At 51.1% G+C, this 115,343-nt stretch carries 97 protein-coding genes, 1 pseudogene, 1 riboswitch and 2 other annotated features (1 of these 101 running past the window's edge); of the genes and pseudogenes, 10 read left to right on the plus strand and 88 right to left on the minus strand.

What is annotated here, in order from left to right:
- From GPK90_RS08955 to GPK90_RS08975, 5 genes and pseudogenes are all read right to left on the minus strand, one after another.
- Positions 1-275, minus strand: a pseudogene (locus GPK90_RS08955) (RNA-guided endonuclease TnpB family protein); the annotation flags it as partial.
- Positions 276-474: 199 nt separating this feature from the next.
- Entirely contained in the window at positions 475-1,473 is a 999-nt protein-coding gene (locus GPK90_RS08960) for a hypothetical protein (RefSeq protein ID WP_215702792.1), read from the minus strand.
- A gap of 152 nt (positions 1,474-1,625) precedes the next feature.
- A complete protein-coding gene (locus tag GPK90_RS08965) occupies positions 1,626-3,665 on the minus strand; it encodes a YhgE/Pip domain-containing protein (protein WP_215702793.1) in 2,040 nt (679 codons plus the stop codon).
- Positions 3,649-5,967 carry an efflux RND transporter permease subunit gene (locus tag GPK90_RS08970; protein ID WP_215702794.1) on the minus strand — a complete coding sequence of 773 codons (2,319 nt, stop codon included), beginning with the start codon at positions 5,965-5,967 and terminating at the stop codon, positions 3,649-3,651. Before GPK90_RS08970 ends, GPK90_RS08965 begins: the two co-directional genes overlap by 17 nt.
- 81 nt (positions 5,968-6,048) lie before the next feature.
- The gene (locus GPK90_RS08975) at positions 6,049-6,801 is read right to left on the minus strand and encodes a hypothetical protein (protein ID WP_215702795.1); all 753 of its coding nucleotides are present in this window, start codon (positions 6,799-6,801) and stop codon (positions 6,049-6,051) included.
- Positions 6,802-7,010: 209 nt separating this feature from the next.
- Here GPK90_RS08975 and GPK90_RS08980 point away from each other — a divergent pair, with 209 nt between their 5' ends.
- Positions 7,011-7,610, plus strand: coding sequence for a TetR/AcrR family transcriptional regulator (locus tag GPK90_RS08980; protein WP_182426803.1), 600 nt, complete (start codon positions 7,011-7,013; stop codon positions 7,608-7,610).
- A gap of 67 nt (positions 7,611-7,677) precedes the next feature.
- Here GPK90_RS08980 and GPK90_RS08985 read toward each other — a convergent pair whose 3' ends face one another.
- The 14 genes from GPK90_RS08985 to GPK90_RS09050 form a co-directional block, all read right to left on the minus strand.
- A complete protein-coding gene (locus GPK90_RS08985; protein ID WP_118531638.1) occupies positions 7,678-9,219 on the minus strand; it encodes an alanine/glycine:cation symporter family protein in 1,542 nt (513 codons plus the stop codon).
- Positions 9,220-9,456: 237 nt separating this feature from the next.
- Positions 9,457-11,166: a S8 family peptidase gene (locus tag GPK90_RS08990; RefSeq protein ID WP_215702796.1), complete on the minus strand. Its 1,710-nt coding sequence runs from the start codon at positions 11,164-11,166 to the stop codon at positions 9,457-9,459.
- Positions 11,167-11,321: 155 nt separating this feature from the next.
- On the minus strand, positions 11,322-12,275 hold the full coding sequence (locus GPK90_RS08995; RefSeq protein ID WP_215702797.1) for an AEC family transporter: 954 nt from the start codon (positions 12,273-12,275) through the stop codon (positions 11,322-11,324).
- 92 nt (positions 12,276-12,367) lie between these two features.
- The gene (locus tag GPK90_RS09000; protein WP_118531647.1) at positions 12,368-13,174 is read right to left on the minus strand and encodes a hypothetical protein; all 807 of its coding nucleotides are present in this window, start codon (positions 13,172-13,174) and stop codon (positions 12,368-12,370) included.
- A 244-nt stretch (positions 13,175-13,418) separates the two neighbouring features.
- The gene (locus tag GPK90_RS09005; RefSeq protein ID WP_215702798.1) at positions 13,419-14,699 is read right to left on the minus strand and encodes an adenylosuccinate synthase; all 1,281 of its coding nucleotides are present in this window, start codon (positions 14,697-14,699) and stop codon (positions 13,419-13,421) included.
- 186 nt (positions 14,700-14,885) lie between these two features.
- On the minus strand, positions 14,886-15,791 hold the full coding sequence (locus GPK90_RS09010) for a LysR family transcriptional regulator (RefSeq protein WP_215702799.1): 906 nt from the start codon (positions 15,789-15,791) through the stop codon (positions 14,886-14,888).
- A complete protein-coding gene (gene purB / locus GPK90_RS09015) occupies positions 15,791-17,221 on the minus strand; it encodes an adenylosuccinate lyase (RefSeq protein WP_118296731.1) in 1,431 nt (476 codons plus the stop codon). Before purB ends, GPK90_RS09010 begins: the two co-directional genes overlap by 1 nt.
- A gap of 101 nt (positions 17,222-17,322) precedes the next feature.
- On the minus strand, positions 17,323-18,762 hold the full coding sequence (purF, locus tag GPK90_RS09020; RefSeq protein WP_215702800.1) for an amidophosphoribosyltransferase: 1,440 nt from the start codon (positions 18,760-18,762) through the stop codon (positions 17,323-17,325).
- 98 nt (positions 18,763-18,860) lie between these two features.
- Positions 18,861-19,019, minus strand: a complete 159-nt coding sequence (locus GPK90_RS09025; RefSeq protein ID WP_215702801.1) for a hypothetical protein — start codon at positions 19,017-19,019, stop codon at positions 18,861-18,863.
- Between the two features lie 450 nt (positions 19,020-19,469).
- The gene (locus GPK90_RS09030; RefSeq protein WP_118320958.1) at positions 19,470-19,805 is read right to left on the minus strand and encodes a hypothetical protein; all 336 of its coding nucleotides are present in this window, start codon (positions 19,803-19,805) and stop codon (positions 19,470-19,472) included.
- A 70-nt stretch (positions 19,806-19,875) separates the two neighbouring features.
- The gene (gene dapB, locus GPK90_RS09035; RefSeq protein WP_118296741.1) at positions 19,876-20,628 is read right to left on the minus strand and encodes a 4-hydroxy-tetrahydrodipicolinate reductase; all 753 of its coding nucleotides are present in this window, start codon (positions 20,626-20,628) and stop codon (positions 19,876-19,878) included.
- Between the two features lie 78 nt (positions 20,629-20,706).
- Entirely contained in the window at positions 20,707-21,591 is an 885-nt protein-coding gene (gene dapA / locus GPK90_RS09040) for a 4-hydroxy-tetrahydrodipicolinate synthase (protein WP_215702802.1), read from the minus strand.
- Between the two features lie 86 nt (positions 21,592-21,677).
- A riboswitch (Lysine riboswitch) is annotated at positions 21,678-21,859 on the minus strand.
- 11 nt (positions 21,860-21,870) lie between these two features.
- Positions 21,871-22,410: a cob(I)yrinic acid a,c-diamide adenosyltransferase gene (locus tag GPK90_RS09045; RefSeq protein ID WP_215702803.1), complete on the minus strand. Its 540-nt coding sequence runs from the start codon at positions 22,408-22,410 to the stop codon at positions 21,871-21,873.
- A 176-nt stretch (positions 22,411-22,586) separates the two neighbouring features.
- Positions 22,587-23,225, minus strand: coding sequence for a single-stranded DNA-binding protein (locus GPK90_RS09050; RefSeq protein WP_118296745.1), 639 nt, complete (start codon positions 23,223-23,225; stop codon positions 22,587-22,589).
- 482 nt (positions 23,226-23,707) lie between these two features.
- On the opposite strand from GPK90_RS09050, the gene GPK90_RS09055 reads away from it, so the two are divergent.
- Positions 23,708-24,577 carry a YihY/virulence factor BrkB family protein gene (locus GPK90_RS09055; protein ID WP_118531657.1) on the plus strand — a complete coding sequence of 290 codons (870 nt, stop codon included), beginning with the start codon at positions 23,708-23,710 and terminating at the stop codon, positions 24,575-24,577.
- A 31-nt stretch (positions 24,578-24,608) separates the two neighbouring features.
- On the opposite strand, the gene GPK90_RS09060 is transcribed toward GPK90_RS09055, so the two are convergent.
- From GPK90_RS09060 to ruvA, 9 genes are all read right to left on the minus strand, one after another.
- On the minus strand, positions 24,609-25,415 hold the full coding sequence (locus tag GPK90_RS09060; protein WP_118531659.1) for an amidohydrolase family protein: 807 nt from the start codon (positions 25,413-25,415) through the stop codon (positions 24,609-24,611).
- A 165-nt stretch (positions 25,416-25,580) separates the two neighbouring features.
- A complete protein-coding gene (locus GPK90_RS09065; protein WP_118296753.1) occupies positions 25,581-26,033 on the minus strand; it encodes an NUDIX hydrolase in 453 nt (150 codons plus the stop codon).
- Between the two features lie 344 nt (positions 26,034-26,377).
- Positions 26,378-27,394, minus strand: a complete 1,017-nt coding sequence (galE, locus tag GPK90_RS09070) for a UDP-glucose 4-epimerase GalE (protein ID WP_118296755.1) — start codon at positions 27,392-27,394, stop codon at positions 26,378-26,380.
- A gap of 275 nt (positions 27,395-27,669) precedes the next feature.
- On the minus strand, positions 27,670-29,100 hold the full coding sequence (locus GPK90_RS09075) for a penicillin-binding transpeptidase domain-containing protein (protein ID WP_346011231.1): 1,431 nt from the start codon (positions 29,098-29,100) through the stop codon (positions 27,670-27,672).
- Positions 29,087-30,421, minus strand: a complete 1,335-nt coding sequence (locus GPK90_RS09080; protein WP_215702804.1) for an FtsW/RodA/SpoVE family cell cycle protein — start codon at positions 30,419-30,421, stop codon at positions 29,087-29,089. Before GPK90_RS09080 ends, GPK90_RS09075 begins: the two co-directional genes overlap by 14 nt.
- Before the next feature lie 10 nt (positions 30,422-30,431).
- Positions 30,432-32,651 carry a U32 family peptidase gene (locus tag GPK90_RS09085; protein ID WP_118296759.1) on the minus strand — a complete coding sequence of 740 codons (2,220 nt, stop codon included), beginning with the start codon at positions 32,649-32,651 and terminating at the stop codon, positions 30,432-30,434.
- Positions 32,652-32,757: 106 nt separating this feature from the next.
- A complete protein-coding gene (locus GPK90_RS09090; RefSeq protein ID WP_118296761.1) occupies positions 32,758-33,087 on the minus strand; it encodes a cell division protein ZapA in 330 nt (109 codons plus the stop codon).
- A gap of 112 nt (positions 33,088-33,199) precedes the next feature.
- Positions 33,200-34,201: a Holliday junction branch migration DNA helicase RuvB gene (ruvB, locus tag GPK90_RS09095; protein WP_118531667.1), complete on the minus strand. Its 1,002-nt coding sequence runs from the start codon at positions 34,199-34,201 to the stop codon at positions 33,200-33,202.
- A 64-nt stretch (positions 34,202-34,265) separates the two neighbouring features.
- Entirely contained in the window at positions 34,266-34,883 is a 618-nt protein-coding gene (gene ruvA / locus GPK90_RS09100; protein WP_118531669.1) for a Holliday junction branch migration protein RuvA, read from the minus strand.
- A gap of 190 nt (positions 34,884-35,073) precedes the next feature.
- Between ruvA and GPK90_RS09105 the strand changes: the two genes are divergently transcribed.
- Positions 35,074-36,153, plus strand: a complete 1,080-nt coding sequence (locus tag GPK90_RS09105; RefSeq protein WP_118531671.1) for a ribonuclease H-like domain-containing protein — start codon at positions 35,074-35,076, stop codon at positions 36,151-36,153.
- Between the two features lie 129 nt (positions 36,154-36,282).
- Here GPK90_RS09105 and GPK90_RS09110 read toward each other — a convergent pair whose 3' ends face one another.
- From GPK90_RS09110 to pheS, 17 genes are all read right to left on the minus strand, one after another.
- Positions 36,283-36,864 (minus strand): DUF5662 family protein, encoded by a 582-nt coding sequence (locus GPK90_RS09110; RefSeq protein WP_215702805.1) that lies wholly within the window; start codon positions 36,862-36,864, stop codon positions 36,283-36,285.
- Positions 36,865-36,962: 98 nt separating this feature from the next.
- The gene (gene hslO, locus GPK90_RS09115; RefSeq protein ID WP_215702806.1) at positions 36,963-37,847 is read right to left on the minus strand and encodes an Hsp33 family molecular chaperone HslO; all 885 of its coding nucleotides are present in this window, start codon (positions 37,845-37,847) and stop codon (positions 36,963-36,965) included.
- Positions 37,848-37,850: 3 nt separating this feature from the next.
- Positions 37,851-38,612 (minus strand): class I SAM-dependent DNA methyltransferase, encoded by a 762-nt coding sequence (locus GPK90_RS09120; RefSeq protein ID WP_215702807.1) that lies wholly within the window; start codon positions 38,610-38,612, stop codon positions 37,851-37,853.
- A 127-nt stretch (positions 38,613-38,739) separates the two neighbouring features.
- Complete coding sequence (locus GPK90_RS09125; RefSeq protein WP_021904246.1) at positions 38,740-39,255, minus strand: SEC-C metal-binding domain-containing protein; 516 nt, start codon at positions 39,253-39,255, stop codon at positions 38,740-38,742.
- Between the two features lie 140 nt (positions 39,256-39,395).
- Complete coding sequence (locus GPK90_RS09130; RefSeq protein ID WP_215702808.1) at positions 39,396-40,562, minus strand: amidohydrolase; 1,167 nt, start codon at positions 40,560-40,562, stop codon at positions 39,396-39,398.
- Positions 40,559-41,752, minus strand: a complete 1,194-nt coding sequence (locus tag GPK90_RS09135) for a M20 metallopeptidase family protein (RefSeq protein ID WP_021904244.1) — start codon at positions 41,750-41,752, stop codon at positions 40,559-40,561. Before GPK90_RS09135 ends, GPK90_RS09130 begins: the two co-directional genes overlap by 4 nt.
- Before the next feature lie 112 nt (positions 41,753-41,864).
- On the minus strand, positions 41,865-43,415 hold the full coding sequence (locus GPK90_RS09140; protein WP_118531680.1) for an AbgT family transporter: 1,551 nt from the start codon (positions 43,413-43,415) through the stop codon (positions 41,865-41,867).
- A 390-nt stretch (positions 43,416-43,805) separates the two neighbouring features.
- Positions 43,806-45,101 (minus strand): CapA family protein, encoded by a 1,296-nt coding sequence (locus GPK90_RS09145; protein WP_118531682.1) that lies wholly within the window; start codon positions 45,099-45,101, stop codon positions 43,806-43,808.
- Positions 45,102-45,370: 269 nt separating this feature from the next.
- Entirely contained in the window at positions 45,371-47,023 is a 1,653-nt protein-coding gene (locus GPK90_RS09150; RefSeq protein WP_021904241.1) for an ABC transporter ATP-binding protein, read from the minus strand.
- 1 nt (position 47,024) lies between these two features.
- Complete coding sequence (locus tag GPK90_RS09155) at positions 47,025-48,821, minus strand: ABC transporter permease (RefSeq protein ID WP_243021210.1); 1,797 nt, start codon at positions 48,819-48,821, stop codon at positions 47,025-47,027.
- 112 nt (positions 48,822-48,933) lie between these two features.
- Positions 48,934-50,358: a hypothetical protein gene (locus tag GPK90_RS09160; RefSeq protein WP_215702809.1), complete on the minus strand. Its 1,425-nt coding sequence runs from the start codon at positions 50,356-50,358 to the stop codon at positions 48,934-48,936.
- Positions 50,359-50,876: 518 nt separating this feature from the next.
- Positions 50,877-51,014 (minus strand): 4Fe-4S binding protein, encoded by a 138-nt coding sequence (locus GPK90_RS19770; RefSeq protein WP_118531686.1) that lies wholly within the window; start codon positions 51,012-51,014, stop codon positions 50,877-50,879.
- 162 nt (positions 51,015-51,176) lie between these two features.
- The gene (gene smpB, locus GPK90_RS09170; RefSeq protein ID WP_118297114.1) at positions 51,177-51,647 is read right to left on the minus strand and encodes an SsrA-binding protein SmpB; all 471 of its coding nucleotides are present in this window, start codon (positions 51,645-51,647) and stop codon (positions 51,177-51,179) included.
- 91 nt (positions 51,648-51,738) lie between these two features.
- Positions 51,739-53,973, minus strand: a complete 2,235-nt coding sequence (gene rnr, locus GPK90_RS09175) for a ribonuclease R (protein WP_346011233.1) — start codon at positions 53,971-53,973, stop codon at positions 51,739-51,741.
- Positions 53,974-54,159: 186 nt separating this feature from the next.
- A complete protein-coding gene (secG, locus tag GPK90_RS09180) occupies positions 54,160-54,393 on the minus strand; it encodes a preprotein translocase subunit SecG (RefSeq protein WP_118296789.1) in 234 nt (77 codons plus the stop codon).
- A 245-nt stretch (positions 54,394-54,638) separates the two neighbouring features.
- The gene (gene pheT / locus GPK90_RS09185; protein WP_215702810.1) at positions 54,639-57,053 is read right to left on the minus strand and encodes a phenylalanine--tRNA ligase subunit beta; all 2,415 of its coding nucleotides are present in this window, start codon (positions 57,051-57,053) and stop codon (positions 54,639-54,641) included.
- Between the two features lie 18 nt (positions 57,054-57,071).
- Positions 57,072-58,094: a phenylalanine--tRNA ligase subunit alpha gene (gene pheS / locus GPK90_RS09190; protein ID WP_215702811.1), complete on the minus strand. Its 1,023-nt coding sequence runs from the start codon at positions 58,092-58,094 to the stop codon at positions 57,072-57,074.
- Between the two features lie 68 nt (positions 58,095-58,162).
- Positions 58,163-58,389: a binding site (T-box leader), on the minus strand.
- Between the two features lie 301 nt (positions 58,390-58,690).
- Here pheS and GPK90_RS09195 point away from each other — a divergent pair.
- Positions 58,691-59,155 (plus strand): methylglyoxal synthase, encoded by a 465-nt coding sequence (locus GPK90_RS09195; protein WP_118531692.1) that lies wholly within the window; start codon positions 58,691-58,693, stop codon positions 59,153-59,155.
- Between the two features lie 484 nt (positions 59,156-59,639).
- Here the strand turns inward: GPK90_RS09195 and GPK90_RS09200 are convergent, their stop codons facing one another.
- The 4 genes from GPK90_RS09200 to GPK90_RS09215 all read right to left on the minus strand — a co-directional run bounded on the left by GPK90_RS09200 (position 59,640) and on the right by GPK90_RS09215 (position 63,423).
- Positions 59,640-60,116, minus strand: coding sequence for a 2-thiouracil desulfurase family protein (locus tag GPK90_RS09200; RefSeq protein ID WP_215702812.1), 477 nt, complete (start codon positions 60,114-60,116; stop codon positions 59,640-59,642).
- 220 nt (positions 60,117-60,336) lie between these two features.
- A complete protein-coding gene (typA, locus tag GPK90_RS09205) occupies positions 60,337-62,178 on the minus strand; it encodes a translational GTPase TypA (protein ID WP_118531696.1) in 1,842 nt (613 codons plus the stop codon).
- 430 nt (positions 62,179-62,608) lie between these two features.
- Positions 62,609-63,262, minus strand: coding sequence for a YigZ family protein (locus GPK90_RS09210; RefSeq protein WP_118296801.1), 654 nt, complete (start codon positions 63,260-63,262; stop codon positions 62,609-62,611).
- The gene (locus GPK90_RS09215) at positions 63,244-63,423 is read right to left on the minus strand and encodes a hypothetical protein (RefSeq protein WP_215702813.1); all 180 of its coding nucleotides are present in this window, start codon (positions 63,421-63,423) and stop codon (positions 63,244-63,246) included. Before GPK90_RS09215 ends, GPK90_RS09210 begins: the two co-directional genes overlap by 19 nt.
- Before the next feature lie 197 nt (positions 63,424-63,620).
- On the opposite strand from GPK90_RS09215, the gene GPK90_RS09220 reads away from it, so the two are divergent.
- On the plus strand, positions 63,621-66,314 hold the full coding sequence (locus tag GPK90_RS09220) for a transglycosylase domain-containing protein (RefSeq protein WP_215702814.1): 2,694 nt from the start codon (positions 63,621-63,623) through the stop codon (positions 66,312-66,314).
- Between the two features lie 235 nt (positions 66,315-66,549).
- Here the strand turns inward: GPK90_RS09220 and GPK90_RS09225 are convergent, their stop codons facing one another.
- From GPK90_RS09225 to GPK90_RS09355, 28 genes are all read right to left on the minus strand, one after another.
- Positions 66,550-67,518: an electron transfer flavoprotein subunit alpha/FixB family protein gene (locus tag GPK90_RS09225; RefSeq protein WP_215702815.1), complete on the minus strand. Its 969-nt coding sequence runs from the start codon at positions 67,516-67,518 to the stop codon at positions 66,550-66,552.
- 86 nt (positions 67,519-67,604) lie between these two features.
- Positions 67,605-68,381 (minus strand): electron transfer flavoprotein subunit beta/FixA family protein, encoded by a 777-nt coding sequence (locus GPK90_RS09230; protein ID WP_118531704.1) that lies wholly within the window; start codon positions 68,379-68,381, stop codon positions 67,605-67,607.
- Positions 68,382-68,483: 102 nt separating this feature from the next.
- Positions 68,484-69,620 carry an acyl-CoA dehydrogenase family protein gene (locus tag GPK90_RS09235; protein WP_118296809.1) on the minus strand — a complete coding sequence of 379 codons (1,137 nt, stop codon included), beginning with the start codon at positions 69,618-69,620 and terminating at the stop codon, positions 68,484-68,486.
- A gap of 141 nt (positions 69,621-69,761) precedes the next feature.
- The gene (locus GPK90_RS09240) at positions 69,762-71,201 is read right to left on the minus strand and encodes an FAD-binding oxidoreductase (protein WP_118531706.1); all 1,440 of its coding nucleotides are present in this window, start codon (positions 71,199-71,201) and stop codon (positions 69,762-69,764) included.
- Positions 71,202-71,258: 57 nt separating this feature from the next.
- Entirely contained in the window at positions 71,259-72,551 is a 1,293-nt protein-coding gene (larA, locus tag GPK90_RS09245; RefSeq protein WP_118531912.1) for a nickel-dependent lactate racemase, read from the minus strand.
- A 427-nt stretch (positions 72,552-72,978) separates the two neighbouring features.
- Positions 72,979-73,647, minus strand: coding sequence for a FadR/GntR family transcriptional regulator (locus tag GPK90_RS09250; RefSeq protein ID WP_118531914.1), 669 nt, complete (start codon positions 73,645-73,647; stop codon positions 72,979-72,981).
- A 255-nt stretch (positions 73,648-73,902) separates the two neighbouring features.
- A complete protein-coding gene (thrH, locus tag GPK90_RS09255) occupies positions 73,903-74,508 on the minus strand; it encodes a bifunctional phosphoserine phosphatase/homoserine phosphotransferase ThrH (RefSeq protein WP_118513444.1) in 606 nt (201 codons plus the stop codon).
- 178 nt (positions 74,509-74,686) lie between these two features.
- Positions 74,687-75,916 carry a hydantoinase/carbamoylase family amidase gene (locus GPK90_RS09260; protein ID WP_215702816.1) on the minus strand — a complete coding sequence of 410 codons (1,230 nt, stop codon included), beginning with the start codon at positions 75,914-75,916 and terminating at the stop codon, positions 74,687-74,689.
- Positions 75,917-76,180: 264 nt separating this feature from the next.
- Positions 76,181-77,359 (minus strand): PucR family transcriptional regulator ligand-binding domain-containing protein, encoded by a 1,179-nt coding sequence (locus GPK90_RS09265; protein WP_215702817.1) that lies wholly within the window; start codon positions 77,357-77,359, stop codon positions 76,181-76,183.
- A 407-nt stretch (positions 77,360-77,766) separates the two neighbouring features.
- Positions 77,767-78,123 carry a SpoVA/SpoVAEb family sporulation membrane protein gene (locus GPK90_RS09270; protein WP_118320933.1) on the minus strand — a complete coding sequence of 119 codons (357 nt, stop codon included), beginning with the start codon at positions 78,121-78,123 and terminating at the stop codon, positions 77,767-77,769.
- Between the two features lie 120 nt (positions 78,124-78,243).
- The gene (locus GPK90_RS09275; protein ID WP_118531712.1) at positions 78,244-79,293 is read right to left on the minus strand and encodes a stage V sporulation protein AD; all 1,050 of its coding nucleotides are present in this window, start codon (positions 79,291-79,293) and stop codon (positions 78,244-78,246) included.
- A gap of 1 nt (position 79,294) precedes the next feature.
- Entirely contained in the window at positions 79,295-79,426 is a 132-nt protein-coding gene (locus GPK90_RS19400) for a hypothetical protein (RefSeq protein WP_275950579.1), read from the minus strand.
- Positions 79,427-79,585: 159 nt separating this feature from the next.
- A complete protein-coding gene (locus GPK90_RS09280) occupies positions 79,586-80,584 on the minus strand; it encodes a DUF362 domain-containing protein (protein WP_243022297.1) in 999 nt (332 codons plus the stop codon).
- 181 nt (positions 80,585-80,765) lie between these two features.
- Positions 80,766-81,206, minus strand: a complete 441-nt coding sequence (spoVAC, locus tag GPK90_RS09285) for a stage V sporulation protein AC (RefSeq protein ID WP_118531716.1) — start codon at positions 81,204-81,206, stop codon at positions 80,766-80,768.
- Positions 81,207-81,340: 134 nt separating this feature from the next.
- The gene (locus tag GPK90_RS09290) at positions 81,341-81,763 is read right to left on the minus strand and encodes a stage V sporulation protein AB (RefSeq protein ID WP_118296825.1); all 423 of its coding nucleotides are present in this window, start codon (positions 81,761-81,763) and stop codon (positions 81,341-81,343) included.
- Positions 81,753-82,385 (minus strand): stage V sporulation protein AA, encoded by a 633-nt coding sequence (locus GPK90_RS09295; RefSeq protein WP_118296827.1) that lies wholly within the window; start codon positions 82,383-82,385, stop codon positions 81,753-81,755. The genes GPK90_RS09290 and GPK90_RS09295 overlap by 11 nt, the downstream gene beginning before the upstream one ends.
- Positions 82,382-82,606, minus strand: a complete 225-nt coding sequence (locus GPK90_RS09300) for a hypothetical protein (RefSeq protein WP_118531721.1) — start codon at positions 82,604-82,606, stop codon at positions 82,382-82,384. Before GPK90_RS09300 ends, GPK90_RS09295 begins: the two co-directional genes overlap by 4 nt.
- A gap of 217 nt (positions 82,607-82,823) precedes the next feature.
- Positions 82,824-83,546 (minus strand): SigB/SigF/SigG family RNA polymerase sigma factor, encoded by a 723-nt coding sequence (locus tag GPK90_RS09305; RefSeq protein WP_215702818.1) that lies wholly within the window; start codon positions 83,544-83,546, stop codon positions 82,824-82,826.
- 4 nt (positions 83,547-83,550) lie between these two features.
- Positions 83,551-83,964: an anti-sigma F factor gene (spoIIAB, locus tag GPK90_RS09310; RefSeq protein WP_118297118.1), complete on the minus strand. Its 414-nt coding sequence runs from the start codon at positions 83,962-83,964 to the stop codon at positions 83,551-83,553.
- Positions 83,965-84,029: 65 nt separating this feature from the next.
- On the minus strand, positions 84,030-84,371 hold the full coding sequence (locus GPK90_RS09315; RefSeq protein WP_015554814.1) for an anti-sigma factor antagonist: 342 nt from the start codon (positions 84,369-84,371) through the stop codon (positions 84,030-84,032).
- Positions 84,372-84,475: 104 nt separating this feature from the next.
- Entirely contained in the window at positions 84,476-85,780 is a 1,305-nt protein-coding gene (locus GPK90_RS09320; RefSeq protein ID WP_215702819.1) for a tetratricopeptide repeat protein, read from the minus strand.
- Between the two features lie 3 nt (positions 85,781-85,783).
- Entirely contained in the window at positions 85,784-85,927 is a 144-nt protein-coding gene (locus tag GPK90_RS09325; protein ID WP_015554816.1) for a hypothetical protein, read from the minus strand.
- Between the two features lie 97 nt (positions 85,928-86,024).
- Positions 86,025-87,386 (minus strand): bifunctional folylpolyglutamate synthase/dihydrofolate synthase, encoded by a 1,362-nt coding sequence (locus tag GPK90_RS09330; protein ID WP_215702820.1) that lies wholly within the window; start codon positions 87,384-87,386, stop codon positions 86,025-86,027.
- A gap of 313 nt (positions 87,387-87,699) precedes the next feature.
- Positions 87,700-90,351, minus strand: a complete 2,652-nt coding sequence (locus tag GPK90_RS09335; RefSeq protein WP_215702821.1) for a valine--tRNA ligase — start codon at positions 90,349-90,351, stop codon at positions 87,700-87,702.
- A gap of 20 nt (positions 90,352-90,371) precedes the next feature.
- Entirely contained in the window at positions 90,372-90,581 is a 210-nt protein-coding gene (locus tag GPK90_RS09340; RefSeq protein WP_021906052.1) for a DUF6472 family protein, read from the minus strand.
- Between the two features lie 91 nt (positions 90,582-90,672).
- Positions 90,673-90,908 (minus strand) — a binding site (T-box leader).
- Positions 90,909-91,094: 186 nt separating this feature from the next.
- Complete coding sequence (locus tag GPK90_RS09345) at positions 91,095-91,904, minus strand: hypothetical protein (RefSeq protein ID WP_118320898.1); 810 nt, start codon at positions 91,902-91,904, stop codon at positions 91,095-91,097.
- Complete coding sequence (locus GPK90_RS09350) at positions 91,901-93,127, minus strand: DUF5716 family protein (protein ID WP_118296843.1); 1,227 nt, start codon at positions 93,125-93,127, stop codon at positions 91,901-91,903. Before GPK90_RS09350 ends, GPK90_RS09345 begins: the two co-directional genes overlap by 4 nt.
- 13 nt (positions 93,128-93,140) lie before the next feature.
- Positions 93,141-96,713 (minus strand): DUF5717 family protein, encoded by a 3,573-nt coding sequence (locus GPK90_RS09355; protein WP_215702822.1) that lies wholly within the window; start codon positions 96,711-96,713, stop codon positions 93,141-93,143.
- Between the two features lie 236 nt (positions 96,714-96,949).
- Here GPK90_RS09355 and GPK90_RS09360 point away from each other — a divergent pair, with 236 nt between their 5' ends.
- Positions 96,950-97,471, plus strand: coding sequence for a DUF4364 family protein (locus GPK90_RS09360; RefSeq protein WP_118296847.1), 522 nt, complete (start codon positions 96,950-96,952; stop codon positions 97,469-97,471).
- Between the two features lie 65 nt (positions 97,472-97,536).
- Here the strand turns inward: GPK90_RS09360 and yihA are convergent, their stop codons facing one another.
- The 7 genes from yihA to GPK90_RS09395 all read right to left on the minus strand — a co-directional run bounded on the left by yihA (position 97,537) and on the right by GPK90_RS09395 (position 106,975).
- On the minus strand, positions 97,537-98,229 hold the full coding sequence (yihA, locus tag GPK90_RS09365) for a ribosome biogenesis GTP-binding protein YihA/YsxC (RefSeq protein ID WP_118296849.1): 693 nt from the start codon (positions 98,227-98,229) through the stop codon (positions 97,537-97,539).
- A gap of 40 nt (positions 98,230-98,269) precedes the next feature.
- Positions 98,270-100,582, minus strand: a complete 2,313-nt coding sequence (lon, locus tag GPK90_RS09370) for an endopeptidase La (protein WP_215702823.1) — start codon at positions 100,580-100,582, stop codon at positions 98,270-98,272.
- A 261-nt stretch (positions 100,583-100,843) separates the two neighbouring features.
- Positions 100,844-102,145 carry an ATP-dependent Clp protease ATP-binding subunit ClpX gene (clpX, locus tag GPK90_RS09375; protein ID WP_118296853.1) on the minus strand — a complete coding sequence of 434 codons (1,302 nt, stop codon included), beginning with the start codon at positions 102,143-102,145 and terminating at the stop codon, positions 100,844-100,846.
- Between the two features lie 33 nt (positions 102,146-102,178).
- A complete protein-coding gene (clpP, locus tag GPK90_RS09380; protein WP_118296855.1) occupies positions 102,179-102,760 on the minus strand; it encodes an ATP-dependent Clp endopeptidase proteolytic subunit ClpP in 582 nt (193 codons plus the stop codon).
- Between the two features lie 241 nt (positions 102,761-103,001).
- The gene (tig, locus tag GPK90_RS09385; RefSeq protein WP_118531752.1) at positions 103,002-104,291 is read right to left on the minus strand and encodes a trigger factor; all 1,290 of its coding nucleotides are present in this window, start codon (positions 104,289-104,291) and stop codon (positions 103,002-103,004) included.
- Between the two features lie 562 nt (positions 104,292-104,853).
- Positions 104,854-105,402 (minus strand): DJ-1 family glyoxalase III, encoded by a 549-nt coding sequence (locus GPK90_RS09390; protein WP_215702824.1) that lies wholly within the window; start codon positions 105,400-105,402, stop codon positions 104,854-104,856.
- Between the two features lie 232 nt (positions 105,403-105,634).
- The gene (locus tag GPK90_RS09395; RefSeq protein ID WP_118531754.1) at positions 105,635-106,975 is read right to left on the minus strand and encodes a DUF975 family protein; all 1,341 of its coding nucleotides are present in this window, start codon (positions 106,973-106,975) and stop codon (positions 105,635-105,637) included.
- Between the two features lie 265 nt (positions 106,976-107,240).
- Between GPK90_RS09395 and GPK90_RS09400 the strand changes: the two genes are divergently transcribed.
- Complete coding sequence (locus GPK90_RS09400; protein ID WP_118531756.1) at positions 107,241-107,693, plus strand: CYTH domain-containing protein; 453 nt, start codon at positions 107,241-107,243, stop codon at positions 107,691-107,693.
- Between the two features lie 84 nt (positions 107,694-107,777).
- Here GPK90_RS09400 and groL read toward each other — a convergent pair whose 3' ends face one another.
- Both groL and GPK90_RS09410 read right to left on the minus strand, forming a co-directional pair.
- On the minus strand, positions 107,778-109,403 hold the full coding sequence (groL, locus tag GPK90_RS09405) for a chaperonin GroEL (RefSeq protein WP_118296864.1): 1,626 nt from the start codon (positions 109,401-109,403) through the stop codon (positions 107,778-107,780).
- Positions 109,404-109,433: 30 nt separating this feature from the next.
- Entirely contained in the window at positions 109,434-109,718 is a 285-nt protein-coding gene (locus GPK90_RS09410) for a co-chaperone GroES (RefSeq protein WP_015554836.1), read from the minus strand.
- Between the two features lie 478 nt (positions 109,719-110,196).
- Between GPK90_RS09410 and GPK90_RS09415 the strand changes: the two genes are divergently transcribed.
- Positions 110,197-110,604 carry a hypothetical protein gene (locus GPK90_RS09415; RefSeq protein ID WP_215702825.1) on the plus strand — a complete coding sequence of 136 codons (408 nt, stop codon included), beginning with the start codon at positions 110,197-110,199 and terminating at the stop codon, positions 110,602-110,604.
- A complete protein-coding gene (locus GPK90_RS09420) occupies positions 110,601-111,368 on the plus strand; it encodes an IclR family transcriptional regulator (protein ID WP_118531760.1) in 768 nt (255 codons plus the stop codon). Before GPK90_RS09415 ends, GPK90_RS09420 begins: the two co-directional genes overlap by 4 nt.
- 72 nt (positions 111,369-111,440) lie before the next feature.
- On the opposite strand, the gene pdxR is transcribed toward GPK90_RS09420, so the two are convergent.
- Both pdxR and GPK90_RS09430 read right to left on the minus strand, forming a co-directional pair.
- A complete protein-coding gene (gene pdxR / locus GPK90_RS09425) occupies positions 111,441-112,883 on the minus strand; it encodes a MocR-like pyridoxine biosynthesis transcription factor PdxR (RefSeq protein ID WP_215702826.1) in 1,443 nt (480 codons plus the stop codon).
- A gap of 6 nt (positions 112,884-112,889) precedes the next feature.
- Positions 112,890-114,578, minus strand: a complete 1,689-nt coding sequence (locus GPK90_RS09430) for a glutamine--tRNA ligase/YqeY domain fusion protein (RefSeq protein ID WP_118320882.1) — start codon at positions 114,576-114,578, stop codon at positions 112,890-112,892.
- Between the two features lie 360 nt (positions 114,579-114,938).
- Here GPK90_RS09430 and GPK90_RS09435 point away from each other — a divergent pair, with 360 nt between their 5' ends.
- A protein-coding gene (locus GPK90_RS09435) for a sugar kinase (protein WP_215702827.1) crosses the window boundary here: on the plus strand, positions 114,939-115,343 show its 5' end (the start). 618 nt of this gene lie beyond the right edge of the window; 405 of the gene's 1,023 nt are visible here — the first part of the coding sequence; it begins with the start codon at positions 114,939-114,941; its stop codon lies beyond the right edge, outside the window.

The following is a 115,343-nucleotide window of genomic DNA, read 5'->3' on the forward strand; positions in this document are numbered from 1 at the left end:
AGTTTCAACAGACCGAAGAAAGACTTAAAAGATCCATCCACTTCCTTAAGGATCTGCTGGGCCATGTTGGAATTCAGCAGCCGATAGTTTTCGGAAGTCTTTAAGATGGCGTAGTTTTTCTCATATGGAAGATACCGGCTATGTTCAAAGTAATGCTGCCGTACCTGGTAGATGGCCTGGTTGGTCAGGTTTTTGGCTGTGCGGCATAATTCCCGTAGAATGAGGAATTCATCTTTGGACAGATGCTTTAGCTGCTGGCATACGGTCAAATACAAAACGGTTCCTCCTTTCCTAATTGGTGCAGAACATATGTTCTGCACCAATTATAGCACATGGTTCCACAAAAGGGAAGAGAAAGAATTGTAATTGCTTACCGTTTTACATCTGTCTGTGTATCGTTATAGTGGCATTCATCCCGCCACCTACGAGGAATGGGGGTATTCTGCCGATTTTATGATAAAAAACTGTTTCACATTACATTCCCGGCACATACACGCCGCTTTCATTCACGTAAAGCCCGTCTGGCGTCCTTTCGCTCCTGTACATCGCTCCGCTTGACGGATCCAGATAATAGGACTTATTATACAGGGTGATCCAGCCGGTCGCCATATATCCGTCCTCCTGGAAATAATACCACTTTCCGTTGATATACAGCCACTTCGCCGCCGGCCACGTCCCGTCACCGTAGTCCCACCACCATCTTCCGTCCGCACTCTGCTTCCAGGAACCGGAGGCATACGATCCGATCTCCCCGGAACGCACCCAGGCACTCTTCGTATTGTTCGAAGCCTTCACCGCACGGACCTCAAAACTGTAGGAGCCCGTCGTTCCCATCAGTCTCGAAAAATCATAAGCCGTCCCATAGATCGTAAACTCATCCCCTGTGAGACTTCCATCCTTCAAAAGCCGGAGCTGGTAATACTTCGCCCCGCTGACCGCCTGCCATGTTCCCGTCCCGTACGCATTCGGGGACCAGGCAGCACCTGCCGGTGACTTGATGGTGCTCGTCGTTGAAGAGGTCGTCTTCTTATCGAGCGTCAGACGAAATGTCAGCTCCAGCGTGCTCCTGTCATCCCTCTTCACCGCCTTCACATACTCCGCCTTCCCATAACCCGATTTCGCAGAATCCGAAAGCGTGAGCCGGAAATCCTTCGACGCCGTCCCGGAAAAATAACAAGAATCCTCATCCGCGACCGATAACGTCACCGTGACCTTCGGAGGATTGGACTCCGTATAGCCGTTTCCGTCGTTGTTTTCGATATAGATGGAATCCACATAGTAACGGTCCGTATTATCGCCGTACGGCGTCACTGTGACGTCCTCAGAGTCATCCTTTAAGCCCACCGTACCGTCGATCGTCAGATAGATCTTCCCAACCGCCGTCTTATCCGCAGCAAAAGCCGGAACTACTGCCGCAGCAGCAAAGACCGCCGCAAGAAAAAAAACGATGGCTTTCTTTCCGAATCTCTTCATATCCTTTTTCTTCTCCTTCCCGGAAATTTTTCTCCCATATGTCAATATGTGCAGAAAAACGGTTCCGGAGTACGGGGTCTCCCCTGCTCCGGCACAGGGCAAAATAAATTTGCCGCACGTCCTCCTGCACAGATCTGTCACATATCCTTTATTTACCTGTTCTTAAAAATCTCAACGATCGCCTTCCACATCTGGACAAGCATGTTCCACATTCTCTGAAGCGGATTGACTGCTGCCTTCTCTGTCTCTGCATCGAGAAGCTCTGCATCATCATCCACGCTGATCTCCTCCGTGCGCATGATGATCTGCAGGGTATTCGGCTCCGCATTCTCATCGGAAGTAAAGGAAACCTTCTCCGCACTCGGATCCATATTTAAGAAGTTGGTGTCATCCTCAAGATCACTCCACTCATTGTCCATCGTATCCTTCATGGTGCGTCCGGCTTTTCTCATGGAGCTGGTGCTGTCGAGAACATTCAGGCTCTTGTTCAGGACATTCAGACTTCCCTTGATGGAATCCTTCGCCGCCGCATCAAGGCTGTCAGAGCTCGCACGGACCGTATTCTGTACAAGTGTCAGAGAGTTCGTGCTGTTATTCAGCGCATCCGTTGTACGGTTCACAAGCTCTTTGGAATCATCCAGCGCAGACTGAAGATCCGGATAATAGACGTCCAGGGAATCCTTCAGAGCCTTCGTATCCTCGATCAGATAATCCATCTGATCCGTCGTCTGCGCAAGATATCTCGCGACATTCGACACATCATCCAGCATATTCGATGTGTCGGAAACCAGCGCATTGCTGGAGGAAGCAACCTGGCGGAGCGCTTTCTCCTTCTGTTTTAAGATCCCGATCAGCTCCTGGGCATTCAGCAGACCGGCGTGACCGGCGGAAGTATCTGCTCCCGCAGCCGCCTCGGCAAGTGCCTGTTCATCCGCATCCCCTGCCTCAACATCGTAGTAATCCGCAATCGCATCCTCCATGGATGCCTGGGATGATGCAAGATTTTTGATAAAGTCCACGATACTCTTCTGGAGCTGTGTGTCCAGCTTTTTGATCTGCTGGACTGCTGATACCACGTCATCAACGCTCACAGACGCACTTCCGGAGCTGCTCTTTAAACCGCGAAGACTTGTATCAAGCTTCCGGAGCGGTTCCTGCATATTTCCGAGCGTATTGACAACATCCGTCAGACTGCTGTGGGCAACCTCGGAGGCATCCTTCGCCGTCTGGATATACGGGATGATCGTTCCGAGCTGCTCGGAAAGGGCATTTAAGGATGCAAGTGCCTGGTCATTGCTGTCCAGGATCTCATCTTTGGAACCGCTGATGATGCCTCTCGCATTCTCCGCCTCGTTTAATCCCTGTTTCAGCTCGTTGACGCCGCTTCTCATGCTCTCCAAAGAAGCTGCCAGCTGGTCCATGCTGTCATACAACTGGTCTCCGGCACCTTTCCAGGTGTCCTTCGCATCCTTTAAGTCCACGATATGCTCAAGGTCTTTCACGGTTCCCGGGACCATCGCCATGATGACGCCGGATGTCTCGAATTTCTCAGAGCCGATCCGGATTGTATAGTCGCCGTCCTCGCCCGGAAGCGCCGTATACATGATCGCGGTCTGGGAACCGAGACTCTGCGTCTGCGCGCCTTCCGCCTCGACACTGTAGCATTTGCTCATATCGACGAGCATCGCGACAACGAGCAGCATATTGTTCTTATCATAATCTCTCGCCACATCGTTCGGTTTCGCGGTCACATGGACCTCCACGAGTCCGGAAGCTCCGGCGAGCTTCTCTGCATCCGTCGGGACTCCGTTTAATTTGTAGGAGACATCCATCGTCCACGGAAGTGTCACCGTGTCCTTGTCGATCGCTCCTTTATAGTAAAAATATCCCTTTGTGTCGGCCGGGAGATTCCAGGTAACTTTTCCGTCTCCGATCTCCGGGGCCGTATTGTTGGTCATATTTGTGACATCGAGATAATTTCCATAGTCCGTGAAGCTCGTGAGTCCGTTTAAGCTCACTCCTTTCACAACATTCACCTTATCTACAGAACCATAGTAATCCAGGTTCACGTACATCGATTCATCGACGCTCACAGACGCCTCCGCCGCATAGACCGGCGTGGAAACAAGGCTGGTGCAGAGCGTGACAGCTGCCATTCCCGCTGCCATGATCTTTCTATTTTTCTGTCTCATCACCGTTCTCCTCCATTCCTTCTCTATCTGTCATCTCCGGCTCCCTGCCTGCCGCCGCTTCGTTTTCATCGTCCTCGTAGGGATCCGCGCCTTCCTCTGTATCTTCTTCCATCTCACCTTTTTTCGCGTTCCGTTTTTCTCTCCGGTTCTTCACCCGGCGGTGAAGACGTTTCGCAAGCGCCGCTGCCGGCTTCTCCCCGACGATAAAGTTGTCAAACAAGGTCAGGAGCAGCGGAAGCACTGTCAGTACCAATACAAGGCTGAACAGTCCGCCTCGTCCGATCAGGTGGCCAAGGTCGGCGATCGCCGTTGTGGACGAGATCATGTATACAATATATCCGGCCAGCGTGATGATGGAACCGGATGTAAAGATCGAGGAACAGGACGCCGCGATCGCTTCCACGCAGGCTTTTTTCTTCGAGAGCGTCTTTCTCTTCGCCAGATAGTTGTTTGCTAAGAGGATCGAGTAATCGACCGTCGCACCCAGCTGGATACTGCTGACGATGATGTAGCCCATGTACACCATCTCAACGCCCTGGAAATACGGCATCGCCATGTTGATGAAGATCGCCACCTCGATCGGGATGATGACGAGGATCGGCATGACTGCCGACTTGAAGCTCATCATAACGACGAGGAATACGCCCGCAAGGGACAGCACATTTACATTCTCATAGTCCTTGACGATGAAGGACTTGATATCCTGGGTCGACGGCGTCTCACCGACGAGATAGCTGCCATCCGGATAATATTTCTTTACGATCTCCTGGATCGCATCGGAATCCTTGAACGCCTCCGTACTCTCCGTCTTTGTTCTTGTGTAGATCAGCATCCGGCAGTAGCCGCCTTTATGTAAGAGTTCCACCGTGGACTTCGGAAGGAACTCTTCCGGAATCCCCTCCGGCAGCGTGTCTGCCAGGGCCGTCACGCTCTTTACATAGGAGAGATCCTTGATCTCCTTCGCCATCGCCCGCTCATTGACCTCCGAAGTGTTCGGATACAGGGCGAGCAGCATGTTGCTTCGTCCGAAGATCTTCGTGATCTCCTGGTCATCCTCATAGACCTGGGTTCCTTCCGATGCACCCATGGAATCATTTCCGTAGAGGAAGTCGTTTAATCCCTGCGCTGTGTAGGCAAGCGGCGTCACAAGGACGATCACCGCGAACACGATCGGGCGGATCCGGTAGATCACCTTTCCGAGGCCGTGGAAATCCGGCATGAAGGAACGGTGTTTCGTCTTCTCATTGAGCTTCGCAAACTTCAGGATCATTGCAGGCATGAAGAATACGACGGTCAGAAGGCTGAACACGATACCTTTCGCAAGGACGAGACCTAAGTCAAAGCCGATCGAGAACTTCATCGTTACAAGGGCGAGGAAGCCGACGACTGTCGTCAGGCTGCTGGCGAAGATCGAGTTGATCGCCTCCTGAACGGCGTTGATGATCGCGTCCTCCTCATTCATTCCCTGTTTGCGGTAATTCATGAACGCATCGAGCAGGAAGATCGAGTAGTCCATGGACGTCGCCAGCTGCAATATGATCGAGACGTTTTCCGTCAGGAACGAGACCGTTCCGATAAAAATGTTCGTTCCTTTGTTTAAGAGGACCGCAACACCCATAACCAACAGGAATAATATCGGTTCCGTCCATGCCGTCGTCGTCACGGAAAGCACTGCAAAGATCATGACAACGGCCACCACGAGGATCTTGCTCATCTCGCTCTCCATGGACTCAGTCATGGATTTGTTCTGGACCGCCATTCCGACATAACAGCCTTTATCGCCGAGAAGATTTTTCATCTCATTGATCGCGTTGGAAGTCCGGCTGGAATCGCTCTCCTCGACAAACGTGATATCGAAGACTGCGTTTCTGTCCTTATAGTAATCCTTGATGTCGCTCTCATTGATGAAATCTTCCCCGGCGTAGATGTTGACGGAACTGTCGCACCACAGCACCTGGTCCACGCCATCGATCTCTGCGATCTCATCTTTATATTGCTTCGCCTCATATAGCGAGACATCCTTCACCATGACCCGCGCAGTTCCCGGATAACCGAACTTGTCACGCATGACGTCAAGTCCGATCGCCGATTCCGCTGTGTCCGGAAGGTATTTTGTCAGATCGTAGTTTACATTGACGAAATTCATCGTCAAAAGTGATAAGAGACAGCCGATCACAAAGACTGTCTCGATCCACGCGCGTTTATGGATGATGAACGACGCAAGCATATAGGAAAAGCCGCCGCTCTGGCTCTTTTTCTTCTCCTTATGCCCGCGGAGCGCATTCTTTAACTTCTCTCCCATGTCCTCTCTCCTTCAATTCTGAAATGCAGCCGGTCCTGCACCGCGGATCTGGCGCGGGACCGCCCGGTCATTTCTTTTTTCTTACCGCTCCAGAACTACCATATAGTAGTCTTTTCTATCTCTGTTTTCATGGGCGATTCCCATTCTGCGGTAGTATTCCAGAGAATATTTTTTATCGTTCTTCCGGTCCGCCTTTTCCTGCATCCGGATCATGACAGAATCATACGGATCGTACGTCTCCTCCGGTCCCCAGAGGTACATCTCAAAAAATGTCGCACTCTTTCTCTCCGGAAGTACGTTCTTTATGTAATCGCTCACCGTTCCCTCGCCCGGGATCATATTTCTGCTCTTCGAATATCCCTTCTCCATTGCGAGCGAGAGCCGTTTCTCTGCGATTTCATTTAACGTCTGGTCCAGGACAAAGCTCGCCTGCCCATCGTAAAACTCTACATCCCCGTTGTCATAGTCGTCCTCGGCATCCGGATAAGCATCAAAAAACAGGTCGCTCTTCTCATCATTCATCTCATCAAAGAGTTCCTGTTCCTTCTGATCCAGCATATCAACAGGGTACGCTCCGCCCCGCGTGTTCGGATTTTTCCTCGCATAGGAGAAGATCCCGTCCTTTGTGAACGTGTAGCATGTATTTTCATCCTCGATAAAATCTGTGCTCCAGGCACCGTTTCCCATAAGGTAGTACCAATTTCCGGAAATCTGATTCCAACCCGGCTTCGCTCCGAGCGTCTCCGGAACTGCCGCATAGGCAGGGATCCCGGACATTCCGGTCATCACGCAGAGGATTGCTGCCATTCTTCGTACATCTTTCTTTCTGATCATCCGATCGCCTCCGCTTTTCCTCTCCTGCTCCGGCTGCCTTTCTTTCTCGCACACCCTGCAGCAGGATCTTTTTTTTTCATTCCTTTTACTTGCAATATTATCTATGTTTATGTTAAAATACTCAAGAACCAGTTTTCAAAAATTGTGCCAAATGAGACAATTTGAGTGTTTTTGTCCAATTTGGAATGGATAAAGGAGTTTTGTTCTTTATGTTAAAGCTGCCTATACAGGAAGAGCATGTCTCTGTCCGCAGAACCTACCTGCTTTTGATGAAAGCGCTTCTGGATCTGCTGGCGGAAATGCCGTTTGAAAAGATTTCCCTGACGGATATCTGCCGGGTATCCATGGTCTCCCGCTCTACCTTCTACCGGTATTTTGAGGATAAGTACGATCTGCTCCACTACTGCATCAAAATGTATATTGAAGGACTTCGTCCGGTGGAGGACCTTTTATATTTCAGGAACATGAACTCCCTGCGGATTTTTTTGACGTTCCTGCTCTCACAGGCGCAGGAAAACCTTGCCCAGTACCAGAAGATCTACCAGGTAAATAAAAACGGGTCCCTGATGTTCCTGATCCAGCATGATCTCGCTGAAATCCTGGCTGAGAGCGGATGGCACGGGGAAAGCAAAGGGTACCGCCTGAAGATCGCGATGCCGCTCTATGTTTCGTTTATGTCAAGTTTTTACCTTACAACGCTAAAATCCTACCTGGAGCTGGCCGATGACTACACGATCGCTGATTATGTGGAAAATGTGTGCCGGTTTGTCCAGAGGGATTTCTGGGAGGCAAAGGAAGACGAGACATGACAAAATGCCGCCTGTCACCGTTTTTTACCGGGTGAACAGACGGCATTCTTTCTATATTTTATATATTCTATTTTCTCTTCTCTGCGTGTTCATCCCACACTGGAACATCGATCCCCGCAACTTTCGAGGTAAACGCGGTTCCGTCATTCTTTTCAAAGTGTTCCCACGCCCGAAGCACATATTTGAATCCGATATACTGTAACGGAAGGTTGCAGTAAACCATGAGGATATTCGCAAAATCACTGAGATCCCAGAGGGCACTCAGATCCATGCCGGCAATATTTGTGATGACGCCGAAGGAAATGACAACAAGGCAGAGCACACGGATCGTATTGATAAATGCAGGCCGTGTCGAGATCCGGTTCGCGCACATCTCCGTGAAGGACATAAAGCCTACCAAGCAGGTGAACGCAAACAATCCGAAGCAGACGCTGACGAGCATCGTCACAAGATGGTAGATGGTTCCGGTTCCGGTGAGTGCGCCGCATGATGTCAGGAAACGGTCAAGTTTCCCGAGCTCAAACCATGCCGCACTGTCCTCCGTGAGCCACATTCTTCCCATGACAACGACAAAACCTGTCAGGGTGCAGATCACGATCGTGTCGAGGAATACGCCGAGTGCCTGGACACAGCCCTGATCACACGGATGGTTCGCATCTGCTGCCGCTGCCGGCATCGTGATGGTTCCCTGTCCTGCCTCATTTGACATCAAGCCGCGCTTGATGCCCTGGCTTAATGCGATGCCGAACGCTCCGCCGAAGACTGCTTCCGGACGGAATGCCTCGGAGAAGACTGCTCCGAAGAACCACGGGATCCTCGGGATGTTAAAGACGATGAGGAGGACAACCGTCAGGATATAGATTACTGCCATGACCGGAACTAACAAGTCTGTGACCTTTGTGACTTTTTTGATCCCGCCAAAGCTGATGATCGCCGTCGCAACAATGAGAACTGCGAAGGAGATCCAGTAAAGGGACGAATTCGTCTCAATCACGGTCCCGGTAAACACGCCCGCGATCGCGCCGACCGCAGAGATCGTGTTGAAGCCCTGTGCCGGGAAGCAGAGGAACGCGTAGATAATATAGAGGACACTGAGCGCCGCTCCTGCCCACGCTGCATTCTTCAAAAGTCTTCTTCCGTAGAATGGCAGGCCGCCCACATACTCATCATCTTTTCGCTCTTTAAAGATCTGGGAGAGCGTCGCCTCCACGAAAGCCGTCGACATTCCGAAGAACGCAGAGATCCACATCCAGAACAGAGCGCCCGGACCGCCCGTGGAGATCGCGCCGGTGACACCCAGGATGTTTCCGGGACCGACACGCATCGCCGTCGACAAGAGGAATGATGCGAGGGATGAGATTCCCGTTCCGCTGCTCTTCTGCCTCATCAGGACATGGAGTCCGTAGCGGAATTTCCGCACCTGGATAAAATGCAGACGGAATGTAAAATAAATTCCTGTTCCGACTAAAAGAATGATCGCCAGACTGAAATTCCCGAGGATCGGGATCTTCGCATACCAGTCAAAGTTTGTCGGAAAATCCCAGAACAGGTTTGAGACGATCTGGATCTTCCCGCATATGGCATTTACGGCCTGAAACAATGCTTCCATAGCTTTTTCCTCCTCATGATCTCTTATTTGTGTGAATGACCGGATCGAACGCCCCGGCATTTTCACACGCCGCAGTCGAATTCAGATTATCGTTCCACGCTGCGAAATTTGCGCATTGATTTTCAATATTCCGGACTCGTTTTTGTATATGTTTCTATAATATCTCTGATATTTGGTATTTTCAAGAAAAATTTGTCATATTTCAGAAATTTGCAAAGTTCATGTTCCTTCCACATTTCATTCCGGTATACTTTCAGAAACACACAGCGCCCCATACCCCAATCTCGGATTCGGATACTCCAGCTCGGACGGCAGCCGTTTCGCCCCTTTCCTCAGGTACGCTTTCACTTTCTCCCCATAAAGGTACGGGTCATTCCCTCTCACGATCCCCCACTCCATGAGAAGCGCCGCGGCTCCGGCGACGAGGGGCGCCGCAAAGGACGTTCCTGTGACCGCCTCATATCCGCCTCCGCTCTTCGGAGCCATGATCCCGACGCCCGGCGCTGCGAGATCCGGCTTCTGGGCATGGTAGATTCTGGTGTCCCCGCGGCCGGAAAACGGGGCATAGATCCTGGTCCGGCTGTCGTAGGCGCCGACAGTGAGCGGACGGAACGCCGTGGACGGGATCGTGAGCGTCGTCTCCGGCGACGGTTCGAGAAAAGCCGTATTCTGCCCGAGTGCGGCGGATGACGGAAGCCAGAGATCCACATATGTATCTTCCCGCCCCTTTCCGAGAAACCGGAAAATCCAGATTCCGCTCTCCACATACGCCTGCTCCGGAACGAACTCGATGTAGATCTCCTGGGCGGCATTAAACGGGGACGGCTCCCCGTAATAGATCAGAAGCTCCGTCTCCCCGATCCGGATCCGGTCCGTCCCACGTATCGGAAGCAGTTCGAACTCCGCGTCACCGGACGGATCTCTCAGAAAGATCCGCATCCCGTCCTCATAATTTTTCCAGATCTGTACTCCGAATCCCGTTTCATAATTGCCCACCGAAAGGCGGACTTCCGCGATCCTTCCGGGCACGATCACCGGTCTTGCGTGTCCTCCTGAATCCCCCTCGTTCCCCGCTCCGGTCACAAATACGAAGCGTCCCATCTGCGCTAGGGAATCGAGATACCTCTCCAGAAGTCCGCCGCCGTCATGCGACCCGTATGTATTTCCGAAGCTTAAGTTCACCGCCATCGGTCTCCCCAGCTCCAATGCCTTTCGCACAGCAAGATCCATCCCGCTCATCAGCTCTGCCGTCCTCGGAAATCCTGCCGGATCCGGGATCCCAAGACGGACAACGATCAGCTCGCTCTCATATGCGGCCCCGCGGTACAGCCCGCCGCTTGCTCTCCCGTTTCCGGCCGCGATCCCCGCCACCGCTGTCCCGTGACCACTCGTGTCAAACGATGGACTTCCGAAATTTCCTGGTGTTTTCTCCCCGCGGAGCAGCTCATCGATTTCCGCCTTTTCATATGTCTTCCCGGTGACCTGATCGTCCAGATACAAAATTCTCGTAGTTCCATCTTCATTCCGGAAATCCTCGTGAAACAGATCGATCCCGGAGTCGATCACCGCCACCAGAACGCCTCTTCCTGTGAGTCCCTCATTTCCGCTCTGTGACGGAAGAAAGCAGGAGGCCGCTCTCGCCCGGTTCAGGGCAAAGAACAGCCTCTTTGGTTTCTCCGCATATTCAATTTCCCGAAGTGCAATCACTCCCGGGACATCCCGCTCCGGGATCCGGAGGATCGCAAAATCATTTAAAAGATATGTCCCCGAAACAGTTGGGAATTTTTCTCTCAGCACAGACGCAAGATCCCCGTGGTATTTCACGATGATCTCCCAGGTCCGGTCCGCCCTGTCATATCCAATATTCAGCTCCTTTGTCCGCTCTCTCGTCTCCTCCGGAACGGAAAGTGCCAGATTTAAGAGATTTTCAGCCTTCTGATCTTCCATATCCGCCGTGCCGCATCTCCTCTGTCCCCTGCCTGTCTCACGCCGGCGAAACTTACACGCCGGATCCCACATCATCACGATCTGACGCAGATTCCAACGCAGACAGATTCATTCCGGATATTTTATGCAGTGACTGCGGATCCTGTTCCGAACCTCTATCCGAAGATTACAAACGTCTGCATCAGGTACATGAACACCGGGATCGTCACCATGCTGATCACGGTTGTCACAGTGATGACGGTACAGGCAAACTCATAGTCCCTGTCATACTCCCGCGCCATGATCCCCATCTGTGCCATCGCCGGCATCACGGTCAGCATGAAGAATACCTCTCTCATCTCCTGTGTCACCGGCAGGAGTCTGAGGAACACAACGGCGGTCGCCGGCACCATGATAAACCGCATAAGGACCGCCACAACGATATCTTTTCCGATCCTGATCGATGATGTTTCCATGTTCCGGATCACGCTTCCGATAAACACAAGTGCCAACGGGGATGTGACCCCGCTGATCATGGACAGCGGTTTCAGGATAAAATCAGGGACTTCGATCCTGAAAAAGACTGCTGCCATTCCAAGAAACATTCCTACGACCGTCGGGCAAAACAGATTTTTGATATTCTGCGCCCATCTCGCACTCTTGCCGTTTTTTTCTCCCCGCTGCAGCAGACTGATCCCCAGCGTCCAGAAGAGGACTGTGCTCGCGATATAATAGATCGCGCCGACGGAAGTGATCCCCTCTCCCCAGAGCGCCTGGATCACAGGAAATCCGATAAAAACGACATTCGGGAAACCCGCTGCCACGATAAAAGTATCCCGCCTGTCCTCCCTGATGCGGCACACCTTTGCCGTCACTGCCGCTAAACAGACGCACATTAAGATCAGCGCAAACACATACGGCACCTTTGTGATCAGGAACAGAAGGCGTTCCCGGCTTTCCAGGTCTCGATAGATATTATAAAACATATAGAACGGGAGCGTCGCCTCCACCGTAAATTTAGAAAGAAAATCCATTCCGTTTTTTCCGAACCATTTCTTTCCGGCGAAATAGAAGCCCATTCCGATCAATATCAACAGTGCAAAAATACTTTTTATCGATTGTAAGACCATTCCCATCCCCCTGAATCCATAAAAGAGTCTATAAAAAGACCCCCGGAGCCATCAGACCCGGGGGCATCGTGCAAATGACACGTTTGATCCTGTTACTGTGCAGTTGTAATATTCATGACAATGCTGTCAAGAGCACTTGCATTTTTGATCCTTCCGTTGGTATAGATCACAACCATATATCCATCCTGTTTCCGGCAGTAGTAAGTGTTTGTTGTCTTCTTTCCGGTTACTGACGCTTTGTAATACTGCTGATTTGCGATCGTCACAGCAGCAGCCTGCGTTGCCTGGCCTTTCTGTGCTTTCTCAATACCGACAAGTGTATTTACAAATGTCTGTGCATCCATATCCGGTTTATTCTTCATATCGAGATAATAGATCTCAACATCACCGTTATCTGTGCTCATGCAGAGATCCTGTGTGCGGTACGGGTTTCCGATCGCATTATATTCGCTGCCGATATAGTCGTCACCGACATCTTCTTTTGTCTCCGTTGTTCCGATGATCTGCGGGATGCAGAGGTTCGACCAGGTATTGTAATATCTTCCTCCTGTGATATGTCCCTTCGGAGCAGTTGTTCTCGGCGCTACCCAGCTTCCATCGTCACCAAATGTATAATCAACGCCGTCAATGTTTCTTGTGGTGTTGGAGACCATAATGTGGGTTGCCGGATCGATATAGTACCATACTTCATTTCCGCGTCCGTCTCCCTCTTCGGATTTGATCCATCCGCTTGCGAGGTTTCCGTCCTTGTCATAATAACGCCAGTTGTTTTTTGCGTCACTCTCCCAGCCGTACTTTGTTTCTCCGGAAGCAGTCTCATCTGCAAATGCAGTCACCATATTTACACTGCCGATCGCTGCAGCGAGCGCTGCCATAAGCATAACTTTCTTTAATTTCATTTTCAATCCACTCCTTCATGGGTTTTTATCAACTAATGCCATTATACAGGTATTTTTTTGAGAACGCAAGCGCTAAGAACTGGAGGATGGCAGGATTTATGAAAAATTAAGAAAAAAGCGGCAAATTTTGTCATTTCTGACATAGATTTGCCGCTTTTTCCACTTGTTTGTATCTCTGATCCCTGCATCCGATATCCGTTCCCGGCAGCGATGTTCCGCTGCAGTTTCCGGTCATCGATCAGGATTACTTTCTCATGATGATCTCGTCTCTTCCCGGTCCGTTGGAAACCATGGTGATCGGCACTCCGATCTCTTCCTCGATCGTCTCGATATACTTCTTGCAGTTCTCCGGAAGATCCTCGTAGTTCTTGATTCCGCGGATCTCGCACTTCCAGCCCGGAAGAGTCTTGTATACCGGTTTTGCCTTCTCAAGCTCCGGAGTTGTCGGGAAGTCTTTTGTTACCTTTCCGTCGATCTCGTAGCCTACACAGATGTGAAGCTCGTCAAGATATCCTAAAACGTCAAGAACCGTGAGGGCAACCTCTGTGGAACCCTGGATCTGAACGCCGTATCTTGTAGCAACAGCATCGAACCATCCCATTCTTCTCGGACGTCCTGTTGTCGCACCGAACTCACCGCCGTCACCGCCGCGGCGTCTTAACTCGTCTGCCTCTTCACCGAAGATCTCGCTGACAAACGCACCTGCGCCTACTGCGCTGGAGTAAGCCTTAACGACTGTTGTGATGTTCTTGATCTCGTACGGCGGGATGCCTGCGCCGATCGCGCCGTAAGCTGCCAGTGTGGAAGAAGATGTAACCATCGGGTAGATACCGTGATCCGGATCCTTTAAGGAACCGAGCTGACCCTCTAAAAGGACATTCTTTCCTGCCTTGATCGCATCGCGAAGGTATTTGGATGTGTCGCATACATACGGAGCGACCATCTCCTTGTACTCCATAAGTGTATTGAAGATCTCCTTCGGATCAAGGGCCGGCTGATGATATAAATGCTCTAACATCACATTTTTCAGTGTGCAGACGTTTTTGATCTTATCCATCAGTTCCTTCTCATCACCGAATAACTCGTTGACCTGAAAACCGATCTTTGCGTATTTATCAGAATAGAACGGAGCAATTCCGGACTTTGTGGAGCCGAAAGACTTACCTGCCAGACGCGCTTCCTCATAAGTATCAAATAAAATGTGGTACGGCATTAAGATCTGTGCTCTGTCGGACACGAGGATCTTCGGCATCGGAACGCCCTGGCTTGTCAGGTCGTTTAACTCATTTACAAGGAACGGGATGTTTAATGCCACGCCGTTGCCGATGATGCTTGTTGTATGATTATAGAATACACCTGACGGAAGAAGATGAAGGGCAAATTTTCCGTAATTGTTGATAATTGTGTGACCAGCGTTGCTGCCGCCCTGGAAACGGACAATAATGTCGGATTCCTTTGCAAGCATATCCGTGATCTTACCTTTTCCCTCATCGCCCCAGTTGGCGCCTACGATTGCTCTAACCATGTTCTAATATCCTCCTTTGGACGTTCAAACGGAATGCACTTTGCGCATCCCGGCGTCTTACGCAGTTGTAGCTGTCATATTCATGACACTTTCATAGTTTACAACAAAAGTCTCCATAAGTAAAGTCAATATTTATTATGAAGTCCATAATAGCAGCTTATGCATTACTATACACGGCCGGATCCGTCACCCCCGACGTTCCCTCAGCACTTCTAAAAACCGCTCTCCCGCCGGTGAGATCGGTACCTTCCGGTCCGTCACGACGCAGATCTCGCGCTCCGGCATCATCTCCCGGAAGGCAAGCTCAAAGAGTTCTCCGCTCTCGATCTTCTCCTTCGCGAATTCCTCCATCACACAGCCGATCCCCATGTTCCGGATCGCGAACTGGACGATCATATCACTGGTGGCGAGCTCAAACTCCGGTTCCAAGACGATCCCGCGCTTTTCCAGGAAACGGTCCATGAACTTTCTCGTACTCGTATCCTTTTCAAGGAAAATACAGGGCAGATGCTCCAGTTCCCCGTACTCCATCCGCTTTCCCTTCAGCGTCCAGAACTTGTTTCCGGCGACAAAGGTATTCCGGATCTTCTTCACCTCAAAGGCTTCCACCTCCGGTCTCGCGTCAAACGGCGTGCTCACAACGCCGAAATCGATCTTTCCCTCGTACAGAGACTCGATCGTCTCCGGCGTCGGCGCATTGGAGACCATGACCTTGATATTCGGATATCGCTCGTGGAAGGTCTCCAGGTACGGAAGCAGGTAGAACTGCAGTGTCATATCGCTCGCGCCGATCCGCACCTCTCCCATGTCCATATCCACGAGGCGCTTTAACATCTCCTCGCCGTCCAGGATGTTTTCCATCCCGCGCTCCACATAAGGATACAGGAGTTTTCCCTCCGTGGTCAGTTTTACGCCTTTCTGGGTCCGCAGAAAAAGTTTCGTGTTCAGCGCTTTTTCCAGCTGCTTGATCGCCTGACTCGCCGCAGGCTGGGAAATGCAGAGCGCCTCTGCTGCAGCGGTAATGCTGCCGAGGCGCCCTACATAATAAAATACTTTATAATATTCTGTACTGATGCTGCTCGCATGTTCCATTATACATTGATCTCCGCTTTTACTCCGAGAAGATCCGCATTTTCCTTTAAGATCGGGCGGACAACCTCATCAAGGAACTCATCAACCTGTCTCGGTGCGCGGCCGACATACTTCTTCGGATCCATAGTCTTCTTTAACTCGTCGAGGCTTAAATTGAAGGACGGATCTGCAGCGATAAGCTCTAAGAGATTGTTGTCCTTTCCTTCCACTTTGACGTTCTTTCCTGCCTCCATGGAGAGCTCACGGATGCGCTCATGGAGTTCCTGTCTGTCTCCGCCGGCTTTTACCGCATCCATCATGATATTCTCGGTCGCCATAAACGGAAGCTCTGCCATTAAGTGTTTCTCGATCACCTTCGGATATACCACAAGACCGTCGACAACGTTTAAGTAGAGGTCCAGGATGCCGTCGATCGCTAAGAATCCTTCCGGAATGGAAAGACGCTTGTTCGCAGAGTCATCAAGGGTACGCTCAAACCACTGGGTGGAAGCGACGAGCATCGGGTTCATCATATCGGACATCACATAGTTCGCTAAGGAAGCGATACGCTCACTTCTCATCGGGTTTCTCTTATATGCCATCGCGGAAGATCCGATCTGGTTCTTCTCAAACGGCTCTTCCACTTCTTTTAAGTGCTGGAGAAGGCGGATATCATTGGAGAATTTGTGGGCGCTCTGCGCGATCCCGGCAAGAACAGAGAGCACACGGCTGTCAATCTTTCTGGAATACGTCTGTCCGGATACCGGGAAGCACTGGGAGAATCCCATCTTCGCAGCGATCCGTCTGTCCGCCTCGCGGCACTTCTCATGATCCCCGTCAAAGAGTTCCAGGAAGCTTGCCTGGGTTCCTGTCGTTCCCTTGGAGCCAAGTAATTTCATGGAACCGATCACATGGTCAAGGTCCTCAAGGTCAAGGCAGAGTTCCTGCAGCCATAAGGTCGCACGCTTTCCGACCGTTGTCGGCTGCGCCGGCTGGAAGTGTGTGAAGGCCAGTGTCGGAAGTTCTTTATATTTATCCGCAAAGTCGGAAAGTTCTTTCATCACGTTGATGAGTTTCTTTCTGACGAGCTTTAACGCCTCTGTCATAAGAATGATGTCTGTATTGTCGCCGACATAGCAGGAAGTTGCACCCAGATGGATGATCCCCTTTGCCTTCGGGCACTGGAGTCCGTAAGCGTATACATGGGACATCACATCGTGGCGGACAAGCTTCTCTCTCGCTTTTGCTTCCTCGAAGTTGATATCCTCCGCATGGGCTTTTAACTCTTCGATCTGCTCATCTGTGATCGGAAGACCGAGTTCTTTTTCTGTCTCAGCTAATGCGATCCATAATTTTCTCCATGTGCGGAATTTCTTCTCCGGAGAGAAAATGTACTGCATTTCCCTGCTTGCGTATCGCTCAGAGAGCGGGCTCTGGTATCTGTCGTTCATGACAAAATCCTCTTTTCTAATTCAATGTTTTTGTAGTTCAATATACTTTCACGAATTTTCAGCTAACTATGGGGTTTTGTGGAACATTAAAATTCCCCTTGTTATTTCTCATAACTTCCGCGGATATCTTCTTCCGGCGGATCCACCGGATACTCTCCGGAGAAGCAGGCCGTACAGATCGGAAGTCCGTTTGCCATTTCTTTTAAGCGGTCCATCTTTAAGTAAGCCAGGGAATCTGCTCCGATCACCTTGCAGATCTCATCGACGGTACGATTGTGGGCGATGAGCTGTTCGCTGGACGGGATATCGGTTCCGAAGTAGCACGGGTAAAGGAACGGCGGCGCGGAGATCCGCATATGGACTTCCTTCGCTCCTGCCTCACGCAGCATATCCACGATCAGGTTGCTGGTCGTTCCGCGGACGATAGAGTCGTCGATCATAACGACGCGCTTTCCTTCCACGGCCTCTTTTAAGACGTTCAGTTTGATCCGGACCGCAGACTCACGGCTGCTCTGTCCCGGTTTGATGAAAGTTCTTCCGACATAGGAGTTCTTTACGAACGCCATCGCATACGGGATTCCGGATTCCATGGAATATCCGAGGGCGGCAGCATTTCCGGACTCCGGAACGCCGACAACAATATCTGCGTCCACCGGGGAATCCTTTGCAAGGCAGCGGCCCGCATAGATCCTGGAGTGGTAGACGCCGACGCCGTCAAAGACGCTGTCAGGTCTCGCAAAGTAAATATATTCAAAAATACATCTCGCCTCTTTTTTCGGGTCATGCATCGCGAGGTTGGACTTGATGCCATCCTTATTGATCGTCACGATCTCGCCCGGAAGCACGTCGCGGACAAAGGTAGCACCGATCGTGTCAAGCGCACATGTCTCGGAGGTCAGGATATAGGCATTATCGCGCTTTCCGATACAGAGCGGTTTGAATCCCTGCGGATCGCGGGCGCCGATCAGCTTTCTCGGGCTGGAGATCACAAGGGAGTAGGCACCCTTGATCTTCTTCATCGCGTTTGCCACGGCTTCCTCAGCGGTTCCCACCTTGCAGCGCTCTCTCGCGATGTGGTAGGCGATGACCTCGGAGTCGATCGTGGTCTGGAAAATCGCTCCGTCGTAAGCGAGCTCTCTGCGGAGCTCCGGCGCATTGACAAGGTTTCCGTTGTGCGCCAGCGCTAAAGTTCCCTTCACATAGTTTAAAACGAGCGGCTGGGTATTCTCGATCGTACTGCTCCCGGCCGTGGAATACCGGACATGACCGACACCGATATTTCCCTTTAATTTTTCCAGTTTCTCTGACGTGAAGACTTCGTTGCAGAGTCCCATCCCCTTACAGGCATTGACAACACCTTTCGGTCCGTATGTATCGCTCACCGCGATTCCGCAGCTCTCCTGTCCGCGGTGCTGTAAAGCGAACAATCCGTAGTAAATGGTAGACGCAACATCATTTCTGTCCAGATCGTACATTCCGAAAACGCCGCACTCCTCGTGCAGCTCATCTGTTCCCCAGTCTAAAGTAAGTGATTTCTCCATAAATGCTTTTCATCCTCTGATTTATAAGTTTTTACGATAAAACAGCAGTGTTTCAGTAGAAATTATAATACATACCATATGGAAAATCAAGAAAAAGTTCAGCTTCCGGGCGTCCTGCGTACTTCTTTGTGAAACCAGAACAAATTTCCGGCTCCTTTTTCGATCCCGATACCATAAATTTCCCCTTCCGTCTCAGAGACAGATTCCCCGGAGTGTCCCGCCTCCAGCTCCGGCACCAGGAAGGTCTTCTCCGTCATCCCGGATCTCGCATACGAGTATGCGAACCAGAGAAGCTCCAGCAGCAAAAGGATCCTTGCAGTCTTTACGGCGGCTTTTCTTATCTTTTCCCTTCGGTATCCGTGTCTCCACGGATGGTATGGACGATACAGATAGCGGATAGCGTTCCCTCCTTTCAGGATTTTTTAGGGTTCGTTTTCACAGTTTAACGGTTTCCTATGTAGTTTTTCAATATGCATTCTTATTATATCTTTTTTCCCGCATTTTCTCAACTGAAAAATGGCCCGCAGGATCATACTGCGGTATTTCACATTCCTGCACACGGCGGGCATTTTCCGGCCGGAAAATGCCGCATGATACCGTCGCATTGGTTCCCGACATGCCGGTCCGGAATGCAGGGCATCGGCAGAAACATGTTGCAGCACACGGGCATGGGACGCTCGTGTACTGCAACGGTTTCGCGTTCCCTCCTAGTCTGCCCGGGTTGTCTCCCGCGCGCTGCTCTCCGCTCCCGCCGCGGTGGTCCCTGACATGCCGGTCACATCGTCCGTCAGGTTATTGATGCCGTCTCCCACATCATCTACCATGTCCCTCAGGACTCCTCCGCTCTCGCCGGCCGTCTGGGACGGGGCGTTCGTACTCTGGTTCGTTCCATCGGTCCGGCTCTCCATGGTCGTTCCCGCTCCGGCGCTTCCCGTATCCGGAGCCGTGGTCATATTATTTCCGTTCTTTCTTCCGCATGCTGTCATGACGGTCACGGTCATCACAAGAAGCACACATACTCTGATCCATCTGATTTTTCCCATAAAAAACAATCTCCTTTCTACGGCTATTATGTGCCATAGAAAGGAGAAGTATTTTGGAAAAAAATGGATATCAACCGATCACGTCGGACATATCATAAAGTCCTGCCGGTTTTCCTGCGAGGAATTTCGCAGCCTCCACAGCGCCCTTTGCGAAGATCTCGCGGGAGTAAGCGGTGTGTGTGAAGGTGATGACTTCATCGCGGCCTGCGAACATGATATCATGCTCGCCGACGATGGTGCCGCCGCGCATAGCCTGGATCCCGATCTCCTTCGGATCTCTTGCGACACGCTCGGAGGAACGGTCATATTTATAGTGGTAGGTATTGTCAAGACTCTCATTGATAGCGTCTGCAAGAGCGATGGCTGTTCCGCTCGGCGCGTCGATCTTACGGTTGTGGTGCTTCTCCAGGATCTCGATATCAAATCCTGCTGCCGCAAGGACCGGGGCAACCTCTTTTAATGTCTTCATGAGAAGATTGATCCCGATGGACATATTTGCAGAGCGAAGGACTGCGTCCACTTTGCTCGCCTCTTTTACATGGTTTAACTGATCCTCAGAAAGTCCTGTGGTACATAAAACGACCGGAACCTTCTTCTCCTCACAGTAATCCAGGAGTCCGTCAACCGCTTTCGCTGTGGAAAAGTCGATGATGACATCGGCCTCCGGGCACTCAGCGAGAGATTTGAATACCGGATATCCTGCGTAAGTTTCTGTGTTCATATCCACGCCTGCGACGATCTCGATCGCGTCATCCTTTGAGATAATATCCGTGATCACATGTCCCATCACACCGTGGCATCCATTCATAATTGCTCTGATCATTGTTTTCTCCTCATCTGAAACCGACCGGCAGTGCGCCGCCATGCTGCAGCTCCGCCGCGGCTTTTTTCCTATCGTTTCCTACAGGATACCGAAATCCTGCATTGCCTTCTTTAATACTTCCTGGTGCTGCGGCTCCATCACTGTAAGCGGAAGTCTCGGCTCGCCGACATTCTTACCCATTAAGTTTAACGCTGCCTTTACCGGGATCGGGTTTACCTCAGAGAACAGAGCTTCGATCAGCGGAAGAGCCTTTAACTGGATTCGTCTGCTGGCTTCCACATTGCCTTTGAAGAATTCTGCACACATATCGTGGGTCTGCTTCGGAGCAACGTTGGAGAGAACGGAGATCACGCCCTTTGCGCCGAGTGCCAGCATCGGAACAACCTGGTCATCATTTCCGGAATATACATCCACATATCCGCCGGAGAGCTGGAGGATCTTCGCAACTGCGGAGAAGTTTCCGCTCGCTTCCTTGACTCCGACGATATTCTCGACATTCTTGCAGAGATCAACGATGGTCTCCGGAGCGATGTTGACGCCGGTACGGCTCGGTACGTTGTAGAGGATCGCCGGGATCTTGATGGAGTTTGCGATCTTTGTGAAATGTGCCTTTAAGCCATTCTGTGTCGCTTTATTGTAGTACGGGGAGACTAACAGGACACCGTTCGCACCAGCTTCCTCAGCCTCAACGGAAAGTTCAACCGCTGTCTGCGTACAATTGGATCCTGTTCCGGCAACGACCGGAATCCTTCCGTTTACGACTTCGCATACGAAACGGATCACCTGGATGTGCTCCTCCTCGGATGTTGTCGCGGACTCGCCTGTGGTTCCCATCGCTACGATACAATCAGTTCCGCCTGCGATCTGTTCCTCGATCAGGCTTTCCAGTACCTCATAATTTACTGATCCATTTTCCTTAAATGGCGTTACAAGTGCTACGCCGGCTCCTTCAAAAATAGCCATACTGCGTCCTCCTCTTTATTATGTAAAATATCATGTCAAAAGAAAAGGAGCTGAGATCAAATAAGATGTCAGCTCCCGGATCTTCCAGATTAAGCAGCCCTCCATCTTTTTCTAAAGATGACAGTCATACGATTCTTCACCGCATGCCCAGAAACGGGAACCCTAGGGACTTATTTTCCTGTCTCTTCGGCGCCCTCCCCTTTTCTCCGGCAGCCATTTCCCTCTATCTGCCGATCTACTCTTGTCAGGCGCGACCTCTACTTATCATTTATGGTATCATCATTCCTGATGATTGTCAATGTCTATGTTTTCTGCCTGTGAAATCCGTGAATTCTTTCCTGTGGAAACTACAGAAATTTCATCCACATACTTCTCGATTCCCTCCGGACACACACGCCCGGTCACGACCAGATCGGTCTCCTCATCTCTTGCCTCAAGGAAACTCTGGAATTCTTCGGCTGAGATGATCCCCTGGTCCACGATCCCAAGGATCTCATCCAGGATCAGAACGTCACACTCCCCCGTTGTCATTACCTTTTTCGCGAAATTGAAGCCGTTTCGCAGATTCATCAGTTCCTCGTGCTTCTGCTCCTCCGGAAGGTCCTCAAACCGTTCCTTTGAATGTTCGAAGCAGAAAAATTTCAGATCCGGCTCCAGACGTTTTAAAACGTCCGCCGCTTCCTCTCCGATCATTCCTTTCAGGAACTGTACCATAATGACCCTTTTTCCGCGGAAAACTCCCATCATTGCGTATCCAAGCGCCGATGCGGACTTTCCGTTACCCGCTCCGCAGATCACACGGACTCTGCCACTTGCCATGATCATTCCCTCTCTTTGTGTATACCATTCGCTGAAGCTTTTCAGAGCTTCTGCTATGCTATATTATCACACCTTACTTCCGTTTGCAAGAGATTTGCCTGTATGCCGGCGGGATCCGGACGGCAGTATGCTGCAGTACACGGACACTCCATACCCGTGCACTGCAGCAGGATCTTCTACACTTCTGCGTGTTCCGCGCATTCCAGTTTGCTCACGGATACCTCGTACGCCACGCGTTTCTCGCACTCTGTCTCACTGACTTTTTTTGTGTACTCCCTGCTCTGGACACGCCCCCAGATCAGGATCCTTGTTCCGACGCCGAATCCGGATGCATATCTCGCGTTCCTGCCCCAGGCGATGCACGGGATATAGTCAGATTTTCCGTACGGCCGGTTCACTGCCACGAGAAGATCCGCGATCTCTCTTCCGAGCGGGGTCTTCCGGTAGACCGGCTCCTTGCATATGTACCCGTCCAGGAAGATCTGGTTCGTCTTCGTATAATCCGTGAACTCCTCCATGAAACGGACTTCTCTGACAAACACAGACAGGACCAGACGGTTTTTCGTCCCCTCATGGCGGTTGTAGGAGCGGAACTGTCCGGAAGCTTCCATTGTACAGCCCCGGTAATCTTTCGTCACATCGATCAGACGTTCTGATATCATAAGCGGGATCGTGTCCGCCTGCTCACTCAAACGATTTACGAGAAGATCCACCAGATAGAATCCTTCCCCGAACACTGCATGACTGAATGTGAATCCTGAAACGATCGTTCCGATTACGGTTACTTTATTGTTCTCCATTCCTTTTTCTGTCATAGTATTTTCTCCTTTTTGATTGTTTTTTCCGCTATACAGCTTTTACCGTATATTTGTATGTAATCAGAACGTATTTCAGAACCGTTTTGTGTCCGTTTTTTCTCTGTTTTTGTCGACAATACTCCTTTTGTTTTTCCAGTTTCTGACAGGAACCCCCATTTTTACCATATGCAGGCAGAATTATTACTTTTCGCGGATAAGAATTTTCCGAGCTGAAAATCCCGGACAATGCAGTTACGACAGCAGATTTTCCCTGGAACTCTTCACGGGACCTCTTCATTTTTGCCTGTACTTGTTATTTTTTTCTGTTCATGTTAATATTTTATAAAGATCATCGTAACTGTTCAGTACCCTCACCGTTACGGGCAAAAATCCATTCCGGATCGGCTCCGCCGATGGGATTTCTGCCTTCCACTCTATGAATATATGAAAGGACAACAGCCCTGGGATCCCTGGGCTGTTGTGAAAAGGAAAAGACTTTTATGATCCACCTGCTTCTCTTCGGACGACAGGTCTATTTGAAATATTCTGCGGACGAAATGTCCGTATATGCCGCACAGGCATCATTTTTCATCATAATGGCGGCATTCCCGTTTTTCATGGTCCTCCTGGCCCTGATCCAGGTCGCTCCTATGATCCACGAAGCGGACCTTCTCCGCTTTCTGCTCCCGGCGATCCCGGACCGCTTTCGCGGACTCTTGATCTACCTTCTGGACAGTCTGCGCTCCGACTCCCCGGCAGCCCTGATCTCCGTGACTGCGCTAGCCGCCATCTGGTCCGCATCAAAGGGGATGCTCGGGATCGAAAAGGGCTTAAACCGGGTATTTGGAGTCACGTCCCCGCGGAATTATATTCTCCGCAGGGCACTCTGCAGCGTTTACACGCTCTGTTTTTCCCTGATGTGCGTGGCAAGTCTCGCGCTCCTCGTCTTCGGAAACTTCCTTCAGGGAATGCTCTTAAAATGGATCCCTGCCCTGGTGTACCTCTCGGGAACGATCTCCCTGTGCCGCGGTCTTGTCATGTTTTTCATGCTGACGATCTTTTTTATTGCGCTTTACACTGCGCTTCCGCACCGCAGGCTTTCAATCCCCGGACAGATCCCCGGTGCAATGTTCTCCGCCGCAGGCTGGGCACTCACTTCCCTGGCATTCTCTGTCTACTTCCGGTATTTCGGCTCATACGCTGTCACCTACGGAAGTCTGACCGCCGTGATCCTTTTTATGCTGTGGCTCTATGCCTCCATCTGCATTCTGTTTGTGGGGGCGGAGATCAACTGGTTTCTGCTGTTTTACAGGGAAAGGATCCAAATTTCACAGAAGAAAACTGCCTCGGATCCTACTACAAAGATTTGAGTTTCAGACCGGCCGGTCTGCGGAGCAATTCTTAAAATCCGTAGATCCTCTTTGCATTCTCGTAAAAGACTTTCTCCCACTCTTTCTCCGGGATCAGCCATTTTACGACCTCGATGTAATCTCCGTAATTGGCTAACGGCCAGTCGGTTCCAAACATGAACTTCTCATACTGGCTGCAATAGGAGATCCAGGTCTTCAGCGTGTCAAAATATCCTCTCTGCTGTTCTAAAAGCTTTGGAAAATCGATCTTTCCCTCCAGAAGTCCGGAGAGATCCGTCATCACATTCTCATTTTTCTCCACGACAGCCGCCGCATCCATGAGCCACGGATTTCCGAAATGGCACATCACGAACGTCACATCCGGATGGCGGACTGCTGCCTCATCCAGGGTCAGCGGGTGGCTGTACTTTAAGTAAGCGCGGGAACCGGCCGTCTGCCCCATGTGGATCGCAACCGGCTTATTATATGCCTTTGCAAGCTCATAGACCGGCTCATACACTTCATCCGTCACATACGCTTTATTGTAGCCGGGATACAGCTTGATCCCGACGCAGTCTTCCCGCTTTAAGTTTGCCTCCACCTGGTCCAGACTCTTCTTTTTATCCTGACTCACCAGAAAATCCCGGTCGAGTCCGACACAGTATTTCAGAAAATCCGGGTAGGAATGTGCCGCCGGATCAACGCCGCGGTTTCCCATAACGACACCGCCGACGATCCCGTATTTCTGATAGACTGCCCTTAAATCTTCTTCTGTATTTTTATGTTCCGCCCGCACCGCGATCTCCTGAAAATAAGGATTCTCCGGCACAAAGTGAAGATGTGCATCAATAATTTTCATATTCTCACTCCTTATGTCTTTCCCTGTACTGTTTTGCCGCACTTGCTGCTTTCCGGTCTTCATATACAGCAAAAACCTCTGTTTCCAGAGGTTTTGCCGGTTGCTTTTCACGGTCAGGAATCTTCCTGACCGAAAATTCTGCATGACACAGTTGTGATCCCGGGATCAGAAATATTTCTTGCTGCCCCAGAGATTACATCTTTTCAGATCCAGATATTCGTGGTAGGCTTTCTCCAGGATCTGCTTCTCATTTGAGAATTTCAGAAGGTGGTACGCCTCATAATATTTATAATATCCGGAGTCTACGAAGTACTCTTCGCGCTGTGGTTTACTGTAATAACTGTCCGCCATCATCAGATACCAATGGACTTCCTTGTCGACGGTATCCTGCGGCGTGTTAAATGAATACTGGCTCTTTCCGATGTACTTGATGATCTGGGCCTGAACCCCGGTCTCCTCTTTCACCTCTCTGAGAGCCGTTTCTTTAAACTCTTCTCCTGCTTCCACAGTTCCTTTCGGCAAAACCCATCCTTCATACTTATTTCTGTAGTTCTTATAGAGGACCAGGATCTTGCCCCGAAATATAACCACACCGCCACAGCTCGTTGCTTCTATCATCGCAATTTCCTCCTGACAGGCATTCAAGGGACTCCGCTAAAAGCAGATTCCGCAGGTGTGTTTTTAACTGTGTTTAGTATACTTCTTTTTATCCGTGTTTGCAACCACGTTTTCTCTGACCCTGACACCAGGAGGCATGTGCCAAGGTACATTCGGGCGTCTCGCGCGGTCGCCTGCGACAACCTTCCTCTTCGCGCGAGTACTCATCTTAGGGAGGCAGTGCCCTTTTTTAACAGGAAGTTCCATCGGTATTTCCTGTTAAAAAGAAAACTCCGGCAGGAATATCGACATTCCGCCGGAGTTTTCACATCCGTGACCATTTTCAGGTCGCCTGTTGTTTTCTTTTATGAACGATATCCGTTCGGGTTTTTGGACTGCCAGTTCCATGCATCACGGCACATATCATCGAGTGTTCTCTTTGCTTCCCAGCCGAGCTCCACTTTCGCCTTTGTCGCATCGGAATAGCAGGTCGCGATATCTCCCGCGCGGCGCGGCTTGATCACATACGGGATCTCTTTTCCGACCGCCTTTGAGAATGCGTGGATCACATCGAGAACACTGTATCCGTGACCGGTTCCGAGATTATAGATATATACCGCCGGCTTGTCCTCAAATTTCTTTAACGCCTTTACATGACCTTCCGCAAGATCCATCACATGGATATAATCGCGGACGCCCGTTCCGTCCGGAGTATCGTAGTCGTTTCCGAATACACCGACCTCTTTTAACTTTCCGATCGCAACCTGAGTGATGTACGGTGTCAGGTTGTTCGGGATTCCCTCCGGATCCTCGCCGATCAGGCCGCTCTCATGAGCTCCAACCGGGTTGAAGTAGCGGAGCAGGATCACATTCCACTCCGGATCTGCCTTCTGCATATCGGTAAGAATCTGCTCCAGCATGCTCTTCGTCTGTCCATACGGGTTTGTGCACTGTCCCTTCGGGCACTCCTCGGTGATCGGGACGAACGCCGGGTCTCCGTATACGGTAGCGGAGGAGCTGAAGATGATCTTCTTCACGCCATGCTTTCTCATCACGTCGAGAAGAATCAGCGTACCGGTGATATTGTTGTGGTAATATTCCCACGGTTTTGCCACGGACTCGCCGACTGCCTTTAATCCAGCGAAATGGATCACTGCGTCGATCTTCTCCGCGTCAAAGATCTTTTCCATCGCATCACGGTCCAGCATATCCGCCTTGTAGAATGTGATATCCTTTCCTGTGAGCTGTTTTACTCTTTTCAATGACTCTTCCGACGCATTGTAGAGATTATCAAAAACTACGACCTCATGTCCCTGCTCTAAAAGTGCCAGACATGTATGGCTTCCAATATATCCTGCGCCGCCGGTTACTAAAATTCTCATGATGAACCCTCCCCGAATATTGCCGTTCTGAGATACGGTTATTTTACTTTTTCGTTATCATTTTAACACCGCTGCAGATAAAAGGGAATATCATTTTTCTTTTATCCTATACAGATTTCTTTGTTACTCTTCACGGGTAGGAATTTTCTGAACTGAAAATTCCGTATGATACCGTTGGGGTCGCGGATTTTGCCGATTCGGAATGCGGAGCATCGGCAAAATCCTGTTATAGTGCGCGGGCATGGAGTGCCCGTGTACTGTAACATTTCTTTCCTTTACTGCAGCCACGCGTCAAACAATTTCGCCGCGATCGGAGCCGCAGTGTGTCCGCCGGAACCGCCTTCCTCGACGATCACGCAGACTGCGATCTTCGGATCATCCGCCGGAGCAAAGCCTACAAACCAGGCGTGGGTCTCTTTTGCCTTGTCGACTTCCGCAGATCCTGTCTTTCCTGCCACCTGGTAGGAATCCCGCTTCAAGGCGGATCCTGTTCCGACGTTGACAACCTGTACCATCAGATTCTTTAAGGCGTCCGCCTCGTTCGGCACCATCATTTCTCCCGCCACTGACGGGGAAAACTTCCGGATCACATCGCCGCCGGAATTCTCCACATGATCCATCAGATACGGTTTCATCAGAATCCCGCCGTTCGCGATCGCTGCAGTGATCAGGAGGTTATGCATCGGGGACATCAGTGTCTGTCCCTGTCCGATACTTGTCTGCAGGACTTCCCATGTCTCTGCGTCCGGCTGCATCTTGAAGGTGCTCCTGCTGTACGGAATGTCGAGCGGCAAACTCCGGTTAAACAGCAGCTGCTCCGCAAGATTCCGGTAGCTTGTCAGATCAAGCTCTGTGCCGAGGTTCGCGAACGCTCCGTTGCAGGAGTTTGCAAACGCCTGCGTAAAGTCCTGGGACCCATGAGCCGTCTTGTGGTAGCACTGGATCTTATTATTCTCAAACGAAAAGATCCCGCTGCAGTCAAAGTGATAGTCATTGTATGTGCCCGGGTGCTCTCTCATATACTCCAGGGCCGTGACGATCTTGAAGGTGGAGCCCGGCGGGTAAAGTCCCTGGGTCACACGGTTCAACATTTTTGCCTCCGTGCTGTCCCCGTTTACAAGGTCCTGCCAGTTTGCCGCCACCGTGTTCGGATCGAACGACGGTTTTGACACCATGCAGAGGATCTTTCCGGTATCCGGCTCGATGGCAATGACCGCTCCCCGGTTCTTTCCGAGTGCGTCCGAGGCGATCTGCTGCAGATTCACATTTAAGGTTGTCACCACATTGTCACCGACGCTCTTTCTCCCCATGATTTCATCCGCCGTCTGCTCGATCAGGTTTGTATGGGACCGCAGGAGGTCAAAGTTTGCCAGCGACTCGATTCCGGTCTTTCCCACCGTCGAATACCCCACCACATGGGCAAACAGACTGCCGTATGGGTACTCACGGGTCTCTGTCTCGTCAGAACCGGTCGCTGTCACGGTCCTCGCAAGCACGGTCCCGTCATCGGCAAGGATCTTTCCGCGGGTGACCCGGTCCTCGAAGATCGTCGCTCTGGCATTGTAAGGATTGTCGATCACCGTATCGCTCTTCACAACGAGAAAGTATCCCAGATAGATCCCCATCGCCAGAAATAAAAATACTGCTGCATACACAAACCAGAGGATATTCCGGTTTGCTTTCGGATTCGGTTTACTCTTCTTCACTTGAATGTTCCTCCTCCTCTTCTTCTCCGCGTTTTAAGACGTAGAGTCCCTGAATGACCTGGAATATGATAAATGTGGAGACGATGGAACTTCCGCCGTAGCTCACAAGCGGCAACGTCACACCCGTCGACGGGATAAACTTTGTCACACCGCCGATCGTCAGGAACACCTGTGTGATATAGACGCTTCCAAGCCCGAATGCAATCAGTTTGTAGAACATCGCCTGCATCTTCATCGCGATCATCATGAACTGCATATAGCAGCCAAGGCACAAAAACAGAACACAGAGCGCATAGAGCGCTCCCATCTCCTCGGAGATCGCTGCAAAGACAAAATCCTTGTCCACCACCGGGATCTTCTCCGGCATTCCGCGGTATAATCCCATTCCGAACCAGCCGCCTGTTCCGATCGCGAACAGCGCCTGGGCAACCTGGTAGCCCTTGTTCGCGATATCAGACCACGGATCCGCCCAGGCCTCCACACGTCTTCTCACATGCGGGAAAAGGTAGTAAGCCGCGACCGCTGCAACGGATCCGCCTGCGATGCCTGCACCGAACCACAGATAACTGGATGTCGCGACAAAGAGCATCGTCATATAGGCCACGAAAAAGATCAGCGCACTTCCCAGGTCCTTCGAGAGCACCAGGACCAGAACATGGACCGCCGCAACAACGGTCGTCTTAATGATCGTGTCCCGGTCTGTCGACTGGTAGAACATGGCAGCCACAAAGAATACAAAGCTGATCTTTACAAACTCGGATGGCTGCACCGTAAATCCCCCGAACGTCAGGGAGAGCTGGGCTCCGTAGGAAGTATTTCCGATCACGCACACCACGGCGAGAAGCACAAGCCCCAGGATCCCGTAGACCCACGGAAACGTGACAAGCTGCCACACCCGGTCGATGATGAACGGGATGATCCATGTCACGACTGCTGCCACCGCAACGATCGCAAACTGACGCATCGCCCGGTCGGGATTCAGTCTTGTCAGGATAATAAATCCCGTTGCCAGGAGCGTGCACATATTGTTGACGAGAAGCTTGGAGCTGTTCCGGTAAAACAGGCGGGTCAGATAGATATACAGCAGGAAAAACAGCACCTGCACCCCATAAAAGGCCAGCATCGTCACAGATCCCGTATTCAGCCAGATCAGGACATTCGCCAGAAAGTGAAGCATAAACAGGCACACGAGCTGACGCCCGCAGACGCGGTCTTTTCCCTCCTCATCCCGCACGGAAAAGAAACGGAAATTGTAATAGGTATCCAGGGCAATGAGAAGGATCATCAGGTATCTCGATATTTGTATGATCAGATTCGTCAAAAATTATCACCTACTCTACTCCGCGCTTAAAATGTCCGCGCGTAAACTGATTTTTCAAAACAGACGGTTCTGCTGCCTTTTCTCCCAGAGCGTACTCCTCGAAAAACGCGTCCAGGATCTCGCCCGCAGCCGCCGGTTCCTCTACCGTAAAGTTCAGGCGGAGCGCCTTCGGTCCGAGTCCTTCCACCGAAGCCGAAAGTCCAAGAAGAGAAAGCGGAGCCGAGTTGTAGATCGTGTTATAACAAAAACGGCACTGATTCACCACCGGGAAACGCATCTCTTTGCGGTCCTTCAGCCACATGATCTCCGGTTTTCCGGAACATCCGAGCGTCGTCTTCCTGATACACTGTGCGGAGATCATCATCGGCAGATAGCCGTATACGATCATCTCTCCGTGGATCCCGGAATCCCGGATCTCCCGCTCATTCAACTCCACAGGAACGGTCAGACGGTCTGCCCCGTACTGCTCCATCGCCTCCCCGGCCAGGTGGTTCCAGGAATACATTCCCTGGTCAAAAAAGAGCGGCAGCCCAATCCCAGCTTCCTTAAGGAATCCCGGTTCTTCCATTGATCCGATCCCGAGAGCGTCAAAACCGGCGTTCTTTAAAAGATCCATCTGCTTTCTAAAATACTGCTCCGCCTCTTTCCGGAAGATTCTCGGCATCATCAGATAACATCTCACTCCGGCCTCATGGCAGCGGTCCGCAAGTTTTTTCCACTCCTGGGCATCAAAGCTCTCCGACGCCAGATAGATCCCGTATTCTCCCGCGGATAATTTCCGGTACATCTTGAACTTCCCGAGAACTGTCTCGAACTGTGCCTTTGTCTGGACAAACGCAGTAAATTCCGGGATCTTTTCCGACGGTTTCCTTACAGGAAGCGTCTCCTCTTCCTTTGTCGGAGGAACTGAGCTGTTTCTCCGATATCCGGAAAGGATCTCTTCCTTAAGTTTTTCCAGGACATCCCGACGCATCTTATTTAACGCCTGTACCGGCATGAACACATTTCCCTCGCACTCCACGGAGAGATCTGTGAAGGTGAACATGGAATCTCCCGTCTTTGAGAGCTGTTTCCGGATGCGCTCCGCGTCCATCGGGGCATTCTTTGCTTCCTCAGCAGGCTGGGATTCCTCCCAGGCCGTATTTCCGGCCTCATCTGACACAGAAAAATATCCCGCGTTTCCAACCGCGATATACGCATTTCCCGTCACCGGGATCTTCTTCTCCGTATTTACATAGGTGCGGTCCAGATAGTCGAAAAGCTCCTGGTTCACGTCGCGGTATTCCGGTTTTTCTTTCAGGACTACCATATCCCGGCCATTGTGGGCTCTGTAATAGCCCTGTGACTGCCCGCCGCGGTCAAAAAGGGCGAGCAGGGCGTCACGGTCCGCCTGGTCTACATGGTACCCGGCGCGGCCCTCTTTTAAATAGAGGTCCACATATTTCCGGTAAATGCTCACGACACCGGCCGTATAGCGCGGGCTCTTCATCCGTCCCTCGATCTTTAAGGAACAGACTCCTGCTTCCAGGATATCCGGGATCAGATCCAGGGTGCAGAGGTCCTTTAAGCTTAAAAGATACTTCTCGTTCTTTTTATTGACATATTTTCCATTCTGCTCCGCGTCAAAAGGCAGACGGCAGGTCTGGGCACAACGCCCTCTGTTTCCGCTGCGCCCGCCGATCAGACTTGAAAACAGGCACTGGCCGGAATAGCAGTAGCAGAGCGCCCCGTGGACGAACGTCTCCACCTCAAGCCCTGTATCATCATAAATCTCGCGGATCTCCTTCAGTGAAAGCTCTCTCGCCGGGACCACGCGGACAGCGCCTAACGACTTTAAGTCCCTCGCGCTGTACTTTCCCGTCACGGTCATCTGGGTACTGATATGCACCGGCAGATCCGGAAAGTGTTTCCGGATATAGGTGAGTGCGCCCATGTCCTGGACCAGGACAGCGTCCAGCCCCGCCTCGTAATATGGTTTCAGATAGGAATACAGATCCCACATTTCTTTTTCTTTGACGAGAGTATTGACTGTCATATAGATCCTGCATCCGTGAATGTGCATAAAATCGATCGCCTTTACCATCGTCTCCTCATCCAGGTTGTTCGCATAAGCGCGCGCGCCAAACCGGCTTCCGCCGATGTAGACTGCGTCCGCTCCCGCGTTCACCGCTGCCACCATACTCTCGTAGGAGCCGGCCGGTGCGAGGATCTCAACCGTTCTGTTCTTCATCTTGTCTCCTTCTTTACATCAGGATCTGCAGCTGGCTGGATCCAGCAGCTGCAGATCCGCATATATTTACAGTCACATTCCCGGGGACAACCCGTATTTTCCCCGGCTAGTCCTCTTTCTGGGCAGCCTCCTGCTTCATCTGAAGGCTGATCAGCTCATGTTTCAGGCTGTAGATCTCTTTCTCCATCTCATCCTTCTGGGCGCGCAGCATCATCGCTTCCTGAAGCGTCTTAAAATAATCATCCGCAAGATTTAAGTAGATCATGACTTCCTGGTAATCTTTGTTCTGTCTTGTAAAACCCGGCTGCGCCTTTAATACGGCAACTTTTTCATTGATATAGGCAGCCACTTTCTGCAGATATTCCGGGTCTTCCGCTCCGCCCAGTGTATAGACGTTTCCATTGATCAGTACTTCTGTATAATTCTTCTCTTCCATTCCAATATTCCTCACTTTTTCTCCCCGCATGACCGTTCTTCTGCCTTCCAGTCAGCGAAAAGATCTATCTTAACTGGTAACTGTTTCATATTCTCACAGCTGTCATATTTTTTCATTCTTTTGCCGTCTCAAGTCCGAAATGTCTGTAGGCGAGATCCGTCGCCATTCTTCCTCTCGGAGTGCGCATGATGAGCCCGTTCATCAGAAGATACGGCTCATATACGTCTTCTAACGTCCCGGAATCCTCCCCGATCGACGCTGCTAACGTCTCCAGTCCCACCGGACCGCCGGAGAATTTCTGGATCAGCGTGAGGAGCAGGGTCCTGTCATTATTGTCGAGACCGAGTTTATCGACATCCAGGATATCGAGGGCAAAGTCCGCCACATCTCTTGTGATCGCGCCGTCATATTTTACCTGGGCAAAGTCGCGCACTCTCTTTAAGAGGCGGTTTGCCAGTCTCGGAGTTCCTCTGGATCTTCTGGCGATCTCAAACGCGCCCTCCTCATCGATCTCAACGCCGAGAACCTTCGCGGAGCGCTTTACGATCACACAGAGTTCCTCCGGCGTATAAAATTCCAGCCGCTGGATCACGCCGAAACGGTCACGGAGCGGGGCTGTCAAAAGTCCTGCCCTCGTCGTTGCGCCCACCAGCGTAAATTTCGGAAGATCCAGCCGGATCGAGCGGGCCGAGGAATCTTTTCCCAGCATGATATCGATGGCAAAATCCTCCATCGCGGGATATAATACTTCCTCCACCTGGCGGTTCAATCTGTGGATCTCATCCACGAACAGAACATCGCCTTCCTGGAGATTATTTAAGATCGCGGCCATCTCCCCCGGTTTCTCGATCGCGGGACCGGAGGTCACTTTCAGATTCACGCCCATCTCGTTCGCGATGATCCCGCAGAGCGTCGTCTTTCCGAGTCCCGGAGGACCGTAGAAAAGCACATGATCGAGCGCCTCCCCGCGGCTCTTCGCCGCATCGATGAAGATCTTCAATGTAGATTTGATCTTCTCCTGACCGATATAATCTTTTAAATATTGCGGGCGCAGAGTCCCATCTATTTTCTTATCTTCTTCCGTCTCTTCGGTCGTAATGATTTTCCGGCTCATAATATTTCCTATCCTGTCTTAGTTTCTGCTCCTCTGATACCGAATTGCCTCATACGCTGCGGTATCATAAAAACGCAAGATGTTTCAGCGCACCCTTTAACACATCCTCGGAAGTCATCGTTTCCGTGATCGTCACTTTCTTCACGGCCGTCTGTGCCTCGGATGCGGAATATCCGAGCGCCGTGAGTGCCTCCACTGCCTCTTTTCCAGCTTCCGCCATTCCGGAGAATTCCATCTTTCCTGTCTCTTCCGGTTCCACCCCGGCAAACAGGACGTCCTCCGCTTTTACCTTGTCCTTGAGGTCAAGAATGATCCTCTGGGCCGTCTTTGCTCCGACACCGGGTGCCTTTGAGATCGCCTTCGCATCGCCGGAGAGCACCGCCATCCGCAGGACATCCGGCTTCAGGGCGGATAAGATCCCGAGCGCACTCTTCGGTCCCACTCCGTTCACTCCGATCAGCTGGCGGAACATCTCAAGATCCTGTTTCGAGAGAAATCCATAGAGGCTCATTCCGTCCTCGCGCACAGAAAAATAGGTATAGATCTTTACTTCCTCCCCAAGTCCCGGCAGTTCCCCGAGAACCGACGACGGAATAAAGATCCGGTAGCCGATATTCCCCGCCTCGACAACGACGGAATCTTCCCTCTTTTCCTCCAGAGGACCACGTATATATGAAATCACTGGATGAACCTCCTTAATCATAATGCATGTCGTAATCATACCATAGCCGCCATTTAAGTGCAAGCAAAACCGCCGGCAGAATCGAACATATTTTCGATTTTATTTTATCGATGCTTCATTGACTTTCCAAAAGCCCACAGGTATAATCAGAAAACGCAGACACCGAACATAAACACTACAGGAAAAACGTATGATTACAATAGAAAAAACATTTCCCGGCACCATCGCCTACCCGTTAGAGCGCCTCGGCGACCCGGAAAAACTCGTCTTTTTTGACATCGAGACCACGGGATTCTCCGCTGGCTACAACACGGTGTATCTCATCGGCTGTATCTGGCCGGAAGGAGATCAGCTCCGCTTTATCCAGTGGTTTGCCGACACAAAAACTGCCGAGACCGATGTCCTCAATGCATTTTTTGAATTTTTAAAGAATTTCCGCACCCTCGTCCATTTCAACGGGGACATGTTCGATATCCCCTTTGTCACAAAGCGCGCTGGCACATTAAAGCTCACTCCCACGTTTGACTGCGTGGAAAGCATCGATATCTTCCGCCGGATCAAACCATTCAAAAAACTCCTCGGTCTGCCTGACATGAAGCAGAAGACCATCGAGCGGTTTTTAAAGATCAGCCGCGAGGATCTCTATAACGGCGGCGAGCTGATCGAAGTCTATCTGGACTATCTGAAGACCCGGGATGAGGAAGAAAAGCGCCTTCTTCTCCTCCACAACGAGGATGACTTAAAAGGAATGCCGTCACTTCTCCCAGTCCTCTTCTATCCGGACTTTTTCGCTCAGGATTTCACATTGAGCTCTGTGAGGGAAGCTTCCGGTGAGACGGACCGGCTTCTCCTCTCCCTGGCCGGAGATCCGGAAACGATCCTTCCGGCCCCGGTGAGTGCCTCTGTCCCCGCCTACGCTTTTCGGGCAGACAAAGACCGGATGGAGCTTTCCATCCGGGTCTACAAAGGCACATTGAAATATTACTATCCGAACTATAAAGACTACTACTATCTGATCTACGAGGACACTGCGATCCATAAGAGCGTCGGCGAGTTTGTTGACAAGGACGCCCGGATCAAGGCAACGAAGGAGACCTGCTATACGAAAAAAGACAGCGTCTTTCTCCCTCAGCCTGCGGATATCTGGGAACCGGAATTTAAAACTTCCTGCAAAGATAAAACAGGATTTTTTGAAGTCCGGGAAGACTGTTTTTCCGATGCCGAAAAACTGAATCACTACATCCATGAGATCTTTTCATTTCTGAAATGACCGCACATGAACACAGATCCCGCCCACGATCGTCATTTTCCGGGAACCGGCATGACAATGATGACAGCAGCCGACTGTGAGATCCTTCTCTCTTCCCGCTGCTGTCGTTTTGCCTGCACATCTGTTCCTCTAATAATCCCCGTCTCTCAGAAGTTTTCTGATATATGCGAACGTTTTTCTCTCGCCCTTTTCCTTTAACATCAGAAGGATCTTATCGAGACATGCCTTCGTCTCCGGATGCATGACGATAAATTCCTTGTTTCTGGAGAAATAGGTATACGGCGCCGCGTCCGTGTAATTCTTTCCCTGATAGATCTTAGATGCGGCGATCCGGTCCATGACCATCTCTGCCAGATAATTCACCGGCATCTTCGCTCCGACGATCTTCCAGTTGTTTTCCGCTGTGGACACGTCAGTCCAGTACTCAAAATGATGCTTGTTTCTTCCTTTATGATGAAGCCATGCGGAGGAATATCCTTTCTCTTCCTTCTCCGCAGCATTCGGGCTTCTCGTTCCCTGATAATACTTTACACCTGTCCGAAATTCCTCCCAGGAATATTTTGACAGGTCATGGAGCAGTCCCTGTTTAAACAGCCCCACCTTAAAACATCCTTCCATGACAACCAGCTTGTGGTGCGTGATCGTCAGAAAATGATGCCATGCATTGCAAAGCAGCCGTTTTTCCTCATCATTTAACTTAACAGAACTCATATCTTTATTTCCTTATCTTCCGGACCGTTCCATCTTCCGGTGTGCGATCCGGCAAAGATCCATATTTTTGCAGAGGTCTGCCCGCGGCGGATCCTCAGTTACTCTCTTGTCGCCTTTTTTAACATCTCACCCAGTTCATCCACAGAGAATTTATAATGTTTGTTGCAGAACTGGCAGTTGACCTCGATCTCTTTTCCCTCATCGATCATATCCTGGATCTCTTTTCTTCCGATGCTGATGATCGCCTTCTCCACTCTGGAGCGCTCACAGTCGCAGTGGAACTGCACCGGCATCTTCTTTAAGATCTCAAGTCCGAACTCCCCGAGAATATCTGTCAGGATCTCCTCCGGAGTCTTTCCTGCATCGAGAAGGGATGTGATGGAGGAAATTCCGGAAAGCTTTGCCTCAAGGCGGTCGATGATCTCATCGGATGCGTCCGGAAGAAGCTGGATGATAAAGCCGCCGGCCTGACGGACGGTATTGTCTTTGTTCATCAGGACTCCGAGAGCGACGGAGGACGGAACCTGCTCGGATGTTGCAAAATAGTAAGTCAGATCTTCCGCGATCTCACCCGTGATGAGCTGTGTCTGTCCCACATACGGCTCTTTTAAACCGATATCCTTGATCACACTCAGGACGCCGAGTCCCAGGGAACCGCCGACATCAAGCTTTCCCTGCGCATTCGGCGGCAGCATGACATCCGGATTGAACGCGTATCCCTTTACATCGCCCTTTCCGTCAGCAGTCACTAAAAGTCCTCCGATCGGGCCGTCTCCCTCGATCCGGAGTGTCAGGAGTTCTCCTTCCCCCTTTAAGTCGGATCCCATCATGGCAGCCGCCGTCATGAGACGTCCCAGGGCAGCCGTCGCGATCGGGCTTGTATTGTGGGCATTCTTCGCGGTTTCCACCATCTCTTTTGTCGTTGCGGCAAAGGCGCGGATCTGTCCGTCCGCAGCCGTCGCACGGATCATATAATCATTCATGCTCTATTTCCTTTCTTTTCCATGTTCTCTCGCGATCACATAAACACGCTCGCTGTCTTTTCGCGGCGGATTTTTCGTAAACGCGTCATAAACGGCAACAAATTCCATGCCTGCCTCACTGATCGCGCGTTTCACTTCCTCCAGGGAATACGCCCGCTGGTAGTGCGTCTCGTGATATTTCCGGAAAAGGTCTCCCTCTTCCCGGACGAAGATCGACAGGTCGTAGATATTGATCTTTTCCTCTTCTTCGTACTGGTTGTCCCAGATAAAGCTGGAGTCGTCCCGGTCCTCGGCGATCGTACTGTCACCCATGATCTCCCGGTATTTGTACTCGGTATTCAGATCAAAGATAAAGACTCCGCCCGGATCGAGATAGTTGTTGACCAGGCGGAACACCTCCGTCAGATCCTCTGGCTCCAGAATATAATTCATACAGTCACAGATGGAGACAACCGCCGCCACCGTGCCGTAAAGCTCAAATTCCCTCATATCCTGGCAGAGATAGAGGATATCGCTTCCGGATTTTTCCTTCTTTTCCAGGGCAAGTTCCAGCATTTCTTCGGAATTATCGACTCCGATCATATCGTAGCCGGACTTTGCCAGAAGCTCCGTGAGACTTCCAGTCCCGCAGCCGAGATCCAGGAGCAGTCCTTCTGAAACTCCCTGCTCTTTTAAAAGTCCTGTGAGATACTCACACCACTCTTCATATGGAATATTGTCCATGAACGTATCATAGACAGCGGCAAATCCTGTATATGCCTGCATTGTTTTTTCTCCTTATCAATCCGCGGTCACAACTGTATCACACAGAATTTTCCGTTCAGAAAATTCCTGCCCGTGTACAGTAATGAAAAAGCCACTACCCGCAATAGGTAATGGCTTACGTTTCATCTTATGCGTTGCGGCCGCAGCACTTTTTGTACTTCTTTCCGCTTCCGCACGGACACGGATCGTTCGGGTAGATCTTGTGGCCCTGGCGGCGTACGGTTCCGGAAGCTTTCTGCTTCTTGTAGAGCTCGGTTCTTGTCTCAGCGGAGAGGATCTCTGTCCACTGCGGAAGCTCATAGAGCCAGGAAGCCTTTGCCTCTACCATATTGTAGTAAAGCTTCTCCGGATCGATCTCGATCTTAACAACAGTATCCTCTGTCATTGTGTCGATCGGGTTCTCATATCCCTTTAAGCTCTCGTTGATTCCATCGAGGAAACCGGTCATAATGAGAACTTCTGTGCCATACTTCTCAGCAAGCTCTTTTACAGTTCCCTCAACAACCTCTGTCGGGTTGGAGAGGATCTTCTCGTAGATGCCTTTCTCGATCGTAAAATAGTTTGTCCAGAGTTCTTCTTTCTTTTTATCATCGAGACCGTCGCCGTAAGCGAGGTTTCTCCATGTTTCAAGTAATGTTGCCATATCAGTTCCATCCTTTTCGTATACTGTTTCTATTCTTTTCCGCACCGCCAAGCTCCAAAAGGGCAGACTGGTACAGGAAACGTCTAGAGCGTATTATAACATAGGATATTTTTTCTGTAAACAGGAAAATTGGCAAAAGGTTATTCCAAATAGTCTAATGCAAACTGCGCATAGATCCCTGTGCCGTGGAACAGAACGTCCTCATCCACATCGAATGCCGGATGATGATGCGGTGCTGTGACGCCTTTTTCCTCATTTCTGCAGCCGAGATAGCCGAACACGCCCGGGACATGTTCCGTGTAGACGCTGAAGTCCTCGGCCCCTGTCATCTTCTTTAACGGGATGAGTGCTTCCTCGCCCATCTCCTCCGCAGCCGCGCGTCTCGCTGTCTTCACGAGCTCCTCATTGTCATTGATCAGCGGGCTCGGTCCGAAATAGTAGTCAAACTCCGCTGTACATCCATATCCTTCGACCGTCGGCTCCACGACCTTTTTGATCAGCTCCGGCATTCCGTTCCGGAATTCCCGGTTGAAGGCTCTCACCGTTCCGACAAGCTCCGCCTCATCCGCAATGATGTTCTCCTTTGTTCCCCCGTGGAACATTCCGACGGAGACGACGAGTGCATTGAACGGGTCATTGATCCTGCTCGGGATCGTCTGGAGGACCTGGATCGCCGCAGCCGCCGCCAGGATCGCGTCTTTTCCGAGATTCGGGGCACTTCCGTGTGCTTTCTGACCATGGATCTTTATCGTAAAGCGGTCGCTGCACGCCATCCGCTCGCCGGATTCAAAGTTTACGGTTCCGGTCGGCATCGTCGCCCAGATATGCATTCCGAAGATCGCATCCACGCCTTCCAACGCCCCGCGTTTTACATATTCCTCCGATTTTCTTCCGATCTCCTCCGCCATCTGGAAGATCAGCTTCACGGTCCCGTGAATTTTATCACGGTTTGCACTTAAGATCTTCGCAGCTCCGAGCAGCATCGCCGTGTGGCAGTCATGACCGCAGGCATGCATCACGCCCGGATTTTTGCTGCAGTATGATTTTCCCGGATTTTCCTGGATCGGGAGCGCATCGATGTCCGCGCGCAGCATCACGGTCTTTCCCGGCATCGTCCCCTCGATCGTTCCGACGCAGCCGGTGATCCCGTCGAATTCCTGTACCGGGATCCCCATCTTTGTAAGCTCCGCTTTGATGAACTTTGTCGTCTCAACTTCCTGCGTGCTGAGTTCCGGATGTTCATGGAGATGGCGGCGGCACGCGATCACATATGCTTCCTGTTCTTTTGCAAGTTCCTGTACTCTCATCGCTCTTCTCCTCCCTTTTTCTCCAGATAATCTGCGGCAAACTGCGCGTAGAACGCAGCTCCCTTTTTCAGGATCTTCTCGTTGACTCTGAATTTTCCGTTGTGGAGCGGATAGATGTCCTTGTCGTTCTCATCATAGCAGCCTAAAAATGCGAACATGGAAGACGGGATATGATCCATCACATAGGAGAAGTCCTCACTTCCGCTTGCCTTCTTCGCCTCAGCCCATGCACCCGGTCCGTAGAGCTTTTCCGCAGCCTCCCTGGCGATCTTCGTAAGCTCCGGATCCCCGTTTACAACCGACGGCTCCAGATAGGAATATTCGAGCTCCGCCGTGCATCCTTCCGCAGCTGCGATATCCGTCACGATCCTTCTCATGGTCTCCTCGACCATCGCCCGTGTCTCCTTCGCGTAACAGCGGACAGTTCCTTCCATGACAGCGGTGTCCGTGATGATGTTGAACTGGGTTCCCGCGGAGACCTTTCCGACCGAAACGACCAGCGAATTCAACGGATCATTCACACGGCTCACAATGTGCTGGAGTCCGAGCAGGATCGAGCTCGCCGCGACGATCGCGTCCTTTCCGAGATGCGGCATGGAGCCGTGGGTCGAAATGCCGTGGACCGTGATCTTAAAGTTGTCACAGCTTGCCATCAGCTCTCCATCTTTGATAAGGACCTGTCCGGCAGGGCCTGTCGGCCACACATGCATTCCCATCGCCGCGTCGATCCCTTCCAGATATCCGTGATCCACATAGTAATGGCTTCCGATAAACGCCTCTTCCGCCGCCTGAAACAGGAGTTTTACAGTTCCCTTTAATTCCTTTTCCTGCTCCTTTAAGAGTCTCGCCGCCCCTAAAAGTATCGACGCGTGGCAGTCATGGCCACAGGCATGCATCACGCCCGGAGTCCTGCTCGCGAAATCGACTCCGCTCTCCTCCATGATCGGGAGTGCATCGATGTCCGCGCGGAGCAGGATCGTTGGTCCGTCTCCTTTTTCTCCTTTTATGGTCGCGATGCAGCCCGTATAATCCGGGAATGTCTGCACCGGGATCCCCATTTTTTCAAGTTCTGAGACGAGATATGCCGTTGTCTCTTTCTCCTCGAAAGAAAGCTCGGCATGTTCATGGAGGAAGTGGCGGTCTTTTATGATCGCACTCTCTGTTTCCTCTGCTCTTTTTGCAAAATTCATAAGTGCTCCTTTCTTAACAAGTAAAAAGAGCACTGCACGGCATAACAGCCATCTCATGCGGTGCTCTTTTTTACTATAGTTCTTTTATCTGCTCAAACATTTCCGTTTGTTTCTACAGATAGATCGCTCCTCCAGGTCCAAGCGGAAGGTTTAAGAGAACCCAGATCACAACCTGAAGGATCCATGCAATCGCGAATGTTACCGAGAACGGAAGCATGTTCGCGATGACAGTTCCGAGACCAACCTTCTCGTCATACTTGTGAGCAAAGCCCAGAATGACCGGAAGGTATGTAAATAACGGAGACAGCGGGTTTGTGATGGAATCGCCGATTCGATAAACGACCTGTGTGATCGCCGGATCGAAGCCCATCAACATCATCATCGGAATAAATACCGGTGCAAGGATCGCCCATTTTGCAGAAGCAGATCCAATAAAGATGTTGACGATACAGGAAAGGAAGATCAGGCCAAGAAGCAGCGGGATTCCTGTAAATCCGATCGTGCTTAAAAGGTTTGCTCCCTTGATCGCAAGGACAGTTCCGAGTTTTGATACGGAGAAGAAGTTTGTAAAGATGGCGATGAAGAAGCACATGAATACATAGTTTCCCATCTCGGCAAAGCCCTGGCTGATATCTGCCCAGACATCTTTATCATTTTTATACTTTCCGATCACAACACCGTAAACGATACCCGGGATCATGAGGAATAAAGTGACCGTAAAGACGATACCCTTTGAGAACGGGGATGCACCGCTTGTGATGGATCCGTTCTCATCTGCGAGGATCGCACGTCCGCCGAAGATCGGCAGGCACATGAAGACTACGACAGCCGCATAGATCAGAACAGAAAGACCTGCTGCTGCAATTCCCTTTTTCTGGATCGGTGTGATATTGGAATTATCTTCATCAAAATCGTATTTGGCAAGTTCTTCTTTTGAAACCGGGAAACGGTGAAGAAGAACTTTCTCAACCAGGATCGTACCCACGATCGTAAGAAGTACGCAGGAGACGATCAGGAAATACCAGTTGATCGCGATGGACTGCTGATAGTTCGGATCGATCATCTGTGCTGCCTGCTCTGTGAATCCGTATGCAAGTGCATCGGAAAGACCGAGAAGAATGTTCGCACAGAAACCGGCTGCAACCGATGCGAATGCGGTGTACATTCCGAGAAGCGGATGACGTCCGATGGACATGTACAGGATCGCTGCAAGCGGCGGCAGTACGATAAAGCCTGCATCACCGGCAATATTTAAGTTGATTCCGAGGAACATGATGACCATGGTGACGATCCATCCTTTTGCCTTGCCAAGGAAATTGACCATGACGGCAACGAGGAAACCACTCTTCTCTGCAACGGAAGAACCGATGACAGCGACAAGCACCATGCCGAGCGGTGCAAAGCCGGAGAAGTTTGTGATGACATTCGTCCAGAGATAACGAATTCCATCGAGGGACAGGAGGTTAAATACCTCGATCGTTGATCCATCCGCCGGGTTTACCGCGGAGACGCCGGCTGCACTGCAGATCGCTGAAATGATCGTGACAATGATCGCCAGTCCAAGGAACATCGTGATCGGGTCCGGAAGTTTGTTTCCGGCACGCTCAATCGCATCCAGAATACGATCAAGGCGGCTTTTCTTTGCGGAACTGTTCTCACTCATAGATGACCCCTTCTTTCCACTGCCATATTGATTAGGCAGCTCTTTATTTTTTAATATATTATAGCGGTAAAGTTTTTCATTTGCAACCTTTTGTTGAATATTTATGAAAAAAATAAATTTCCTATGAATTTTTTCTAAAAGAATCCTCGATCCGTTCTTCTTTATCCGTCGGGCTGCAGATTCAGACAGTCCGTTCTCCATTGATCATCAAGCACCCCGCTGCTTATTGGAACGCACTGTAATCTGCAGTATTATTGATAAAAAATGCATGGGATTCCGACACATCTTCTGTCTGCAATCCCATGCGTTTTCCGAGTCTCTGCTGCGGTCTGTATTTTCAGCAGAGCATTTTCATGATTCTCCTGATCTTTCCCTCAAAAAAGCAACGTCCTATCTGGCAGTGATAAACCCGTTGTCATCGATCGCAGTTTCCGGGGAGATCTTCCTCATATATGCAAGAATCCGCTCCTTCTCCGCTCCTTCCGCCTTCGTGACACGGCAGTTTTCCTGCTTTGCCGGGATAAACTGCAGGGACTCCAGTCCCTCCGTTCCAAACACCGCCTCGACGAGGCAGGTGTCGAGACTCTTTGAGTTAAAGAGGTAATTTCCGAGGCTGTACACGACCGGAACTTCCCCCACATACCCGATCGGCTGCAGCACATGCGGGTGATCCCCGATGATGAGATCCACGTCTGCTGCCGCGATCTGCGCAGCCTGTTCCGTCTGCCAGTGGTCCAGCTTGTCAGTTCCTTCGGTCCCCCAGTGAATGTACACGATCACATAGTCACTGTCCGCTCTTGCCTCCCCGATCACTTCCAGGAGTTTTGTGATATCGAGACACCGGAACACGCCCGGGGATGTCTCCGTCGCCCCTTTCGTATCCGGCGGATTCAGCCGTTCGATCTGTGTCGCGGAGATGAACGTAAATTTCTTCCCGTTTGCGATAAAAGAAACCGGTCTGACCGCTTCCTCGAGGTTTCTCCCGGCTCCGACATACGGCATTCCGATGGACTCCAGCGTATCGAGCGTGTCCGTCAGGGACACCTCCCCGTAATCATACGCGTGGTTGTTCGCGAGCGACACAAGATCTGCGCCCATGTCAAACAGCCAGGACGCATACTTCGGATCCGCCCGGAAGGTAAACTTTTTTCCGGCCGTCGGCGTCCCGCGGTTCGTGTACGGGAACTCGTTGTTTACCATAAAAATATCTGCGTCCCGCATGATGGAGAGAAGATCCGCGGAGATCCCGCCTTCGATTCCCTGTCCGCGCTTTAAAAGCGATGCCATGATCGCATAGTGGGAGTCAAACAGGATATCACCCGCAAAGACGATCCGCGTCTTTCCGGGCTCTGCTGTCTCCTTCGCATAGATCTTATTTGCCGCCATCACTTCCGGATCCTTTAAAAGATCCGCGTAAGGATCCGGCGTATCCGTCTCAGGTTCCGGCTCTGTTCCTGCTTCGCTCTCCGACCGTTCTGTCTCTTTTCCCATCTCCTCCTGCTGCAGGACCACGCGCGGTTTTTCCGCCTTTTCTTCAGAATGATCAGCTATCTCTTCCGTACTCCCGGCCTGACTTTCAATGGCTGCCGCCGTTCTCGCTGCCCCGGCTGCCTGACTTCCGCAGCCTGTAAGCAAGACACATGTCAGAATTGCCGTCAGCCAGCCAGCTGCTGTTTCTTTTCTCATAATATACTCTTACCGCAAGAAAACGCTCTTTCGGTTCCACCTTTCTTTTCTTTGGTTTCTTTCGATTTTTCTCCTTCGTTCCATCTTACCAGACTTTTCCCTCCCATGCAACGCTTTAATCCCCACAACCATCCCTGAACTGCCAACCTCTCGCAACGGCGCTGTGCAACGCGACCGGCTGCATACGCAAAAAGGTGCGGCAGACCCACTCACAGATCTGCCGCACTCCTCTACTCATCATTCAATTTTATAAATCCAATATCAGCTTTTCACCCTTTCACGCTGAGACTTCCAGCCGCGATCGCCTTCCCGGACTTCCTGTCAAACAGCAGGATATCCGTACCTGCGATGTCCACACCTGTCTCCTCGCCGAGCTTAAAGGTAACGCCTCCGAAGATCACGCCTGTCAGGAGGTACTTTCCTATCTTTAACTTCACGGTCGACTCCATACCGGTCGGCATCGCTCCGTAGATCGTAGATGCGACAGAACCGTCTTTCGAAAGCTTTAATGCTTCCGGTCGGATCGCAAGGACAAAATCCTCGTTGGTGATCTCCGGCTCTTCCTCAACCGCATAGTCGGATTCATCGACCTTCGCGATATGATATTTAAATACCTCATCCTTATTGCTCTTCTCGACAGCCTTCTTATCCTTTAACATCTCCAGCCGCTGGGCTTCCAGGTCCGCCGCATCCTGATCACGCTTTCTGAACCAGGCATCCATATCGATCGGCTCATTCGGCCGGAAAGTCGCCTCGAGGTCATCCAGGATCGTAAAGCGGAAGCTTCCGTCCGCCTGTTCCTTTCCTTTCGCCTCCACAAAGTTGATCGACGGATTTCCGACGAAGTCCGCAACAAAGAGGTTCGCCGGTCGGTTGTATACATCAAGAGGTGCGTCATACTGCTGAAGGACCCCGTTGTTGATCAGACAGATCTTCGTCGCCAGCGTCATCGCCTCCATCTGGTCATGTGTGACATAGACAAAGGTGCTTCCCGTCTCCACATGGAGTCTCTGCAGCTCGTATCTCATCTCAAGACGGAGCTTCGCATCCAGGTTGGACAGCGGCTCATCCATGAAGAGCACGGACGGCTCCGGGGCAAGCGTTCTCGCGATCGCGACACGCTGCTGCTGGCCGCCGGAAAGCTCTGCCGGGTAGCGGTTCATGAACATCCCGATCTTTACGATCCGGGAGACTCTGCGGACGGATTTATCGATCTCCTCTTTTGTGAGTTTTCTCTCCTCGGTGAGGACTTTTCCGCCGGATACGATCGCATATTCGTCATTCAGGGACTGTCCTTTTGCCTCATAGGATTTTCTGATCCCGTCCAGTTTCTTTTTCAGCTCCTCCGCCTTCGCCTTCGCAGCCGCATCCGGATCCGCTGCATCCTGGATCCCGTATCCGTAGAGGATTTTTGCTGTATAGATCGAGAGGATGAACGCGTCGATAAACTTCAGATATACCTTATCCGTGTCGAGTTTTCCGCGCTTATCGCGGCACTCTTCCACGAGCTCTTTGATCTTCTTTCCGCTCTTTAAAGCCCGGATCAGTTCCCCGGTCGTCATGGCATCAAAATCATATTTCGGGAGTTTCTCCTTGATATTGCTGAGACCGAAGGAAATGTTCTGGTAGACGGTCATGTTCGGCCACAGTGCGTAGTTCTGGAACAGGAAACCGACTTTTCGCTTGTTGGCAGGAATGTTGATCCCCGCCTCACTGTCAAAGACCACCTTGTCCCCGATCTTGATCTGACCGGTCGTCGGCGTTTCAAGTCCTGCGATCATACGGAGGATCGTCGTCTTTCCGCATCCGGAAGGTCCAAGCAGTGTGATGAAGGAGTTATCCGCGATATCCAGGTTCAGATGATCGACCCCGTAAAATTTCCCCCAGCGTTTTGTGATATTTCTCAATGTGATTTCCGGCATATTAGTTTCCTCCTATTCCATCGTCAAGGCTTGCACCTGTCAGCTTATTGACTAATGTATTGAAGATCAGGATCGTAACGATCAGGATCAGGTTGATCGCACTCGAGAACGCGTAAAGTCCCATCTCGTCGAAGTAATCGAGCGTTGTCGAGAGGATAAAGCCCTGCGTACATAAGAGCAGGAACAGGGACAGCTCACGGAGACATGTCATGAACGGGAGCATGTATCCGCTGATGATCGCTGACTTCTGGATCGGGATGATGATCCGGAACATTCGTTTCGTCCATGGGATATCCTGGATGATCGCCGCCTCCTCGATCTCATTGCTGATCTGCAGCATGGAGTTCAGCGCGCTCCGGCTCGCAAACGGGATGTACTTGATCGTACCTGCGATGATCAGCAGCGTATATGTATTAAAGAGGTTGATATGTTCATTCGAAAACAGGATGAAGAACGCTGCACCAACTGCGATGGACGGCATCAGGTACGGAAGAAATGCCACACCATTTACATAGCTCGCCCACCGGCTTCTGCGGTTCTTCGCGACCGCATATCCAATCAGGGTACCGATCGTTCCGGCAAGCAGGGCACAGCAGACAGCGACGAGCAAGGTTCCTGCAAATGCATGCCAGATCGTATTGTTGTAGAGGATGCCGTGCTGTCCGTACATACCGTTCTCGGTGATATTCTCCTTTGTGATCCACCACTTCGTTGTCAGGTTGCTCAGATCTCCTGTATAGAGGAAGCTGTAATCGCCCGGGTTCGGAAGGAAGGTCTCAAGTGCGAAGGAGAAGATCGGGAAGATACTTGTAAAGAATGTCAGGACGATCATCACGATACCGATCGCATATTTTCCGACTTTTCCAAGGTTCATCTTTGACAGCTGTCCCGATTTACCGGTGACTGTCGTGTAATTTTTCCGGCTCTTTAAGCTCACCTGGTTCATCGTGAGGATCGCGACTCCGAAGATCATCATGATGATCGCCAGGATACTCGCCTCACCTGTGTACTTGGAGTTTAAGGAGATATACTTTGTGGAAAGCGTTGTAAGACCTAAGTAATGCGGTACCGGGTAGCTTCCCATCGAACTTCCGAATACAAGAAGGATCGTCGAGAGGATCGCCGGTTTTACCATCGGGAGCGTGATCCGGAACATCGTCTTGAGCTTCGGTGTATCAAGGATCGTCGCTGCCTCCTCAAGGTTCGCATCCATATTCCGGAAAATACCGCCGATCAGGATATAGGCGAACGGCGCATAATGGAGTCCTAAGACAACGGAACTCGGGAACAGCCCCTGACACCACCATTTCGGCATACAGATCCCCGCAAGAGATGCAAGAAGTCCGTTTGACGTTCCGACAACCGCGTTGCTGTTGAACACGTTCTGCCATACAACGGCGAGTGTCCACTGCGGCATGATGTACGGAAAAATGAAAATAGAGCTTAAATATTTTTTGAATTTCAGGTTTGTTCTTGTTACTAAAAATGCGAAGGTTCCGCCGTAAATGATGGAGATCGTGCAGGTAAATACTGCTAAGAGGATCGTATTCCACAGCGGCTTCCAGAGGTTTGTCTTCGCCAGACGGCTTGTAAAGAGGTCCACATAGTTGACCAGCGTGTAACCGGACGCTTTTCCCGCGAGGTGGGCGTCGATGGTTCCCGGATGGATCGTGATCGTATCCTTTACGATCGCAACGATTGGTGCAACAGTGGAGAAAGTCAGTACGATGCCGAACAGGAGAAGGATGATGTTCTGCGGTTTTGAAAAATATGTTTTTACCCGGTTATATCCATTCACAGAAATGTCCGCTCCTTTCCTAAAACATGGATGCCGTTTGTTACGGCAGATGCCATATGTAACACGAGGGCGCCGCACGCATGTACGGCACCCTCTCAAGTGTCAGTCAGATTTACTTAGCAGAGTCACTGTACTTCGTGAGAAGTTCGATCCAGCTTCCGACTGTGAAGGAAACGGATGCGCAGTAGTCCGGATCTTCCAGAACTAACTCGCCGTCAGTTGTCCACCAGTCATATCCACGGTCATCTTTACACGGATATACATCTTCGCCGGCCTCGTTGTAGCCGCCCTTGCTGTGATGATAAGTTTCCTCGATCGCTGCTGCAACTTCCGGGTTTGCGGAGTAGCCGCCCATGTCTTTGCCCCATGCGGAGAAACCGTCCTCTGTGCATGTCATGTACTGGATGAATGCACATGCAGTCCACGGAAGCGGGCTGTTGTTTGTAACGAAAAGGTAATGGCAGTAACCGTAACCGCCGATGCCTTTGTAGCCGTCCTGATAAGCGGCAACCTTAATGTTATTTAAGGAAACGCCTGCGGACTCTTCTACGGAACGAAGTTTGGAGTAAACTAAAAGGCCAGCCTGATCCGTTGCGGAATCAGATACAAGTGTGTTGCAGATCGGACCATCATCTGTCTGCTCGTTGTAATTTTCAACCCAGAGCTTGATCCATGCAAGTGCGTATGCGCCGTTCTCGCCAAGTCCAAGATCCTCGGCATCTGCTGCCATCTCGTCGATGACCGGCTTGAAGTATGCTTTCTTTGTATCATCGAGAGCATCGTAAGCATCTTTTAACCATCCCGCATACTTATCTTCTGTCAGCATGTATAAGAAGTTCTTTCCGACGATCTCGGAATCGATATCCATGTATAACGGATGAACGCCTTCTGCCACGAAATCCCAGCAGTTATTGTACTCTGCGCTTCCGGTGCTGTTGTACATGAATACCTTGTTTAAGGTCTGCAACGGAAGGAATCCTTCATATGCATCCGGTGTGGTCCCGTTTGCCTCTGCCCATTCCTTCGGGATATAAGTCTTTAAGATTCCCGGCTCTACCATCTTCGTCTGGATCTGGTTGCCGTCCTGGATCAGGGTCATCGCGAAAGTTCCCTCGGTCTTTAAGGAATCTGCGGTCAACTGCTCAAAGATCTTGTTGTTCTTCGGCTGCTGCCACTCATATTCCATATTGTAGGACGGGTCGATCGACTGCAGGTATTCGATGAATAACGGGAGTGCGCTCTTACCACGGCTGGAGTTTCCGACACCGTAGAAGGTCTTTCCGTTGGACTCCTCGATGGCTTTCTTTGCAAGCTCTTCCATCGACATTCCTTCGGCTTCCTTGATGATCTTTTCTACATCGGAAAGATCAGCATCGTCCGTTTTCGCTGCCTCCGTTGCCGCTTCACTTCCGGCTGCCGCTGTCTCACCGCCTGTCGCCGCTGTGGTTGCCGTTGTGGTTCCACCGCCGCCGCATCCTGCGAGGGACATCGCTGCCATGGAAACTGCAAGTGCCAATGACAAAGTACGTTTTCTCATAAAACTGTTCCTCCTTCATCTGATTGGGTCATTTTGTTTTTCTCACGACTCATTTTGTACTTTTATTATAGCTGTGCGCAGAAAAATTTAACAGTGGACAAAACTGCGATAGTTTGTGAAATCCTGTGATTTTGTATAATTATGTTTCGTATTTCTGCTTTTTTTGTGCAGTTTCGACATATGTTTTAGATTGTCAGAATTGGTAGTACCGGCATGTTGCTGTAAAGGCATGTTCTTCGATATGAAAAGAATGTGCCTTGTCACATTCGGGCGTCTCGCGCAAGCGCGGACTTTGGCTCGTTGTTCGCGTAAACAAGTGAAAACACGTTTCGCGAGTTTCCCCTTGTTATCGCGACAGTCGCCAAGATCTCGCGCAAGCGCGGACTTTGGCTCGTTGTTCGCGTAAATTAAAAAAGAGAACCTTGCCCCGGCAGGCTCAGTTCTCTTTTCCTCATTTTTATTTTCTGTCATTTCAGATTCCGGATCCTCTGCCGCTTTTCCATTACAGAGCTTTCCGCCTATTTTCCAAAATACGCCGCGATCTCCTTCATTCTTCCCGTCTGTACGGCATGGAACGGACAGCGCTTATCGCAGTGACCGCAGGAGATACAGTCGGAAGCATGTTTTTCCAGTGTCGCGTAGTGGTCCGCCGCCATCGTATCCCCGGAAATTCTTTTAACTGCCAGTCGATCTGCTTTTTCACCTTCTCGAGATTTGTTGTCCAGCCGTATTCCCCGGTCTCGTAGTTTGCTCCAAAATGCACCTGATAGATCATCTCTTTCCGGACTGAGGTCTCTTTACAACAATTTTCTCCGCTATTAATACAGGTTTTTCACCTTAAACTCTTTCTCAAGCTCTCTTCTCTGGTCCTTTTTCGCGATATCCGCACGTTTGTCGTACAATTTCTTACCTCTCGCCAGACCGATCTCAACCTTTACGAGACTTCCCTTAAAGTACACCTGAAGCGGGACCAGCGTGTATCCTTTTTCCTGGATCTTTCCCTTCAGCTTGTTGATCTCATAGCGGTGCATCAGGAGTTTCCGCTCGCGGAGCGGATCTTTATTAAAGATATTTCCCTTTTCGTACGGGCTGATGTGCATGCCGTAGATCATGACCTCATCGTTCGTGATCCGCACAAAAGATTCCTTGATGCTGCATTTTCCCATCCTGAGAGATTTTACCTCGGTTCCCGCAAGCGCGATACCGCACTCAAATTTGTCATCGATGAAGAAATCAAAATATGCCTTTTTATTGTTTGCGATCAGCTTAAATCCGCTGCTCTTTGCCATAACTTCGTCCTCTTTTCCGTTCCGGCAGGAGTGTCCCATGCCGGAACCATTTCTATCACAAGGTCTGTCCGCTGCAAAAAACGAAACCGTGCTATCGTTTGTCGAAATTCCGCACCGGAAGGAAATCGATCGTTTTCAGATACCGGTCCACAGAGACGACCTGGATCTTCACGGTCTGGCCAAGCTTGAATTTCTTTCTCGTCCGCTCTCCCACCAGTTCATAGTGTTCCTCATCAAACACATAGTAGTCACCGTCGAGGTTCGCTAAGCGTACCATGCCTTCCACCGTATTCGGAAGCTCCACATAGAAGCCGTAATTGCTGATCCCGGAGATCACGCCGGTAAATTCTTCCCCGATATGGCGCTCCATGAACTGAACTTTCTTTGCCTTATCGGTCTCCCTCTCCGCCTCGTCTGCGAGACGCTCCCGGGAAGATGTCCAGATCGCAACTTCCGGAAGGATCTTCTCATAATGGGCGATCCTCTTTTTCGTGAGACCGCCGTGGAGATTTTCCTTGATAATCCGGTGGATCTGGAGATCCGGGTATCTTCGGATCGGGGAGGTGAAGTGCGTATAATAGTTTGCTGCGAGACCAAAGTGGCCCATGCATTCCGTCGTGTACTTTGCCTGCTTCATTGAGCGGAGTGCCAGTCTCGCGAGCAGCGCCTCCTCCGGGGATCCCGCTGCCTTTTCGAGCAGTTTCTGCATCTCCTTCGGATGAAGCTCGCCGTTCTGGAGCCGGATCGAATAGCCAAAATTGTTGATCAGAATGCCGAAGCGCTTGATCTTCTCACCGTCCGGTTTCTCATGGCTCCGGTACAGGAACGGGATCTGCTGCCAGTAATAATCCTCTGCGACCGTCTCGTTCGCAGCCAGCATGCAGTCCTCGATCAGCATCGTCGCCGCGTTCCGCTCATACGGCCTGATCTCGACCGGGCGTCCCTTTGCGTCCAGGATGATCTTGCACTCCGGGAAATCAAAGTCGACCGCACCGCGCGCCATGCGCTTTTTCCTCAGCACACGGGCCGTCTCGTCGAGAAGCAGGAACATCGGAACGAAATCTGCATATTCTTCGAGGCACTTCTTTGCAAATTCCGCTTTTTCCTTCGATTTCTCTTTCTCCGGCGCATCCGTCTGCGGTTCCTCAGTCCCATTCTTTGCTTCCAGGATCGCATTCACCGCCGTGTATGTCATTCTGCGGTCGATCCGGACGACCGACTCACAGATCTTATGTCCCACGATGATCCCTTTTTCATCGATATCCATGAGGCAGCTCATTGCCAGACGGTCGCAGCCCGCATTCAGGGAACAGATTCCGTTGGAGAGCCGGTGCGGCAGCATCGGGATCACACGGTCCACGAGATACACGCTCGTTCCGCGCTTATATGCCTCCGCATCGAGAGGCGTCCCCTCCTTCACATAGTGACTCACATCCGCAATATGGACTCCGAGATGGTAGATCGTCTCCCCGTTGATCGTCTCCTTCGACACACTGACCGCATCGTCGAGGTCTTTCGCGTCCTCGCCGTCGATCGTCACCATCGGAACATCTCTGAGATCCACTCTTCCGTTCTTCCCGATCTCCTCCGCCACATAGTCTGCGGAGAGTTCCTCCGGCGCATGGGAAACTTCTTCCATCACGTCCTCCGGGAACTCCTCCGGAAGTCCGTAGGCACGGACGATCGACAGGATATCGACTCCCGGGTCATTGATATGTCCGAGGATCTCCTGCACATGTCCCTCCGGATTCTTATTTCTGGTCGCATATGTGTCCAGTTTCACGACTACCTTGTGTCCGGAGACAGCGCCGTTCTCTTTCCCCTGCGGGATAAAGATGTCCATCGTGATCCGTGGATTGTCGGGGATCACAAAGCCAAAGCTTTTATTTTTTTCAAATGTACCGATCAGCGTCTCGTTGGCATGTTTTAATACCTTTAAAACTCTCGCCTCCGCGCGGCCGCCTCTTCCGTTTTCATCAATAATGACCTGGACCGTATCCCCGTCCATCGCGTCCCCGGTATCATCCGGCGGGACAAATAGATCGCCGTCGCGTCCCTCGATCGTCACAAATCCAAAGCCTCTGTGATGCGCTGAAAAGATCCCCGTCTGCGCAAACACCTCGGATCTCGCGTACTTTCCCTTCTTCGAGATCCCGACCTTGCCGGAAGCGACCAGTTCATTTAAGACCTCTTCCAGATCTTTTCTCTGCTCCTTCGGAACTCCGAGAAGCATCGCGAGTTCTTTTAATTTCATCGGAACATATGTCGGATCCTTCATCAGGGTCAGCAGCATCTGTTTCCGCTCTTCCATTAACGTTTCTTCCATTCTTCTCCTTGTCATATCAAAAACAGTTTTTCAAAAGTTCCCGGCACAGACTTCACGCCGGGCAGCCGCAAATAACCGGATAGATCCTGCGGACAGTTCTCAGACAGTGCAGCTTCCGATCTTTGTGTTAAACAAAAACACTCCTGCACGGGAATGATCGCTGCAGGAGTGTTCGTCATCTTAGAATTAGATTACCTTTAAATTTAATACCAGGGCAAGTACAAAAATCAGGACTGCCGCAATTTTTGTAAATTTCTCAAGGTTGCCTTCCATAGAACGGCCTTTATTTTTTCCCCAGTAGCTCTCAGCCACACCGCTGATCGCACCAAGTCCGGAAGTCTTTCCTTCCTGCATTAACACGATCACTGTCATTGCAATACATAAGATAACGAATACAATCGTCAGAATAATTCTAATCACCGACTACACCTCCTGTCCACAATTAAAGTCATCATAACATAAAATTGGATGGCTGTCAATCCTCGTGTTTTCCGGGCCGGAACTGATTTTCCGGCATATAAAGGAGTGTGCCGGGCGCGGCTGCTTGCATCGATCTCACTCGTCTTGCAAGTGCACATCATTCGCTGATCGTGACTTAGGGGTCAAAAAACGGCCATCCGCCGCAGGATTTCTCCCACAGGAATGACCGTTCTGTATTATATCACTTATCGGATATCCGCACCGAGACGGAACTTCAGGTTTCCGAGGATCTTCTTTACAAAGCGCTCGACGTCCTTCGGATCAAGGGCCTTGTCCTCCGGGATGAAGGAGATCTTGAATGCCATGCTCTTCTTGCCCTTGCCGATCTGGTCGCCGCGGTAGATATCGAAGAGTTCAACATCTCCGACCTGCTTGCATGCCTTCTTGATCTCATCGATCAGGCTGCCGCAGCTTGTCTCCTCGTCAACGACCATCGCGAGGTCACGGGTCACGGTATCGTACTCGGAGATCGGTTTGTAGCGCAGACCTTCCGGCATATGGGCAGAAAGTGCTGCGAAGTCGATCTCACCGATGTAGATCTGGTTGTTCGCCTTGCTGTCTTTCGGAAGCTTTAACTCACCGGCAACGCTGTTTGCCAGCTTACCGAAGGAACCAACGCGCTCGCCGTCGCAGAGGACATACGCGGAGATTCCCGGATGGAGATACGGAACATCCTCCGCTCTCTCATACTCAAAGCTTACACCGAAGGAAGCTGCAAGCTCTTCCATCGTTCCCTTTACAGTGAAGAAATCTTCCTGCTCGCCAAATGCCGCGAAGCCGACATGCGGGATCTCGTTCGGGAGCTCTGTGAGCGGAAGTGCCTTCGGATAGTATACGTTTGCATACTCGAAGAAACGTCCGGCTGTGTTGCCTTTCTTCACGTTCTCAACGACTGTATTTAACATGGACGGAGCCAGTGTGGTGCGCATGATGGAAAGGTTTGTCGTGATCGGGTTTAACAGGCGGATCACATTGCGCTCTTTTGCATCCGCTGCGATGTGGAGTGCATCGAGGTCTGCGTCGGAGTAGAATGCAAGTGTGGAAACCTCATAGTAACCCTGGGATACCATCACCTGTTTTAATTTTGTTCTTCTCTTCTGTGCCGGATTTAATCCGCCGTTTGTGACTGCGGAATCCTTTAAGAAGGTCGGAACGATGTGGTCATAACCGTACTCACGGATGACTTCCTCCGCAAGATCCGGCTCGCCAACCTCGATATCCTCTCTGTAGCGAGGTGCTGTGACAGTCATGACATCGCCGTCGCGCTCAACCTCGAAGCTGAGTCTGCGGAGAATGTCGAGAACATTCTCTGCCGGGACCTCGATGCCGAGGATCTTGTTGATGCCACTCAATGTTGCGGTAAATTTCTTTCCTTCCTTCGGTGCTCCCGCATCCACATCGAATGCGCTCGCTGTGATCTCGCCGCAACCGAGTTCCTCGATCAGGTGAAGGGCACGCGCCATACCGATCTCAACGGTGTACTCCGCGATGCCTTTTTCGTAGTGGCTGGATGCGTCTGTGTTCTGTCCGAGACTTCTCGCAGTTTTACGGATGTTGTCGCGCATGAACTTTGCGGATTCAAAGAGAAGCTGTGTCGTATTCTCTGTGATCTCACTGTTCATTCCGCCCATGATACCCGCAAGAGCAACCGGCTTGCTTCCGTCGCAGATCACAAGGTTATTCTCGTTTAACTTGAATTCCTTGCCGTCAAGTGTCTGGATCATCTCATCCTGCTTTGCGCGGCGGACGATGATCTGGGAGCTCTCCAACGTGCTCATATCGAATGCATGCATCGGCTGACCGATCTCAAGCATTACGTAGTTCGTGATATCGACCACGTTGCTGATGCTTCTGAGACCGCAGAGAGCCAGATGACGGCGCATCCATCTCGGGGACTGGCCCGGAGTGATGTTTCTCACGCCATGTCCTAAGTAGCGCGGGCAGAGATCCTGTGCCTCTACTTTAATATCAAGATTTTCATATTTATAATCGCTCTGTTTGTAGTCGAGAGCCGGCATTTTCAGCGGTTTATCAAGAACTGCTGCAACTTCTCTCGCAATACCGAGAACAGACTGGCAGTCTGCACGGTTTGCCGTTACGGAGATATCGAAGATGTAGTCGTCGAGACCAACAACCTTTGCGATATCAGTTCCCGGAACGGTGTCCTTCGGAAGATCCAGGAGACCGTAAACCTCAGCGCCCGGATACAGGTCATCGTTTAAGCCGAGCTCTTCACCGGAGCAGAGCATACCGTTTGACTCGATGCCGCGCATCGGTTTTGCCTTGATCTTGATGCCGCCCGGCAGTGTGGAATTATCAAGAGCCGCCGGTGTGTGCATGCCTGCGTAGACGTTCGGAGCACCTGTGAGGATCTGGATATCATTTCCATACTCGCCGCAGTCTACTTTACACTTGAAGAGGTGTGTTCCCTCGATTGGCTCGCATTCCTTTACGACGCCGACAACGACACGGTCGATCTCAGCGGAGAGATCGATCAGTTCCTCTACCTCAAATCCACAGCCAAAGAGCTTGTCTTCCAGCTCCTGGGCAGTGACATCAATGTCAACATATTCTTTCAGCCAACTAAATGGTACTTTCATGATCTTCTCCCTCCCTTATTAGCCTTTGAACTGCTTCAGGAAACGAAGATCATTCTCATAAAGCAGGTTGATGTTGTTAATACCGTATTTTAACATGGCGATACGCTCGATACCGATACCGAAGGCGAGACCGGAATACTCATTCGGGTCGATGCCGCAGTTCTCAAGAACCTTGTGGTGTACGATACCGCCGCCTAATACCTCGATCCAGCCGGTGTGCTTGCAGAGCGGGCAGCCTTTTCCGCCGCACTCGAAGCAGCTGACATCGACCTCAACGCTCGGCTCCGTGAACGGGAAATAGCTCGGGCGGAGACGTGTCTTTACGTTGCTGCCGAAGATCGCCTGTACAAACTTGTCGAGCATACCCTGAAGGTCGCAGAGCGTGATCTTCTTATCGACAACAAGGCCTTCCATCTGGTGGAACATCGGGGAGTGAGTCGCATCACTGTCGGAACGGAATACACGTCCCGGTGCCAGCATCTTGATCGGCGGCTTCTTCGCATCCATCACACGGACCTGTCCCGGGCTTGTATGGGTACGGAGTAAGATATCTTCCGCTACATAGAACGTATCCTGCATATCTCTCGCCGGATGATTCTTCGCAACGTTTAATCTTGTGAAGTTGTGGTCGTCATCCTCGATCTCCGGACCGTCGAAGATCTCGAAGCCCATTCCTGCGAAAACATCGATCATCTCATTCTCTGTTACGGTAAGCGGATGGAGACCTCCGGCCGGACGCATCTTTGCAGGCATCGTGATATCGACCTGCTCGCTCTTATTGCGGGCTGCGAGCTCTAACTCATCCATCTTATTCTTCATTTCCTGGTAGCGGGCTTCTACCTGGTTCTTAAATTCATTGATCGTCTTTCCGACGTTCGGGCGCTCCTCCTTCGGAACACTTCCAAGACCCTTCATCAGGTCTGCGATGCTGCCTTTCTTGCCAAGGAAGCTCTGCCAGAACTCACCAAGCTGTTCCTTGGACTGTACACTGCCGAGAGCGGCTTCCATCTGCTCCTTCAGTGCTTTGATCTTCTCTTCCATAGTCCACCTCATTCTTTCGGTATGGTTTTACATTCTATCAGTGCGAGGACAAAAAAAACTCCGTCCCGCCATGGGACGAAGCTGACTCTCCGTGGTACCACCCAGATTCCGCATGCATTCATGCGGCACTCAAACGTCTGTAACGGGACTTCCCGTCCTGCACTACTTGGATCCCTTTCGCACAGGCTGCTCAAGAGTGAATTTACAAAAGTTTCCTTCGGAAGGTCTTTCAGCCGGTGAACCTTCTCTCTGTCATACCGGAACTCTCCTGTACTGTCTCTGTCATTGCGTTTCACACATGGTCGATGGTAGCACATTCCCACTGGTTTGTCAAGTCTCACCGGGGCAGAGGCAAAATCAGCACCAAAACTGCACACAACGCAGTTTCCCGCCCAAACCTTCTAACATACACTGTCCCCGCATAATAAGTGTAAAATTTCAGCGAAATTTTCTCTCACTTTCTTGACACATCCAGCCATTTATGGCATCATCAGTTTATAGGCAGGAATAATCTGTTAATATTCCATTCCATGGAATTTATATATGATCTGCCCGCAAAACAAACGAAAAACAACCTCAAGAAAAGGAGGATTCCTATGGATTTTCTGACATTAACCATCGGAAAACAAAAAAACATCGCCCTGATCGCCCATGACAGCAAAAAGCATGAAATGATCGACTGGTGCGAAGCAAACAAAGAAATCTTAAAGGGACACTTTCTCTGCGGCACAGGAACAACCGCCAGAATGATCACCGAAGCCACCGGTCTCCCGGTCAAAGGCTACAACAGCGGTCCTCTCGGAGGAGACCAGCAGATCGGCGCAAAAATCGTCGAAGGACGCATCGATTTCGTCGTATTCTTCTCCGATCCCCTCACAGCCCAGCCACATGACCCGGACGTAAAAGCTCTCCTCCGCATCGCCCAGGTCTACGATATCCCGATCGCCAACAACCGCGCGACCGCCGACTTCATGATCACCTCCCCACTCATGAACGAAGAATATGATCACCAGATCATCAACTTCCACCAGAACATCAAGGAGCGGGCAAGCAAACTGTAGCACTCAAAATGTAAAACCAATCGATGCAAACTAAATTCTACAAAACCTAGAAAGGCATGGAAACACGTTCACAACGTTTCCATGCCTTTCGAACCCTCTGCATTTATCATCTCACGCCAACCAACAGCGGTGAGCTTCCGGGCAGGGGCGCATGATCCGGGGAGCTGGTTCCTCTTGGCCCGCGGGTGACTGCGTTGGAGAGCAGGGAACACTTGTCTGAGCGCAGCGAGTTGTGTCACAGTACGCAGGCCTTCCTGCCTGCGCACTGTGACAGGATTTTGCCGATGCTTCGCATTCCGAATCGGCAAAATCCGCGACCGCTACTGTATCATACGGAATTTTCAGTTCAGAAAATTCCTATATAAAAGGCGCTGGCTACCTCCACTCGTCCGCCCTTAGCAGTCTCACGCAGGCCTAGCGGAACCCTCCCCGCATCCCCAGCGCCCCTGCCCGGAAGCTCACCGCGTCCCTCTCGCCAATCACATCATTCCTTCATATCTTTATCCAGAAGATCCACCAGCTCCTCAATCTGGCTCTCCCCATACACCTTCAACCCATACCCGGCCAACACCGCCGCCGTCTTCCCCATTCCCTCACGCAGCTTATGCGAAAAACTCCCATCATAAACCCCATTCGATCCGCAGGACGGACTTCTATCCTTCAGGATCGCGATCCCACATCCATACTTCTTCGCTGTCTGCAATGCCGCATCCGCACCGAGAAGAAACTCTCCCGTCACATCCTCGCCCTCCGTATTGATCACCGCCTCATCCGGCATATGGATCTCGGAAGCCGCACGCGGAGTCGGAAGACCGCCCAGCTGTTCCGGACAGACCGGATGGAACTCGGCCTTTCCCTCCATCTTTTTCATAAACTCAAGCACACCCTGATTCCGATTGTTCGTCCCATCCCACTTGCAGTTCTCACCGATGAGACAGGCACTGATAAGAATATGTATCATAATTCTCCCTCTTTCATAGACCAGCTCGCGCAAACCGCAAATCCAGCTCTTTCACGCTCGCTCGATCATCTGCCAATGCAGGCCATCTGTTCGAAAAAAGCAGGACCGCCCCACAAATCAACCTGCGGAAGCGATCCTGCTTTCTCTTTCTATTTTCAGAGATCACGCTGCGTCTTCGCAATCCCCTCTTCACTTGTATCTCAATTCGTTCCGGATCAGATTACATCTGGCTCTTCTTGCTGATCATTGCTCTCTTTCTGAGAGTCGGATCGAGGATCTTCTTTCTGATACGAAGGCTTGTCGGTGTGATCTCAAGAAGCTCATCTGTATCGATGAAGTCCAGACACTGCTCCAGACTCATGATCTTCGGCGGAACAAGCTTTAATGCCTCGTCCGCGCTGGAGGAACGTGTATTTGTTAACTTCTTTGTCTTGCAGACGTTGATCTCGATATCCTCTGCCTTCGGGCTCTGTCCGACGACCATACCGGAGTAAACCTTTACACCAGGTCCGATGAACAGAGTACCTCTCTCCTGAGCGTTGAACAGACCGTAAGTGATGGACTCACCAGCCTCGAATGCGATCAGGGAACCCGTCTTTCTGTAGCTTAACTCACCCTTGAACGGAGCGTATCCGTCAAAGCTTGTATTTAAGATACCGTTACCCTTTGTATCTGTCATAAACTCACCGCGGTAACCGATGAGACCTCTGGACGGGATGGAGAACTCAAGTCTTGTGTAGCCGCCGTTTGTCGGGCTCATTCCCTGAAGTTCGCCCTTTCTGCTCGTGAGCTTCTGGATGACAGCTCCGGTAAACTCATCCGGAACATCCACATAAGCAAGCTCCATCGGCTCTAACTTTCTGTTTCTCTCATCGTATTTGTAGATAACCTCTGCCTTGCTGACAGCGAACTCAAAGCCCTCACGGCGCATGTTCTCGATCAGGACGGACAGATGGAGCTCACCACGTCCGGAAACCTTGAAGCAGTCTGCGGACTCTGTCTCCTCGACACGAAGGCTGACGTCTGTGTTTAACTCACGGAACAGACGGTCGCGGAGGTGACGGGAAGTGATGAACTTACCTTCCTGACCTGCGAGCGGGCTGTCGTTTACCATGAAGTTCATGGAGATCGTCGGCTCGGAGATCTTCTGGAACGGGATCGCCTCCGGCTTCTCCGGGGAGCAGAGGGTATCACCGATGTGGATATCCGGGATACCAGAGATCGCAACGATCTCACCGATCGTCGCACTCTGTACTTCAACTCTCTTTAAGCCATCGAATACATAGAGCTTACCGATCTTTACTTTCTTCATCTTGTCCGGATCATGATGGTTTACGATCACGCAGTCCTGATTTAACTTTAAGGAACCGCTGTCGATCTTACCGATACCGATACGGCCAACGAACTCGTTGTAGTCGATCGTGCTGATCAGGACCTGGGTCTCAGCATCCGGATCACCTTCCGGCTCCGGGATATAGTCGATGATGGTCTCGAATAACGGACTCATGTCCACTTCCGGATCATCTAATTCTTTCTTTGCAAAACCTGCACGGGCGGACGCATATACGAACGGGCAGTCGAGCTGCTCATCGGATGCATCGAGGTCCATGAATAACTCCAGTGTCTCATCGATGACTGCCTCCGGTCTTGCCTCCGGGCGGTCGATCTTGTTGATGCAGACGATAACTCTTAAGTCAAGGTCAAGTGCCTTCTGGAGAACGAACTTTGTCTGCGGCATCGGTCCCTCAAATGCATCGACAACGAGAACAACACCGTCTACCATCTTAAGGACACGCTCAACCTCACCGCCGAAGTCCGCATGGCCTGGGGTGTCGATGATGTTGATCTTTACTCCTTTGTAGAACACAGCCGTATTCTTGGAGAGGATAGTGATTCCCCTCTCTCTCTCGATGTCATTGGAGTCCATGACACGCTCTTCTACTTCCTGGTTTGCGCGGAATACGCCGCTCTGCTTTAATAACTGGTCTACCAGGGTCGTTTTACCGTGGTCAACGTGGGCGATGATCGCAATGTTTCTGATATCTTCGCGTTTGATCTTCATAATCAATCCTCTTTCTTCATCTATAACTGTCCGCACACCGATCATTTTCCGACCCGTTTTGCACAGTCATCTTATCTTGTATCTGTTACATTTCCTGATTTTTGCGTTACCGACTCAAAATTATAGCATTCATGAAATCAAAATGCAATACAAAATCATCCAAAATTCGGGGTGAATTCGCCATTCTTTGTGTTTATTTCTGAGCAATTTGCGGTTAGACATCTCTTACTCTCTGGAGAGCGCCTCTGTTTCCGCCTGAGAAAACAGGCTGCTAAAAAGCCGAAGTCTGCCTATGTTCAGACTGTGTGCCTCCTACGGCATGCGAGCGCGAAAGTCTACACCGTACAGATTGCCGCCCTCTATCTTCTCTTCTGCCATTTCCGTGGGAAATCAGCCCTCAGCCTCTTATGTCCTGGTGCTGATGGCTGGTCTAGAAAAGGATCACTTCCTTATTAAGTGTGCCGTACCACACCTCGTCGCCCTTTTCGATCTTCGCGCTGCCGCTCGTTCCTTCCGTGATCTTCTTTTCCAGACCGTCGTAAGCAGCAACCGGGACGAGAACGGAGAATTCCACCTTATCTGTATACACGCTGTCGAGCACCGTCATGTTTTCCTGCCCGAGAATATACTGGATCTTTCCGACTCCCGTGTAATCGGTCACGATTTTCATCTCAAAGGCGCGCTTCTTCTCCACGATCTCGGAGGCCGCAAGTCCTTCCTTCACCGCACCCGAATAAGCCCGTACAAGTCCTCCGGTCCCGAGCAGTGTTCCGCCGAAATACCTGGTCACCACAACGCAGACATTGTGGACATCCTCGCCGAGGAGCACATCGAGCATCGGGCGTCCCGCTGTCTGGGCAGGCTCCCCGTCATCGCTGCACCTGGTCAGTTCGTGGTTCATCCCGATTGTAAACGCCTGGCAGTTGTGGCGGGCATCCCAGTATTTCTTCTTCATCTCCGCGATAAATGCCGTCGCCTCCTCCTCGGACTCCACCGGCTTTAAGTTCGCGATAAAGCGGGATTTCTTCACCTCAGTCTCCGCCGTTCCGCCTTTATACAAAATTTTTACGCTGTCAGCAGCCATATCTTATCTCCTTTTTCAAAAGTCAGCTCAGCCATTCCCTGCTTCCTGTTTTCATTTGCATATGACAGAAAATTTCCGCCGAAATGTACAAATGCAACCAATCCAACGGTGTATTTTTCTATGTTCCCTGTATATAGCTGAGTGTCGTTTCTGAATTCCACATCATGGAAAGTCGCCCATGATATTTATCTTTTTGTCATATTTTTGACGAATCCGACCACAAAATGTAATTTTTCCTTCATATTTCCCCACTTTGCGGTCAAAAATATCATAATACAAACCAAACTTTTCCACAATAACTATTTATAAATGAAAGAAACTTTGCTATAATTAGGGAATGACAAAGGAGGCATCCTGAATGAATTATGGAAAAAACGAGGTGGAAAAGACACTCTGCAAAACAAATTCCAGGGCTCAGAAGATTACCTCACATCTGGTACTTCTTCTCACAAAGATCATCCTGATCCTTGTCCTGTTTGCGGCGGTGCTTGGGATCAGCTTCGGCTACGGGATCTTCAAGGGCGTGATCGATGCGGCCCCGGAGATTGATGTGGCGAGCATCGAACCAAGCGGTTATGCCACCATGGTCTATGACAGTAAGGGAAACCTCACGGAAACGCTCGTAAAATCCGGAGCGAACCGTCTTGAGGCATCCTACGAGGAACTTCCCCAGTGCCTGATCGACGCCTTCGTTGCGATCGAGGATTCCAGGTTCTGGTCCCACAAGGGCGTTGACGTCCGTTCGATGGTCCGTGCGGCCGTCGGGATCATCACCGGCGACTCCAGTGCCGGCGGCGGAAGTACCCTGACCCAGCAGCTCATCAAAAACAATATCTTTGAAGGCGGAAATGAGGACACCTTCGGAGAAAAGCTTGAGCGAAAGATCCAGGAGCAGTATCTGGCGATCCAGTTAGAGAAGATCATGGATAAAAAGATCATCCTCAAAAACTATTTAAACACGATCAACCTTGGAAACAACACCCTGGGCGTAAAGGCGGCGGCTCTCCGCTACTTTGACAAGGACGTCTCGGAGCTCACGCTCTCAGAGGCAACGGTCATCGCCGGTATCACCCAGAACCCGTCGAGATTCAACCCGCTCTCCGAAAACGGAAGAAAGCGCAACGAGGAAAAACGCCGCGTCATCCTCCAGTACATGTACGAGCAGGGAAAGATCACGAAGGACGAACAGGAAGAGGCTCTCGCCGATGACGTTTACTCCCGCATCAAAAACGTGGATATCGTCACAAAGGAGACCCAGACTCCGTACTCCTACTTTACCGACGAGCTGATCGACCAGGTGTTAAAAGCATTGCAGGACAAAAAAGGCTACACGGAGACACAGGCCTACAATCTCCTCTTCTCCGGCGGTCTTGAGATCCACACCACCCAGGATCCTGATATCCAGTCCGTTGTGGATACGGAGATCAGCAATCCTGAAAACTATGACGTGGTCTACTACTCGATCGACTATCGGCTGTCGATCCAGCACGCAGACCAGACAACAACGAACTATTCTGATGAGACTTTAAAGACATATTTCCGCAAGGATCTCGGAGAATCTAACTTTGACGGCCTGTTCACCTCGAAAGAAAAGGCGGATGAGGCGATCGAGAAATACCGGACGGCGATGACAAAGGAAGGCGATACGATTCTCGGTGAATCCGTACACTACGTACTCCAGCCGCAGGCGTCCTTCGTCCTCATTGACCAGTCCAACGGCTATGTAAAAGCCCTGAGCGGCGGCCGCGGGCAGAAAGAAGTCAGCCGTTCCTTAAACCGTGCGACAAACACGCTCCGCCAGCCTGGATCTACTTTCAAGGTCATCACATCCTTCGCTCCGGCGATCGATACATGCGGAGCTACCCTCGGAAGTGTCTATTATGATGCTCCGTACACGATGGGAACAAAGACATTCCGGAACTGGTACAGCAGCAAAGGCTATATGGGCTACAGTACGATCCGTGACGGTATCGTCTACTCCATGAATATCGTTGCCGTGCGCTGTATGATCGAGACTGTGACACCTCAGCTCGGCGTGGAATACGCGAGAAACCTCGGGATCACCTCCCTGACGGACAGCGATTACAACGCCTCTACCGCTCTCGGCGGTATTACAAAAGGTGTTTCCAACCTGGAGCTGACGGACGCGTTCGCTGCGATCGCAAACGGCGGTATCTACACGAAGCCGGTCTTCTTCACCCAGATCCTGGACCACAGCGGAAAAGTTCTTCTGGAGAATGAGCCGGAGACAAAACGTGTTCTCAAGGATTCCACCGCATTCCTTCTCACGGATGCGATGGCACAGTCGATGGAGAGCAGCCGCATGTTCGCCTCCTCCGGAGTCAGCTTAAACTCCACCAGTGCGGTGGCTAATATCCCGGGGATGTCCAATGCCGGTAAATCCGGTACGACAACGAGCAACAACGATATCTGGTTCGTCGGATTTACCCCGTATTACACGGCGGGAATCTGGTCCGGATGTGATGATAACCAGAAGATCTCCGCGATCGGAAGCAGCACTTCCTACCACAAGAAGATCTGGAAAAAGATCATGACAACAATCCACGAAGGACTTGCAGATACCGGTTTCCCGGTTCCGTCTTCCGTCACGACCGCCCAGATCTGCCGGAAATCCGGAAAACTCGCGATCCCAGGCGTCTGCGATCATGACCCGAGAGGAAGCGCCGTCTACACGGAATATTTCGCAAAGGGGACAGTTCCCACCGAGGTCTGCGGTCATCACGTCCAGCTGACCGTCTGCAGTGAATCCGGCGGTCTTGCGACCGAATACTGTCCGGAAAAGACCACGAGAACCTTCATGGTGATCCCGGAAGGTGAGTCCGGCGGAACGGATGATTCAAAGTACCGCTCACCTGGAACCTGCACGATCCACGGATCGTCTTCCGTTGTAGTCCCGAGCGATGAGACGTCTGATGAAAACAGCTCCTCTCAGGCTGAGACCACGCAGGAAACGGTTCCCGAGACCACAAAGGCAGCGCCGAAATCGCCGCTTGACCAGGTATATATCCCGAGAGGTCCCGGATACGAATAAAATCCATAGGAAATACGCCATACAGAAATTCCTGCATGGCGTATTTTTATGAGCATATATCCGGTTTCCCTGTATACAAAAAAGAGTCTGAGACGTTGCATAAAAGTAAGCTCTTTTCCATTAAGAAAAATCCCCCGGCACTTTCCATACCGGGGGATTTTTCTTAATTTACGCGAAGCGTGTTTTCATTTACATCATGGCATTTTCTGTAAATTCTGACTGTGATCCGCTCGCTTTATTCTGCTTTTCTCTTCTTCATCTCTTCGATCATCACCGGAAGAACCTTTGTGACATCTCCGACAATTCCGACATCGGCCACATCAAAGATGGATGCGTCCTCATCTTTATTGATCGCTACGATATATCCGGAACCGATCATACCGGATACGTGCTGGGTCGCACCGGAGATTCCGCATGCGATGTAGAGCTTCGGAGCGACGATCTTGCCGGACTGTCCGACCTGGTGGGCTCTGGATACCCAGCCCTCCTCGATCGCCGGTCTTGTAGCGCCTACAACGCCTCCAAGTACCTCTGCAAGCTGTTCCACAAGAGCAAAATTATCCTTGCTTCCCATTCCTCTTCCGCCGGATACGATGACCTGGGCTTCCTCGAGGTTGACGCTCTCAGCGATCTCCTTTACAGTCTCAACGACCTTTGTGTGGACATCCTCTGCTGTCACATCCTCATCTGCAACCTCTCCGCTCCTGCTCTCATCCAGATTCTTTGCGAAGGATCCGGAACGGACAGTCGCGATATGCGGAAGGTTCTCTCCCATCTTCATGTCGTTTAATACATTTCCGTTGTAGGAAAGTGTTGTGTAAACACCGTCTGCAGTGATCCCTGTCACATCCGTCGCACAGCCGGACTCAAACGCTGCCGCAACTGCCGGAGCGATCATCTTTCCTTCCGGTGTTCCTGCCATGTAGAGAGCCTTCGGCTGATATTTTTCCACAAGCTTTGTAAGGATCTCTGCTTTCTCTGCTGCCTGAAGCTCATTGCTTCCTGCTGTGAGGACTTTTGCCGCTCCTGCTGCGATCACAGGCTTTGTATCGGTATCTTTCCCGAATACGACTGCGAGGACTTCCTCTTCTGCTGCTTTCGCAAGCTCTGCTGCCTTGCTGACTGTCTCGAGTGCAGCTCCGATCGCAGCGCCGTCTGCGCTCTGGACGCAGACCATGATATTCTTTCCATCTGTATATTTCATTTTTTCATTTCCTTCCACGACTAGATTGCTGCAGTTCATGAACATTTCTGCCATGAACTGCATTCAGACCGGCAAATCAGGCAGTCTTAGAGCGCCTTTGCCTCATCCATCATGGCAAGTGCCTGGTGCACTGCCTCCTCCGGATCTTCCACCTTGATCTTTGTTCCTGCAGCTCTCTTTGCCGGCTCATAGACCTTGAGGACCGTTACCTGAGCCTCTGCCTTTTCTGCCGCTGCGAGCTCCTCGATCGGTTTCTTTCTCGCTGCCATCTTGCTCTTGATCGTCGGATAGCGCGGGTCATACTCCGGCTTATTGACGGTCACAACGCACGGAAGAACGGACTCGATCATGCGGTAACCTTCCTCAGTCTCCTGTTTTGCTGTCACTTTGCCCTCGCCGGCTGTGATATCAACGATGTCAGCAGTTACCGGAACGTCAAGCTCCTTTGCGAGGATCGTTCCAACCTGTCCGGATGCAAAGTCTGTAGTCTCCTTGCCGCAGAATACGATGTCAAATTTCTTTCCTGTCTTCTCCTCGATCTCTGCTTTTGCGGCCTGGAGTTCTTTTGCGATGACCTCCGGATCCGCATTCTGATATGCGTCATCTGCTGCCAGATATGCATAGTCAGCGCCGACTGCCAGACAGTTCTTTAAAGAGTTCTTAACGCTCTCATCACCGATAGAAAGAACTGTGACCTCTCCTCCTGCTGCCTCTTTTAAGCGGACTGCCATCTCCAGTGCATATGTATCAAATGCGTTTACGACCGGTGTCACACCGTCGAGCGCCGGTGCGCCTGTCTTCGGATCCAGAGCGATCTCTACGGAATCGTCCGGAACCTGTTTTACACAAACTAAAATTTCCATGTTATCCTCCAAACTTATTCGCAGCTGTTCAGTCCCCTCACAGGTATTACGGTCAGCGCAGCAAGTGCGCAGACCTGCTGAACAGTTCCCTTATTTCATTATTTATTTCCCGATCACATTATTTGCAACAACGATCCTCTGTACCTCGTTGGTGCCCTCAAAGATCTGGAAGATCTTCGCATCTCTTAAGAGCTTCTCGACCGGGTATTCTCTGCTGTAGCCGTAACCGCCGAACATCTGGATCGCCTCGGAAGCAACTTCCATCGCAATGTCGGATGCGTAGCATTTCGCGATCGCGGATTCCTTGCTGTACGGAAGTCCCATATCCATCTTTGTCAGGGCATGTGCGACCATCTGACGGGCAGTCTCGGTCTTGATCTCCATATCGGCTACCTTAAACTGTAATGCCTGGTTCTTGATGATCGGTTTGCCGAACTGGATCCTCTCTTTGCCGTATGCGACAGCCTCATTGATGCCTCTCTGTGCAATACCGGTCGCCACGCAGCCCATCCATGCACGCGCCTGGTCGAGCGTCTTCATTGCGATGCCAAAGCCCTTTCCTTCCTCACCGATGAGGTTCGCTGCCGGGATCCTGCAGTCTTCCAGAACAACATCGCAGGTGTTGGAAGTACGGATTCCCATCTTGTTCTCCTCATGGCCGGTGGAGAGACCCGGAGTCCCTGCATCGATCAGGAACATGGAGATTCCCTTTACGCCTTTGGACTTATCTGTCATCGCCGTTACACAGTAGAAGGAAGCGACGCCGCCGTTTGTGATGAAGCACTTTCTTCCGTTTAATACATACTCATCGCCGTCTTTGACTGCGGTCGTCTTGCCTGCACTGGCATCGGAACCTGCACCCGGCTCTGTTAAGCAGAATGCACCGAAACCGCCGTCGAGAACGAGGTCGCAGACATGCTGTTTCTGCTCTTCATTTCCTGCGATCAGAACCGGCTTCATTCCAAGGCCGCTCGCAGAGATCGTGGTCGCAAATCCGGCATCTGCGATCGCCATCTGCTCGATGAGTGCTGCTACATCCACACGGGAAAGTCCCGGTCCGCCGTACTCTTCCGGAACCTCGAGAGCCTGATATCCCTGCTCGATCGCTTTCTCATAAATTGCCTTCGGCCATTCGCCGGAAACATCGTATTCTTTGCACTGTTCAACAACTTCTTTGTCACAGAAATTTTTTACATCCTGCAGGAGATCCTGCGCTTCTTCAGAAATTAAATATGCCATAATCGATTTCCTTTCGTGTCTCTTTTTGTTTGACCGGTGCGTGGGAGCACACCGGCCGGCAGTTATTTGACAAATATGGTGTACGGCGGCTGCCAAATGGGGAGGAAAGCGGCTGCCGCCGGGGGAATCATAAACGGATCGTTATGCCTCTTCCTTCGGGTCATAACAGATCTTGCCCGGATTTAAGATCATCTTCGGGTCGAAGGTCTCCTTGATACCGCGCATCAGGCGCATGTTGACCGGACCGGCAAACTCTGCGAGGTAGCCTTTCTTTCCGAAGCCGATCCCGTGCTCACCGGAGATCAGGCCGCCGAGTTCTGCTGCCTTCTTGTAGATGTCTGCCATAAACTCGGAAACTTCTTTCTTGAAGGTCTCCTCATCCAGATCGTTCGCGCAGGTGTAGATATGTAAGTTGCCGTCTCCTGCATGTCCGAAGCTCTTGACTGCGAAATCATATTTCTCGGAAACACCTTTGACATATGTCAGATATTTTGCGATCTGGTTGACCGGAACAACAACGTCGCACTCGTCGAGGAGTTTTGTCTCCGCCTCGATCGCCTCGAGGAAGGAGCTTCTCGCTGCCCATGCATCTTTCTTCTTTGCAGGTGTGTCCGCAACGAGAACATCGACTGCTCCCGCGTCAAGAACAATTTCAGCAACCTGCTCGGTGAGCTCTTCCAGCTGGTCCATGCTGTCACCATCGAATGTCACAAGAAGGTAAGCACCGATGTCAACACCTTCGACCTGCTTCGGGAATACGCTCTTTCCGAGATAACGCTCGGAAGCGAGGACGATCTCTTTCTCCATGAACTCCACTGCCTGCGGCTGGAAATGATTCATGAAGAACTTCGGAACGGTCGCGATACAGTCTTCCAGGTTCTCATACGGGATGATCAGGCTGATCGTCTCCTTCGGAGCCGGGATGAGTTTTAAGGTGAGCTCGGTGATGATGCCGAGTGTTCCCTCAGAACCGATCATCAGGTTCAGCAGGCTGTAGCCGGTACTTGTCTTGGAGACCGTCGCGCCCATTTTTACGATCTCACCTGTCGGAAGGACAACCGTCATCGCGCGCACGTAATCTCTTGTGCATCCATATTTTACTGCGCGCATGCCGCCTGCATTTGTGGAAACATTGCCGCCGAGTGTTGCGAATTTTTCACCCGGATCCGGCGGATATAAGAGTCCCTGTTTCTGTGCGTCTTCCGCGAGGTCGTTTAACAGAACGCCCGGCTCTACGCGGACAACAAAGTTTTCAAGGTCATATCCGAGGATCTTGTTCATCTTGGTCATGTCGATCATGACGCCGCCATCAACAGCAACCGCCGCTCCGGTAAGACCGGTTCCTGCTCCTCTCGGGATCACCGGGATGGAGTTCTCATAACAGACTTTCACGATCGCTGCAATGTCCTCTGTGGTTGTCGCCTCGATCACAACCTCCGGGATTCCCTTTCCGTAGATCGGCATCTCATCATGAAAATAGTCGCTGTTGATCTCCTCACCTGCGTATACTTTTCCCGGAACGATCGCTTTGAACTGTTCCAGGATCTCAGGCGTCACCTGATTGTACTTCTTTGCTTCCATGTTTGTTTCTCCTCTTCTCATATCCTAAATTTTCAGTCATTCCGTATTGCTGTCTTTCTATTTTTTCGTGTTTCTCACGATCACGGATACCCCGTCCGGGATCACGGTGATCCCCGCATCCGTTTTGCCAAGGTACGCATCCGCCATCCGGATCGCTTTCTCCACACTTTCCGCGTAATCCATCTGCATATCCCGCACCATGGATTCCGGTGCACCGGTCACCATGATCACCTTGTGTTTTAAAAGGATCCTGCACAGGATCTGTGCTTCCCACTGATCCGGGATCGTCTTCTCCATCGGTGTGTCGAGAAACTGCTTCATAATCTCATTTTTGTCTCTTCCGCCTGCAAAGGTGTCATAGAGAGACTGACCGCCGTGACCCTGTCCGCACTCTGCGACCATGATGATCACTCCGCCCGGATTGCAGGTGGCCTCCGCAGCCGTCATTCCCTTTACCGACTGGTAAATGTTCTGGTCGAGCGGGTAACCTCCGTTTGTGGAGATCACGATGTCTGCCGGGATCGCGTCAACTCCGGAAAGTTTATCGACGAAGCGGCATCCTTCTCTGTGTGCCTGATCGAAGTCCCCGGCATACGCCCGGATGACTTTCTTGTTCTCATCGAGGACCACATTGACGATGAAGGCAAGCTTCAGGGTCTTTGCCGCAAATACCATATCTTTGTGGATCGGATTTCCATCAAGGATTCCCGTTCTTGCATTCGGACTATCGATAAATTTGGAGCAGTGGTTTGCCATGACCGTCTCCGCACTGGAAACTCCCGGAAGAATGCTCTTTCGCCCTCCGGAAAATCCGGCAAAGAAATGCGGTTCGATAAAGCCCTCCGAGATCAGAAGATCCGCCTCCGCAGCGATCCGGTTGACCTTTAAGATCCCGCCGGACGGGAGAACTCCCATCTCCTTCATCTCCTCTTTGTTGTGGCTTTTATGTACCACAAAGCGGATATCGTCGCGGTCCAGATATTCCTCACCGAACTTATCTGCCAGCTCCTCTCTCGTGGTCTCCCTGTGGAAACCTGTCGCGATCAGAACTGTTAATTTCGCATTCGGATTGCCTTCCTTGATCTCCTTTAACATTTCCGGAAAAATCACTTTGCTCGGGACCGGTCTCGTGTGGTCACTTGCGATCAGGACGATGTTGTCTTTTCCCTTCGCAAGTTCTCTCAGACGAGGTGATCCGATCGGGTGCTCCATCGCATCCCTCACGATCTCGCGCTCCTGTTTCTCTGCATGGTATCCATGCGCTCCGGAAACCAGGATCCCCCGCAGCCGCTCGTCCGGAATACAGACCGTCTTGTTCTCTCTTCCGTACGGAAGTGTGATGTTTGCCATATTCCCCTCCAGTCTGACATGAAATGTCGTTTCCTGTCTTTCCTGTCCTTTTCCTGCTATCTTTTTGATCATATCGATCATCGTTTTTTATTGGTAGTACCAATCATATTGCTTTTAAAACAATGTGAACATTTGTTTTTACTATGCGCACATTGTTGTTTCTTTGCCTCTTATTGGTAGAACCAATTAGTCTTAAAAAATAACTGCTCTCATAAGCAGTGTATTTTTTCTGATACAAGGATAGCGCTGTCTTGTATTTTTGTCAAGACATTTTGTTTTTCTTTGCATGAATTTCGCACAGATTGTCTGATTTTTGTCAATCTCAGGAAGTCTGCTCCTCTTTTCTTTCTCCGTGCTCTGCAGGCCGGATCTCTTTCCAGTTCCTCTGAATCGTTTACGATTCCTGATTCCGGTTCTCTCCTGCTCCTTACATATACTGATAAATATAATGAAAATGGAGTTTCAGTCCCTCTCGTGCCTTCTCGATATTTCCTTCCGCAAAACCTTCCGCCAGCGTCCGGTGCGCACGGCTCAAAAACTGTTCGCTGTGCATTCCTTCGATAATCTTTCCGCGCATCTTCGGGATATACTCATCCATGATCTTATTGAGTGCTTTATAGTTCGCGATCATGCAGAGATTCCCGCCCGCCTCGATCAGAAGATAGTGGATCGCCTTGTCCCAGCGGACACGCTCCTCCTCCGTCTCAGCATTCTCCAGGTTTTCCAGATATGTCATCATTTTTTCGCGCTGCTCCGCGGTTGCCTGACGGACCCCGCTCTCAAGCGCTCCCCATTCCAGGGTGGACCGGAATTCCGTGATCTTATCCACATCGATCTTTTTTAAGATGAACATGAATGAGAGCATCTCCGCGAGGATCTCATCAAAATTTCCGGAGACATAATTCCCGGCTCCCTGCTGGCTCTCCAGGACTCCCATGTTCTCCAGGATCCGGAGTCCTTCTCTTGCAGAGTTGCGGCTGATCTCCAGTTTCTGGGCGAGCTCCCGCTCCGGAAGAAGTTTTTCTCCCGCCTGGATCTCTCCGCTTCCGATCCCTTTCTTTACATATTCAATGACTTTTTCATAGGATTTCTCCATCGTTTCTGATCCTTTCCCCAAATCATTTCCTGTCCGGAACCGTCATGCCTTTCACGCTCCGCATTCCGAATCGGCAAAATCCGCGACCCCATTGGTATCATACGGAATTTTTCCTATTCAGGACAGAAAAAAGGAATGTGCCATGGCACATTCGTATGTCCTTCGCAGCCGCCGGCAGCTCCTTTCGGATACATGATAATTGAAAGCTGCAGCCGGTATCATGTACCGGCTGTAGTCTTTCACGCCTTTCCGTTATTACGCTTCCATTGCTTTTTTGATCGCATCAAATAATTCATCATATGTCTCATATGCCGCAAGCTCCGGGTGATCCTTTTTGATCTGCTCCGTGCTGCGGAATAAGAATCCCGCCTTGCTCGCCTCGATCATTCCGAGGTCATTGTAGCTGTCGCCGCTCGCGATCGTCTCAAATCCGATCGACTGGAGCGCCTTTACCGTCGTATACTTCGACTTCTCGATCCGCATTTTAAACCCTGTGATCGTTCCGTCCGGGGCAACCTCCAGAGAGTTGCAGAAGATCGTCGGCCAGCCGAGTTTTTTCATCAGCGGCTTTGCAAACTGCGTGAAGGTGTCACTGATGATGATAACCTGTCCCATCTCACGAAGCTTGTCCAAAAACTCTTTCGCGCCCGGGAGCGGGTCGATCTTTGCGATCGTCTCCTGGATCTCCTTCAGACCAAGACCGTGTTCCTTTAAAATTCCAAGTCTCCAGTTCATCAATTTATCATAATCCGGCTCATCTCTCGTCGTTTTCTTAAGCTCCGGGATCCCGCTCTCCTCCGCGAATGCGATCCAGATCTCCGGCACGAGAACTCCTTCCAGGTCAAGACACACGATATCCATAATCAGTTCCTCCTCATTGATCGTACTTCTATGTCGCAATGCAGATATTATACCATCATCCACTGTAAAAATCCAGAACTGCTTTCTGATCGTGTCCACAGAATTTCACCCGGAATTTCATTGTGCACCGAATTTTTCTCCTGCATGTACCCGAAGGCACCACACTCAAACTCACTGCCTATTCCTGTCCCTGCAAACCGGCGACTGTTTTCAGATATTCATACATCACCCGCGCCCCGTCACAGATACTTGAAATTTCTGTGTGCTCGGATGGGTTATGGGAAATTCCGCCACGACACGGGATGAATACCATGCCGGTGTCGCAGATATCCGCAAAAGACATGGAATCATGGCCGGCACCGCTCGGCATTCTCCGGCTCGAGATCCCGAGCTTCTTTGCCGCCTGTTCCAGGCCGTCTTCCACCTCGGAGCTCATCCTGATCGGCGGGATGCTGTTGATCTTTTCCGCCACATACTCAACGCCGCGCTTTTTGCAGCTTTCCCGCACAGCGGCCTTGAAATTCCGTTCCATGCAGTTTAAGCTGTCCTGATCGATCCCGCGCATGTCCACGCCGATCTCTACACGTCCCGGGATCACATTTAAAACGTTCGGATAATTCTGGATCACGCCGACGGTCGCAACGGACTGGTACGCAGATTCCTGCTTTCCGATCTTTTCTAACTCCAGGATAATCTCCGCCGCCGCACACAGCGCGTCACTCCTCATGTCCATCGGCGTCGCTCCGGAATGTTCCGCCATTCCTCTCAAATACACCCGGTACCGGATCGGTCCCGCGACCGTGCCGACGATCCCGACCTCCGTCTGATATTCCTCGAGGACCTTTCCCTGCTCGATATGGAGTTCCAGATAACGCCCCACACCGGAGATCTGTTTCGGATGAAGGTTCAGACCGCGGCTGGCAAAGATCTGCTCCAGAGTCTCCCCGTTTTTCGCAGTCAGATGTCCGATATCCTGCTTGTAGACTTCCTTCGTGATCAGTCCGCTTCCGATCGTACAGCAGCCGAAATTGCTCGACTCCTCACAGCGGAATGCACCGACCCGCAGCGGGATCCGGAGACCGTCCTCCTTCGCCCACTTCATCACCATAAGTCCCGCGATCACACCCGCGACGCCGTCATAGCGGCCGCCGTCGATCACGGAATCGAGATGCGAACCGATCAGCGTATACCCCATCTCATCCGTATTGGCCACATAGGTATTTCCGACCTCATCCGTATGGATCGATCCGCCGAGTTCCCTGCCGAGTCCTTTGAAGACCTCATGCATCGCGTCCTCCGTCTCCGTATAGCCAAGTCTTGTCACACCTCCCTGAGGCGTGCTCCCGATCTCATAAAAACTCTGAAACAGTCTTTCACAGTACTGAATATCCTTGGGTTTATGCTTCATATGCGCTTCCTCCTGCGTATGCTCATGTTTATCGTAACTGTCCGCCTGTTCTCCTTCAGGAAACAGATTTCCAGTGTGCTTTTTCTGATAATATCATTATAAACGCAAAATACTCAGAATCATATGTGTATTACGACAAAAAAAGAGGATTGTTTTTGGCGTTACAGACAAACAACGCCTTCCACCCGGATCATGGTTTTCCGTTTTTCATTTTCAGGGAATCGAAGTCATGTAAACCAAGAAAGAACCCTGCATTCTATACTGCTATACCCCCGCTCCCAGCTTCCACGCCAGTACCGCCATATAGATCATAAAATTGTCCTCCGGTTTCTTAAGATCCAGCCCCGTGAGCGCCTGGATCCGCCCCAGGCGGTATTTCACGGTATTCTTATGTGCATGGAGAAGTTCCGCTGCCTGATCGAGGTTTCCGGAACAGCTAAAATAAGTTGCAAGTGTATCGAGGAACTCCTGACTCTCCACAGGTTTTAAGATTTCTTCAAATGTTTTTCCCTTTCCGGACTCAAAAAACTCCTGAAGCGCACAGAATGCCCGGACTTTTTCATACTGACAGACACTCGTCTCCGGCCAGAGCTTTCTCTGGACCCGGATCGCCTGAAACGCATCGCTGTATGTATCCCGGATCCCGGTAAGACCTCTCCGGACTGATCCGGCCGCACAGACGAGCCGGTCCGCCCCGGCATCCCAGAGTTCCCGGATCTTCTCCTCCGTAAACAGATCCGCAAGGACCATCCTGACCTTGTCCTCCGTCTCTCCCTCTGCCAGGAGAAGATATCCCTTCTTTAACGGGATCCGGATACACTCCGTGATCTCCGCTCTCTCCCTAAAGAGTCCAAGAACCGCTCTGGCAAGAAAACGGATCCCCTTCCAATCCTGCTCGTCCGGCACGACCATCTTCCTAAAATTGATCACGACCGCCGCAAACCAGTCATGCTCCACATCCATCCCAAAAAGTCTCCCGCGCTCCGCCATCAGGACCCTGTCACTGTAATTCTCGTATAGAATATCCTTCACATACTTCTCCAGGATCGCCGAATTTCCTTCCTCCTCAAAGATCAGGTTCATCACGTTCACGATAATATCAATATAAGGAAGAGCTTCCGGCAACTCCAGGATCGGCAGCCCCACTTCATCCGCCTCTTCCCGCACACGATCTGAGATACACGCCACATACGGCCCCGTCTTCACCGCGATACAACAGCAAATGTCCGCGACCTCCCGGATCAGCGCACACTGCTCCTCCTCACTCTTCCTCACAGAATAAAAACTCGTGATCAGAAAATCATTCCCCTTCAACCACTGCCTGATCTCCGGAACCTCCATCACCGTCACATGCTCCACTTTCCCAGAAAGCCCCGCTTCCCCTGCAAGGACACGCACTCCCCGCATGACCGGAAGCTTCAAAACATCACTCACCTTCGCCATAAACGATCCTGTCTCCTCCTGTCAGTCATCCCACACCATATCCATACGATAGACTCCCCACATACAGCATCCCCTCCATGAGCCATCCATCTTCCTCCGCTCCGGCAACACTGACCAGTGTTCTCATAATGTATGATTATAACGTGTATTCGCAAAAGATTCCATGTATTTTTACATGCCGCCATCACTCTTTATCCCCTGGAGAAGAAACATCCTTTACTGTGCAAAATCATCTATCATACCTCCTCATCTCCCCACATTCCAAACATCCGCGCCTTTTTGCCCTTCCAGGGCAAAAACAGCCCACCCATGCCAATACACAGCGGCGGGGAGACTCCGGGCACGGACCGCCTGATTCCGGAATCCACCAAGCGTCCGCGCCCGGAGTCTCCCCGCCGCGTACCCCCCTATTCCTTCATCCCCGGCCGAAACACGATCGCCCCCAGATACCCAAACACCAGCGCCCCGCTGATCCCGACCGCACTCGCCGTAAATCCTCCCTTAAAGACTCCCAGCACACCATCCTCGCTCATCGCCTTCACAACGCCTTTCCACAGCGTATTCCCAAACCCTAAAAGCGGAACCGTCGCTCCGGCCCCCGCCCACTCTGCAAACGGCTCATAAACGCCAAGGAATCCCAGAACACTCCCGCTGACCACCAGCAACACCATGATTCTCCCCGGCATCATCTTTGTCTTTTCCATCAGGATCTGCACCAGCATGCAGATCAATCCACCGACCACAAACGCTTTTATATATTCCATAGTGGCACCTTCTCCTGATATAATTCTCTAATATAAAAATCTCCAGCAGTTATTTTCAACCTCATAGCTACTACTGCGCGCAGTGAACACTACCTTCAGCCGCACAGCCACCGGCACAAGCTACGACACCTCCAGCACCACCGCATGCGCGATCCCCGGCACACTCTTCCCCTCATTAAAACTCACCGTCGAAAGCAGCGCTCCCGTAGGCAGAAACAGCACCCGCTTCCACTCCCCGCTCCGGATCTTCGGCAGAATATATCCGCACAATACCGCAGCCGAACACCCGCAGCCGCTTCCTCCGGCGTGGGTATCCTGCTCCTCCGGTGAAAACATCTCAATCCCGCAGTCCATATATCGGCTCTCGATCCGGTATCCCGCCTGCATGAGATAATCGAGAAGAAGTCTCCTTCCGACAGTCCCGAGATCACCGGTGATGATCTGATCATAATGCGTCTCATCCACCCCGAGATCCCGGAAATTCCTGACGATCGTATCGAGCGCCGCCATCGCCATCGCCGCGCCCATGTTCATGGAATCATGAAAATCCATGTCCACGATCTTTCCGGTCGTCACCGCCGTGATCTTCGCAAGCGGCGGCTCCTCTCCCCGATAACTCCCGGAAGATAGGATCACCGCACCGCAGCCTGTCACCGTCCATGTCGCCGAATACGGCCGCTGATTCCCATACTCCAACGGAAACCGGAACTGCTTTTCCGCCGAGGCAAAATGGCTGGACGCGCTCACGAGCACATGGTCTGCGAATCCGCCCTCCACGCACATGGCACCCAGCCCCAGTCCTTCTCCCATCGTGGAACAGGCCCCGTAAAGTCCGAACATCGGGATCTCCAGATTCACATTCCCGAACGACGTCGCAATGAGCTGAGCCAGAAGATCGCCCGCAAACGAGTACCGGATCTCCTCCCTGGAAAGCCCGCTCTTTTCGATCACAAGCCCCGCAGTCCTGCTCTGAAGCTCGCTCTCCGCCTCCTCCCACGTTTTCTTCCCCAGCATGGGATCCAGCTCCACCCGGTCAAAACATGTCCCCAACGGCCCGTCCCCCTCCTTCTTTCCCACGGTTGAAGCTGCGGCGGTAATCACTGGCGGAGTTTCAAATACAATGCTCGCCCGACCCCGCTGTTTTTTTCCTTCTCCTGTTTTTCCTTTCATTTCATTCCTGCTCCTGTCTTTTATTTCTCAGCGGATATTTGCAATCCGCTTTCGCTGCCTGCTCATAGCCAAACAACCGTTCCGCAACTTCTCCCATATGATCTGCTGCTCCGGTTTTCCCGTTGCCATTCATGGTCAAGAAGTTTCCGTACACTGTGACAGCATGCAAATGTTTGATACCGATATCTTCCCCAAAATGAAAAAAAAGATGCGGAAATCCAGCACTCTCTGAATTTCAGCATCTTTTTCATTTCCATATTTTATTTCCATATCTGCGTTTCGCGCGTTACGATCAGCCCTCAAACGGCTTTACATCTTTGACTGCTTCCTTCGGAATGATCTCATGGTCCTCATCATCGATATCGATGAGTTTATACTTGTCGTTGCCCATGTGGAGTTCCTTCATATAGGAAAGCTGGCGAAGACCATGGCGGGTCTCCATGCGCTCTACGAGATCTTTATGCTGATCTTCCTTTAATGCGTACACAAGGTCCACGGAAGCCTGATCCGCGGCAAGGATATCGCGGGACGCAACAATTCCGATGTTCGGTGTTACGACCGGAGCAGCCGCACATCCTTCACAGTCACAGGATACGGACATGTTGCGGAGAACATTCACGAATGTGATGTGTTCACCGAAATGGTCCACAACTGATTTCGTGGATTCCGCGATGCGCTCCATAAGCTCTTCCATGCTGATGCTCCACATATTGTCGGAACCCTCTACTGTATGGATCATTCCCTTTCCGATCCGTCCGTCCGCACAGCCGATCCCGATATTCTTATTGGAACCGCCGAAACCGCCCATCGTGTGACCTTTAAAGTGAGTCAGGACAACCAGGGAATCATAATCTGCAAGATCTTTTCCCACAGACATCTCGGTAAACCATTTTCCGCCCTTTACCGGGAACATCGTCGTTCCGTTCTCATCCAGGATATCCACCGGGCAGAATGTCCAGCCATTGACCTTTAAAGTCTCTCTGTGCTGTTCTGTCGTATAGCGGTCTCCCTCATAATATGTATTCGTCTCCACGATCGCTGCATCCGGAAGATCCTTCTCGACCAGTTCCTTCACCCATGTATGCGGGATGATATTCGGACCGTTCTTCTCGCCTGTGTGGAGCTTGATCCCGATCTTTCCCTCGATCTTCTCATTGACGCGCTCGTAGATCTTTCTCAGACCTTCCGGGGAGAGATCTCTTGTAAAGTATACAACAGACTCCTCCCCCGTTCTCTCTTCATATGGAATATAATGTTCTCCGCCGGTTCCCGGTAAAATTTTCTGTGCCACAATGTCCTCCTTTTTGTGATAAAAAGTTTGCGGCTGTTCTTTTACACAGCCGCATAAGTTCATTTTCTGATATGATTATAAAACTTAAACTTAGGTTTAAGTCAAGGACTTTTTAGCTAAAATATTGTAAAATACAAAAGCATACGAAGAGACCGTTCGACTGTATAAGATCCGAATTTTCCTAGAATCTCCAGAAAAATTTCACCATTCCGAGTACCCAGCTCGCAAAGACCCCATAGAGGATCACCGGTCCGGCGATCGTAAAGATCTTGCAGCCGATCCCGAAGACATGGCCCTCCGCCTTATATTCGATTGCCGGCGAAACCACCGAATTTGCAAAACCGGTGATCGGAACGAGCGCTCCGGCACCGCCGAATTTTACGATTTTCTGGTATATATGGGTTCCCGTGAGGATCACGCTGAGTCCGATGAGACTTAAGGTTGTCCATGATGCAGCGCTCTCTTTTTCGATACCGAAAGACATATAGACAGAAGTCAGAATCTGCCCCAGCATGCAGATCAGTCCGCCGACCAGGAATGCGCGCCAGAGATTTTTCCAGGTGTTGTGGACCGGCGTCACCTGCTTTACATAGTTTCCGTATTCTTTTTTGTCGATCTCCATAAGTTTCACCTCATAATTTTCAACTCAGACACACATACACTCCGGCGCAGAATTTCAACCGGCACAGACTGACAGGCACTTTGCAGGATTTCTCTGCAGCCATGGGCTTTTTGCTGCCCGAAAGCAGCTTTTCATTATCCGAAATCTCTTATAAAATACACTGCTGCCCCAAACGCTTTCCCCGCTGCCACAGCCAGGATCACATACTGAAGTCCCACCGCAAGCCGGATCCGTCTGTTTAAAACAGGGAGCGCCTTTAACGTCTCCGCAAGTGACATCACGAGACAACCGACAAAGATCCCCACAGACATGCCGCATATTACAAGCACGATTCTCCCAGGAAACGGAAACGGTACACGGTAGAGATCCGCCAGATTTCCCCATACTCCCCCGAGGATCAGCAGTGTCTCATAGAGCAGCACATGTTCTGCCGTGTGCGTCACACCGATGAGCCGCGGAAAAACACCGATGATCGCAAGAAAGGCAAAGATTCCGGCCGCGATGACAGCACCCGCTCCGAGACCCGCAAACGCCAGGAGTCCAAGTCTAAGATACATCGATCCCCGACTCCTTTCTCCCGCCGTTTTTGATCAGCGTCTTATTCAGGTTTTCCTCGTACAGGCGCATCTCCACCTCGATCGGAGTCGGATCCACCGTGATCTTCCAGGATGCAAAATGATTGAAAAACAGCAGGATTCCCACTGCAAGTCCTACGGAGTAAGATGCCTCGAGGATCGTCGGCCCGTCCGCCCGTGTCCCAATGACCATCTCGTAGAGCTTCGCGAATACATCCGTCACATTGGCGTCATTGTTGAAGGTCATGATCGCAAATGCTGCCCCGAAAAAAGCCACCGCAGAGACAAGTCCCGTCTTCATCCACTCCCAGAGGCGGCTTTTCCTCCTTTTCGCCCGGTATGTGACAACAAAATCTGTTTCTCCGAGATTGTCCACCTGGATATTCTGCCCGGCCTTCTCGATCTTTTCCACAAGATCCATGACGTTTCCGACATAGGCCGCCTCCTTTCCCTCTCCGGAAAATGAGGTGACCTTCACGGCTTTCGCCTTCGCCTCCGCAGCCCTGTCGCTGCTGTGGACATCTGCGATCATCCCCAGATACACTTCTGTCTCGTAAACCTCTTTCACCTGAGGGATTTTTAAGTAGACAGTCGTACTGCTCATGCCTTCCACGGCTTTCTTTCCACGTCCTCAAGTGTCTTTAAGATCCCTGTGACACTCCCTTTCCGGACTGGAGCTTCCGCCCCCGGAACCATCACAAACGTCCCGGACTGCTCCGCATGTTTCGCCGGAACCGCCACAAGAAAATACCAGAACACAAATACCAGAACCGCCAGCGCCAGCACCGCAAAAATAATCTCCACATAGTCTTTCAACGGTTTCATTTCACATTCCACCTTTTCATCCAAACTTTTCTGTCAGGAGAAGGATGCGCAGGATGGAATGGTTTTATGCAAGGTTTTATTTGCGGCCTGATTTTTTTCTGTCTTAACCTAAGTTTTTGTATCTCATTTTCCAGCACATATTTATAAATCTGTCGTTCTTGTTCACTATCCGGCATTTTATCGGCACTATTCGGCACTTTTTTGGGGGGTATCGAGATCACTCCCCCATCATCCTCTCCCGCATCTCCCGCAGGATCTTCTTCTCCAGCCGTGACACCTGAACCTGTGAAATTCCAAGTCGGGATGCGATTGCAGTCTGGGTCTGGTTTTCAAAATAGCGCAGCTTTATGAGCTGCTGTTCCCGCTCCCCGAGGTCAGAGAGAAGCTCTGACAAAACGATCCTGTCCAGGACGCGGTCGTTCTCCGATGTCTTTTCCGCGATCTTATCGGCCAGACAGCCGCCGGTCCCGTCCCCGGGATCAAACGGTTCATAGATGGAGCCGACTCTCGCCCCGGCTTCCATGGATGCCGCCACCTCCTCACGGCTCGCCCCCACGGACTTTGCAAGTTCCTCCACGGTCGGCTCCCGCCCGAGATCCGCTTCCAGCTTCTCTCTCGCCGCTCCGACCTTCCCGGCAAGCTCCTTTAACGGCCTGCTGACCTTGATCATGCCGTCGTCGCGGAGAAACCGGCGGATCTCCCCGAGGATCATCGGCACCGCATACGTTGAAAACCGGACGCCAAGCTCTGTGTCAAACCGGTCAATGGCCTTCATGAGCCCGATATTTCCGATCTGGAACAGATCTTCCACTTCCGTTCCACGGCCCGCAAACCTCTTTACAATACTCCAGACAAGTCCTGCATTCTCCATAACGAGCCGGTCTCTCGCCTCTTTATCCCCTGCGTGTGAACATTTTAAAAGTTCCGCAGTGTCCGCCATCTCGTCACCTGCCGATCTTCTTTTTCATCGTGACGGAGGTTCCCTTTCCCGGCGCGGAGACGACCTCCACCTGGTCCATAAACGCCTCCATGAAGGAAAATCCCATGCCGGACCGACCGTCCTCCGGGCATGTCGTGAACATCGGCTCCATCGCCTGCTCCACATCCGCGATCCCGACGCCCTCGTCCCGGACTGTCACGGAAAACAGCCGCTCTTTCTCCCATGCTGTCGCAGCGAGAGTTATTTTCCCTTTCCCGCCCCGGTATCCGTGGATCACCGCATTCGTTACCGCCTCCGAGACTGCCGTTTTGATGTCATCCAGCTCTTCCAGGGTCGGATCCAGGCGGCTCGCAAAGACAGCCGCGACAACTCTCGCAAACTCCTCATTCTCGGACCGGCTCTCCATCACGAGTTCCATCGTCTCACACGCCGCCGTCTCCTCGCCTTTCCCATTCTGCACATTCTTCACCGTCGTCTCCATCCCTATACCTCCCTGCTGTAGATCGCTTCTTCCTTTGACTCATACTGGTGCATCAGTCCTAGGATCCCCGCAACCTTCAGAACGCGCATGACCTGCGGGCAGGCGCCGTAAAAGCTTGTGTGCCCCGCCTTCATCTGCTTGTAGCGGTTTAAGAGGACTCCGATGCCGGAGCTGTCCATAAACCGCGTCCGCGTAAAATCAAAGATGATCCTGGAGACATAATTTTCCGCCATCAGAAGATCTGTCTCATAACGCAGATTCCTGCAGTTATGGTGGTCAAACTCCTTCGGCAGATGAATGATGAGTGTCGGACCTTTCGCCTCGTATACAAATGAATCTTCCATATGTTCTTCCTCTCCTTTTCTATAATCTGATTATTTCCGGCCAAACAAAAAGAGACCTCACAGCTTTTCTTCTGTAAAGTCTCTTGATCATTTTTATTTGATTTCTAGTATCCCCGCTCCGTCTTCGCCTTCTCCGCAAACTCCGAATCCGCAAAGTTCATGATGACCTGTCCGAACATCTGGTTCGCATTGTCGGTGTCGCCCTTTGACTTGTACACCATGCCCATGTCGTAGATGACTTCCGGGTTCTTGTCGTCGATCTCCATGTATTTTTCATAATAGTGGAGCGCTGTGTCATAGTCACCGGCAGCTGTGGACTGAGCAGCCGCCGCCATAAGGACCGCCGGGGCATTTGTGTCCATGTCCGCTTTGATCTCATTTAAGATCGCCACAGAACTGTCATCCGTGATCTTCGACTGATCCATGTCCACATAGCTTAAAACCGCCGTGTTCATGTCCCCTTTTCGGTACGCATCGAGGATCTTTGCGAGTGTCGCATACTGGTTTACCGTGCTTCCTGAATCCCCCTTCAGGTCATTTAACTGACCTTCCGCGTCCTCCTTCTGCTTCTGGTAATCCTCAACCTGGAGCTTTAACTTGTCCGTCTCCTGGTTTGCGAGATTCAGCTTATCCGTGTAGGACTGCATCTCCTGATTATGTTCATAATTGAGCGCCCGCTCTCTCGCCGGCATGATGAGGAATACGACCATGACCGCGCCCAGGACAAGACCGATACCGATATTGATGATCGACTGCCAGCCCGTATTCTCCTTATAAGTCGGCGGCAGGATCACATCATCATCCTGCATTTCCCGGTGGGAGAACGCATTTTTCAGCTTTCTCTTTTCCACCTCCGCCTTTCCGGTATGCTCTTTTACATACTCCATGTACCGGGTGGCCTTCTCGTTGTTGTTGTCGATCTGGAGCACCTTGACCAGGGACTTTCCCGCCTTCACATAATCGCCGTGCTCCATGTAGAGGAGCGCGAGGAGCAGATGCGCCTTCACGAAATTCGGCTTCTCGCCGACGATCCTCTTTAACTGCAGAACTGCGAGATCATCGCTGTCATTCTGCGCATAAAACAGTGCCTGGTTGAATTTCTTCACCATCTGGCTCGCGATCTCCAGCTGTCCCGGCTTTCTCTGCACCTCGTCAAGGTAATGGTCCGCGCGGTTGTTGTCCGGCTGGAGATTGATGCTGATGACCCACTGGATCAGCGCATCCGACGTCTCCCCCATCTCGTAAAAGATGAGTCCCAGAAGGTTTCTGGCATCCGTGTGGTATTTATTAAACTGCAGGGCGCGCTTTAAAAATCTCGCCGCCCCTGAAAGGTTTCTCTCCTTTGCCATTTCCAGACCACGGTTATAATAGCTGTTCGCCGCGTACTGGATCTTCTGCATTTCATCCATATATTACTTTTCCTTCTTGATATCCTTCATGATGTCCATCATGATGTCAGCCATATCTGTGAGGTCACTCTTTACGATCGCATCGCTGACCGCCTCGACCTCCAGACTCGGTTTAAAACGCTCGATCTCTTCTTCAAAATTGATCATATCTGTCTCTCCTTTATCGCTGCAGTCCGTTCCATGCACGAGACCGCCGCTCCTGCTGCCGCTTTCGTATCTTCCGCGGCATCCGTTATCACTTTTCTCAGCCTGAGTTCCCGAAACACTCCTTCACTTCCCCCGCCAGATACAGCGATCCGGCGATCAAAGTCAGATCGTGCTCCCCGTGAATGCGGAACAGACGGTTTAACGCCTCTTTCACATCCGGACAAACCAGGATTTCCGTTTTTTTCCCGCATTCCTGATCGGCAAGCACTTTTGCCGCCTCCTCCAGTTCCCTGACGGAAAGCGTCCGATGGGACTCCATCTTCGCAAGGATCCAGAAATCCGGCTGCAGACGCTCTCTGATCTCAGCCAGCATCTCCGGGTACTTCTTGTCCGCGGAGACCGCAAACAGGATCCTCACATGATCCGGATCCCGCAATTTCTTCAGCCTGCAGGCCGCATCCAGGAACGCCCGGATCCCATCCTCATTGTGCGCCCCGTCAAGGTATACGCCCGGACAGATCTGTTCCATCCGCGCGGGCCATTTTGCTTTCCGAACCCCTGCCTTCGCCTGCTCCGGTGTCACAGGAAGTCCCGAGATATCTAACGCCCGGATCGCCAGCGCCGCGTTCATAAACTGGTAAGGCGCCTCAAACGGGATTTCAAACAGCACATCTCTTCCGCGGTAAGACAGCTCCAGCAGATTTCTGTCCAGCCGGGCAGCCGTATCAGCCTCCATACCCGCGAGACGGGTTCGGATCCCGCGACCTGCCGTCTCCGGCGTCACAGGAAACTTTTGTACTCCCAGCTCCTCAGCCTTCGCAGAAATCACCGCTGCCGCCTCCGGAGAACTGCAGTCATATACTACAGGATGGCCCCGCTTTATGATCCCCGCCTTGTGCGCCGCGATCTCCGCGATCGTCGATCCCAGAAACGCCGTGTGATCGATGCTGATGGACGTGATGACCGAAACAAGCGGATCCTCCACCACGTTCGTCACATCATATGTACCTCCCATTCCCGTCTCCAGGACCAGAACCTCCACACCGGCATTCCGGAAAATACAAAGTCCCATGTAAAACAAAAACTCAAAGTAGGTAGGATGAAGCGTTCCCCGCGCAGTCCATTTCTCACAGGCAGCCTGCACCTCCAGAAACGCCCTTACAAAATCCGCCTCCGGGACCATCACCCCGCCGATCAGAAACCGCTCCCGGATATCCACCAGATGCGGCGAAACAAACGTTCCGCACGGGATTCCCGCTTCGCAGAGCATCGATGTCAAAAAAGCACAAACCGAACCCTTTCCGTTCGTCCCGGCAACATGGATCACCTGAAACTCCCGGTCCGGATCGCCCAAAAGCCCGAGAAACTCCCGTATCTTCGGGATCCCGCTCTTCTTCCTCGCATACCCCGGGATTGCCTCGATCTGATCCCACGCCTCCTGCATCGTTATGTACTCCAAGAAAACTCCTCCTCGTCGTGACCTGCTTCTCTCACATATGATACCCGTTTCTCATCAAATTTGCAACCTGAACCTGTCGGAACAATTCGACGCATTCCAGCAAAACTCACCACACATGGACATTCACCGCCATCACCGAGCAAAGCGCCCGGGAGCTTAGAGGAACCATCCCCGCATCCCCGGGCACTCCTGTCCGGACGCTCACCGCGTACTTCCGCCAACCTCTCAGACAACCTTCCCTTCAAAACAGAACAGCCACAGGTAATAAACACCTGCGGCTGCCCCTATATCATCAGCACTTTCGCGCTATCACTTACTTTCCAAGCTGCGCCAACCGAGTTTTCACCTGCTCCATCATCTCTGTATACTTCTGAAGCTTCGCTCTCTCCTCATCGATCTTCGCCTGCGGCGCCTTGCTCACAAACTTCTCATTCGCAAGCATTCCGTTTACACGCGCAAGCTCCTTCGTAAGACGCTCCTCTTCCTTCTTCAGGCGCTCCGTCTCTTTCTCGATATCAACAAGCTCCGCAAACGGCATATAGATCGCTGCCTTCGGGATCACTGCGGATACGGCATCCTCGCCGATTCCTGTCTTATCCTTCTGGATCACAACCTCATTCGCAGAAGCAAGCGTGCTGAAGAATACACGGCTGTTCTCAAAAATCTTTGTGAGATCAGCATCCTCAGTCACAACGAACACCTTCGCCTTTCTGCTCGGCGGAACATTCATGGATGTACGCACATTACGGATCGCGCGGACAGCCTCCTTGATGACCTCGACTGCATGCTCATCCTCGGCGAAATTCCACTCTTCCTTATATACCGGCCAGGAGGAGATCATGATGGACGGCTCATCATCCTGTAAATTGCAGAAGATCTCTTCCGTGATGAACGGCATGAACGGATGTAAAAGCTTTAAGGAATTGATCAGGACTGTCTTTAATGTCCAGATCGCCGCTGCCTTCGTCTGGTCCTCATCGTTCCAGAGACGCGGTTTTACCATCTCGATGTACCAGTCACAGAACTCCTCCCAAACGAAATCGTAAACCTTCTGGAGGGCAATTCCGAGCTCGTACTTGTCCATGTTTTCCGTAACTTCCTTCGCAAGATCATTGACCTTGGAGAGGATCCATTTATCTGCTGCCGTAAGGTCACTGAGCTTCGCCTCGCCTGCCGGTGCCTTCTCGATATTCATCATGATGAAACGGCTCGCGTTCCATACCTTGTTTGCGAAGTTTCTGCTCGCCTCGACTCTCTCCCAGTAGAAACGCATATCGTTTCCAGGAGCATTTCCTGTCATAAGAGTCATACGGAGAGCATCTGCACCGTACTTGTCGATGACTTCCAGCGGATCGATCCCGTTTCCTAAGGACTTACTCATCTTGCGTCCCTGGGAATCGCGGACAAGGCCGTGGATCAGGACCGTATTGAACGGGCACTCGCCGGTCTGCTCAAGTCCGGAGAATACCATACGGATGACCCAGAAGAAGATGATGTCGTATCCGGTAACGAGAACGTCTGTCGGATAGAAATACTTCATCTCGTCGGTCTCCTTCGGCCAGCCGAGTGTGGAGAACGGCCATAATGCGGAGGAGAACCAGGTATCGAGGGTGTCCTCATCCTGCTTTAAGTGTGTGCAGCCGCATTTCGGGCACTTCTCCGGCATCATCTTTGCAACCGTCATCTCACCGCACTCTTCGCAGTAGTAAGCCGGGATCCTGTGGCCCCACCAGAGCTGCCTGGAGATACACCAGTCGCGGATTCCCTCGAGCCAGTGGAGATATGTTTTTCCGAAGCTCTCCGGAACGAATTTTAATTTGCCGCTCTTTAATGCCTCGATCGCCGGTTTTGCCATCTCGTCCATCTTTACGAACCACTGCGGTTTTACCATCGGTTCTACGGTCGTGCCGCAGCGGTCGTGGGTGCCGACATTGTGGCTGTGCGGAACAACTTTCACGAGAAGTCCCATTTCCTTCAAATCCTCGACCATGGCTTTTCTCGCCTCATAGCGGTCCATGCCGAAGTATTTGCCCGGAACATTGATCGTCGCATCGTCGTTCATGATGCAGATCTCTTCCAGGTTGTGGCGTTTTCCGACCTCGAAGTCGTTCGGGTCGTGAGCCGGTGTGATCTTTACGCAGCCGGTTCCGAATTCCTTGTCAACATACTCATCTGCGATCACCGGGATCTCGCGGTCTGTGAGCGGAAGCTTTAACATCTTTCCGATGATGTCTTTGTAGCGCTCGTCCTCCGGATTTACGGCAACGGCTGTATCGCCGAGCAGTGTCTCCGGTCTTGTCGTCGCAATCTCAACGAATCTTCCCTCTTCGCCTACGATCGGGTAGTTGATGTGCCAGAAGAAGCCGTCCTGCTCCTTGTGCTCAACCTCAGCGTCGGAGATGGATGTCTTGCAGACCGGGCACCAGTTGATAATCCTGGATCCTTTATAGATATATCCTTTCTCATAGAGGCGTGTAAATACCTCTAAAACAGCCTCGGAGCAGCCTGCGTCCATCGTGAAGCGCTCTCTGTCCCAATCCGCGGAGGAACCGAGTTTGTGGAGCTGCTTGATGATCCTTGTGCCGTACTCCTCTTTCCACTTCCAGGCCTCTTTTAAGAATCCCTCACGTCCGAGGTCGTTCTTGTTGATGCCCTCTTTCTTTAACTTGTCGATAACCTTGACCTCGGTAGCGATGGCTGCGTGGTCAGTACCCGGCTGCCAGAGTGCCTCGTAGCCCTGCATTCTCTTGTAACGGATCAGGATATCCTGCATCGTGTTGTCAAGAGCGTGTCCCATATGAAGCTGTCCTGTGATGTTTGGCGGCGGCATTACGATCGTGAACGGCTTCTTACCCTCACGTCTTCCTCTCTCCGCATCTGCATGAAAATACTTGTTGTCCAGCCATTTCTGGTACAGGCGGTCTTCAATGTCCGCCGGATTGTAGGTCTTTTCCAGTTCTTTCATGGTCTTCTCCTTATTCTTTTCTACATCTGTTTTCTTACGATGGCATATTCATCATCAAGCTGGTAGAACCCGCAGGAAAAATCACTTCCCCGAAGGAACGCAGACATCTCGTCCTCGTCCAGATCTGCCTCGCAGACGTAGTAGCCATACTCTTCATCATATGTGTAAAAGGCGCAGGTCTCGCAGTTTGTGATTTGTACTTTTTTCTGTTTGGAATCTTTCTTTGTCATCGTTTTGTACTCCTGTTGCCGGTGCCTTTTGTTTTTCCGGAAATCCTGCCGGACTTTCCCGCTAAAACAAAAACGCCCTCTGCACATTCATGCAAAGGGCGAATCACCGCGTTACCACCTTTATTCACCATCCCCAGGACCTTCCGATCCTTCAGACAGTATCTCATTTGTTCTTAACGAGGTTTCTCCCCGGGAACAGCTACTTTCCGTTCACTGCTCCGGCTCCGAAGCTACCTTCCATTTCCGCATTCCCAAACCGTCTTCCAGCCAATGGACAGTTCTCTCTGGAGGCGCAAAAAATGTACTCCTCTTCTTCCCAGCTTTTCACTTGTTTCCCAGACCGGCTCTTTCTTTCATCCGGTTCGCTTCACAGCCGCAAATATTTTCCGACTGCTCTTTCCTAATATAGTAGAATCCTGATAAAATGTCAAGGAAAAAGTCAGCAAAATCCACCACTGTCCCTGTATCACACAGGATTTTCCGGTCCAAAAACTTCTGCCCGTGAAAATGATCTTACAGCATTCTCCTGTATTCCATCTTCCAGCGGTTCAGCACATCCCCCGCCGCCGCGATCCGGCCAGCCGGGTCTTTCTCGAACACAGCGGCAAGTTTTAAGGTCTCCGGCGCTTTTTCCGCCTCTTCCCTTGCCTCCTTCACTTCCTGATCCCAGACTTCCTTGTCATCCTCCCCGATCATCTCCTGGAACTTATCTTTTAATTTAAGCTCCGGATTCAGCGCCGTGAGGAAGTACATGCGCTTCACATACTCCGCCTCCGCCTTTGCATTCCAGGCGTTCTCGTAGGCATGCATCGCCTTCTGGTAGCAGAAAAGCTTCGCATAGCAGGCTGCAATGTTGTTCCAGACTTTCCCGCGGAAATCCCCGGAGAGATGGCGTCCTGCCCCGTCTAAGATCTGCTCGTAGATCGTGACTGCTTTTCCGAAGAGATCAAGACCGTAAAAATAATCCGCACGGCGTTTCTTGTATTCTTCCTCCGTGAGTTTCTTTAATCCGTTTACCGTCTGACGGTAAGCAGCCTGCTCCTTCGGGGAATAATAGTTGCACTCCTGAAGGATCAGATACAGGATCTCCTCCGTCGCACCGCGGCTCTCCATCCATTTTTCGATCTTCTCCGCGAGGAACGGCATGCGCAGCTCACTCCGGAGGAACTCCGTGAGGCGGCTGTCGATAAAGTCCTCCAGAACCAGCAGCGGGTTATTGTAGATCACATAGCAGAGCTCCTGGGAAGAATAGATATGGATCCCAAGATCTTCGATATAAAGAGGAATCTTCACAGGCTCCTGTCTGCAGAGAATCAGACTCATAACGTCACCTCCTGTCGGACCACCGCGTCCGTCTTCGGGAACAGCTCCCCGAATCCCTGGTCTGTGAGCTTGACCACCATCGTCTTCTCATCGAGGAAGCCGACAGCCACCCGGATCTTCGTCGTCTTATTCGGACGCTCCGGGAATCCGTCAAGGGTAACCTTCACCTGGCGTTTCTTTTTCGGCTCCTGCTGCGGCGTGATCGTAAACGTGATCTCACGTTCCCCGTCCGGGATCACTTCGACCACACTTCTCGCCTCATACCAGCTCTCACCGGCAGATGCCAGGACGAGCTCCGACTTCGCGTCCCGCTTCATGACCTCCATGGAGACCGTGGACCATAATTTGCCCTCACAGAGGCAGACAAATGACGGGGAATCGCTCTCGTTTAAGTATTCCTCCGCCTTCATGGCAGCGCCCTTCGCAAAGAGAGCCGTCTCCACAAAGACTCTTCTCCTGTTGCAGATCTGTTTCATGAATTCCGGCGCCCAGTCTGTTCTCGCAAAGCCTTTTCCCGTCAGGAAGATCGAGGAAAAGATCTTTTTCTGCAGAAAACGCTCCCCGCAGGCGCAGAGGATCTTATCCGCCATCTTTGCCCCGGAGCCTGTATCCAGGACGCTCAGGCTAAAGCCCTCTTCCAGCTCCTCGTGCTCCGCCATGGCCGTCATCTGGCGGGGTCCTCTCGTGACCTTCAGTTCATAGTAGCGCAGATCTTCATCCGACAGGGAGAACATCCCCACCTGGCCTCCCCAGACGTCTCTCCTCTGGTTTAACACATAGTGGACAAAACATTCCGTGTGGCTTGCGATATGGATGCATCCCTTCGGAACGCCTAGGGCCTCCACGCTAGCCGTAAGACCTTCTAAAAGCTTCATCTCCATGTTTTTCAGGCTGATGACCAGCTCGTCGATCTTCTGCCCGCCGTACTCTGCCCGGACCATGGCGAGGATGCTGCCCAGGAATCTCTGCAGCAGCTCCATTCCGCCGTATTTCACGCCTCCGATAGTGGACGTTCCTTCTTTTGCCGCCAGGCTCAGGAGCTTGTCAACGATGACTCCCTCGCCCACCAGCGTATATTTGTACGCATCTTCCCCCACATACCACTCTTCCGCAGCCTTCTTTCTGCAGATGACGGTCGGGAGCATCCACGCATCCTCACGCCCCAGGACAGCTGCCTGGGTGTAGTTATCGCAGAGGTCGATGCCAATGATCAGTTTCTCCATTCCTTTGTCCTCGTTACGCCAGACGGAACAGTTTTTTCGCGATCTGACTGTCCGTCACATATTCTGTCATGCTTTCTTTCAATTTCCGGTCATCCTTCATTCCGAGATAGAGATTCATGGAATTCAGAGCCGTAAAGCGGTTGCCTTTGTCCCCGGTCGCCGGTTCGCTGCAGGTCACTTCGCCCTCCGCCTTCTTCACCATCGTTCCGTCCTCATTCTCCCAGATCTCGTATTCCATGATCTCGCCGTCAAATAAGAGCTTCTGACGCACATAGATCCCCTTATAGACCATGTTCATCTCTTCCTCATGGAACTCTTCCTCATCCGGCAGGATCCGGATCTTTAAGATCGGTCTTCCGTCCGGCCGTCCATGGTACTCAATGATCTCCTTGTCCATGACTTCGCCCGGCATTTCCACATATCTCGCCAGATCCTTATACCACGCAAATACCATGCCGCGTGCGGAGAGAATATCCATCATCCGGGAGAGAAGCTCTTTCTGCTCCTCGGAGATGGATGCCTGGCCAGAGTAGAATTTTGCCAGTGCCAGAAGATAGATTTCCGGGACTTTCCGAAGCTCCATCCCATGGATTGCGCCTTCCAGGTACGCAAACACTTTATCCCCCGGGACGACATCCCACAGAAAATACTCCGTACACTTCACCGTAAAGTACGCCTTCACAATCACATCGCTGGTCTCTTTTCTCGACGCATAGAGATCAAATACCGTGTCCATATGTTTCTCACAGCCGGAGAACAGGTACTGGGCAAGCAGGCGCTCCTCCAGATCGTATGTCTCCACATGGTTCTTCACAGCCTCCGCAAGGATCCGGTACATGGATTCGCCACTGCCGTTATAATGTTCACAGAGATAATCAAGGATCACGCTGTCTCCGTGACCGTCCGCGAATACGCGGCCCGCGAGGTGGAGAAGCAGCTCATCCTCCTCGAACATCCGGTCCAGGATCAGCTGGGATACAAGGGCCGCAAGCCGTTTCACGCGGATCTGCTCCTCGCCGAACTCTTTGATCATCTCGTAGGCCTGGACCATGTAACTCTGGACGATCAGCGTCTCGCAGACATCCACACGCTCCGGTCTGGAGAGTGTCTTTTTATCAAGTTTTAAGAGGTACGCACCGCCCTCCGCGTCCATCACCTCATCATCGCCTGAGAGAGCCGCGCGGTAATAGGAAATGATCCTCGTCAGCATCTTCTGCTGATAGGCAGGTTTCACCGGGAGGTTGTCCAGAGCCGTCTCGAGCTCAGTCACATCCTCTTTATCGAGATCTTTTTTCTTCATGATCTCTAGGCACGCCTTCATCTTTAACATCGGGTGCTCCGGATACATCTCAAAGCATTTTTCTTCCAGTTCTTTCTCGTCGAGAACCGGTTCTTTCGTATATTCCACGTCCAGATACCTGTTTCCGAAGGTATCCTGGAACATGATCACACTGTCCTCAAAAAACAGCGGAACATAGGCCGTCTGGTCCTGCAGTGGGTAAGCGTCCTCGCCGGTCAGGATCTCGTTGGAGACGATCACATATTTCATCGCCGAATCTTTGACCCGGATCCGGTTCGCCTTTAAGATCCCCGGTAAGACCCGCGCCACCTGTTCATCGATGATGTCCCGGTAGATGATATGTTTGTAGATCACCGCGAGTCTCTTATTGATCCGGGACTCGAACAGCTGCTCCATGGCAAACTTTTCCATCTCGCGCTCGTATTTTTTATAGAGCGGATCATCCTGAGGAATATAGGCAGCCACGTTCGCGTAGAGAGCCGCCCGGCTCTTCTGGTCCAGGTGGGCGCTCTCGTAGGAGAAGTATAAAAGGACCTGGCGCGGCATCATCTGCTCGTAGGAATCCGGAAGCGCATAGAGGAAATATTCATAGATCCTCGTGAGACTGATCTCCTGGCTGATCCCCTTTTCATACCACGAAAAGCTCTCTTTTCCGCGGACATTTCCCTTGATCAGGAGACAGCATACCGCAGTCAGCATCTCCTTCGTCGGATACTTTTCATAAAGCTTTGCGAGCAGTCTGTAATACAGGCGGTGGAAGAATTTCGCCCCCGGCGCCAGCGCACAGATCCGCTCCGCCAGTTCCTCCCCCACAAGTCCGTTCATCGCCCCGTAGTAGAGAGCGTGGATCTCAAAGACATCCATCGTCTTTAAAAGCTCCGGGTTCTTCCCGAAAAGCCGGATCGTCTCGATATAGAGGAACGGGCTGCGGCAGCCGTTCTTATACTGCATCTTAAAGCTCTCCGCGAGCGCTTCCTCCTCCTCATACATCTCCGGCATCATTTTCAGCTGTAAAAGCTGCAGATAAAATCTTCCGTTGGCATCCTCCAGTTTCTTCCGGAACAGGCGGATCACCGCGTCCTTTTTCTCCTCATCCGGCTCCAACCGGTACTGAAGGTACTGATAGTAGCAGTAAAGTGTTCCGAGACGGTCTCTCAGAACCGCGACCGTCTCCCAGGAATCATCCAGGCATAACGCTGCCTGATCCGGTCTTCCCGCATCCAGATACGTCTCCGCCTGGAGTAAGGACAGGATCACGGAACCGCCGTTTGCGCCGCGGATCGCATCCAGCTCATTCTGGATCTTTCCGAGAACGAGTTTTTTGTCGTAAAGTCCGCTCTCATAAGCTTCGCGGAGTTTCATATACCGGCAGACACCGGCCTTGCTGATCTCGCCCTCGGCGCGCTTTTTCTCCGGTTCCTCTCCCATCGCCTCGATCCGGATCACCGTATCTCCGTGGACCGTGAGAAGACGGATCGCACCCAGGTTCTTTCCGCGGTGCATCCGCTCCGGATGGATCCGGAAGCGGAGATCCAGACGGTCATCCTCAAAATCCGCCTGAGTGATGACTTTTTTCGGGATCTCGATGAAATCACCGTCAGCACGGACTTCCATATAGATATATCCCCAGGTGTTCTTCCGGAGGACTACTTTATCGCTCACGATATCCTTCGGTCTGTCGTAGACCTTTTTCGCCGTCGAAAGAGTCAGTTCGATCGGCTCCTTCACGCCTGCTGCCAGGAAGAACTCTTCCAATGCATTCTGGCGGTTTCCATGTCCCTTCAATCCCTCATAGATCGTGCGGATCTTCAGGTCCTTAAAGAACGGCGCTTCCGTAAAATCCCGGTACTCCATAAGTCGCAGCGCCAGATCCATATCTCTTTTTGCCAGCTCCACAAAGTCTTCCATCGTCTTCAGGGTTGACAGGACACGGACGGACTCGATCATCTCGACACGAAAAAGAAAAGGAACCTCCAGTTCTCCGCTGTTCGTGACAAGCGTGAAGTTTCCCCTGATCAGGTCTCCGTTCTCGCACCAGGAGGTGTCGACCTCGTAGACAATATGGTTTCTTAAGCCTCCGAAGGCACTCTTTAAGATCCTTACACGGCTGTGGCTTGAGTAGGCAAGACCTTTGATATACAAATTATTCTCGCTTGCCAGGTATAGTTCTCTTTTATAAACTGTATCGCTCCCCAGAGTCTCCTCGACCTTCGCAGGTTCAAGGAACAGCTTCGGCGTCTCCGCGTCCACGATTCCTCTGGAAAGGCGCATGATCCGTTCTCTCATATATTCATTCACCTTAAATTCATTATCCGATACCCGCTCGCTCTGCGCCCCGCGCTTTTGCGATCTGCTGAAATATTCGTGGTATCATCATAGCACATTTTCCGTTCAAATTCACTACAATTTTCGACCTTTTTCATGGGAAGCCGGAAAAAGGACTTGAATCCGTTCAGTGAAACCTGTAAAATAGATGTATTCGCAAAGATTTTTACAGACTCTAAAATAAAGGAGCAACCCCTATGTTATCTGATCCGATCACGCTCTACAAACTGATGATCTTATATATGCTGGACCATGTCAACTTTCCGCTGACAAACTCCCAGCTCACGGATTTTTTCCTGGATCATGAATATACAACGTATTTTACGCTCCAGCAGGCATTAAATGAGCTGAAAGAGGCGGGGCTGATCCGGATGGAATCCACCCACAATTCCTCCCGCTACGAGATCACAAAAGAGGGTGACGACACGCTCTCCTTCTTCGGAAACAATATCTCCCCCGCGATCATCGAGGATATCGACAGCTACTTAAAAGAGAACAAATTCCGCCTCCGCAACGAGGTTGGCGTCATCTCCGACTTCTATAAATCAACAAACCAGGACTACATCGTTCACTGCGAAGTCCGGGAGGGAAAATCCATTCTCATCGGCTTCGATCTCTCCGTCCCCGACAAAGACCAGGCTGAGACGATGGCCAGCCACTGGAAGGAGCGGAGCCAGGAGATCTACTCCTATGTGATGAAAACGCTGATGAAGGGATGATATTCAAAAGCGGCATTTCCACAGATCATGTTCTGTGGCAATGCCGCTTTTTTGTTTACATTCTCTTATTCCTGTTCCTTCTTTGCGTTTTCCGCTTCCTTCGCAGCCTTTTTCGCAGCCCATTCCGCGGCTTTCTCCGCCTGGATCTCCTCCTCGGCGGTCAGAAGATCTTCTCCGGCAGCCATCTTGTCGATGAGCGTCCAGATATCCTCTCTTCCCTGCTTGGTCTCAGCGGAGAACGGGATCAGGATATCCTGTTTCTCCATTCCGAGACCGGTCCGGATGAGTTTTACCTGTTTCTGGATCTGGCTCCGCTTGATCTTGTCAAGCTTCGTCGCAATGATGACCGGGCGGAAGCCGTTGTAAACGATCCAGTCGTACATAGTCTTATCGTTGGCAGACGGCTCATGACGGATGTCCACGAGAAGGAAGACGCATTTTAACATCTGGGACTTATGGAGATAATTCTCGATCATCTTGCCCCATTTTACCTTCTCAGACTGCGGAACTTTCGCGTAACCGTAGCCGGGGAGATCCACGTAATAGAGATCTCCGTTGATGTTATAAAAGTTGATCGTCTGGGTCTTTCCCGGCTGGGAGGACGTTCTCGCCAACGCTTTCCGGTTCATGAGTGCGTTGATCAGGGAAGATTTTCCCACGTTTGATTTTCCCGCGAACGCGAACTCCGGCAGCGTATTCTCCGGCAGTGTGCTCGTCACACCGCAGACGGTCTCAAGTTCCACATTTCTGATAACCATTCCTATTCTCCTTCTATCTGGCTGGTGCAGCTTTCCTGTATCACGCGAACGCTTCGCGCACCACGTCGTCCATGGTCTTCACGAACACTATCTCCATGCCCTTCGTGATCTCCTTCGAGATCTCCGCCATATCCGGCCGGTTCTTGTCCGGCACGAGCACCTTCTTCATATGTGCCATTCTCGCCGCAAGTGTCTTTTCCTTTAAGCCTCCGATCGGCAGTACACGCCCCCGCAGAGTGATCTCGCCGGTCATTGCAACGCTGGCGAGGACCTTTTTGCCGGTCACTGCGGAGAGCATCGCAGTCGCCATTGTGATGCCCGCGGACGGGCCATCCTTCGGCACCGCACCTTCCGGAATATGAAGATGCAGATCATGTTCCTTAAAATATTTGCTTTCCACACCGTACCGGTCAGCCACAGATCTTACATACGTCAGTGCGATCTGCGCGGATTCCTTCATGACATCGCCCATCTGGCCTGTCATCTGGAGTTTTCCGTCGCCCGGCATCACATTCACTTCGATCTGGAGAGTATCCCCGCCAACGCTGGTCCATGCGAGACCTCTCACGATCCCGACTTCATCCTCCTCGTTGGCATTCTCGAAGGTGATCTTTTCTTTTCCGAGATACTTCTGAAGATTTCCCTCTGTGATATGCACAGATTTCCGTTTTTTCTCAAGGAATTCTCTTGCCGACTTCCGACAGATCTCGCCGATCCGGCGCTCTAAGTTCCTGACTCCGGCTTCCCTCGTGTAGTTGTGGATGATCTTTTCCAGCGCTTTATCGCTGAAGGAGAGCATTTCCCCTGTGAGTCCGTTTCTCTCTAACTGCTTCGGAACGAGATATTTCTTCGCGATATGGAACTTCTCATTCTCCGTGTAACTGGACACTTCAATCACTTCCATACGGTCAAGGAGCGGTCTCGGGATCGTGGACACATCGTTGGCCGTCGCGATAAAGAGGACTCCGGAAAGGTCTAACGGGATTTCCAGATAGTGGTCGCGGAATTTCCCATTCTGCTCTCCGTCAAGGACCTCAAGGAGCGCAGACGAGACATCTCCCCTGTAGTCCGCGGAGACCTTATCGATCTCGTCCAGGAGCATCAGCGGGTTCGCCACGCCTGCCTGGCGCATCGCATCGGCGATCCGGCCCGGCATCGCGCCGACATACGTCTTTCTGTGGCCGCGGATCTCCGCCTCATCGTGAATGCCGCCGAGGCTGATCCTTACATACTTCTTTCCGAGCGCGCGGGCCACGGATCTCGCAATGGAGGTCTTACCTGTTCCCGGCGGTCCCACAAGGCAGAGGATCGGGCTTGTGCCTTTCTTTGTGAGGGCGCGGACCGCAAGGAATTCCAGAACGCGGTCTTTTACCTGCTCCAGACCATAGTGATCTTCCTCCAGCACTTCCTTCGCATGGATGATGTCCTGATTGTCCCTGGACGTCTTCTTCCACGGCATCTCGAGGACCGTCTCGATATAGGTGCGCAGGACATTTGCCTCCTGGCTTCCGCCCGGCATGCCTTTGAAACGCTGGATCTCTTTTTTGATCTTCTCCTTTGTCTCCTTATCCGCATTCAGCTTTTCAAGCTGTTCCAGATACCCGTCAGCGTCCTCCGCCCCGGCATCATCTCCCAGCTCCTCACGGATGACCTTCAGCTCTTCCCTCAGGATGTAGTCGCGCTGGTTCTTATCGATATGTTCCTTTACTTTTCCCTGATAATCACGCTTGATCATCAGGATCTCGATCTCACGCATCAGATAATACACGATTCGGTCGTAGAGGTGGCTTACATAGTCACATTCCAGAAGCTCCTGCTTTACAGCAAAATCCCACGGGAATTCGTTCGCTGTCTGGGTCAGGAGCGGCTCCAGGTCTGTGATCACGAGGAGACTTCCGATAAAGTCCTTCACCGCCTTCGGGTTCGCGTTTCCAAACTCCTCAAGTTTTTCCTTGACGATCCGGCTCATCGCTTCCTTCACGGTATCCGAGAGCTGCTCCTCCTGCATCGGAGCGTCCTCGATCTCCGCCTCCAGATACTGTCCGTCTTCGAACAGTGTGAGAAGAGCCGCTCTCTCTAATCCTTCCACCATCACGCGCAGGATCCCGTTCGGCATTTTCACGATCTGTTTGATCTGGGATACTGTTCCCATCTGATACAGATCTGCGGCCGTCGGCACCTCCTGCTGTGGATTCCGCTGCGTCACAAGGTAGACCTTCTGGTCTCCCATCATGGCTGTCTCCACCGCGCGGACAGATTTTTCTCGGCTGATATCAAAATGCTGCACCATTCCCGGGAGGATCGTAAGTCCCCGGAGTGCCACAGCCGGCATCGTAATTTTCTTATCTTCCATTCATTTCTCCTGAGCGGAAATCCGTTTCCGACATTCCGATCGTCGTGATTTCCGCCTTTTTCTATGAGACAGTTTCAGACAGGTCAGCGCATCCCATCGGATAATGCGGCTGTCCTATCGATCGTATTTGTAAAAAACGTCTCCGGCAGTTTCCGGATACATTGCGTCAAAAAGGCTGCCGTGACATTTCTGTGCGCAGCAGCCCCTCTTATCTGCGGGATACGGGTCCTGCAGGTTCATTTTGTAAGGAGAGCCGTTCTCTTACGCGATCTCCCCGTTTCCATCTTTTCTGGATCTTCCGGACAACGCCTTTTTCGGCACCGTCACATCGCGGTATACGACTTCCGGCTTTTCCTTTCCGTCCACCGCATCCTTCGTAACGGTACAGATACCCACGTTGGAATCGGACGGAACCTCGTACATCGTATCCATCATGACAGATTCCATGATCGCACGGAGTCCTCTTGCTCCCGTCTTTCTCTCCACCGCCATATGGGCGATCTCGTGGACAGCCTCCGGAGTGAACTCCAGCTTCACGTCATCCAGCTCAAATAACTTCTGATACTGTTTTACGAGCGCGTTCTTCGGCTCCGTGAGGATCCGCACAAGGGCATCCTCATCCAGAAGATCTAAGGATACCATCACCGGGACTCTTCCGACAAACTCCGGGATCAGACCAAATTTCGTAAGATCCTGCGGCATCGCCTGCTTCAACAGCTTGCTGATATCCGTATTTTTCTTATCCACGATCTTCGCGCCGAAGCCGATGGAACTTGTCTCCAGTCTGGACTCGATAATTCTCTCAAGGCCATCGAAAGCACCGCCGCAGATGAACAGGATGTTCGTCGTATCGATCTGGATCAGCTCCTGCTGCGGATGCTTTCTGCCGCCCTGAGGCGGAACGCTTGCAACAGTACCTTCCAGGATCTTTAACAGCGCCTGCTGGACGCCCTCGCCGGAAACATCACGGGTAATGGACACATTCTCGGATTTTTTTGTGATCTTATCGATCTCATCGATGTAAATAATACCGTACTCCGCACGGCTCACATCATTATCTGCTGCCTGGATCAATTTTAAGAGGATGTTCTCCACGTCCTCGCCGACATAACCGGCCTCAGTCAGCGTCGTTGCATCTGCGATCGCAAACGGAACACCTAAAAGCTTCGCAAGTGTCTGCGCAAGATAAGTCTTGCCGGATCCGGTCGGACCGAGCATCAGGATATTGCTCTTCTGAAGATCAACATCACTTTCCTTCTTCGATGTGATTCTCTTATAATGATTGTAAACAGCCACGGAAAGAACTTTCTTCGCCTCATCCTGTCCGATCACATAGTCGTCCAGAAATTCTTTGATCTCCTTCGGTTTTAAGAGGTTGATTCCGGAGAAATCCGGTCTTTCCTCCTCCTCGTTTCCGAGTTCTTCCTCAAGGATCTCACTGCAGAGTTCGATACACTCATCACAGATATAGACGCCGTTGGAGCCGGCTATCATTTTTCTTACCTGATCCTGATTCTTTCCGCAGAAGGAACATCTGATCTTTTCCTCAGGTCTTACTGGCATGTTCGCACCTCAATTCTAAATTTATAACCGGACCTAGTGTCCTGTGATCACGCGGTCGATCAGGCCGTATGCGGCTGCCTCTTCCGCTGTCATATAATTATCTCTCTCCGTATCGCGGGCGATCACGTCGAGCGGCTGCCCTGTGTTTGCAGCCAGGATCTTGTTGAGCTTTTCTTTTGTCTTTAAGATCTGCTCCGCAACGATCTTGATCTCCGTCGCCTGACCCTGTGCCCCGCCGGACGGCTGATGGATCATGACCTCAGCGTTCGGAAGCGCAAAACGTTTGCCCTTCGCACCGCTGGAGAGAAGGAATGCTCCCATGCTTGCAGCCATACCGATGCAGGTCGTGCATACGTCGCATTTAATATAGTTCATCGTATCATAGATCGCCATACCGGCCGTTACGGAACCGCCCGGGCTGTTGATATAAAGGTTGATGTCCTTATTCGGATCCTCGGATTCCAGGAACAGGAGCTGAGCCACAACAAGGCTCGCGCTCACATCGTTTACTTCCTCACCGAGGAAAATAATACGGTCTTTTAATAATCTGGAATAGATATCGTAGGAACGCTCTCCTCTGCTTGTAGATTCAAGCACATAAGGTACTAAGCTCATATTATTTCCTCCATCTTTTCTTTTATGATCGCGGCACACAGAAATATCTGTCCGGAACCTGTGCTCACCGTCAAAATTCCGGCTGTCTGCACACATTTCGGAACTATCCCTGTATAACCGACTGGGGATTGCCGCGAAAAGCTCTCCGCAGCAACCCCCTCTGAATGCGGGTCATGGTCCGTCATCGGACCACTTTCCACCATGTTTTCTGTGCAGATCCGTCTAAAGTATGTTGCCCTGATTAGTCAACGAACTTTGCCTCAGCTACAAGGAAGTCGATCGCTTTCTGTACAGCAAGGTCTTCTTTTAACTGTGCCATCTGCTCTTCACCAAACATACCCTTGATCTGTTCTTTATCCATCTTGAAGTCTGCAGCCATCTTGTCGAACTGCTCCTCAACTGCAGCATCGTCAGCCTGGATGTTTTCAGCCTTTACAACTGCCTCGAGAACAAGTCTTGTCTGAATTCTCTTGATCGCCTGCGGCTTCATCTGCTCGCCGATCTTCTCAGCTGTCATGCCTGTGATCTCAACATACTGCTTGAAGGAGATACCCTGGCTCTCAAGTCTGCGCGCATAGTCGTTGACCATACCGTTAACCTGCTCCTCAACCATCTGATCCGGGATCTCCATTGTTGCGTTCTCGATTACCTTAGCAACGACCTTATCCTCGTCTGCTGTCTTAGCTGCTTCAATCTTCTCAGCCTGTAATTTCTCTGTAAGGTCTTTCTTGTACTCTTCCATTGTATCGAAATCAGATACTTCGCTTGCGAACTCATCGTTTGCTTCCGGAAGCTCTTTTCTCTGGATCTCTTTTACTTTTACTTTGAATACAGCCGGTTTGTTCTTTAACTCTTCTACATGGTACTCAGCCGGGAATGTTACGTTTACTTCGCACTCTTCGCCGGTCTTCTTGCCGATGAGCTGCTCCTCAAAGTTGTCGATGAATGTATGGGAACCGATCGTAAGCGGATAGTCCTCAGCCTTGCCGCCCTCGAATCTCTTTCCGTCTACGGAACCGTCGAAGTCGATCGTTACCTGATCGCCATCCTCAACGCCTCTGTCCTCAACTGTGATCAGGCGGGAGTTTTTCTCTCTTGCGCGCTTGATCTCTGTCTCGATATCTTCCTCTGTAACGTCAGATTTTGTCTTCTGAACCTCTACGCCCTTGTACTGGCCAAGAGTAACTTCCGGCTTAACAGCAACCTTTGCTGTGTAGATGAAGGACTTTCCTTCCTCGATCTGCTCGATGGAAACAGCCGGACGGGAAACGATCTCAAGTCCGCTCTCCTTTGCAGCATCCGGATAGCTTGCGTCGATCACTTCATCAACGGCATCCTCGTAGAATACGCCAACACCATACATCTTCTTGATCATGTTGAACGGAGCTTTTCCTTTTCTGAAGCCCGGGATATTGAATTTACCCTTATTCTTATTATAGGAATGCTGTACAGCCTCCTCAAACTTTTCTGCCGGCACTTCGATTGTAAGTTTTGCCGTATTCTTCTCTAAATTCTCAACCTGTACGCTCATTTTATGAGTTCCTCCTTAAATATATCGATAGCGGGGATCGGATGGTCCCGCCCGTATGATCTCGTAACTGCCGCTTTTTGGGCGTTACACGTTTTCCGGCATTATGATGGCCGCTCAGCGAAAAATCCGCCCGCAGGCATCACTTCTCCGTCACGCGCACATAGCGCCGCATGAAATTATAACATAAGACGCATAAAAAGACCAGACCTAAATTACAAAAAATCCAGAAAATACGGGATATTCTTGCTGCAAATACCTGCATTCTCTCCCCACGCCTGCCAGTCCATACCATTCCCGGCACACCACGCTCACATAACGCGCCTGCCCCACAGCGGTGAGTATCCAGGCAGGCGCACCTTGATCCGGGGATCTGGTTCCTCTTAGCTCGCGGGTGACTGCGTTGGAACACAGATGCCGCACTGTCTGAGCGCAGCGAGTTTGCGGCATCTGTGTTCCGCCTTTAGCAGGCACACGCAAGCTTAGCGGAACCGTCCCCGCATCCCCGCGTGCACCTGCCCGGATACTCACCGCGTACCTCAGCCAACACCCTCAGCGAGTCTATTTATCTCTCATACTGGATCGCCTTTCTGATCTTCTCCGCCTCATTCTCACTCACCAGAATACGGATCAGCTCCAACCCAAGGTCGATCGCCCATCCCATTCCGCGTCCGGTACTGATCAGCCGGTCCGTCACCACACCGTCGCCGCGGCAGTCCGCACCCTTCATCTGATTCTCAAACCCCGGATAGCAGGTCGCACGATGACCTTCGACAAGACCGAGCTCCCCTAAAACACTCGGAGCCGCACAGATCGCCGCAAGCCGCTTTCCTGCTGCAGCATGGGCCTTCAGCATCTCTGCCAGACCTCTGTGTGCCTTCAGGTTATTCGTTCCGACAAGTCCGCCCGGGAGGAACAGCACATCTGCGTCATCCCCGATCTCCTCGAACAGACAGTCCGCCTCAATCTTAAAACCGTGGGATCCCGTCACCATCTTTCTTCCCATGATGGAGACCAGTTTCACATCCACTTTCGCTCTTCTCAGGCAGTCACACACCGCGAGGCACTCCACCTCTTCCATTCCGTCTGCCACAAACGCATATACTCTTGCCATTTTCATTTACGCACCTTTCTGATCGCAGTGCGGGGGAAATCCCTGCCTTATAACGCAGTAGAAATCCCCCGCAAATCTCATTTTTTCGTAACTGTTCAGTACCCTCACAGTTACGAGCAAAAATCCATTCCAGATCGGCTTCGCCGATGGGATTTTTGCCTCCAGACCTGTGCTTTATTACGGTCAGCGCAGCAAGTGCGCAGACCTACTGAATAGTTACATTTTTTCAACATCACTGTCCGTCTTTCTCATCATCCGTATACGGATAAAATTTCCCGTTCAGATAATATCCGCGTCCAGGTCCGCCCTCCGACCGTTTTACTTCTGTTCCGCGATCCTCTGCATCCGCCTGCTGCTGTGCGGAAGAATCCACGGTCTGCTCTGGTCCATGATACTGATACGGCTCCTGCGGCATATCATTCCAGCTGTCCGAGGCGCTGTTCTGTCCCTGTCCGTACGAATAACCGGTTCCGCCATTCTGTCCATAGCCGCCGTTCATATTTCCGGTTCCATACGCACCGTATCCGCCGCCCGGGTTTTCATTCCCACCGACATCTCTCACACTGTCCGGTTCCACATACTGTCCGCCGTAGCGCGCGTTATTCTGTACAAACGGTTCCCCTCCGAATCCATTCAGGCGTCCCGAATATGGTCCGCGAAGCACTGCGTAAAGCTCCGCAAAGGTTGCATCCACATACGGCTGGACGAAGAAGGTTCCGATACCGCAGAGCAGGGTTCCTAAAAGCTGCCATCCCAGGAAGGAAAGGCCGAGTACAAAGGCGTTCCATTTCTGTCCATCCATCATCTCTTTCGAGAGTCTTAAAACTTCCATCGTCTTCATATCCGGGTTTTCAGCAAGAATATATGGAACCATCAGATAGCAGTACTGGAAATAAACAGAAACAAAAGCTCCTATCGTAGCGCATATCATTACTGCCCAAAATACACTACCGATCCATTCAACACCATTAAACAAGATCACAAGAAATCCCAACAGACTGGCCAGGATCACAACACTCTCTGTGATCAGTCCCCGAAGGAACTGGGTTCCCACGATCTTTAAATATCCATTGGAAAATCCCCAGAAGATCTTTCCGACACCCGCCGACTGCCCCGTCACACGGCTTTCCAGATAGAACCGGTTCCGTCCGACTTCAAACAATGGCTGTACAAAAATTCCGATCACGACAGAGACGATCACAATAACGACCACCGCTCCCGCGAAAAGACGGTAAAACAGGTTGCTCGCAACCATGGATCCGGCATTTCCGGCTCCCGGTCCGTAAGCGTCGCCAAGTCCAGGGACAAGCTCGATCCCGCTGGCAAGACCACTCTGGGTACTTCCACTGAGGCTGCCGTCGCCTCCTAATTCACCGATCAAAAGACCGCTCTGGTCATCCCGGCTGCTTCCCGTCGCATTCTGCTCCAGGTAGCTTGTAACTCTCTGCGTGTTTGCATTCGATCCGCCGAATCCGCTGAGGATCGCAAAGATCAGGCTCACCGCAAATGCCGCCCAGTAATATCTGCTCAGACACATTTTTGCACGGTTCTTTAACTCTGCCCTTGTCCACATACGCACTCCTCCTTTTTTCATGAACGGTGTTGACCGATATGCAAAAACAGGACATTCTCCCGGATTCCGCATACTGGAACCGCTGAACTTTCATCTACATTTGTTTACTGATATTGTAACATGTTTTTTTACAAAAGACCTTACTTTTTCCTTGCGATATGATATGATTTATTACAGTTTGTTTCAATCACTGCCGGTAATTTCATAAGAACTGGCGATCAAATCTTCTGCCGCAACCGCCGGCATCCCAGAAAGGATATTTATCATGGAAATCGAACGCAAATTTCTCGTCACGACACCTCCTGAAAACTATGGGTCCTTCCCTCTTCATGAGATCGAACAGGCATACCTCTGCACCGAACCTGTGGTGAGGATCCGGAAGGAAGATGACAACTACTACCTCACCTACAAATCCAAAGGACTTCTCGCGAGGGAAGAATATAATCTTCCGCTCACAAAAGAGGCCTACGCCCACCTGCTCACAAAAGCGGACGGGAACGTCCTCACGAAAAAACGCTACCTGCTCCCTGTCCCGGGACGCGAGGATCTCACCGTGGAATTCGATGTCTTTGAAGGAAAATTCGCCGGACTCATGCTCGCGGAGATTGAGTTTTCCTCCGAGGAGGACGCAAAAGCCTTTCCTCCGCTCCCCTGGTTTGACCGGGATGTGACCTGGTCCGGAGAATACCAGAACAGCAAGCTTTCAAAAATGCCGTAACTTGTAAAAAAAGACCACCGACGGCCCAAAGAACCGCCGATGGTCTTTTTTATTTTCATTCAGATTGCACGGATCCGGAAGAAATTACATCATTCCGCCCATTCCGCCTGCGCCTGCCGGCATTGCCGGAGTCTCTTCTTTGATGTTTGCAACAACGGACTCTGTTGTAAGGAGTGTGGAAGCAACACTTGTTGCGTTCTGTAATGCACTTCTTGTAACCTTAGCCGGATCAAGGATACCAGCTTTGATCATATCAACAAACTCTTCGTTGTAAGCATCGAAGCCCTGGCCAACCGGAAGCTCTTTTACTTTATTTACGATCACAGCACCCTCAAGACCTGCGTTGGATACGATGTGGAATAACGGAGCTTCGAGAGCCTTTAAGATGATCTTTCCGCCGGTCTTCTCATCGCCTTCCATGCCGTTTACAAGAGCTGCAACCTTCTCTGCTGCATGAACATAAGCAGATCCGCCGCCTGCGATGATACCTTCTTCAACAGCTGCCTTTGTAGCTGCAAGAGCATCTTCCATACGAAGCTTTGCTTCTTTCATCTCTGTCTCAGTAGCAGCACCTACACGGATAACAGCTACGCCGCCAGCGAGTTTTGCAAGTCTCTCCTGAAGTTTCTCTCTGTCGAAATCGGATTTTGTCTCTTCGATCTGACCTTTGATCTGGGCAACTCTGTCAGCGATGGCTTTCTTGTCGCCGAGACCGTCAACGATGATCGTGTTCTCTTTCTGAACCTTAACGGATTTTGCACGTCCAAGCTGCTCCATTGTAGCATCCTTGAGGTCAAGACCGAGTTCATCAGAGATCACAGTACCGCCTGTTAAGATCGCGATATCCTTTAACATCTCTTTTCTTCTGTCGCCGTAGCCCGGTGCCTTAACGCCAACTACGCTGAATGTACCTCTTAACTTGTTGACGATAAGAGTTGTAAGAGCCTCGCCTTCGATATCCTCAGCGATGATGAGAAGCTTTGCACCTGTCTTAACGATCTGCTCGAGTAACGGAAGAATATCGTTGATGTTTGCGATCTTCTTATCTGTGATCAAGATATACGGGTCATCAAGAGTTGCCTCCATCTTCTCCATATCTGTGCACATATATGCGGAAATGTATCCACGGTCGAACTGCATACCTTCTACAAGGTCAAGCTCTGTTTTCATGGTCTTGGACTCTTCTATTGTGATAACGCCGTCGTTTGTAACTTTCTCCATTGCGTCTGCAACCATCTCGCCGACCTCATCGCTTGCTGCAGAGATTGCTGCAACTCTTGCGATCTGGTCCTTGCTGCTGATCGGCTCACTCATCTCTGCGATCGCCTTAACAGCTTCGTCGGTAGCTTTCTTCATACCTTTTCTTAATACGATCGGGTTTGCACCTGCTGCCAGGTTCTTCATACCTTCATTTACCATAGCCTGTGCAAGAACGGTAGCGGTTGTTGTACCATCACCGGCAACATCGTTTGTCTTTGTTGCAACTTCTTTTAACAGCTGTGCGCCCATGTTCTCAAACGGGTCTTCCAGTTCGATCTCTTTTGCGATCGTAACACCATCGTTTGTGATGAGCGGAGCACCGAAGGATTTGTCGAGAACAACGTTTCTTCCTTTCGGTCCGATCGTTACGCGAACGGTATCAGCAAGTTTATTTACACCAGCTTCAAGAGCTTTTCTGGCCTCAACGCCATATTTAATTTCCTTAGCCATGTTAAGATTCCTCCAATCAATAATAAGTGATTATTCGATCACTGCAAGAATATCATTCTGTTTTACGATGATGTAATCTTCTTCCTCAACTTTTACTTCTGTTCCGGAGTATTTGGAGTAGATGACCTTATCGCCCGGTTTTACCTGCATCTTGATCTCTTTTCCGTCAACAACTCCGCCAGGACCAACAGCGATCACTTCTGCCTGCTGCGGTTTTTCCTTTGCCTGACCCGGAAGAACGATACCGGATTTTGTGGTCTCTTCTGCAACTAACTGTTTTAAAACAACTCTGTCAAATAATGGTACTAATTTCATTACTGACTCCTCCTTGTCATTTTACAAGCTCTTGTGACCGCTCTGTAATTTTCAGTCACAATTCTTTTTTTCTTTTATCTTATTCAGTCTGACTAAGGTCTTTTCCCTGACCCCTCGTCACAAATCATGTTATAGCACATGTTGTTAGCACTGTCAAGTCATGAGTGCTAATTATTTTATGAAAAATTTGTGACCTATGAATTTTCTGCATTTTCCTCCGTCAATCGTTCAATATATATCAATTTACGCGGAGAATCTTCATACAGACAAGCCTTCCGGGAATCTTCCTGTTACAGTAGGCGGGCATGGAATGTCCGTATACTGTAAAAACTTTTCATTGGTTTTATACATTTTTTTAACTTTTTTCATAATTATCTCTTTCTTTTTCCCATGAATTCGATTATGATTATAAATAGCAGACTGGCGGCTGCAGGCAGGATCTTCGATCCTCTGGATGCAGCGGAAAGGAGAATGAACCATGTCAAAAAAGAAATCAGGCCTTCTTATCGCATTTGGCGCGATGCTCGGCGGCGCAGTTGCGGCCGGTATCTCCTACTATCTGAAATTAAAATCCTTCAATGATGAGCTCAATCAGGATTTTCACGAATACGAGGAAGAAGATTCCCCTTCTGATGAAAATGAAGAGAAAGCGGAAAATGCTCCGGAAAGAACTTATATTACGATCAACTCCGGAAAAGACGCAGAGACCGCCGATGATCCTGCAGCAGAAAAAAAAGAAGATCCCGATACAGCAGAATGTTCAGCAGCAGAGGGAACCTGCGAAACAGCAGCAGACAGCAGCTCTGCGGCAGAGGGATCTGCAGCAAATGAAAAAACATCCTCCGTTGTAGTTGAGGACGATACGGAGGAAGGAAAAACTGAATGATACAAAGTCTTCTCCGCTCCATGGAGCTATTAGAAGTTTTGAAAGAAAAAAACCGCAATTTCTCGATCGCGGAACTGGCGGAAGCGATGGAGCTTCCCCCAAGTACGGTACACCGGATCCTTCAGACATTCTGTGAGAAAAAGTATGTGATCCGCGATGACAGATCCCACACCTACCGGCTCGGTCCGGCACTTATTCCTTTAGGAAAGGCTGCCGCCAGAGGGATCCGTCTTCAGGATGCTGCCCACAGTATCCTGACGCAGCTCGCAAAGCAGACAAAGGAGGACGCTTATCTCGTGATCCCGGTCGGCAATAAGGGCCTTGTGATCGAGAAAGTCGATGGTCCGAGCCACTTAAAGGTCGTCGAGGAATTCGGCTACGAGATGTATATGCACTGCGGAGCGATCCGAAAGGTCCTCCTTGCATGGCAGACTCCGACCTTCATCGACGAATATTTCCGAACCATCATCATCCACGACCAGGCGTTCCCGCATGTCCGCCCGGATGATCTGCGCGAAGAGTTAAAAAAGATCCGCCAGGACGGCTACGCCATTACCCGCGGAGAATATGTCAACGATGCTGTCGGGATCGGTGCCCCGGTCTTCAACTCTGAGGGCGAGCTTGCAGGTTCCATCGGCATTATTGCCCCGGAGATCCGGATCGACTCTCCGGAACTTCTTGAGACCCAGAGAGATCTTGTCCAGTTTTATGCATCCGCCCTCTCCTCCGACCTCGGATACGAGAAGCACGACGTATTTCAATAGTCACTTTTGAATCTTCGGGATATACATTTTCAAATGTATATCCCTTTTTGTATCTTTTCCTCTATCCTTTTTTCACTCCAGCGCTTCGCGCAAAAGTTCCACGCCCTTCCGGATCTCCTCTTCTGTAAGTCCTGCATACCCAAGAACGATCGTGTGGGATTCCTTTGCCCGCCTTTCTTCCATACAAAATCCGGACAGACCGTAGACGCGGACCTTTTTTTCTTCTGCCTTCGCTAAAAGCGCCTGTTCCGCTTCACCCTTTCTGTCGGTCAGAAGAACATGAAGTCCCGCGTATTCCCCCTTGATCTCGAACCGTTTTTCCAATGGTTTTAATGCACCAAGGAGTACATCATGCTTTCCCTTGTAGATCTCGCGCATCCTGTTCAGATGGCGCTCGAAATATCCCCCGGAAATAAAATTCGCCAGGATCCTCTGATCGACTCTGGATACCGTCGAGGAATAAAATCTTCCCTTTTTGCGGTATACGGAAAGCAGACTTTCCGGAAGCACCATGTATCCCACACGGATCGCAGGGGCGATAGCCTTCGAAAAGGTTCCCATATACACGACCGAACCCGTCTGATCCATCCCCTGGAGCGCCGGGATCGGTTTTCCCTTATACCGGAATTCACTGTCATAGTCATCCTCGATCAGATACCTTCCGGGAAGCTCTCCCGCCCAGGATAAAAGCTCCTGCCTCCGCTTTACCGGCATCACGATCCCTGTCGGGAACTGGTGGGACGGCATCACATACGCGGCCTGCGCAGTCTGATCCTCAAGCTCCTTTACACAGAATCCATTCTTATCGATCCCCACCGGCAGGACTTTATGCCCCACGCCGGATAATACCCGGTACGCCTGTCGGTAAGTGGGATCTTCCATTGCGATCACTGCATCTTTTCCGAGCAGCTGGGAGAGCAGCATCAGAAGATATTCGTTTCCCGCTCCGATGATGATCTGGGATGCATCGCAGTTCACGCCGCGCGCCGCATGGAGATATTCCCGGATCGCCTCCCTGAGGATCAGGTCTCCCTGCGGATCCCCCTTCAAAAAAAGATCCCGGTCCTCCTCCTTCAGGACAGCACGGCTGATCTTTCTCCAGGTCGCATAGGGAAAGCCCTCCAGGTCGATCCCGCGCGGGGAAAAATCCACTTCCATTTTTTCCGAAAAGAGCTGCTCCCCGGCATTTTCCTGTTCCATGCCGGAGGACAGCTCTCTTTTCTGATCCGTTCTGGCAACGGCAGACCGCGCCACCGGAGGAAAAATTCCGTCCAGTGACGCCGCAAAATAACCCTTTCGCGGAACTGCCTCAAGATAACCTTCCGACACCAGCTGCTCATACGCAAGCTGCGTCGTACTCCTGCTGACCTTAAGGCTCTTCGCAAGATCCCTGGATGAAGGGAGCTGCTTTTCCGGTCTTATATTGCCTTTTCGGATCTCATCTTTGATATATTGATAGATCTGTTCATACAGAGGCCTGTCCCCCTGTACATTTAACGGTACGATCAATTCCATAAATCTTTATTTCGGAAGCTTGAAGGAGCTCTTTAAGGAAACGATACGGTTGTATACCGGCTTTCCTTCCTCGCTGTCCTTGCAGTCTACACAGTAATAACCGTTTCTCATAAACTGGAAGCTGTCGTAAGCCTTTGCCTCCATGAGCTTCGGCTCTACATATGCGGTCGTGACGGTCTTGGAGTTCGGATTTAAGTTCAGGGTTCCGTCTGCGTTCAGCTTTCCTTTTTCCTCATCCACGATATTCTCATAGAGACGGCACTCGACTTTTCCGGCTGTCGGAACAGATACCCAGTGGATCGTTCCTTTTACCTTTCTTCCGGTAAATCCGGAACCGCTCTTTGTCTCTGGATCGTATGTGCAGTGGATCACTGTCACATTTCCGTTTTCATCCTTCTCAACACCGGTACATGTCACGAAGTAAGCTCCCATGAGACGCACTTCATTGCCCGGGAAGAGGCGGAAATACTTCTTCGGCGGATTCTCCATGAAGTCCTCGCGCTCGATGTAGAGTTCTCTTGAGAACGGAACCTCACGCTCGCCCATCTCCGGATTTTCAAGGTTGTTCGGGATACTTAACATCTCGGTCTGTCCTTCCGGATAGTTGTCGATCACGAGTTTGACCGGATCAAGAACAGCCATCATTCTCGGGCGTTTTAACTTCAGGTCCTCACGGATGCAGTACTCCAGCATCGCATAGTCGACGGAGCTGTTTGCCTTGGAAACACCGACGAGATCCACGAACATTCTTAAAGATTCCGGTGTATATCCTCTTCTTCTGAGAGCAGCGATCGTAACAAGACGCGGGTCATCCCAGCCGTCCACGATCCCGTCCTCAACGAGTTTTTTAATGTAACGTTTTCCGGTTACAACGTTTGTCAGGTACATCTTTGCGAACTCGATCTGACGAGGCGGATTCTCAAATTCACATTCTCTTACGACCCAGTCGTAGAGAGGTCTGTGATCCTCAAATTCCAGAGTACAGATGGAGTGTGTGATGTGCTCGACTGCGTCCTCGATCGGATGAGCGAAGTCGTACATCGGGTAGATGCACCACTTGTCTCCCGTGTTGTGGTGTGTCATATGGGCAACACGATAGAGGACCGGATCACGCATGTTGATGTTCGGGGATGCCATATCGATCTTCGCACGGAGAACCTTCTCACCGTCCTTGTACATACCGTTCTTCATGTTTTCGAATAACTGGAGGTTCTCCTCGATCGAACGGTCACGGTACGGGCTGTTTTTACCCGGTGTTGTGAAGTCACCGCGGTACTCCTTGATCTGGTCAGCAGAAAGATCGCAGACAAACGCTTTTCCCTTTTTGATCAGCTTTACTGCACACTCATACATTGTGTCGAAGTAGTTGGAAGCAAAGAACAATCTGTCCTCAAAGTCAGCGCCAAGCCACTTTACATCCTCTGTGATCGACTGTACAAACTCCGTTTTTTCCTTCGTCGGGTTTGTATCATCGAAACGAAGATTAAACTTTCCGCCATACTCTTTTGCGAGACCGGAGTTTAAGATGATCGATTTTGCATGTCCGATATGAAGGTAGCCGTTCGGCTCCGGTGGGAACCGGGTCTGGACATGGTCATATACTCCTTCCGCAAGATCTTTATCAATTTCCTGCTCGATAAAGTTTTTGGAAACTACTTCTTTTGTTTCCTCAGCCGGTGTCATATTCTCAGCCATATCAATTTCCTCCATTTCGTTTTTTCAATAACATGCCCGTACATCCTTCTATTTTCAATTTCCGCCGTATTTCCTTTTCCGGCAGGATCAGATATCGAACTGTTATAGATATAATACTAAATATTAGCACACTTTATCAAAGAATTAAAGGGGAAATTTTACAGGATTTACATCCTTGACTATGTTATCTTTCCTTTTTACCGGCAGGAATCTTCTGAACCGAAATTTCTGCCAATGAAAAAGGGTGAAAATTATTGACTGAAAATGTAGAAAATCCTTTGACGAATCTGTATTCAGGGATTATACTGTCCTTATAACCTGCTAAATTTTTCACAATATATAAAATCCGGAGGAAATGATATGGACAAGAATTCTTTCGATCTGATAACATTTGGTGAGATCATGCTGCGCCTTTCCCCGCCGCGTCATGCCCGCATCGTCGATGGCGATATCTTCGAAAAGCGTGCCGGCGGAGCGGAACTCAATGTTGCTTCCGGCGTTGCCCTTTTAGGACTTCGTACCGGTATCGTTTCCAAACTTCCGCAGAATGAGCTCGGAACCTTCATTAAAAACAGGATCCGTTTTGTCGGCGTATCCGATGACTATCTCGTCTATGACGACACACCGGACGCAAGACTAGGACTCTACTATTACGAGATGGGCGCTGCCCCGAGAAAGCCTACGATCGTCTATGACCGCCATCAGGCTTCCGTCACGAGGATCAAAATGAGCGAGATCCCGGATGACATCTACCACTCCACGAGA

The sequence above is a fragment of the Clostridium sp. MCC344 genome, assembly GCF_018785365.1.
In the GTDB taxonomy this organism is placed as follows: Bacteria; Bacillota; Clostridia; order Lachnospirales; family Lachnospiraceae; genus Pilosibacter.

Excerpts from the sequence above, each read along its gene's own strand:
- GPK90_RS09195 (WP_118531692.1), top strand. The coding sequence starts at position 58,691 with ATGGATTTTCTGACATTAACCATCGGAAAACAAAAAAACATCGCCCTG.
- GPK90_RS09410 (WP_015554836.1), bottom strand. The coding sequence starts at position 109,718 with ATGAAATTAGTACCATTATTTGACAGAGTTGTTTTAAAACAGTTAGTT.
- GPK90_RS09325 (WP_015554816.1), bottom strand. The coding sequence starts at position 85,927 with ATGATCAATTTTGAAGAAGAGATCGAGCGTTTTAAACCGAGTCTGGAG.
- GPK90_RS09110 (WP_215702805.1), bottom strand. The coding sequence starts at position 36,864 with ATGAGTTCTGTTAAGTTAAATGATGAGGAAAAACGGCTGCTTTGCAAT.
- GPK90_RS09360 (WP_118296847.1), top strand. The coding sequence starts at position 96,950 with ATGTTATCTGATCCGATCACGCTCTACAAACTGATGATCTTATATATG.
- GPK90_RS09420 (WP_118531760.1), top strand. The coding sequence starts at position 110,601 with ATGATACAAAGTCTTCTCCGCTCCATGGAGCTATTAGAAGTTTTGAAA.
- GPK90_RS08970 (WP_215702794.1), bottom strand. The coding sequence starts at position 5,967 with ATGGGAGAGAAGTTAAAGAATGCGCTCCGCGGGCATAAGGAGAAGAAA.
- GPK90_RS08995 (WP_215702797.1), bottom strand. The coding sequence starts at position 12,275 with ATGGTCTTACAATCGATAAAAAGTATTTTTGCACTGTTGATATTGATC.
- GPK90_RS09065 (WP_118296753.1), bottom strand. The coding sequence starts at position 26,033 with ATGATAGAAGCAACGAGCTGTGGCGGTGTGGTTATATTTCGGGGCAAG.
- GPK90_RS09030 (WP_118320958.1), bottom strand. The coding sequence starts at position 19,805 with ATGGGAAAAATCAGATGGATCAGAGTATGTGTGCTTCTTGTGATGACC.
- GPK90_RS09305 (WP_215702818.1), bottom strand. The coding sequence starts at position 83,546 with ATGGCGGACACTGCGGAACTTTTAAAATGTTCACACGCAGGGGATAAA.
- GPK90_RS09355 (WP_215702822.1), bottom strand. The coding sequence starts at position 96,713 with ATGAGAGAACGGATCATGCGCCTTTCCAGAGGAATCGTGGACGCGGAG.
- rnr (WP_346011233.1), bottom strand. The coding sequence starts at position 53,973 with ATGGAAGAAACGTTAATGGAAGAGCGGAAACAGATGCTGCTGACCCTG.
- GPK90_RS08975 (WP_215702795.1), bottom strand. The coding sequence starts at position 6,801 with ATGATCAGAAAGAAAGATGTACGAAGAATGGCAGCAATCCTCTGCGTG.
- GPK90_RS09210 (WP_118296801.1), bottom strand. The coding sequence starts at position 63,262 with ATGGCTGCTGACAGCGTAAAAATTTTGTATAAAGGCGGAACGGCGGAG.
- GPK90_RS09295 (WP_118296827.1), bottom strand. The coding sequence starts at position 82,385 with ATGAGCAGTACGACTGTCTACTTAAAAATCCCTCAGGTGAAAGAGGTT.
- groL (WP_118296864.1), bottom strand. The coding sequence starts at position 109,403 with ATGGCTAAGGAAATTAAATATGGCGTTGAGGCCAGAAAAGCTCTTGAA.
- GPK90_RS09120 (WP_215702807.1), bottom strand. The coding sequence starts at position 38,612 with ATGCAGGCATATACAGGATTTGCCGCTGTCTATGATACGTTCATGGAC.
- GPK90_RS09085 (WP_118296759.1), bottom strand. The coding sequence starts at position 32,651 with ATGAAGAACAGAACGGTTGAGATCCTCGCACCGGCCGGCTCCTACGAG.
- GPK90_RS09010 (WP_215702799.1), bottom strand. The coding sequence starts at position 15,791 with ATGGAACATGCGAGCAGCATCAGTACAGAATATTATAAAGTATTTTAT.
- GPK90_RS09260 (WP_215702816.1), bottom strand. The coding sequence starts at position 75,916 with ATGAAGCATAAACCCAAGGATATTCAGTACTGTGAAAGACTGTTTCAG.
- pheS (WP_215702811.1), bottom strand. The coding sequence starts at position 58,094 with ATGGAAGAGAAGATCAAAGCACTGAAGGAGCAGATGGAAGCCGCTCTC.
- GPK90_RS09060 (WP_118531659.1), bottom strand. The coding sequence starts at position 25,415 with ATGAAAATTATTGATGCACATCTTCACTTTGTGCCGGAGAATCCTTAT.
- GPK90_RS09300 (WP_118531721.1), bottom strand. The coding sequence starts at position 82,606 with ATGAAACCGTTGAAAGACTATGTGGAGATTATTTTTGCGGTGCTGGCG.
- GPK90_RS09290 (WP_118296825.1), bottom strand. The coding sequence starts at position 81,763 with ATGTATCTTAGACTTGGACTCCTGGCGTTTGCGGGTCTCGGAGCGGGT.
- smpB (WP_118297114.1), bottom strand. The coding sequence starts at position 51,647 with ATGGCAAAGAGCAGCGGATTTAAGCTGATCGCAAACAATAAAAAGGCA.
- GPK90_RS09250 (WP_118531914.1), bottom strand. The coding sequence starts at position 73,647 with ATGGAGAAATCCTATGAAAAAGTCATTGAATATGTAAAGAAAGGGATC.
- spoIIAB (WP_118297118.1), bottom strand. The coding sequence starts at position 83,964 with ATGGAACTCGTGATGGAGAGCCGGTCCGAGAATGAGGAGTTTGCGAGA.
- GPK90_RS09395 (WP_118531754.1), bottom strand. The coding sequence starts at position 106,975 with ATGTGGACAAGGGCAGAGTTAAAGAACCGTGCAAAAATGTGTCTGAGC.
- dapA (WP_215702802.1), bottom strand. The coding sequence starts at position 21,591 with ATGGCTATTTTTGAAGGAGCCGGCGTAGCACTTGTAACGCCATTTAAG.
- GPK90_RS09225 (WP_215702815.1), bottom strand. The coding sequence starts at position 67,518 with ATGAAATATACAGATGGAAAGAATATCATGGTCTGCGTCCAGAGCGCA.
- GPK90_RS09400 (WP_118531756.1), top strand. The coding sequence starts at position 107,241 with ATGGAAATCGAACGCAAATTTCTCGTCACGACACCTCCTGAAAACTAT.
- GPK90_RS09340 (WP_021906052.1), bottom strand. The coding sequence starts at position 90,581 with ATGACAAAGAAAGATTCCAAACAGAAAAAAGTACAAATCACAAACTGC.
- GPK90_RS09050 (WP_118296745.1), bottom strand. The coding sequence starts at position 23,225 with ATGACAGAAAAAGGAATGGAGAACAATAAAGTAACCGTAATCGGAACG.
- thrH (WP_118513444.1), bottom strand. The coding sequence starts at position 74,508 with ATGGATATCGTGTGTCTTGACCTGGAAGGAGTTCTCGTGCCGGAGATC.
- ruvB (WP_118531667.1), bottom strand. The coding sequence starts at position 34,201 with ATGAGCCGGAAAATCATTACGACCGAAGAGACGGAAGAAGATAAGAAA.
- GPK90_RS09220 (WP_215702814.1), top strand. The coding sequence starts at position 63,621 with ATGAATTATGGAAAAAACGAGGTGGAAAAGACACTCTGCAAAACAAAT.
- GPK90_RS09140 (WP_118531680.1), bottom strand. The coding sequence starts at position 43,415 with ATGAGTGAGAACAGTTCCGCAAAGAAAAGCCGCCTTGATCGTATTCTG.
- lon (WP_215702823.1), bottom strand. The coding sequence starts at position 100,582 with ATGGAAGATAAGAAAATTACGATGCCGGCTGTGGCACTCCGGGGACTT.
- GPK90_RS09055 (WP_118531657.1), top strand. The coding sequence starts at position 23,708 with ATGATCCACCTGCTTCTCTTCGGACGACAGGTCTATTTGAAATATTCT.
- yihA (WP_118296849.1), bottom strand. The coding sequence starts at position 98,229 with ATGGTTATCAGAAATGTGGAACTTGAGACCGTCTGCGGTGTGACGAGC.
- GPK90_RS09320 (WP_215702819.1), bottom strand. The coding sequence starts at position 85,780 with ATGGATGAAATGCAGAAGATCCAGTACGCGGCGAACAGCTATTATAAC.
- GPK90_RS08990 (WP_215702796.1), bottom strand. The coding sequence starts at position 11,166 with ATGGAAGATCAGAAGGCTGAAAATCTCTTAAATCTGGCACTTTCCGTT.
- clpX (WP_118296853.1), bottom strand. The coding sequence starts at position 102,145 with ATGCCAGTAAGACCTGAGGAAAAGATCAGATGTTCCTTCTGCGGAAAG.
- GPK90_RS09270 (WP_118320933.1), bottom strand. The coding sequence starts at position 78,123 with ATGGAATATATAAAAGCGTTTGTGGTCGGTGGATTGATCTGCATGCTG.
- GPK90_RS09145 (WP_118531682.1), bottom strand. The coding sequence starts at position 45,101 with ATGAGAAAAGAAACAGCAGCTGGCTGGCTGACGGCAATTCTGACATGT.
- GPK90_RS08965 (WP_215702793.1), bottom strand. The coding sequence starts at position 3,665 with ATGAGACAGAAAAATAGAAAGATCATGGCAGCGGGAATGGCAGCTGTC.
- pheT (WP_215702810.1), bottom strand. The coding sequence starts at position 57,053 with ATGAAAGTACCATTTAGTTGGCTGAAAGAATATGTTGACATTGATGTC.
- tig (WP_118531752.1), bottom strand. The coding sequence starts at position 104,291 with ATGAGCGTACAGGTTGAGAATTTAGAGAAGAATACGGCAAAACTTACA.
- GPK90_RS09315 (WP_015554814.1), bottom strand. The coding sequence starts at position 84,371 with ATGGAAGATTCATTTGTATACGAGGCGAAAGGTCCGACACTCATCATT.
- GPK90_RS09135 (WP_021904244.1), bottom strand. The coding sequence starts at position 41,752 with ATGAATTTTGCAAAAAGAGCAGAGGAAACAGAGAGTGCGATCATAAAA.
- GPK90_RS09025 (WP_215702801.1), bottom strand. The coding sequence starts at position 19,019 with ATGACGGAGAAGACCTTCCTGGTGCCGGAGCTGGAGGCGGGACACTCC.
- GPK90_RS19770 (WP_118531686.1), bottom strand. The coding sequence starts at position 51,014 with ATGGCGGCGGACCACTACGCGACACTGGAAAAACATGCTTCCGACTGT.
- purB (WP_118296731.1), bottom strand. The coding sequence starts at position 17,221 with ATGAACGACAGATACCAGAGCCCGCTCTCTGAGCGATACGCAAGCAGG.
- spoVAC (WP_118531716.1), bottom strand. The coding sequence starts at position 81,206 with ATGGAGATCGACAAAAAAGAATACGGAAACTATGTAAAGCAGGTGACG.
- GPK90_RS09045 (WP_215702803.1), bottom strand. The coding sequence starts at position 22,410 with ATGGCAAGTGGCAGAGTCCGTGTGATCTGCGGAGCGGGTAACGGAAAG.
- pdxR (WP_215702826.1), bottom strand. The coding sequence starts at position 112,883 with ATGGAATTGATCGTACCGTTAAATGTACAGGGGGACAGGCCTCTGTAT.
- GPK90_RS09235 (WP_118296809.1), bottom strand. The coding sequence starts at position 69,620 with ATGGCATATTTAATTTCTGAAGAAGCGCAGGATCTCCTGCAGGATGTA.
- GPK90_RS09105 (WP_118531671.1), top strand. The coding sequence starts at position 35,074 with ATGATTACAATAGAAAAAACATTTCCCGGCACCATCGCCTACCCGTTA.
- GPK90_RS09200 (WP_215702812.1), bottom strand. The coding sequence starts at position 60,116 with ATGATACATATTCTTATCAGTGCCTGTCTCATCGGTGAGAACTGCAAG.
- GPK90_RS09335 (WP_215702821.1), bottom strand. The coding sequence starts at position 90,351 with ATGAAAGAACTGGAAAAGACCTACAATCCGGCGGACATTGAAGACCGC.
- GPK90_RS09345 (WP_118320898.1), bottom strand. The coding sequence starts at position 91,904 with ATGAGTCTGATTCTCTGCAGACAGGAGCCTGTGAAGATTCCTCTTTAT.
- GPK90_RS09125 (WP_021904246.1), bottom strand. The coding sequence starts at position 39,255 with ATGGCAACATTACTTGAAACATGGAGAAACCTCGCTTACGGCGACGGT.
- dapB (WP_118296741.1), bottom strand. The coding sequence starts at position 20,628 with ATGATCAGAGCAATTATGAATGGATGCCACGGTGTGATGGGACATGTG.
- GPK90_RS08985 (WP_118531638.1), bottom strand. The coding sequence starts at position 9,219 with ATGGAAGCATTGTTTCAGGCCGTAAATGCCATATGCGGGAAGATCCAG.
- clpP (WP_118296855.1), bottom strand. The coding sequence starts at position 102,760 with ATGAGCTTAGTACCTTATGTGCTTGAATCTACAAGCAGAGGAGAGCGT.
- GPK90_RS09350 (WP_118296843.1), bottom strand. The coding sequence starts at position 93,127 with ATGGAGAAACTGATCATTGGCATCGACCTCTGCGATAACTACACCCAG.
- GPK90_RS09150 (WP_021904241.1), bottom strand. The coding sequence starts at position 47,023 with ATGCCGGAAATCACATTGAGAAATATCACAAAACGCTGGGGGAAATTT.
- larA (WP_118531912.1), bottom strand. The coding sequence starts at position 72,551 with ATGGCAAACATCACACTTCCGTACGGAAGAGAGAACAAGACGGTCTGT.
- GPK90_RS09240 (WP_118531706.1), bottom strand. The coding sequence starts at position 71,201 with ATGGAAGCAAAGAAGTACAATCAGGTGACGCCTGAGATCCTGGAACAG.
- hslO (WP_215702806.1), bottom strand. The coding sequence starts at position 37,847 with ATGAATGATTATATGATCCGTGCGACGGCTGCGGACGGACAGATCCGC.
- GPK90_RS09275 (WP_118531712.1), bottom strand. The coding sequence starts at position 79,293 with ATGAAAGGAAAAACAGGAGAAGGAAAAAAACAGCGGGGTCGGGCGAGC.
- GPK90_RS08960 (WP_215702792.1), bottom strand. The coding sequence starts at position 1,473 with ATGAAGAGATTCGGAAAGAAAGCCATCGTTTTTTTTCTTGCGGCGGTC.
- GPK90_RS09390 (WP_215702824.1), bottom strand. The coding sequence starts at position 105,402 with ATGGCAAGAGTATATGCGTTTGTGGCAGACGGAATGGAAGAGGTGGAG.
- galE (WP_118296755.1), bottom strand. The coding sequence starts at position 27,394 with ATGAGAATTTTAGTAACCGGCGGCGCAGGATATATTGGAAGCCATACA.
- GPK90_RS09005 (WP_215702798.1), bottom strand. The coding sequence starts at position 14,699 with ATGGTTAGAGCAATCGTAGGCGCCAACTGGGGCGATGAGGGAAAAGGT.
- GPK90_RS09265 (WP_215702817.1), bottom strand. The coding sequence starts at position 77,359 with ATGGCGAAGGTGAGTGATGTTTTGAAGCTTCCGGTCATGCGGGGAGTG.
- typA (WP_118531696.1), bottom strand. The coding sequence starts at position 62,178 with ATGAAGATCAAACGCGAAGATATCAGAAACATTGCGATCATCGCCCAC.
- GPK90_RS09000 (WP_118531647.1), bottom strand. The coding sequence starts at position 13,174 with ATGAAATTAAAGAAAGTTATGCTTATGGCAGCGCTCGCTGCAGCGATC.
- GPK90_RS09130 (WP_215702808.1), bottom strand. The coding sequence starts at position 40,562 with ATGAGAGTACAGGAACTTGCAAAAGAACAGGAAGCATATGTGATCGCG.
- GPK90_RS09090 (WP_118296761.1), bottom strand. The coding sequence starts at position 33,087 with ATGGAAGAGAAGAATTATACAGAAGTACTGATCAATGGAAACGTCTAT.
- purF (WP_215702800.1), bottom strand. The coding sequence starts at position 18,762 with ATGGAGAAATCACTTACTTTAGACTGGGGAACAGATGAGCTGCACGAG.
- GPK90_RS09230 (WP_118531704.1), bottom strand. The coding sequence starts at position 68,381 with ATGGAAATTTTAGTTTGTGTAAAACAGGTTCCGGACGATTCCGTAGAG.
- GPK90_RS08980 (WP_182426803.1), top strand. The coding sequence starts at position 7,011 with ATGTTAAAGCTGCCTATACAGGAAGAGCATGTCTCTGTCCGCAGAACC.
- GPK90_RS19400 (WP_275950579.1), bottom strand. The coding sequence starts at position 79,426 with ATGAATGGCAACGGGAAAACCGGAGCAGCAGATCATATGGGAGAAGTT.
- GPK90_RS09160 (WP_215702809.1), bottom strand. The coding sequence starts at position 50,358 with ATGAGAAAACGTACTTTGTCATTGGCACTTGCAGTTTCCATGGCAGCG.
- GPK90_RS09415 (WP_215702825.1), top strand. The coding sequence starts at position 110,197 with ATGTCAAAAAAGAAATCAGGCCTTCTTATCGCATTTGGCGCGATGCTC.
- GPK90_RS09430 (WP_118320882.1), bottom strand. The coding sequence starts at position 114,578 with ATGGCTGAGAATATGACACCGGCTGAGGAAACAAAAGAAGTAGTTTCC.